This window comes from Paenibacillus sp. P36, from assembly GCF_045866505.1.
In the GTDB taxonomy this organism is placed as follows: Bacteria; Bacillota; Bacilli; order Paenibacillales; family NBRC-103111; genus Paenibacillus_E; species Paenibacillus_E chondroitinus.
Genome location: NZ_AP038372.1, coordinates 1481740 through 1597082 on the forward strand (window position 1 = coordinate 1481740; position 115343 = coordinate 1597082).

Genomic DNA, 115343 nt, shown 5'->3' on the forward strand with positions numbered 1-115343 from the left:
AATGTTGCACACGAAAATCTCGGCATGACAATGCATGACATTGCGACGAATCCAGTTATGTTTACGGTTTATGTGATTGGTATCGTTTCAGCGACATTCCATTTCTGCAACGGTTTATGGTCATTCCTTGTAAGCTGGGGAATTACGGTTGGACCTCGCGCACAACGTTACTCCTCCATTATTTGGATGGTATTGTTCGTGGTGATGTCCGTGATGTTTATTATGTCTTTGACTGCATTTACAGATACGCAATTTCAAGTTCCGGTAGAAGCGCATTCGGGGCATTAAGGGAGGGTGAACAGAAGTGGCTAATTCGAAAATCATCGTCGTCGGCGGAGGCCTTGCGGGACTCATGGCGACAATTAAAGCAGCGGAGGCCGGAGTTCACGTGCAATTGTTCTCCTTGGTTCCTGTTAAACGTTCCCACTCCGTATGTGCGCAAGGCGGCATTAACGGTGCGGTGAATACAAAAGGTGAAGGGGACTCCACGTGGGAGCACTTTGACGATACCGTTTACGGTGGAGATTTCTTGGCGAATCAACCGCCAGTTAAAGCATTATGTGATGCAGCACCAGGCATCATTCACTTGATGGACCGTATGGGTGTTATGTTCAACCGTACACCGGAAGGTCTTCTTGATTTCCGTCGTTTCGGCGGAACGAAATATCACCGTACGGCATTTGCGGGTGCAACAACAGGGCAACAGCTTCTGTATGCACTTGATGAGCAAGTACGCCGCTGGGAAACAGCTGGTCTCGTAACGAAGTTCGAGCACTGGGAATTCCTTGGCTCCGTTCTGGATGACGAGAATGTTTGCCGTGGTATTGCGGCTCAAGATTTGCGCAGCATGGAGATCCAAACGTTCCCGGCTGACGCTGTTATTTTGGCAACAGGCGGCCCTGGTATTATCTTTGGTAAAACAACGAACTCCGTTATTAACACAGGTACGGCAGCAAGCGCTGTTTACCAACAAGGCGTTAAATATGCGAATGGTGAAATGATTCAAATTCACCCGACGGCGATTCCTGGCGATGACAAGCTTCGCTTGATGTCAGAGTCCGCACGTGGGGAAGGCGGTCGTATTTGGACTTACAAAGACGGGAAGCCTTGGTACTTCCTTGAAGAGAAATATCCGGCGTACGGAAACTTGGTGCCTCGTGATATCGCAACGCGTGAAATTTTCTCCGTATGTATCGATCAGAAGCTTGGTATTAACGGCGAAAACATGGTTTACCTTGACCTTTCTCATAAAGATCCAAAAGAGCTTGATATCAAGCTTGGCGGTATCATGGAAATCTACGAGAAATTCATGGGCGATGATCCGCGTAAAATCCCAATGAAGATTTTCCCTGCGGTTCACTATTCCATGGGCGGTATGTGGGTTGACTACAACATGATGACGAACATCCCGGGCTTGTTCGCTGCAGGTGAGTGTGAGTATCAGCATCACGGTGCAAACCGTTTGGGCGCGAACTCCCTTGTTTCGGCGATCTATGACGGTATGGTCTCCGGTCCTAAAGCGGTTGAGTATATTCGCGGCCTAGAGAAACATGCGGATGATACGTCTTCCATCGTGTTCGATCGTGAGAAGAAACGTCACCAAGACCGCTACGAGAGCTTGCTCAAAATGAACAGCGGGACAGAAAATGCCTATGTTCTGCACAAAGAACTTGGCGACATGATGAATGCGAATATGACGGTTGTTCGTTACAATGATCGTCTTGAAGATACAATCAATAAAATCAAAGACATGAAAGAAAGATACAACAACATCAACATTACAGATACAGCTCGTTGGAACAACCAAGGGGTAGCGTTCACACGCCAACTCTGGAACATGTTCGAGCTTGCTGAAGCGATGACGGTGGGTGCATTAATGCGTAACGAGAGCCGTGGCGCGCACTACAAGCCTGACTTCCCTGAACGTGATGATGACAATTTCATGAAAACAACGATTGCCGATTGGACGCCGGAAGGTCCGAAAATCAGCTATGAAGACATTGATGTATCTTTGATTGCACCGCGGAAACGTGATTACTCCACGGAGAAGAAAAAGGGAGGACATTAATCATGGCTGAGACACTAAGCGCACAGAAAACCGTGAAGTTTATCGTGACTCGTCAAGAGAGTCCGGATTCTAAGCCTTATACCGAGGAATTTGAAGTTCCTTATCGTCCCAATATGAACGTCATCAGCGGTTTGATGGAAGTGCAACGTAATCCAAAAAACGCGCGTGGTGATAAAACAACGCCAGTTTGTTGGGAATCCAACTGTCTGGAAGAAGTTTGTGGAGCTTGCTCCATGGTCATTAACGGTAAGCCGCGCCAAGCTTGTTCGGCTTTGATCGATAAGCTGGAGCAGCCGGTTCGCGTAGCTCCGATGAGCACGTTCCCTGTTATGCGTGACCTTGTCATCGACCGTGGACGCATGTTCAACGCTTTGAAGAAAGTCAAAGCATGGGTTCCAATCGACGGAACGTACGATCTTGGTCCAGGACCGCGTATGGCCGAGTCGAAGCGTCAATGGGCATACGAGTTGTCCAAGTGCATGACTTGCGGCGTATGTCTGGAAGCTTGTCCGAACGTAAATGACAAGAACTCTTTCATCGGACCATCCGCGCTTTCTCAAGTTCGTTTGTTCAATGCTCATCCAACAGGTGAAATGAACAAAGACGAGCGTTTGGATGCGCTGATGACAGATGGCGGTATCGAAGGCTGCGGTAATTCGCAGAACTGCGTACGCTCTTGTCCGAAAGGCATTCCGCTGACGACTTCCATCGCAGCATTGAATGCAGACACAACGAAACATTTATTCAAGAAATGGTTAGGTGTGTAAGAGTTAAGAATAAAGCCCGATACCCTGAGCGACAGGGTGTCGGGCTTTTGTGCATACAGGGGTTAATTTGCCGGGGGAAGCGCGTTCGTCTCCGCCCAATCAGCGTTATCTATAGGGGAGGTCTGGAGAGGATGCTTGATGGCCAGTTCTTCCTGACTTGGTGCTGCAGCAGGGATGGTTTCATTTTTTGACGCAGCTGCCATTGTGATATCTAACATACTTAAGTGGAAATGAATCGAATACATCGTCTGCACCTCCAAACTCGTTGTTATTATGTAATATATTATTACACAATTAACTGATTTGACAACAAAATAATTATTTGTGTTATGTATATTGACATAAGTCTAGGATGTAAGTATGATATAGACAAATGTAAGAGTTAGTTACAACCTCATAGCAAACTTGTTTTCTAGGGTTCCGCGGCAGATGAAGGCTGTCGGTCTGGTCCAAGAGAAGACACACGGTGAAGGTCATCGTGCACACGGAGGGATAAAAGCCCGGGAGGATATCAGAATATGATATCGTTCCGGGTTTTTCTTTTTACCAGTTTAAATGGAGAGGGAGAATCAGAATGAGAAAAAGAATGGTATTTCTGATGATGGCGTTGTTACTCGCTTTTACAGTCGTGAGCGGATGCACGAGCAAAGAGGCAGCAAGTAAGGCAGCAGGTGGCAGTGATCAACCCATCAAATTGGCGCTAAGTCCATGGCCGGGCTGGTTTGTTTGGTATTTGGTGAAGGAAAAAGGGTTCTTTGAGAAAAATGGCGTAAAGGTCGATCTTGTTTGGTTCCCCGTGTACAGTGACTCCTTATCTGCCCTTGCGTCCGGCAAAGTTGATGCGAATAGCCAAACTTTAAGTGATACGCTTGCTCCTGCAAGCAAAGGGATTCCACTCAAGGCGGTCCTTGTGAACGATAACTCCAATGGTGGAGATGGCGTCGTAGTCAAACCTAACATCAATTCGCTGCAGGATTTAAAAGGGAAAAAAGTAGCAACGGAGCTAGGAACGGTTGATCACCTGCTCATGCTAACGGCGCTTGAGAAGGCCGGCCTTGCTGAGAAAGACGTCTCTTACACCAATATGACAGTGAACGATGCAGGACCTGCTTTCATCTCAGGCAACCTGGATGGTGCCGTACTGTGGGAACCATTCCTGAGCAAAGCGATTCAAGAGGGCAAAGGCAAGCTGTTATTTTCCTCCAAGGATACGCCTGGACTCATTCCTGACTTGCTCGTGTTTAAAGAAGAAATTACCAAAAATCGTCCGGAAGACGTGAAGAAAATTCTGAATGCCTGGTTCGATGCGCTGGACTACTGGAAAGCTAATCCGGAAGAGTCGCTACAAATTATGGCGAAGGCGGCCGAGACGCCGGTGGTCGAATACAAAGCTGGAGTCGACAGCGTGAAAATATTCCAGTTAGACGATAATGTGAAAGCCTTCCAAAAAGGTGATTCGTACAGCTCCCTGCATTACACATCGCAGAAAACAGCCGAGTTCTTGAAAAGCTTGGATATGCTTAGCACCATCCCGAAAGCAGAGAGCTTCTTGGACGGACACTTTGTCGAAGAAGTGATGAAAGAGCGAAAGAAATAACAGGTGAGTGAGAGGTGCTCTATGGAAACGGCTATGAAAAAAAGACGCAAATCCAAGTTGTTTGCCATACGAGGCGACATCAATCGTAAAACGTATGTTTCAGGCATTGTTCTCATTATATGTTTGGCACTCGTCTTTTGGAGTGTGCTCAGCTATGGCAATTTGGTTAATCGAACCTTTTTGCCGACACCGGATCAAGTGCTTCGCCAATTTGCCATTCAGCTGCAGAGTTCCACTTTTTGGCATCATGTTGGCATTAGTATTTTCCGAGTAGGCGCGGGATTTTTACTTGCTTGTTTGCTTGGGATTCCGCTTGGGATTCTGGCGGGTACGTTTCGTTTTGCAGAAGCGCTGCTCGTTCCGCCGACCGAATTCATTCGCTATATGCCGGCTACGGCGTTCATTCCGCTGATTATGGTTTGGGCCGGAATCGGGGAGTGGGCGAAGGTCATCGTCATTTTCATCGGCTGCTTCTTCCAGCTCATGCTGATGGTGGCAGACAATACGCGATCGGTGTCGAACGATTTGCTGCAAACCTCGTACACCCTTGGCGCTAATCGCTGGCAAGCCATTGAGAAAGTGTTGATCCCTGCGCTGCTGCCTGATTTGATGAACACCTTACGTTTAATTATTGGCTGGGCATGGACCTATCTTGTGGTGGCAGAGCTGGTTGCGGCAAGCAGCGGGCTGGGGTTCTCCATCATGAAGGCGCAAAGGTTCCTGAATACGGATCAAATCTTCGTGGGTATTATCGCTATTGGCTTGCTCGGATTGATGACGGACCGTACCTTTGCTTATTGTCACCGCAGATTTTTCCCATGGCTGGAAGGAGGGCGTTAACTGATGCGAGCACAACAAGCCCTACATAATGAACCTTTGCATGAAACAGAGTTACGAGTGAGCAAAATTACAGCTTCCGATATAACGAAAGTGTACAGTTCGAAGAAGTCGCAGTTCGTAGCGCTAGACAGAGTTTCCTTCCATGTGGATGCACATGAATTTGTGAGTTTCGTTGGTCCTTCCGGCTGCGGGAAGTCCTCTCTTTTGCGAATTGTTGCCGGTCTAGAGACGATGACGACAGGATCTCTGAGCATTTCGGGGCATGAGATTGATGGACCTGGCGCTGATCGCGGAATGGTGTTCCAATCCTACACGCTGTTTCCGTGGCTTTCCGTGCGGGAAAACATCGAGTTCGGATTGACGCTGAAGGGTGTTCCTATTTTCGAAAAAAGAGCCATTTCCGATCACTTCATGGAGCTTGTCGGCTTGCAAAAGTTCGCCAGATCGCTGCCGAAGGAGCTCTCCGGCGGGATGAAGCAGCGGGTGGCGATCGCAAGAGCACTCGCCAACAATCCGGAAGTGCTGCTCATGGATGAGCCTTTTGGAGCGCTCGATCCGCAGACCAAAAACTCGATGCAAGAGCTGCTGCTGCGCATCTGGGAGAAGGAGAAGACGACCGTCGTGTTCATCACGCACGATATCGAGGAAGCGATCTTCCTTTCCCAGCGTGTGTATGTGATGCAGGCGCATCCGGGCACAATCCGGAAGGAAGTCGTCATTCCACCCGGTTTGCGTGACGTGGAAGATGTGAAGGATTCGGAGTCTTTCCTGAAGTTGAAAAAGCAGATTATTTCCCTGATCGGGCATCATGAGGAATGAATGGAAACTTGGCCGTTGTTGCGGTCAAGTTTTTTTGATTTTAGTAGGAGGTGTCTAAGCCAAGCTCATTGGATGAATTCCAACGAAAAGGCGATTTTAGATACCTAAATGCCTATTTGATTGGACAGAATCCAGCAAAGCTATATATTTTGAATGGATTTAGAGGCTTTTTAACCATTGTAGTTGGATTTCATCCAACCAAAAGAAGAATGAGTACGTCTGTAGCGTGTTCTCGTTGTATTTTATACAATGCGGTTACACACATAAGGACTGTCAGGATGAAACTTGAATCGATTGGTCAATCTCTGGAAAATTTACTTTTACTGTTCTAATTGACGAGAGATTGGCTGTTCGATAGAATAAATTAAAGCGATTCATAAATGAGGGAAATCATGTGAATAAAAGTAAACAGCCGACAATTGTCGATGTGGCTTCGGAAGCCGGCGTTTCCATTGCTACCGTATCGAATGTTATCAATCGCAGAAAGGTGCCGATGGCGCCCGAAACGATCCGCAAGGTGGAAGAAGCCGTTGTTCGGTTAGGCTATCGCCGGAATGTGATGGCGACGAATTTGAGCCGCCGCAGGTCCTATGAGCTCGGGTTGATTATTCCGCATTTTGGCGGCTATTATGGACGTTTTGCGGAGAACCTGGAGCAGAAGGTGCATCATTTTGGCTACCATTTGTCCATCTTCTCGGCGGCCGGTATGGATCCGGAGATTGAACAGCGCCATCTGGAGCATTTATTACAGCGCAGAGTAGACGGTTTGGTCAGCCATGGTTTGGCGATGAGCATGCACTCTACGCAGCAGTTAGTCGGAGAGGGCACGCCCCTTGTCATCTTCAATGGGTGGGGCTGGCCGAACGAAATCGTCAAAATGGCGGTTAACTTGGATTTTGCGAAAGCGTCTTCGGAGGCGGTTCAGCATTTTCTGGCGAACGGCTGCCGCTCCGTGATTTATGCAGGCAGAAGCAAAGGAATGGGAGCTAACGAACAACGTATCCAAGGATTTATGGCTGGGCTAAGCGATCGTGGGGAGTCGACCGTGCATGCGCTTTTGGATGCAGGCGAGCTTGGAATTGCCGGTACACTTGATGAAGCGCTGCGCTTAAGCGGGGATTTGCGGCCTATCGGGATCTATACGTTTAATGATGCTTTGGCGCTTGAGCTTCTGGCCCTTTGCCACGAACGTGGGATATCCGTACCCGAAGAGATACAGCTCATTGGGATGGATAATGAGTTTTTCTCGAAGTCGAGCTATCCGTCTATCACCAGCTTTGAGATGCCGGTTGATTTGCAAACCAGCTTGGTTGCGGCCTTTCTCATGCGGCAGATTGGGGAAGAGTTGGACGAGGAGAACACGCAGCTGCTGGAGGAATACTTGCCACGTGTGACAGGGCATGAACTGTTTATTGATCTAGAGATGATCGTACGGAAATCTTCAGGAAAATAAGAAAGACCATTGATCACTTGGGGGAGAGATCGATGGTCTTATCTTTTTTTGGATTAAAGGAGTGGTAGGGAGCTGCTGGAAGCGGAGTTCAAACTGTTTTGGTGCTTCAAGAAAGCTTTACCGTACTCCCCATGCGGATTGATTTCGGCATGCTCAATTTGAATCGTGGCATGCTCGATGCCGTATTTGCTTTTGAGCGTTTCATTGATGGCCAGAATGACGCAAAACGGTTGAATGTTCGGACTGATGAACACGTGGGCTGTTAAGGAATAATGGTCCGTCGAAACGGCCCAAAGATGCATTTCATGTACATCTTCTACACCCTCCACAGAGGCAATCTGCTTGCGAATTTCGTCCAGGTTATAACGCTCCGGCACGGATTCCATGAGAATCAGGTACGATTCACGAATGATTTTGCTGCCGCCGATGAAAATAATGCCGCCAATCACCATGGAGATGAGTGGGTCGAAGATGAGCAATCCAGAGTAATAAATAATAATGGATGATACGATGACGCCAACCGAGCTGAGCAAATCGCCAAAAAAGTGCCAGAGGGCGCTTTTGACATTCAGATTATCCTCTTCCTTCACGCTGTTATGGAGCACCAAGGTGAGCACCAGGTTGACGATGAAACCTATCGAAGCAATCCCTAACATAAGGCCAAGCTGGATCGGCTGGGGATGAATCATGCGCTGAATGCCCTCGATGAAGATTCCCAAGGCGATCACGCAGAGGGCGAGGCCGTTTAGGAATGAAGCGATGATCTCAAACCGCAGGAACCCGAACGTGAATCGGGCATTCGGCTGCCGGGTTGCAAGATGCAGGGCAATCATGCTTAAGCCCAGAGCGATGACGTCCGAGATCATATGGGCCGAATCCGAGAGCAGCGCGAGCGAATTGGAGAGCACTCCGCCGACGATTTCTACAATGGTGAAAAAGGCAGTTAGCAGAAGGGTTACCCACAATGTTTTTCTGGATTTTGTTTGTTTTTTTACGTGACGAAGATGGTGGTAGTCGTATTCGGTATTCATACGGTCCCTCCTTATTTATAATAATTCTAATTTAATTATTACTATTATATGCTAGCAGGGGGAAAGGTGCAACCCTTTTTGGGCGATTTACAGATTAAACACAAATTCTGAGAAGTCTACAAAATGAGCAGGGGGAGCGTGTAGAAGCGTTTTGAGGCGTGTAAGAGCGTATGGAAACGTATAGAAACGTATAGAAGCCTAAAAAAGCGTATAGAAGTGCTTAAAGAGGAAAAGAATAAAGCGTTTTCTATTTTGTAACATAAATGAAATATTCCTGTTATGGTTCCATAATGTTTGGAGGGTAATATAATAACCAAGACCCCCTTTTTAATATAAACTTTTTGAACCCGGCCCCGTTGGCTGGGTTCCTTTTTTTGTCTGGGAGTTATTTCTTCGCAACATTATGGAGATGAGATGGCTTACAGGGTTGGTAGTATAGCACTGACCTTAGCGGAACTACATTCCTCTATTACTTTTAAATTTACCGATTCCCTCAGAGAACGGGAACTATGATCCTCTATTTCGCCTATCTCAGTCCATATGTGAGGTTTAAAACATAAATAGTTATGATGAACGCACAACAGCCCCTAATATTTGCTGAATCGTAGGCTAAACTGGTAATGAACAATCAATCCATACCAATCCAGAGCTAATAAGCAAAATAGGAGCTGTTAATATGAAGCATACCACAAAATTCATAGGTTTAGACGTATCTAAAGACAAGATTTCTGTTGCTGTTGCAGACGCTGGACGCGACGAACCTCGCTTCGTTGGGCACTTCCCTCATAAACTGGAGTTCGTAAAGAAAATAATGAGACAACTCGGCAATGCTGAAAACTTAGAAGTTTGTTACGAAGCTGGCCCAACGGGTTATGTACTCTTTCACTGGCTAACTGCGCTCGGTATTACTTGTAAAGTTATCGCCCCTTCCCTCATTCCAGTCCGGACAGGCGATCAAATTAAGACAGATAAACGAGATGCCCTTCGTCTTGCTACACTGTTTCGCGCGGGAGAACTAACAGCTGTGCACGTACCAACTCCTGAACAAGAAGCTCTTCGCGATCTTGTTCGCTCAAGAGAGGATGCGAAAGAGGATCTCCATCGAGATCGCCAGCGGGTATTAAAGTTACTTCTGCGGCGTCAAATTTCTCATCCACCTGCCATCAAAAATCGTTGGACACGAAATTACAGAGAGTGGTTGACCAGCTTGAAATGGGAAAGAGAATCTGATCAGCTCATGTTTCAAGAATATTTGCAGGCGATTCATGAATCCGAAAGTCGCCTTCAACGTCTGGAAGCGAGCATTATTCAATATGCTCAAAAAGGGGCTTTGGGTCCAGTCGTTAAAGCACTTCAGGTATTAAAAGGGGTAGCCATCATCTCGGCGCTTACGCTTGTTGCTGAAATAGGTTGTTTTACACGTTTCCGAAATCCTGCCATGCTCATGGCTTACCTTGGCCTGGTCCCACGAGAGCATTCTACAGGACTTAGTACGCGAAGAGGAAGTATTACCAAGGCGGGTAATCGTGGAGTTCGTCGCACTTTGGTCGAATCAAGTTGGAGTTATCGTCATAAGCCATCGATAGGCAGGGAACTTAGAAAACGAATGGAAGGTCAGGAAGGCGAACTTCTGGCTGTCTCATGGAGAGCGCAAATACGGCTGAACAGCAAATACTGTAAACTTGTGTACCGTGGAAAAGAATCTAATGTAGCTGTAACAGCAGTTGCGCGAGAACTAGTCGGATTCATCTGGGAAATCGCGTGTAAAGTCGAACGATCTGTAACGGCCTAAAACCGACAACAGGGTTTAGAGTGCCCAGCCGACAGGCTGGGACAAGACATAGTCTTCAAATCATCCGAGCTGTCAAGGCTAAACGTTGCGCTTCGCGGCCTTGACAGTCGATACTTTAGCAGGAATAAGATACCTAAGTATGGTGAAACAAAAGCAATAATTGGGCCCAGGAGCAAAGTAGGGGTTGAAGAGAGTCCGTGTGAGGCCTTATGCACAACTATAGGTTTGCTAATAGCTGCGTGCGACAATAGTTTACAGGAAGCTCTTCTTAACGAAAGTCATTAACTGCGGTAACCAGCCCGCGAATATCAGGATGCTAGCCGTTGCTTGCATTTTGCTCCTGTGCCGAGTTATTTGCTTACAAAAAACACTCAATTACTCTCGTACTAAAATGGGGGCTTGACAGAGTGCGTTCATATCAAAGCCCTGTAGTTCCGTCTAGACCTTCAAAATGACTATTTTAGCTCAAATAGTGCCTTGTACTTCCTTTATTACTTTATGCTTAAAGATTTGAGAAGGCATTAACTTAACGAAAAGAGAATGTCCATACGGCAGATTGTTCTGCTTAGGAAACAGCTTCTTTTTTTACTATCCAAACAATATATCTAATACTGTTCCAAATTGGCTACGAGACGCACAAGTAACAAAGTTGCACTCAGCAAACGGGAGGGGCAATCCAATATGTTAAATTCATTTTTCACGAAGATCTATATGGCAATGTCCGGATTCAAAAATAACGTAAAGCAATTATCTGGAAATCCTGATATGCTAGAGGATGAAGCAGTCGCCGGGACAAGGGTTGAAATAGATGAGTTCCCCGATTTATTGCACGATATTTCGTCCATTTTCGAAAAAGGGTTAAGCGAGCAGGATATTAAGATTGCTCAACATACAATTGAAGCATTAAGCATCGACGGAACGACGAAGTTTCACTATATTGTGCGTATGCATGCTGAAGTTTTGGGGATGACCATGATTGCGGTTCGCGATCGGCCAACGAGTGCGGTTCTGTGTTTTGTAACAGAGGTGAAGGTTGCTTATCACATTCAGGGGGTCATCTCCGTCTTTCATTTACCTGAAAATCAAGTTCTGCAGTAGCTGTGTACGATACCTATCGAAAGGCGATGATTAGATTGACTTATCCAATCCGGGTAAGAGCGTGTGCGCTTATTATCGAAAATGATGCTGTTCTGCTTATACAATTTGAGGATAAAAACGGGATTCATTACAACCTTCCGGCAGGTGGCGTGGAGGCTGGGGAGTCCGTCATAGAAGCAGTGAAGCGAGAGGCTTTGGAAGAAGCTGCTGTGGATGTAGAAGTAGGGCCGCTTGCCTTTGTTTCCGAACATGTTCCGCATTTAATTACAACGTATGAAAGCAATTCGCCGCACTGCTTAAGTTTGATGTTTGATTGCCAGATAAAAGAAGGTTCCAGGCCGTCTCTCCCGGCGAATCCCGATGAGAATCAAACCGGTGTCAGATGGGTTTCATTTTCTGAACTGGACAGCATAGTTCTCTATCCGAATATTAAGCAGATGATTAAGGATTACGCGAGGGATCAGAAGAGAAATATTGAACTGATAGAAGAGTACAAACTTGCGTTAATTTGATACTGATAAAAAGCCGCCGATGCATACCCATGCTCGGTTTTTTTAATTGCGAATAATATTTGACAATCTATGTTTCTAGTGGAAATAATGCAATCATTTTAATCTTATTATCATGTGAAAATAGAAGTCCGTATGATAAGCTTTACTGGTCATGCATTTTATTATTGACAGATCGTTGAGGAGGGATAATTTGTTAAAAAATCTACAAAGAGCAGGCATTATGCTCATTTGTTTCTTGCTCGTTTTTGGAACGATGCTGGGGCAAAAGACAATGGCCGCAACTCAGCAGCCAGGTGATCAGCACAGCGTAATTCCGAACGAGCCTATAACAGGCGCCGCTTTTGGAAGTAATGTGTATGTGGCGGTGGGCTACTACGGCAAGATTTTGAAGTCAACCGATGGGTTCGATTGGCAAATAGCCGCGGATAGATTACGCCTGGATGTGACCTATACCGGCGTTGCATTCGGTGGCAATCAATTCGTTGCTGTCGGAGATCAAGGGACGGTCATGACGTCTCCGGACGGAACCGTATGGACGCAGCGCGATTCTACGATATCGAGCAGAATTGATAGAGTTGCTTATGTGCAAAACGGGATCAATAAGTTTTTCGCGGTTACGACGGGTGGCAAGGTGATTACCTCATCTGACGGCAAAACTTGGTCGTCGATGACGATTGGGACGAGCAATAATTTGACTTCCATAGCGGTCAGCGACAAGGCGATCGTCATCGGTGATTCTGGCGGTTATGTACATACGTCAACAGATGGAAGTACTTGGACTAAGCATACGAAGCTTTCGGGTTCATTCTTTATTAATTCTGTGCTGAGTCTTAATAATCGTTTTTATGCCAATGACGCTTTGGGATCAAGTTATACATCCCTTGATGGTATTACCTGGTCTGGTCCATTCAGAGCAGCCGGCAACACGTCGAGCCAAATATTTGGAGGCTTATATGACACTGTAAATTTCAAATATTACTTATTCGGCTATGATGGGACGTCTTATGGCGGTATTTTTAAGTCGACGGATGCAACTGGTACTACTTTTCAACAACAACCTAAAGGCTCCACAATGACATCTCAAAATGCCTTTTATGCAAATGGTGTATTTATGCAGCTTGGCAATGATGGCATCGTGGTTTCCACCGATGGAGTGAATTGGCAATACCCGTATGGCGGATCATTTGGCAATGTGATCTATGATGGATCTCGCTATGTGGCCGTTGGACGAAATGGGAATGATGGCTTCATTAAAGGGTCAGTAGACGGTGTTAATTGGTCCAAGGTTAATTTGAACTTGGTTCCTGCGATGACTTCCATTATTTATTTTAATGGCAAGTATGTTGCTGTCGGCAACTGGGGAACGGTGGCTACATCAAGCGATGGAACGACTTGGACGGTAAATCCCACGGCGATTTCAGATTACAAACTTACTTCTGTCTCCTATGGGAATGGTGTACTCATTGCAGTAGATGAGATCGGTACGATCTATAAGTCAACGAATAATGGAGTGACTTGGTTACCGCCAGTTAGAGAAGATACGGATAATTATAACGCACTGCAGTTCGTTTCCTACACAAATGGAAAGTTCTATGCCGCTGGAGATTATGACACTTATCTGGAGTCGACAGATAATGGGGATAGTTGGCATACAGTTGCTTCTACTGCGGTTCCGTCCTTAGCTTTCTTCAATATCAATATGATGCAGCAAGCGGACATTCCGGTGACTTTGACGAATACACTCAAGAGCATCACTGTCAGCAACAGAGGCACGACACTGACCCAAGGTACTGATTTTACGGTGACAGGTAGTGTTGTAACGCTGAAAAAAGAGTTTTTGTCTCAACTGGCTGAAGGATGGCAGACGTTTACTTTTCATTCGAGTAATGGAGCATCGCAGACGTTTGCAATAAAAGTAACAAACACATCCGCTGCATTAGGTCAGGCGACAACCGTTAAACTGTCAAAAGACGGAATCGCGACTTGGAATCCAGTGGCAGGCGCAGCAGGCTACGAGGTACAGCTATATCGCAATGATTCGGTGTGGGGCAGCGCAGTTTTGACGAGTGCCAGTACGCTAAGTGCAGATTTCCTGAGTTCTATGCGTTCAGCAGGCCCAGGCAAGTATACGTTTAAAGTTAAAGCAAAAGGAAATACGGTTAACTACAAAGACGGGCAGCAATCGGCCGCTTCGAATATTGTAGAGATTTATAAAGCGCCAACAGAAGATGGATCGGCGAATAAAGCGGGAACCGCGCAAAATGTGAACTTTAGCATCAAAGTAAATAATGCTGTCAATGGAGCGGTTGTCACAGCTCAAGTGGCAGGCGTAAATGTTTTAAAGACAGTAACAAATGTTGCTGCGGATGCAAGCGGCAAAGCAACACTGCCTATTGACATCACGAAGCTAGCAGAGGGCAGCAACGATATTGTGATTGCTTTTACCGTTGGAGCGGACAATTTCTCCGAAGAATTAACGGTTACGCTCACGAAAGACACGATTGCACCTCTTGTACCAACGGAGGACGGAACGGCGGATAAAGCAGGAACGACGCAGAATACGAATTTCAATATTGTCGTTAATGCCGAAACCGATGCTAAGGTGACAGCGTTAGTTGGCGCTTCAAATGTGCTGCAAGTTGGCACTGATGTTAAAGCGGCTAATGGGAAAGCATCGCTGCCAATTGATCTGGCGAAGCTTGCTGAAAACGCCAATCAGATCGCCGTTGTTGTAACGGACGCAGCAGGAAACGCATCAGGTACACTGACGGTACCCGTAACGAAAGATACGATAGCGCCGAACAAGCCGCTAGAAGACGGGTCGGCAGACAAAGCAAATACGACGCAGAATACCAATTTCGATATCATCGTAACCGCAGAGAATGGGGCCAAGGTGACAGCGAAAGTGGGAAGCACGAATGTGCTGCAGTCTGGTTCGGAAGTAACGGCGGCGAATAATAAAGCCGATCTGCCGATTGATGTAACGAAGCTGGCGGAAGGACCGAACAGTATCACAATTGAAGTGAAAGATGCTGTTGGTAATACCTCCACTGCCTTGACGATTGCTGTCAATAAGGATACGAGTCCACCCAATGTTCCAACGGAAGACGGAACGGCCAACAAAGCGGGAACGACGCAGAACGCGAATTTCAGCATTTTTGTAAATGCGGAAGCGGGTTCAGCAGTGACAGCGAAAGTAGGAGGCGCGAACGTCCTGCAGTCGGGAACAAGTGTAACGGCTGTTGGCGGTAAAGCGACGCTGCCTATTGATTTTACGAAGCTCGCTGAAGGATCAAACGTGATTGAAGTTGTGGCAACAGATGCGATAGGCAATGCTTCTAATGCTTTGACCGTTGCGGTAGCGATAGATACGACTGCGCCAAGTACTCCAACGGAAGATGGAACAGCGCCGAAAGCAGGTACGACCCAGAACGCAAACTTCAGCATCATCGTAAATGCAGAATCAGGGGCAGCGGTGACAGCGAAAATAGGCGGTACCAGTGTTCTGCAATCAAGTGTGACAGCTGCAAATGGCAAAGCAATACTGCCTATTGATCTCTCACTCCTCACAGAAGGCGTAAACAGTATTGAGATTGTTGCAACAGATGGTATGGGGAATGCCTCTGGCACATTGACAGTACCTGTGACCAAAGATATAACACCACCGGCTGCACCAGTCGAAGACGGAACGGCTAACAAAGATAACACGACGCAGAATGCCAATTTTGACATCATCGTAACCGCTGAAAATGGAACAACGGTGACGGCGAAAGTGGGAAGCACGAATGTGCTGCAGTCTGGTTCGGAAGTAACGGCGGCGAATAATAAAGCCGATCTGCCAATTGATGTAACGAAGCTGGCGGAAGGAACGAACAGTATCGTAATTGAGGCGAAAGATGCCGTTGGTAACACGTCCGTTACCTTAACAATTACGGTCAATAAGGATACGAAATCTCCAGATGATCCGGCGGAAGACGGAACGGCCAACAAAGCAGGAACGACGCAGAACGCGAATTTCAACATTATCGTAAACGCGGAAACGGGTTCAACCGTGACTGCGAAAGTAGGAGCCACGAACGTCCTCCAGTCGGGAACAAGTGTAACGGCTGTTGGCGACAAAGCGACGCTGCCTATTGATTTTACGAAGCTTGCGGAAGGATCTAACGTGATTGAAGTTGTCGCAACAGACGCCACAGGCAATGCGTCAAATGAACTGAGCGTTGAGGTAACAATAGACACGACTCCGCCAACTGATCCTACGGAAGATGGAACAGCGCCGCAAGCAGGTACGACCCAGAACGCAAACTTCAGCATCATCGTAAATGCAGAAACGGGAGCAGCGGTGACAGCGAAAGTAGGCGGCACTAATGTTCTAGAATCGGGAATGAGTGTGACAGCTGTAAGCGGCAAAGCAACACTGCCCATTAATCTCTCACTTCTTACAGAAGGCCTAAACAACATTGAAATTGTTGTGACAGATGGTATGGGGGCTGCTTCCGGCATATTGACAGTACCTGTAACGAAGGATACGTCACCGCCGGCTGTACCTGTCGAAGATGGGTCAGCAGACAAGAATAACACAGCACAAACGGATAACTTCAACATCATCGTTGATACCGAAGCTGGTGCAAATGTCACGGCGATGGTCGGAAATACGACTGTGCTACAGGCTGGAACGAATGTAACAGCAGTTGGCGGCAAAGCGATCCTGCCTATTAACTTGTCGAAGCTGGCAATGGGCGACAATGATATTAAGATCGTAGCAACGGACGCGATTGGCAATTCATCAACAGCATTAACGGTCAAGGTTACCCGTGAGCTAAGCTCAAATGCTGATTTAAGCGCTTTGGGTGTTAGCCGTGGAAGTTTGAATGAGATTTTTGCAGCTGGCACGACGAATTACACGTTAAGCGTAGCCAATAACGTTGAGAGCATGACGGTTACGCCAACGACAGCGGATGCTGGCGCGAGTGTAACTGTAAAAGGCCAAACGGTACAAAGCGGTCAGGCAAGTGCGGATATTGCGCTTAATGTTGGCGTGAATCACATTGAAATTGTTGTAACAGCTGTGAATCACACGACGAAAACCTACACGATCGATGTAACGAGAATTAGCAACAATGCACTGCTTGCAAACTTGTCGGTCGATCAAGGGAAGTTAACACCGGATTTCTCGAACGCACAGCTTCATTATCAAGTGGAAGTGCTTAATACGGTTTCTAATCTAAACATGTTTATAGAAAAGGCTGAGCCTAGTGAAACGATTACGGTAACGGGTGCAACCTATTCCTCTGTAACAGGCGATGTTTATACCTACAGTGCTAGCAATTTGAACGTTGGTTCAAACACGATTAGCATTGTAGTAACTGCGCAGGATGGTACGACAAACAATACGTATAGCCTGACTGTTGAACGCGCGCCTATTTTGAGCGAGAACGCAGACTTGAGCAATTTGACGCTTTCGAACGGAGCGCTGACGCCGGCATTTGCATCGGGGCAAACGAGTTACACGTCCAATGTAGCGAATGCAGTATCCAGTCTTACGGTAACAGGCACTTTGGCTGATAGCCATTCGACGATGACTGTTAATGGAACACCAGTACTGAGCAGCCAAACTAGCGGGAATATTCCATTAACTGTCGGGGCGAACACAATTACTATTGTCGTGACAGCGCAAAACGGGACTCAGAAGACTTATACAACTACCGTTAATCGCGCGGCACAGGAAATTACGGATGAGCATGAGAATGAACATGATGATGCCGGTAACTCTGGATCCGTAAACTCCGATCCTAATTCTGTGACTGCAACAAATGGTCAATTAACACTTCAAGTAGGTCAATCAGGAGTAGTTAGTTTAGGTGATTCCATTACCATTTCTATTCCTGTCGGGGCTGCATTGAAAGAATTGAAATTATCGATTGAAAAATTAGTGAACACTCAAAATCTAATTACGGGTAAAGAGATTCTTGTGAGCCCGATCTTTGAGATTTTGAAAAACTTCACGGAGAACTTCAGTAAACCGGTCACATTGAGCTTATCTTTTAACCCATCGGCTGTTCAAAAAGATCAAAGACCATCTGTCTTCTATTATGACGAAGTGCAGAAACAATGGGTTGAAGTCGCTGGAGGCATTGTGAACGGCGATCGAATTACTGTAGCGGTGAATCACTTTACAAAATATGCGGTATTCGCTGTCGGACCAACCGAACCAACGAAGGAACCTTCTGGCAACCCAGCTTTCCGGGATATTGCAGGACATTGGGCAGAAGCTAGCATTAAAAATGCGGTTAGTGGAGGCATCGTCAGCGGATATCCGGACAGTACGTTTAAACCGGATTCAACGGTAACGCGCGCTGAATTCGCGGTTATGCTCATGAATGCGTTGAAACTGCAAGGCGAAGGAGCGCAACTAACCTTCACAGACAATGCCAAAATCGGAGCCTGGGCGCAGCAAGCTATCGGAAAAGCAGTCAAAGCAGGCATCATTCACGGCTATGAAGATGGCAGCTTCCGCCCGGATGCCCAAATCACACGTGCCGAAATGGCCGTCATTATCGCAAACGCGATGGGGGCATCCACGACGGCAAGTGCGGCTACGGGCTTCTCGGATGACGAGACGATCCCGACATGGGCCAAAGGCAGCGTTGCTTTCGTGAAGCAAGCGGGTATTGTGCAAGGCAGAGACAAGAATACGTTTGCTCCGCAAGCTAACGCAACAAGAGCCGAATCTGTTGTAGTTTTGTTAAAAGCGTTGGAAAAAAAGAACAAATAGCATGAACTTAAAAGAGGCTGTCCCTGGTCATTCACGACTTTGGGGACAGCCTTTTTGTTATACAGTAGTAGATCCCAAATTCTCAGCCGTCGTCCGCCCAATCCACAGCTCCCCCTGAATGCGAATATGCTCACACGGCAGCGTGGGATTCGCGATACGCCAGAGCATACGATCGGCTGCCCGGTAGCCGGTTTCGCGAACGGACAGCAGCGGCCGGGTGAACTCCGGCAGGGAAGCGGGCTGCTCATTGAGCATGCCGATGAGGGAGATGTCCTCGGGAATGCGCAGCCCCAGCTCGGTACAGAGCTGATACACAGCCGGGACCTCGCCGTCGACGCCGCAAATCAAGGCGGTAGGCGCGCTGCGAAGCAGCTTGGCGCGCAGATCATCCAGCCAATGCGGATTCGTACTCCGCGCATCGATGGAATGCTGGCGGGGATCGATCGCCGCCTCAAATTCATTCATGGCATGCTGAAAGGCCTGCCAGCGCAGGATAAACCCACGTTGTTGGTGCGTATCGCCAACATACATGATCCGGACATGCCCGATGGACCGCAGGTAGGCAACGGCTTGGAAAGTCGCTTCATAGATGTCCCAGATGACGCTGTCTACTTTGGTGCCGAGCGGTGGATAGCTCAGCAGAATTTTGGGGATCGGCAGCTTCAGAAGCTCATCCTCCCAAGATTTAGGCGTCAGGTTGGGCGCAATGAAGATGCCGTCGGTATAGGCAATGCCATGCTCCTCCAGCCAGTCGGACATCTCGCTGCTTCGAATGGAAGTCGGCAGCATACAGACTTCGATGTGGTGGCCGAAGGAGGCGAAGCGATCCTGTAAGCCGCTGATCAAACGTGCATGATAGCTTATGGATGCCTCTGTTTGCACAAGCAGGAATCTCATTTTTTCCACAGGGTAAGGTGAGATGTGCTCGGCGCGCAAGCTGCGAATTTGAGCCTTGGTAAAATACCCTCGCTGCTCCATCGTTTCGAGGATTAGCTGGCGGGTCGTCTCGGACATGCCGGGTTTGCCCTTTAATGCTTTGGAGACGGTCTGTACGGTGACTCCGAGCTCTTTGGCGATTGTTTTCTGTGTTACGTCTTTGCGTATTGGCACGTGATTCCACCTCACAGTTGGCATGCTGCATTTTAATTTCTATCGTACCATGATCGCTTTTTTGATTAAACTAAAATTAAACTAGTTTCACTTTCCGGTCGGACTATAATGAAGGTATCAGATCCTATGGAGGTAAAACATATGGCTAAACAAACGGCAAAAACCATTACAGTTTCATCTGAACTTCCAATTTCCTATACACCGGACGTCGTCGTTGTCGGAGGCGGGGCATCGGGTGTTGCCGCAGCCATGGCAGCTGCACGCAATGGCGCAGACACACTCCTGATCGAGCAGCGGGGATATTTGGGCGGCATGGGGACAGCTGCTCTGGTACCTGCATTTTGCCCATACTCGGATGGCGAGAAGCCAATCATACGCGGAATTGGTCTGGATCTTCTGAACGAGATGAAGCAGGCAGCAGGGGATGCGTTTCACGAGCGTTATAAGGAGCAGTTGGACTGGGTGCCTATCGATGTTGAAACGCTGAAGCGTGTGTATGATCAGCAGGTTTTGGAAAGCGGTGCCAAAATCTTGTTCCACACCGTTGCGGACCAAGTACTGCTGGAAGGAGACCGTATCAGCGGACTCGTAATCAGCAACAAATCGGGACGTTCGGTCGTTCAAGCTAAGCTGTACATTGATGCGAGCGGGGACGCGGATTTGGCGGCGTTAGCCGGTGTACCGTTCCAGACTGGCGGGGAAAATGGCGAGCTGCAGCCGGGAACGATGTGTTATCTCGTAACGGGAGCAGATAAGGCGCGTTTCGATCAGTTCTGTCAGGACTCGGGGCAATCCAAGCAGCTCGACAAAACCATCGTGGAAGCGCAGCAAAACGGAGATCTCCCGGAAGGCCGTAAGCGCGTATCCGGAATCGCATGGATTACCGATTCGATTGCGGGCTTTAATTTTGGGCATATATTCGGCATCGATGGTACGAGCGCGGAAGATTTGACGCATGCGGCTATTGAGGGGCGCAAACTGATCGATGTACAAATTAAATTCCTGCGCAAGTATGTGCCAGGGTTCGAGAATATTCATCTCGTGCACTCCGGCGATCAAATTGGGATTCGGGAAACACGCCGCATAGCAGGCGACTATACGCTTGTCGTGGATGATTTCATCTCCATGCGGACGTTTGAAGATGATATTGCGCGTAATGCGTACTTTATCGATATTCACCTTGCCAATGCCAGCAGCACGATGGTTATCAAGCATTTGCCGAAAGGTAAATCACACGGTGTTCCCTACCGATGCATGCTGCCACAGGGCAAATCCAACCTTATCGTTGCCGGACGCTCAGTTTCGTCGGACCGTCCTGTACAAGGATCGCTGCGCGTAATGCCAAACTGCTTTGCCATGGGGCAAGCGGCTGGAACGGCTGCGGCCATGGCGAGCGTGACAGGCGCCGGTTTCCGTGAGGTGAACATTCCGGAGCTTCAGCGCAGGCTGGTAGAGCAGGGGGCTTGGCTGGGCGAAAATCCTGGGAAAGTAGAAGCTGTTACGGTGGCCTCCGGTCACATTGAATACGACGAGGAAAGCAATTAAATCGAGGAGAAGATCGTCCCAGAACTGCCTTTGGCAGCGGGGGCGATTTTTTTTGATCACAGTCTATTTCGAAGACGGCAGCTAGCAAGTATACTAGAATCACTGGGTAAGGGAGGCGCATACAACATGTTTCGACTCGTAATTGTAGATGATGAACCTACTGTGAGGCACGGATTAATGTCTTATTTTGAATGGGAGAAATATGGCATTGAGGTTGTTGGCGAAGCGGATGATGGGGACGTAGGTCTGGAAGTGATTGAGAGCCTCAAGCCGGATATTGTTTTGACGGATGTTCGTATGCCGCAGATGGATGGGATTCGTCTTTCGCATGCGATTAAAGCGCGTTTTCCGCTGATGAAAATTGTGTTCGTAAGCGGGCATGACGATGCGGATTATTTGAAGTCGGCGCTTAAGGTCAATGCCGTGGATTATATTTTTAAACCTGTCGATAGGTTGGAACTGGCTGCTGTTGTCGAACGGGTCGTCAATGAACTCAAGGAAGCGGAGCAAGAACGCACTTATATCGTGGATATGCAGGCAAAACTGACCCAAAGCATGCCTTTGCTGCGTGAAAAGTTTCTAATGTCATTGATTCGGGACGGCATTCCGCACTCGGGCAGGATTAAAGACCGGCTTGATTTTCTGGGGCTCGTGCTGCCTAGCGAAGCGGTTTATTGGACGATTGTTGTGAAAATCGATGATAGTGATCAGGTTGTCGCGACACGCTCCGAGAGGGATCAGCAGCTGCTGGCTTATTCTATTTTAAATATTATTCAGGAAATTATCGGGAAATATATGCAGGGATATGTGTTCGAAAATCGCAATGGCGAATATGTCGGCATTCTGAGGATGGGTGAGGAGGATACCCAGGAGGAGATGCTGCTTGGTATGGCGGAAGACATTCGGGATAGCTTGCTGAAGTGGCTGAAAATAAGCGTTACGATTGGCGTTGGCGAGCGAATTTCCGAGTTGGCTGCTTTGCCGCAATCATATAGTCGGGCGCAGGAAGCTGCGGATCATCGCTGGTATTTGGGGAAAAGTCGCATTATTTCCATTGACCATTTGGAACATGATAATGAAAGCGTGTACCGTTTTGATGCTGCGCAGGGAGAACGTATTATGTCGGTGGTCAAATCATCGGATAAAACGGCGCTGCATGCCGAATTGGACGATGTGTTTATCCCGCTTTCTCAGAACCGCAGGTTAGGCTTCTCAAATGCACGAAACGTGAGCTTGCAATTAATTTTGCTGACAAGCCGGCTTTTGCAAGAGCTGAATATGCTCGGACCCGACATGGAGAAGAAGGAAAGAGACTTGTGGGAAAGCATTTTTAAACAGGAGCGCATGGCGGATTTACGTCAAATTGTGGAGGAGCACCTTCTGCAGGTCTGTGAAAGCATTGAGGAGAAGCGCAAAGGGAAGCCGAAAAACGTCATTGAACGCATCCACGCCTTAATCGAGCAGCGATATGCGGAAAATTTGCAGATTGGGGATATTGCCAAAGAGGTCTATTTGTCATCCACGTATATGTGTTTGCTGTTTAAGCAGGAGACGGGGGAGACGATTAATGAGTTTTTGACCAAGGTAAGAATTGAGAAAGCGAAGGAGCTGCTAAGCGATCCCCGTAATAAATTTTATGAGGTTTGTTTTATGGTAGGTTACTCCGACCCCAGCTACTTCAGTAAGTTGTTCAAAAAATATGTCGGACTTACCCCGAGCGCATATCGTGACCAGATGATATAAAGAAGGTGCCACTCGATGAAACGGCTGCTTATTAATGGTTGGAATTATGTGCTGCTGCTCACTAACGGTGTGATGGCGGCAAAGTATTGGCTGCTAGGTTATGTGCTGTTTATCCTCATTCCTGCGGCCGTTTTGCTTGTCATGCATACCCAGAGGTCCTCGCACATCCTAGAAGAGGAAGTTACGAACACGATGCTGCAAACGCTTAAGCAAGCGAGCATCAACTTGGATTTTCAATTCGATTCGGTCCGGGATACGTCCAATACGTTATTTATGAATCCGAAGCTGGCGGAATATTTGAATCGTAAAGCCACGATCGATCAGCAGCTGGAATCCTTGAAAGAGCTGCGTATTTTGGTCGATAGCGCAGAGACGAATACCAATGTATTTCGGGTTCGTTTGTTCGTCAATGGGGATCGCATGTTTACGGGCGAGCGGGTTAACTTTTTTACACAGGAGAGTCTGAAGAACTGGCCTTGGTATGAAAAGGTGATGAATTCAGGAGGCGCAATCGTGTGGTCGGGCGCTTATTTGGAATCCTTTATCGATCAAGGGCCGGCCTATATTTTCTCCGCTGCCCGCATGCTCCGGGATTTGCACGAGTACGACCAAATTTCCGGTGTGCTGTTGATCGATGTGGCAGAAAAAACGATAACCGACATTTTGAATAAAATTAAGTTAACCAAAGATGGCAATATTTATTTGATTGCGGACGATGGCCAAATGATCTCGAATCAGGATAAGTCATTGCTTGGTAAAAAAATGATGGAAGGCGAGCCGTTGAGCACGATTGCCCTTCATGATGAAGGTGTCGTTCGTCTGCTTGATGATAAAAATCCGCGATTTGCGATTTATACAAAGGTGGCCTCTACAGGGTGGAAGCTTGTTGCCGAAGTGCCGCAATCGGAGATCAGCTCGCGAGCTGTTGCATTGAACCAATTTTCTGGTGTGGCGACGATTTCGACCGTAACGATTTTGTTTCTTCTGCTCGTGTTTATCCTTCTGGCGATGATTGTTCGCAACATGAACCGGCGCATTCAAACGGTGATCCGGACGATTAAACGAGGCGGCATTGAAAGTTTGGATGACCGTACATTCAATGCGGGTGGCGACTTTAAGCTGCTTGAAAATAGTGTAGATCATCTCATCCACCGAGTACATGGTTTGATGGAGGAAACCTATCAATCCAAAGTGCAGGAGCGGGAGGCTCAGCTTCGAGCCTTGCAAGCGCAAATTAATCCGCATTTCTTGTACAACACGCTGGATACAATTAATTGGATCGCCATTGGTCATAATGCGCCGGAGATTTCAAATATGATTAATGGCTTGGCCAAATATTTCAGGCTCAGTCTCAATAAAGGCAGAGACTTGGTCAGCGTGACCGATGAACTTAATCTGGCTAAAGTGTATTTGGAAATCCAGCAGAGTCGGTTCCCGAAGAGCTTCGAGGTGCACTTCGGCATCGAAGAGGGACTCGACGACTTGGAGATGCCGAAGCTAACGCTGCAGCCGATTGTCGAGAATGCGCTCCTGCACGGGATTCGCAGATCCAAGGGCAAGACCGGCACCATCCTCATTGGCGCTAGAAAAGAGGACGGGGTTCTGGTCCTTTCCGTCACGGACGATGGCATCGGCATGGATGAAGAGCTCGTGCAGAGCTTGCTGACGCAGCCTCGTCCTTCGATGAAATCGGACGGTTCCGGGAGCTCGTACGGACTGTATAACGTCAACGAAAGGATCAAACTGTTCGCCGGTGATCACTACGGGCTGTGCATTCACTCCACGCTTGGGGAGGGAACGACCGTTACGGCGCGTATCGCTTATAAAGAAGTCGCCTCTTAGGGGCGGCTTTTTTGTGTTAAAACCATAAGATTGCACCAGAAACAGAAATATTACCATCTACATTTCATTTGAGCCCACCGATATAATTGTCCTATAAGAACACGGAGGTGAGCCATTCATGCGTACAACACGAGCGGAAATAGAGCTGCAAACAGCTCACGCCAAGCCAATGACCAAAGGTAGTGGCCGTCTGAAGCTGATGCTGAGCAATTATGATATGTACTTGTTGCTTGTGCCTGGATTGATATTTTTGCTGCTGTTCAAATATGCGCCGATGTACGGCATTGTGATTGCTTTTCAGGACTTCAATATTTTCGACGGATTTAGCGGGAGTAAATGGGTAGGGCTGGATCAATTCGAGAAGCTGATTCATTCGGAAGAGTTTTATCAGGTTTTCATCAACACGCTGTTGATCAGCTTGTATAAGATTGTGCTGCTTTTTCCAATCCCGATCATCATTGCGCTTTTCTTGAATGAGGTGCGCAAAGTCTTTTTCAAAAAGACGATTCAAACGATCATTTTCCTCCCGCATTTCTTATCGTGGGTTATCATCTCGGGTTTGTTCATTAACATTCTGTCTCCGACAGGCGGTCTGGTGAACAATGTCATCCAATGGTTCGGCGGCGAACCAATCTCGTTTTTCCTGGACAACCAGTTTTTCCGTAGTGTCGTTGTATTTACAGCAGGCTGGAAGGAATCCGGATGGAACGCCATCATCTTTATCGCTGCTATCGCAGGAATCGAGCAAGAGCAGTATGAAGCAGCTTCTATTGATGGTGCGGGACGTATTCGACAAATGCTTTACATTACGCTGCCCGGCATTTTGCCGACGATCATTTTGATCTTGATTTTGCGCTTGGGATACTTGCTTGAGGCGGGTACGGAGCAAATTTTGACGATGTACAATTCAGTCGTTTATGCATCCGGCGATGTCATCGGTACTTTCGTGTACCGGCAAGGTCTTGGCCAGCAGGATTACAGCTTTAGTACAGCAGTCGGGTTGTTTAACTCTGTTGTTGGGTTCATCCTGATCGTAGCCGGCAACGAACTGAGCAAAAAGTTAATCAAGCGCAGCATCTGGTAGGAGGCGAAAACAGTCATGCACAAAAAAACGATAGGCGATAGATCGCTGGACTTCTTCATTTATCTCGTATTAATCATCTGCGGTTTAGCGACTTTGCTGCCGTTAGCGAATATTTTATCCAAAGCCATTAGTGATGAATCAGCCGTAGTTTCCGGTAAAGTGGGAATCATTCCGATTGGCTTTCAGCTGGATACCATGAAATACGTCGTTTCCTCCAGCCAGTTTTTACATTCAATTGGGATTTCGCTGCTAATTACGGTGGTGGGCACGTTTCTGGCGATTCTGATTACCGCATTAACCGCTTACCCCTTGTCCAAAAGGCATCTGCCCGGCATTTCCTTGATCATGCTGCTGTTCATTTTCACGATGATGTTTAATGGTGGTATCATACCGAACTACTTGTTGATGAAGCAGCTTCATTTGATTAATAACCTGTGGTCCATCATGCTGCCGGCCCTGATTAGCGTCTTTAACATGCTGGTGATAAAAAGTTATTACGAATCCTTGCCGGAAGCCTTGGAAGAATCGGCTAAAATGGACGGCGCCCGTAACTTTACGATTCTGTTCAGAATCATTATTCCGTTAAGCGTTCCTGTTATTGCGACAATCGCGCTTTTCTATGCGGTGTACTTTTGGAATGATTACTTTCATCCGATGCTCTACATCAATGACGCAGGTTTGAAGCCCTTGCAGCTGTACTTGCGGGATATTGTGATGGATGCGGACAGCTCCAGTGCCATGAACAAAAGCGTAGACGACATGATGAACGTTTCACCGGAAGGCATTCGTGCGGCAACGGTTATCGCGTCCATTATTCCGATGTTGTTAGTGTACCCGTATCTGCAAAAACATTTTGTCAAAGGCGTTCTGATCGGCTCTGTCAAAGGGTGAATGAGCATTAATGCCCTTGATGTTAGCGTCAAGGGTTTAATGATATAGTATATACAATTACTAGGGAGGTTTGCACATGTTAAAAAGACACAATAAAGTCATGCTTCTAACACTTGCAGCAAGCTTATCGGTTACTTCACTTGTTGCTTGTTCGTCCAAAAGCAATACGCCGGCAGGCAATAATGCAGCCCCGGCAAGCGCAGCGCCAGCAGCAACAACTTCTGGACCAAAGCCAGAATTGAAATCGCTTCAAATTTGGCAAAAGGACGATTACAACACGTACCCGGTTGCGAAATTCCTGGAAGAGAAGACAGGCTACAAAGTGCAATACGATATGCTCCCTCAGGATAAAGCAGCAGACAAGCTAAACATTCTCATCGCTTCCGGAGAACCTTATGATGCTGTTACAACAGGAGGAACGACGGACTTCAAAGCATTATTTGCCGATTATGCGAAAAAAGGCGCGTTGACAGACCTAGGACCTCTCATTGATAAATTCGGACCGAACATTAAAGCATCCGTCGATCCAGCCGTGCTGGAAGCAGCTAAAGTAGACGGTAAACTATATGCGATTCCTACCAAAACAATTTCCTTCGCCGGTGAGAGTTTGTATGTAAGACAGGACTGGCTCGACAAAGTAGGCATGAAAGCACCAACGACATTGGATGAGTTGGTAGCTGTTTTGAAAGCGTTTAAAGAGAAAGATCCCGGAGGAAACGGCGATAAAAATATTCCACTAACGATTAAAAGTGAAGCTATGTTCATTAATAACATCGTTGGCGCTTTCGGTATGCCGCTTTTCTGGAACGATGTGAACGGCAAGCTGACGCCACGCATTATGGACCCTGCTTTCAAAGAATATGTGACGTTTGCGAGCGATCTTTTCAAACAAGGGTTGCTGGATAAGGAGTTTGCTGCTAACAAAGATGCGACAGCCAAAGAGAAATTTACTAGCGGTAGAGCGGGGATGATCATGATTCACTGGGCTGATGTTCCTGTGGTTAACGATGCTCTTGTGAAAAATAACCCGAACGCGAAAGCGAATTATATCCCTGCGCTGAAAGGCAAAGACGGTAAAATCGGTTTGAGCGCTGCGACAGGTTTTGACCGCATTACCTTCATTCCTAAAGCGTCTAAACATGCGGAAGATGCTATCAAATGGATGAATGCGAAGCTGGAGCCTGCAACGTTTAAAGAAATGGCGATTGGCCAAGAAGGTAAGCATTACACGTTCAAAGATGGCGCATATACGCCAATTCAACCGATTTTTACGGATGAGCGCAACCAAGCGAACAATTTCTTGATGGGTACCGATGATAAAAACTATCCAACCTACTGGCAGGCACGTGTACGTAAAGATATGCGCTTGTTCGATGCTTGGAACTTCATGAACACGATTCAACCAGAGAGCACAAGAGTCAAAGATCCACTAGGCCTTGCTCCGTACTTGCCTGAGTTCTCGAAAAACTTTCAACAATTGAACACGATGGTGGGAGACTATACGACGAAGCTGATTTTCGGGGCGGAGCCGATCAGTGGTATTGAAGCTTTCCAAGCCAAATTCAAATCGTCTGGCGGAGATGCCAGCTACAAAGAAGTGAATGATTGGTACGCGACCGCAAAAAAATAAAACAAAATTGAACGAGAAGAGAACGTGCCATGCATTTACTTGCTGCATGTTCTCTTTTTTATTAGACATGGAGGAAAAGTAATGAGATTAAAAGATCAGCCCAAATGGCAGGGGAAAAGCTGGTGCACGTTAGGAGACAGCATTTCAGCTGCAGGTGGTTATCAACCATTGGTCAGTGCAGCGCTTGGGTTTTCCACCGTCCTGAATGAAGGCAAAAGCGGATGCCCGCTCACAGCGGGAGGAGACCGTGATTACGGCGCGACTGTGCATGTCGGCAGGCAGATGGAGCCTGTGTACGATTGTGTGACCATCTTCGCGGGCACGAATGATTTTCGGCTGGATAAGCCGATTGGACGCAAGGAAGAGCGGGATATTCATACATTCTATGGAGCCTATGTCACCTTAGTGGAGGATATTCTGAGCAAAAATCCGGCGTGCCGCCTCAATTTGTGGACACCGCTGCAAAGAGATAAAGACGGATTCGACATTGATTCCGTGAATGCGGAGGGCCATCGTTTAGCCGACTATGTCGAGGTTATTCAGGCAATTGGCGTCGAGTATGCGCTGCCTGTGCTGAATTTGTATGCGGAAAGCGGCTTTAATCGCTTTACGCTGGGCTTTTTGAGCAGTGATCGCCTGCATCCGAATCAGGAGGGCTTTAAGCGAATTGCCGCTATGGCGATTCCTTTTTTGGAGCGTATTTAGGCGCCGTAACGGATCATCCTCCCCGCAACAGCGCCGCAGCATCATTAACGGGAGGAAGAATCCAATCCCGTCTACTTATACGCGTCAAACGTTCGCTTGACGAGGAGGATCGCCTGCTCGCGCGTCGTGCTGCCCAGCGGGTCAATGCGCCCTCCGCCCACGCCATCCATGATGGCGTGGTTGATGGCGAATCGAACCGCATCCAGCGCCCACGGCGCGATCAAGTCACTGTCGGCAAGGCCGGAAGTGCTGCTGATGTTCAGCGTGGCGGCAGGCTTCGCCGCCTTCACAGCGCGCATCAGCATGACGCACAGCTCTTGCCGTGAAATGCTCGCGTCCGGCGAGAAGCTGGTCGCGGATACGCCTGTGACAATGCCGAGCTGGAACGCCTTCAGCACGTCGACGTTCACCGTATCCGTGAACGGATTCGGCGCAGCCGCTGCTGCCGGCTTGCTGCTGAGCGCTTCGTAGAGCTTCACGGCGATGCCGGCGAATTGCTCCCGGGTGATAGGCTGCTGGTAGTTGCCAAGCACCGATGGTGTCGTGAGCGATGCAGCGATGGCCAGCTTGAGATCAGCTTTGGCCCAGTCGCTGGAGCCTTTGACGGCCTCTTCGAGCAGTGCCTCAATGTTCGGCTGACCGGCGTCGCCTTGCGTGCCCCCTTGCGTGCCGCCTTTGCTGATCGGACCTAGCTTATCCGGGATCTTCACGTCCACGGCAGGCTTGAGGTCGATGACTGGAACCTTGGTAATCACTTTATTTTTACCAACGAGAACAGGGATTTGAACGACAGGATTAACTTTATCCACAATAACCAGGCCGTCACGAGGGGCTTTATTCCAAATGAAGACCGTCTCCACGCCTGGGATTACATTGTCGGGCAGCGCGTACTGGTCAATGACCGGTGTTACGGTATAGGCATATAACGTATTCTTATTTTTATTCGTCGCTTTATCGACGGTGGCCACAGGCCCGAAATCACCGGTTGTATTTTGCACATTAAAATATTTCGTGCCATCCGGACCGTCGCGTTTAATGACATAGGAAGATTCCATGTTGGAGTTATCATTCCAGGTGAGTGTTACCGAGCCGTCATCATTGGCTGAAGCTTGGAAATCGCTGGTTTCCCCTGGCTGCATGACTTTGAATGGCCCTTCAGTCCGCTCCAAATACGTGTCGGAGCCCAAAATCGGGACATAATGGATCATAACGCGAATCCTCACCGAGGTGATGGATGGATCGATCGGGAGGCGGAATTGAGCGCTGATCGACTGGCTTTTCAACTCGAGAACGTTATGCCAGTTAATATTGTCGGTGGAATATAACATCTCAAAAGAGGCTATCTTGGTCCCGATGGCTCTGTCGTCACTATAGATGACCGGAATGTCTGCGCCGGCAATTAAATAAGGATCACTGCCTCCGATGAAAAAATATTGCATTTGAACCTGCGCATGAGCGCGCGGAGCTGGCAGCACGAAACATATCGCCAGAATAAAGACAGCCAATAAGGGAATCATCTTTCGCTGAAGACGCATCAACATGAACTCTCCTCCACCAATGGTTAATTATTTGATCACCTTATACGAGATATGGACGGATGTTTCGCACTCAGGTGCATGTGTACTAAAGATAGCTCAATAGGAATATTGGCACTACTATCCTTTGGTATATTTTGGTATGATACCTTCGTATAAAAATCCGAACATTAAATGGGTGGGGAACGATGGCGGAAATAAACGGCAGATTGGTCGTGGGCAGACAACGGGAATTACAGATGTTTAACGCTTTTTTGCAGAGGACTCACCCGGAAAAAAGATTGCTGAACCTATACGGCACCGGCGGAATTGGCAAAAGCTTTCTGCTCGATGAGTTTCGGCAGCTTGCAGCCGAACGCAATGTTCAGGTGATTTCGCTGGACAGCCGTGACATCGTACATACCCCTTCCTCTTTATGCCATCATGTGGTTCAGTTGTTAGAGCGACTTGTCGGCAGGCACGTCTCCGTCTCGACACCGGATCAACCCATCTCTACGATTGAATGTATTAAAATTCTGAATCGAGCAGCGACAGAACACAGATTACTCTTAACCTTCGATACGTACGAAGAAATGGGGGAGCTTGATCACTGGCTTCGGGAGCATTTGATCAAAGAGCTGCATCCCTCTATTTGTATGGTGATTTCAGGCCGTTATGCGCTGCAGGGCGCATGGAAATTGTCTTCTTCATGGAGACAGTGTACGGTGCAGATGCCGCTCTCGGATCTATCGTTTTCGGATGTGAAGACCTATTTACATAACCTATCCATCTTGGATGAACATACAATTTACTGGATTTGGAACCAAACGAAAGGGCATCCGCTGACGCTCTCCCTAACGGCGCAAACGTCCTCCCTACGAGAACTCATTCACCTGCAGGAAGTTGAAGTGCTGCCCTTAATTACGAAGCAATGGTTAAAAGAGGTTTCTCAGCCCGCCCTGCGTAGAATGGTGGAAGCGGCTTCCGTATTAAAGCATTTTAATCAGGAGACACTTGCTCATGTGTTAGAAGAGCCGGTCACCGCGGAGCAATTTCAGCTGCTAACCGAGTTATCGTTCGTCAGAAGAGTGAAGCGGGGATGGCTGCTGCATGATTTGGTTCGCACGGCTTTCAGCCAAGAACTTAGTGCAAGGTCGCCTGACTATTATGCGACTCTAAGGCGCAAATGCATGATGTATTATTATCATCGAACGATTCGGAGTATTGGGAAGAACGACGATATTTCGCTCGAAGCCAGTGATTTCTTCCACTATTTCGGGGATGAGCTGATTCTGCAGTTTTTCAATCAAGATGCGGCTAGCAACTATTTTGAGGTTATGGACGAAGCGAATTTTGCCGATGCCGAACGTTACATCCAACGCCGTTACGAGGAAGCCCAAGCGTACCGAATTCCTTATGTCGACAGCGCCACGAATCAAACGGGAGAGTTCGTTATCACGCGTGAGCAAAATCTGTTTAATCTCAAACACGTGCATTTGCGGGAGCTTGCTGGTTTGGGACCAGGCACCGTCCGTCTGCTGCGTAAGCCGCAAGGGGAAGTTGTCGGTTTAACAGCGGTCATTCCGATCAATAGCTCAACCATTGATTATCTATTGAACAAGCCGCTTTCGTCGGCATATTTTCGCAGCTTGCCTCAGGAACAGTTGGATGAATTTGCACTGCCATCCGAAACACCTGTGGGATACTACATACAAACAATTGATGTATTGAACTATGACGATATGAGCTTGTTAGCGGACACGGGACATTTCTTCATCACACTGCTGCTTACTGGCGGGTTTGTTGCCGGATCTCCGCCTCCGATTCCGTTTTCTACAGAAATTCATCACCGACTGGGTTGCGAAATGTCGCCCGTAGTCCATTACGATTACGATCAGGTGACGCCAACGCATACCTTCACAACGGATACGAGAGGGCACAAGCTGCAAGCCTATTTGCGGAAAATGATGCTGAAACTCGGGATGACTGAGTTCATGGAGAGTGAACCGGCCGCAGAGCCTCCGTTCGTACCGTTAACGGACATACAGCGCAAAATCTCCGATTTGTTAATGCAAGGCATGACGAACGCCGAAATTGCCAAGCAGCTTTTTTTAAGCGAGATTACAATCAAGAAGCACCTTACGGCGATTTTTCAGAAGCTGGAGGTAAGAAACCGCACACAGGCTGTACAGAAGCTGATCAGTAGCCGCAAAGGCGCGGTGTAACGTTAATTCCCTTCGCCAAGCGGGCATGTTGGATAACCTTTTGTGCCGCGTGTGCGTATGCTGCTTTATGCATAGGAACTACAAGGCTTTCTCAAATGGTCATAAATGACCTGAGGAAGTCTTTTTTTGTGCCCAAAAATGGGATTCACCGAGTAGTGGAGGGGACGTCCATTCACGGAATGGATGAAATTGGCGCTTGCATATTGAATTTTGTTGAAAATGATTCTCAAAATCATTGACAATGGTTTTCATCAACTATACACTAAATAAATAAAGTTTGAATTCTACTGACTTCACATACCTAGATGAATATATACAATTTCGTTTGATCATATAGCCAAGGAAGGATTGATGACCGATGCACGCCATCGAGGCCCAACATTTAACGTTAACTTATGGAGATAACAGTATCTATGAAGATTTGGATATTGCGATTCCTAAGGGGAAGATCACTGTGTTTATCGGCAGCAATGGTTGCGGTAAATCAACGTTACTTCGTTCGTTGGCCAGGTTGCTGAAGCCTACCAATGGCAGCATTTTGTTAGACGGGCAAGCCATCGCCAAGCTTCCTACGAAGGAAATTGCGAAGCGTTTGTCCATTTTGCCACAAGGGCCGGTTGCTCCGGAAGGATTAACAGTGCTCCAACTCGTCAAGCAAGGGAGATATCCCTACCAGACCTGGTTGCAGCAGTGGTCCGCAGAAGATGAAGAGATGGTGACGAAAGCGCTGAAAGCTACGAATATGCAGCAATATGCGGATCGTACGGTGGATTCTTTATCAGGCGGACAGCGACAACGAGCTTGGATTGCGATGACGTTGGCACAGGGAACGGATACGATTTTACTCGACGAGCCGACCACTTATCTGGATATGTCTCACCAAGTTGAAGTGCTTGACTTGTTATTTGAATTGAATGTCGAGCAGCAGCGCAGCATCGTCATGGTTCTGCATGACATTAATCTGGCTTGTCGCTATGCGCATCATATCGTGGCTATTCATAACAAGAAGATTGCCATCCAAGGGAAGCCGGAAGATATTATTACCGAGGATACGATTCGTACCGTGTTTAACATGGATTGCCAAATTATTGAGGATCCGCTGTTTGGTACGCCGCTTTGCATCCCATTCGGCAAGGGCAGGAAAGTTAATGAGCAGGAGCAAGTCTCCAGCAACCTGGCAGAAGCTGCGTTGGTTGTTTAAGTCTCTACATAAGTAATCAAAGTCTCTATTGAACGCTTTTGCGTGGATAGAGGCTTTTCTTGTTGCACTCACACTCACAATTGCCGTCACCGTAGAATGAGACCGGAGCATTTTGGGAAAATAAGGACAAGATATTAGACCTTGTCATTCGCAGAAGCACTTCATACAATAGTAGTATAAAGCTTTAACTTCTTAGGATTGGAGAACTGCATGATGCGCTTTAAAGATGTGTTTTCCATCATCGGACCTTCCATGATAGGTCCATCCAGCTCCCATACAGCGGGAGCCGTCCGTCTAGGGCGTGTTGTCAGGCAGCTGCTTGGTGAGCAGCCAACGAAAGCTGAAATTACCTTATACGGGTCTTTTGCGGATACATACCGGGGGCATGGTACCGACTTGGCGCTGATTGGCGGCTTGCTCGATTTTGAAACGGATGATCCGCGGATTCCGGAGGCGGCCGAAGAGGCGGAAGCCCGGGGCGTGGAGATTGCTTTCCTCACAAGTAAAGATAAGGCCGATCATCCGAATACGGTCAAATTTACGATTTCCTCCGGGAGCAAAGAAGTCAGTATGATTGGGGCATCCATCGGTGGCGGGAACGTTGAAATTGTAAATGTGAATCAGTTCGATGTAAAATTTACCGCGGTGTACCCTACGTTAATTATTTCTCATCACGACCGGCCGGGGATGATCGCAGACATTACCACCTTGCTGGGACGTAACCAGATCAATATTGGATTCATGGATTTGGATCGGAAAGGCAGGGACCGAGAGGCGATGACCGTCATTGAAACTGACGTCTCCGTTCCGGATGCCCTGATCGAGGAGCTCGGCTCCTTAAGCATGATATTTGATATCAAAAGAGTGGATCTCGCAGAAAGAGGCGAATAACTTGAGATTCCGAACATTAAAACAACTCACTGAAGTATGTGCTGTAGAAGGAATGACGATTGCGGAAGTCATGCTGGCTGATCAAAGCCAAGAATCGGGCAAGACGCCGGAATACGTGTTTGAAAAAATGAGGGCTTACTATCAGATCATGAAAGAAGCCGTGGCCAAAGGACTGACGGAGGATACAACCTCCCGCAGCGGATTGACAGGCAAGGACGCTCAGCGTGTTGCCAGCTATATGACGACGACAGAAGCCTCCCTTGGTGAGGAAGCTTGCAAGGCAATGGCATACGCGTTAGCCGTGTCCGAAGTGAATGCTTCCATGGGACGCATTATTGCTACGCCTACGGCTGGTTCTTGCGGCATTATCCCCGGAGTTTTCATCAGCAGCCAGCAGAGGTTCGGCTGGGATGATGATCACATGGTCCGGGGATTGCTGAGTGCAGGCGCGATTGGTTATGTAATCGCGAACAACTCTTTTGTTTCTGGCGCGGAAGGCGGCTGCCAGGCTGAGGTAGGCTCCGCGATCGGCATGGCCGCGGGAGCGCTTGTTGAGCTTCGCGGCGGTACGCCTGAGCAGGCGATGCATGCGGTGGGACTAGCGCTGAAGAACACGCTAGGGCTTATCTGCGACCCAGTCGGCGGACTGGTCGAGATTCCGTGCATCGTCCGCAACGGCTTCGGTGCCGTGAATGCCATGGCAGCGGCTGATATGGCGCTGGCGGGCGTCCGTTCCGTCATCCCCTCCGACGAAGTCGTGCAGGTGATGTACGAGGTGGGCACCGCGATGCCCGAGAAGCATCGCGAGACGGCCAAAGGCGGCCTGGCCCAGACGCCGACAGGCCGGCAAATTATGAAAGAGCTTAATTTGGGCAAAAAGCGATAGAAATAAGGTCCGCAGGGGGATGATTCCTGCGGCTTTTTTATTATGGGGCCTGTTAGGCTCCATCGCATCTGGACCCCGCTCCAGCAAGTCCGTTCCGGTTGTATTTTATACAACCATTTGACCCAAATCTCAAGCCTGGAGTCAGCTCCATTGTACTTTATGCAACCATTTAGCCGCGAAAGCTGCCGTTTCAGCACAAACCAAGCATTTTCATTGCATTTTGTACAGTAGAGTGGCTCGGTTCCCCTACAAACCGTCAATAATGTTGCACTAAATACAGCATACGGCAGCCTTCACCCGCCCCAAGTTTATTCTCCCGAAAATTTGGCATCCTAACAGCATCACATGCCAAGGAGTTTGAACATGCGCATATTTGCAATAAGCATCGTGTTAGCCTCCGCGCTCACACTTACCGGGTGCTCCCACCCATCAAGGATTAAGCAGCTGGGCACGGGGGACCAGGTGCAACTGACGTCCGAACGGGAGACGGATAACCGGATGTCGGACTGGAATTTGACCAGCAGCGATGCGGAGCTGTACATCGGCGATTTAGGCGCAGAGCAGCTCTATGCCTCTGCCTACGCTTCGAATCAAATAAAAAGCCTGGCAGCAGAGAATAAGAAGCAGGCGCTTCTGCCAAACGGCTTTCCTTTGATCCAGGCTTTTCCCAGTCCGGGCATCGTCCCGAAAAAAGGAGGTTACGTCGAGAACGTAATCGAGACGGCCAAAAGCTACCTCGGAACCCCCTATGTATATGGGTCGGACCGGCTGGACCCGCAATCTTTTGACTGCTCGGATTTCACGCGTTGGGTCTATTTGACTGCTCTCGGGATGGATTTGCCCTGGGATGCGAAAAACCAGGCTGCTTATGTCGAAGCCCTATCCAAACGGAAATACACCGATCTCAAGCAGGCAAAACGCGGGGATTTGCTGTTCTTTACGAATTTCATGGGCAATCGGCCTTCCGATTATGCCAATCTCGACCCTTCACAGAAGCCGATCAGCCATATGGGCATTTATTTAGGAGATGGGAAAATCATTCATTCCGCTTCCAAAAAGACAGGCGGCGTGCGGATCGACCATATGTTTTTTAAGCATCTGCAGTATCGTTTTGTTCTAGGAGGCTCAGTCCTAGATTAAACGCGGTGCCCCACTAGGCCATGTAGTGGGGCATTTTCACGCGTCATTGTTTCCCTTCCTTTTAATTCGTTATATAGTTAAGAAGTTGAAGTGACGGAAAGGAGCTAATAGCAGATGCACTCGTCGATGATTGAGCAGGAGAATGGCATTTTTCCCGCCGTATGCTCACTGGATTGTCCAGATCAATGCGGATTGCTGCTTCATAAGGAAGCTGGCAAGATCGTTAAAATAGAAGGAGACCCCAACCACCCGGTGACACAAGGGGCAATTTGCAATAAAGTTCGCAATATGACGGCACGTCTTTATGATGATAAAAGGCTGCAGTACCCAATGAAGCGTGTCGGCCCGAAGGGAGAGGGGAGCCGCTTTGAACGCATATCCTGGGAAGAAGCGATCGCAACAATCACGACCCGTTGGAAAAAGCTGATCGCAGAGGAAGGCGCCGAGTCCATTCTGCCATACAGCTTTTACGGCAATATGGGGCGGATTGGGACCGAGGGGATGGATCGCCGGTTTTTTAACCGGATGGGTGCAAGCCGTTTACTGTACTCGATTTGTGAAGCCGCAGGAACTGAAGGCTATAAATATACGATGGGCGGCAGCTTTGGAACCGACCCGGAGGATACGGTGCACGCCAAACTCATCATTATGTGGGGAATCAATGCCGTCAGCACGAATATGCATCAGGTGATGCTGGCTGAGAAAGCCCGCAAAAACGGTGCGCAAATCGTCGTCATCGACGCTCACCGGAACCAAACAGGCCGTTGGGCCGATTGGTTTATCCCGATTATGCCGGGAACGGATGCCGCGTTGGCACTGGGAATTATGCATATATTGTTCGCCGAAGATAGCGTGGATGAAGCTTTTTTACGGCAATATACTGTTGGCCACGAGGAGCTGAGGGAGCATGTTCGGCAGTATGAACCTTCTGTGGTATCTGCAATAACAGGAGTCTCTGTCCAAGACCTCTATCGCTTGGCTAGACTATATGGTCAAACTTCGCCTTCTTTTATTCGTATTGGCAACGGGATTCAGCATCACGATAACGGCGGAATGTGTGTGAGGACCATTGCCTGCTTACCGGCATTAACGGGGCAGTGGCTGCAGCGTGGAGGCGGCGCTATAAAAGGAAACGGCGCCTATTTGGAGCACAACATTCCCGCCCTACAGCGGCCTGATCTGAGGGTAAAAGAGGCGCGGCAAATTAATATGAATTTGCTTGGCAGCGCGTTGTTGGAGCTAGATCCGCCAATTCGTTCGCTGTATGTGTACAATTCCAACCCGGCGTTAGTTGCCCCCCATGCGAATAAAGTGAGAGAGGGGCTTCAGCGAGACGATTTGTTTACGGTTGTGCATGATCTGTTTCTGACCGAGACGGCGAAATACGCCGATATCGTGCTACCGGCAACTTCATCTTTTGAGAATACGGACTTTTATCGTTCCTATTGGCATCATTACGTGCATCTTCAACTCCCTGTCGCTCGGCCATATGGCGAGAGCAAAGCGAATGTCGACGTGTTTCGTCTGCTTGCAGCGGAGATGGGCTATGTGGATGAGGCTTTGCAGGATAGCGATGCGGATTTGGTGCGCCAAGCTTTGGATCACCCCGGAAATCCGGGTTTAGCGAATATTACCTATGAGAGCCTGCTGGAGAACCCGTTCATGAAAGCGGAAGTGAAGCCGCTGTTTCCAGGACAGTTACGGACGCCGAGCGGTAAAATCGAACTTTTCTCCCGTGAGATGGCGGAGAAGGGTTATCCGGCTTTGCCGACGTACATTCCGCTTCCCGATGAAGGGGATTTGCCGTTCCTGTTTATCCCTGCGCCGAATCATAACTTTCTGAACTCGACGTTTGCTCATAATGAGAAGCATGTCCGCATGGAAAAAACGCCGAAGCTGCACATGAATGAAGCGGATGCCGCCTCTTTGGGGGTAGCGAGTGGCGAAATGGTTCGCGTATGGAATGCTCGCGGCGAATGTGAGTTAACCGTAGCGGCTGGCTCGGATGTGCTGCCTGGTGTCGTCGTAAGCCAAGGACTCTGGGCGGATTCGTCCGGGAATGGCAGCAAAGCCTTGGTTAATGCGCTTACGCCGGATCGTGTGGCGGACATGGGCGGAGGGGCAACCTTTTTCTCCGGTCGTGTGCGTGTGGAAAAACTCAGTAAGTGAACTGGCTGAACGTATGGGCACATTCCCGCATAAAGTAATGCAGGAGGTGATGGCCTATGTCATTACAGCAAAAAGCATATGCTTGGATAGGCAGTCCAGTAGGTGTATCCCTAATGGACGGTACAGGTACTTCAGGAATTCTGTGCAGTGTGCAAGGCGGATCGATTTACTTGATCGAATACTTATACCATACGCAATTTGCCACGAAGCATTATGCCTTCAGCCAAATTCGGGATATTTACCCTTTCCCGCAATGCCCGCAGCCGCAATTGTTGTACCAAGCGAAGCCGATGTATTAATAAATGTAGAAGCCGACCCTGTAGGGTCGGTTTTTTTTGACACGCAAGATTTTATTTGTGTTTTGAGTAAGGGGTAAGCGGAGCTTGTCCTTTGCTTATTGTTACGTGCTGAATGAGCATACCGTGCTAAGCCTTGCACCAAGTGACCATATCGCTCTGTATGACCGCCTCGCATCAAGTAATCATGCCACATCGAATGCCCGCCTTGCACCAAGGGACCATATCGCTCTGTATGACTGCCTCGTATCAAGTAATCATGCCACGTCGAATGCCCGCCTTGCACCAAGTAACCATATCGCTCTGTATGGTCACCTCACATCAAGTAACCAAGCCACGTCGAATGCCCACCTTGCACTGAGTAACCATATCGCTCTGTATGGTCGCCTCACATCAAGTAACCAAGCCACGTCGAATGCCCGCCTTGCACCAAGTGACCATATCGCTCTGGATAACCGCCTCACACCAAGTAGTCGATCCTCGTTGCATCACCACTTTGCGCCATTGCACATCAATCCCATGTCTATGCTGCATTTTATACAACATAGAACAGCTTTAAACCCTATCACCCGAACCTTCATTGCACAATGTACAATGAATTCAATCTAAATAGGGTGAAAACCGCTCAATTCTGCCTTTTACGTTGTATTTTGTACAACGTAGAAGGAGGCATTGGCCGATCTGAGGCCTCTATGCTGCACAAAGTGCAATATAGAGAAGGCTTTGGCCATTATCGGGGCTGTCATTGGACTTCATCCAATGCCACGCACATCCACTTCGCTCCTGTGCCCGCAAATCGCCAGATTGGGCGCGTTATTCCTCGAAAAATGCTCTTTAGCTAAGGGAGGGAACTGTTCACGTTTCTCACCAAAATAGAGAAACAGAGTTCCCTCAATGGGCATTACTTGATATTTTCCAATAATATCCCTCCTACACCTAAATAAATGACAATAAAAGTTGTCAAAAAGGGGGTAATATGATGGAATCGCGGCTAATTGTATACGCTTACATTGATGCGAGACTAAACTGAATAAGGAGCATATCTACATGAAAATACGTTTTTTACAAAAAAGACTAGCTTTGTTGGTACTGTTCTCCATGGTCTTTTCATTACTCCTCGTTCCTGTGGCAGGCAGAGCAGCGGATGTTGAGGTAGATGTTGCTGCTCTCCCAACCAGTGCAGATGCTGCTATCGTTATAGACAGCACTAAGCCTGAGGTAGCAGATACGAACTACGACAACAGAACGAATTTGGGAAGTTCGACGTTAGGATTATACAGCCTTTCAACCAGCTCCTCGAAAAAGACAGAAGTTTACTTCAAGTTTGATGTGTCTACCGTATCTGATAGTACATACAAATATTATTTGCAAGTGTCTGCGAAAAAAGGCAGCAGTGACATCGACACCGCCCTTCAAGTGTATGGTTTATTGAATAATTCATGGCAAGAATCAACGATAACCTGGAATAATGCTCCTCAGACGGATTTGTCTGCGATGAATCCATTAGGGCAATTTATTGTGAATCAGGCTAATTCAGCTAAACCGATTTTATACACCGTAGACGTGACGGATTATGTAAGGCAGCATCTCTCCGACCAGAAAGTTTCTTTCATCATTGCTTCAAATTCAACCAACTCCGTTAACGTATATTCGAAAGAGAACACTTCAGCCTCCAACCCTGAGCCGCAACTCCTAGTACGGCGTGTTGTTCAAAGCGACACTACCCCGCCAATATGGGGTCAAAACGCAGCCTTAAAATCAATTAATTTGGGCATGGATTTTGTTCAATTAACCTGGCCGGCAGCCATCGATGATAGTGCGGTATCGAACTATAAGCTTTATCAGAATGATGTGCTGCTAAGCAATGTGACAGGGAATACATACACCGTTCAAGGGTTAACCCCGAATACAAGCGTTACATATAGCGTTTATGCAGGAGATGCGGTAGGCAATTACTCGCTGACACCTCTTACCTATAACGTAACGACATTGTCCGCTCCAGTTACACCTCTGCAAGTCGTAGAAGTCAATGCGAGCAGCAGCGATGGAAACGTTGAGAGCAACACGCTCGATAACAACTTGTTCAGCCGCTGGTCAGCTTCAGGTGACGGGCAATATGTGATGTTTGATTTGGGGCAGCCGAAGAACATTGGGTACGTGGGCATTGCTTTTTATAAAGGCGATCTGCGGACTACGCTCATTGATATTCAAACATCAAACGATGCGCAAACCTGGACGAATGTGTTCACCGGAAACAGCCGTCCGAATACGGTGGATATGCAAGCTTTTGATATCCCGGATACACAAGCTCGCTTCGTTCGCATCATTGGACACGGGAACTCCGATGGCAGTACGTTCACAAGTTTAACGGAAGTTATGATCTATCCACCGTTCCCTTCAGGTGATACACCGGTAGCGATCGTCCCCAATATTACGCCAACGGCGCCGTCAGGGACGGTCCCTTTTACAAAGCCGGGATTAACGAATCCAGATGGGTCTGAACATGCTGTGCACTCGCCTCATCAGGTAACTGGCGTTACACGTAATGTGCTTGATTATGGAGCAGATCCGGCGGATAATGCCCAAGATGACCGCATTGCCATCCAAAATGCCATAGATGCTGCTACAGCTGGCGACGAGGTGTTCATTCCGAATGGCGTTTATAACTTCATCACTTCCCCGGATGGATTTATCAATTTAAAACTGAAGTCAGGCGTCAACCTGCGGGGGGAAAGCGAGTCGCAAACGATTTTGAAATCAAGCATTGATGATGTTAAAAATAGTTCTGTGCTGAAATCATCGAGTCAACATGATATCTTGATTTCAAATCTGACTGTTACTTCCACGTGGAATCGTGCCTTTTCATTGGATCATGTGATCAATAATCCGGCTGCCGGAGGGCCTGACAGCATGATTGCTATCGCCAATTATGGCGAGGAGCCCTCCTATAATGTCACCGTTGATCATGTCACTGTGGAGCGTTTCCGGCGTATGGCCATTCGCATTGAAAACAGTCACGATGTCGTTGTGCGTCATGCGACTTTCCGCAATGCAACGGACTTAGGCGGCGGCGGTGCCGGATATGGTACGTCCATTCAAGGGATGCCGAAGGTCGATAGGCTCGGTTTTGATAACGATACGTATTGGAACGTAGTGGAAGATTCCACGTTTGAAGGGCCGTATCTACGTCATGGATCCCTCATTCAAAACGTAGCGCACAATAACGTACTGCGAAACAATCACTATAAGAACACAAAGCTGGACGCGATTGATCTCCATGGTGAGTTGGAATATTTGAACGAAGTTTATGGCAATACCGTTGAGGATATTTTTACAGGCGGCGGCGTAGGGCTTGGAAATACTGGCGGGACGGCTCCAAGTAATCATAGTAAAACAGGACCTCAAAACTACATTCATGACAATGTGATCCGCAATGCGCGTGAAGGAATTGTCGTCACCATGGGCACTCCGGATACACGGATTGAACATAACATCATTGAAAATACAACGACTGTCAACAATGGTGTAGGGATCAACATTTTAAACGGGCCTGGAACACGCATCGAAAATAACATCATTCGCAACAACACGGCTTCCGGTTACTGGGGGATTTTGCTTGAACACGACAACGGGGATCAAAATGCCGGGGGTGTCGGCGCTGGTGACCCTCAAGACGTACAAATCATAGGCAATACCATCACTGGAAACACGAATGGAATGCAGCTCCAGAAGGGTACGAACATTTCTGTTATCAAAAATATTTTAGATAATCCAGGTACTAATTATTTGAAAGCGAGCGGCGTGACGGCGACTGAAGTTTGGCCTTCTACGGATAATACGTTGAGCAGCCTGACAACCAGTGCTGGGACATTAAGTCCTGCCTTTGATGCAGCGCAAACAGCATACACATTAAGTGTCTATTACGATGTAAGTCAAATTACTTTTACGCCTAGTGCGAATGACAGCAATGCCAAAGTAACGGTCAACGGAACCTCCGTGGACAGTGGAACAGCATCAACACCGATCCAACTAAACATAGGTGCAAATGTTATTGAGATTGTAGTTACCGCAGAAAACAACGCAACGAAAACGTACCGGCTGACAGTAACACGAAACGCAAACGACAGGGAAGACAAAGGAGCCTCTCCTTACAGCTCCGCTCCTGGAGGCCCGATTTCAACACCTTCCGCTAAGCTAGGCACCAAAGTGTCGGAAGTAAACGGCAAAACGATCGTTACAGCTTCAGTAGATACACAGGCGCTTGAGGCGATCACCAAAGCACAAGGGAGCGGACCAGTCACACTTGCGGTAGAGACACCGGGTAGCACGGAGCAGGTACAGGTCAACTTGACGCGCTCCGCGCTCAATAAGCTGCTTGACATGCCATCGGTGAGGATTGATTCGTCAATAGGAGGCCTCAAGCTCCCTGTAAAGCAGCTGCTTTCAGAACAATTCGCGACGCTTGAGGTTGCTATCACCACCAACGATTCCGCTTCGGCCCAAGCCCAAGCTGCCGGACTTCAAGTTGTGACTTCGATGGATTTCGCCATGAAGGCAGTTTCGAGCGATGGTCAATCGGTGGACATCCATGACTTCAATCAGTATGTGCCATATACGCTGAAAGTAGAGAATGGAACGCTTGCTGAGCGTAACTTGGCTGCCGTCAGGGTTGTACGAGATGCTAATGGCAATGTCAGCTATGAGCCGGTTCCATTTACCGTTCAAGCAGGGGAAGTTACCATTTACGGTCGTGCAAACGGCACGTTTATGCTGATCGAAAATCAGGTTTCCTTCGGGGATACAGCCACACACTGGGCGAAGAACGAAATTGAACAAATGGCCAACAAAGGGCTCGTCCAAGGCATTTCCAAAGAGGAGTTCCGTCCGGATCAACCCGTTACCCGCGCAGAATTAGCAGCAATGATCGTACGGACACTGGGCATTAAGTCATCGGGGGATGACGCCCCTTTTAAAGACATGAACACTAAAGAATGGTACAACAATGCTGTAAACGCCGCCGTGAAAGCTGCCATTATTACTGGCTACGAGGATGGAACTTTCCGTCCGGAACAAACGATTACCCGTCAGGAAATGGCAGTTATGATGAATCGTGCTTTACTGGCAGCGGGGTACAACGAGCAGAAAGTTCAAGGGGAGGCACCTTCCTATGAGGATCAAAAGCAAATTCAGCCATGGTCGCAAGAGGCGATTGATCACCTTGGAAAGTTAAAGCTAATGGAAGGCACAAGCTCATCTTCATTTGACCCGGATAGGGAAGCTACACGGGCGCAAAGCGCTGTCATGCTGCTTCGCTTACTGCAAGTACTGACTTTTACAAATTAACGCAAAGTTAAATAAGCTATGACGGAAGGCTTCGACTGAAGTGCTTCCGTCATAGTTTTTTTATTTTATGGCAGTTATCCAGAAAAATCCAATGGTTAAAAAAGGGAATATCCTGGTTTTTGCAGAAATTACAAGGGGTAAGAATTTGAGTGGCTGTAGGTGTAGGAGGAGCTATGTTACTAGAGAAATTATTTCTGAACATCCTGATTGTCCTTGCTCCTGTTTTATTGCAGAGCGTTTTTGGCGAACGTTGGAGTTACGCCAAATCTCCCATTGTGATGGGGCTGTTGTATGGAATGGCATCCTCGCTTTGTCTGCTTTTTTCTTATGAAGATCTTAACTTATTTTGGGATTTGCGCTACGTTCCTATGGTCATAGCAACTGTGTATATGGGACGGAAAGCAGGCTTTATCAACTATGTGATGATCATTATGATGCGTACTTACCTTGGTGGCGATGCGCTTTTGTTTGGATATATTAGTATGACGGTTGCGTTCATGATTCCCTTGCTTGCTTCGTTCAAAGTTAATGCTTTGACGGGGAACTCGCGGATTAAGGCCACTATTGTGGTTGCCCTGGGACCACTGTTTGTCATGCTCCTGATATTAATTTCGTACTCATTGTTTTCCGGCGAACCCCTGGATTATCGAATGATTCCCGCCATCACTGCGTTCGGAATCCTCACGATTTTGGGAACTTGGTTCTCCACGATGCTGCTGGAACTGAATGAAGAGCATGCGAAAATGAAAGCGGAAATCCAAAAAGCTGAAAAAATGAAAACCTTAGGTGAACTTGCTGCTTCTATCGCTCATGAGGTTCGTAATCCACTAACGGTTGTAAAAGGGTTTCTCCAGCTCATGCGCCCAAGCGAACTAGGCAAAAATCAACAGTACCTGACCATTGCCATGGAGGAGCTGGAGCGGGCCGAGACCATTATCAGTGATTATTTAAATTTCTCCAAACCTAAGCTAACGAAGTTGGAATCTTTTTCTTTTTCGGATGTGCTAACGAATATCCTGATCTTGCTAACACCGATGGCGATGAAAAATGGCGTAGAGCTTACTTGTCATGTCGATGAGCACATCTATATTCATTCCGATAGAGGGCAATTGCAGCAAGCGCTGGTGAATGTCATTAAAAATGCGATTGAAGCTACACAGGCGAATGGTGAAGTACAGGTATGTTTGACGGGGATGGCAGGTGAAGTGCAGATCCGCATTTGCGATAACGGCAGAGGAATGAGCAAAGATCAGCTGTCCCGCATCGGCCACCTGTTTTATTCCACGAAGGATGTCGGGACGGGACTTGGGACAGCTGTTACTATCCGAATCATCGAGACGATGAACGGCAAAATTGTTTATGAGAGTGAAGAAGGCGTAGGAACGACAGTAACCATTACCTTACCCCTGCAGCAAAATTAACGATTATCGATTTTTTCCGGATACATATCGTGGTTCATTAACCGGTGCTCAGCCATCGCTTCAAACTTCGTGCCGGGCTGACCCCAGTTGCAATACGGATCGATCGAAATGCCGCCGCGCGGAGTGAATTTCCCCCAAACCTCAATATATCGAGGCTCCATAAGTTTGATCAAATCATCCATGATAATGTTGACGCAGTCCTCGTGGAAATCGCCGTGGTTGCGGAAGCTGAACAGGTACAGCTTGAGGGACTTGCTCTCTACCATTTTGATATTCGGAATATAGGAGATGTAGAGGGTTGCGAAATCCGGCTGTCCAGTGACGGGACACAGGCTCGTGAACTCAGGGAAATTAAATTTGACGAAATAATCCCGGTTCGGATGTTTGTTATCGAATGCTTCCAGCACCGTCGGATCATAGTTGAACACATACTTCGTTCCTTGATTTCCGAGTAGGGTGATTTCTTTTAAATCTTCATTGCTTCTACCTGCAGACATGATGAATCCTCATTTCATAGTTTTTTATAGAGGGAGTTTGCGAACCTCTTCTAGGAGCAAATAGTACCATAACTGCCGCAAAAATGCATCTCTGAGAGATTGGGATTTCGTGGAGAAATTGTCCGCACTTACAGATACCACTGAGGGGACAGGAATGGTAAAATAGATGGATATGCCTTTTATTATGGGATGGAGGTTCGTTAGCTTTGAAAGCCTATCAGGAATTGCTACAAGATATATTGGCAAACGGGACTAAAAAGGAAGACCGAACAGGGACGGGAACGTTGTCCGTATTTGGGAGGCAGATGCGTTTTGACCTTTCGGAAGGATTCCCGCTTGTGACGACGAAAAGAGTGCCTTTTCGGTTAATCGCCAGTGAAATGCTCTGGTTTATTAAAGGAGATACGAATATTCGATATCTGCTGCAGCATAACAACCATATTTGGAATGAATGGGCTTTTAAAAAGTGGATTGAAAGCGCAGATTATACAGGACCCGATATGACGAATTTTGGGCTGCGTTCTCAGCAGGATGAAGCTTTCAAGGTTCAGTATGACGAGCAAATGGCGAGTTTCGTAGAAAAGGTGCTGAATGACGAGGCATTTGCGAAGCAATACGGCGAGCTCGGAGATGTGTACGGCAAGCAGTGGAGAGATTGGACGACAACGCAGGGCGGAACGATTGATCAGCTCAAAGAGGTCATCCATATGATCAAAACGAACCCGGATTCGCGCAGGCTCATCGTCTCCGCATGGAATCCCGAGGATGTGCCGAGCATGGCGCTGCCGCCGTGTCACACGATGTTCCAGTTCTATGTGGCGGGCGGCAAGCTGAGCTGCCAGTTATATCAGCGCAGTGCCGACACGTTCCTGGGCGTTCCTTTTAACATTGCAGGCTACGCGCTGCTTACGCACCTAATCGCACAGGAGTGCGGACTAGGCGTAGGGGAGTTCGTCCATACCATTGGCGATGCTCATATCTACACGAATCATATTGATCAGATTCATACGCTTTTGAGCCGTGAACCGAAGGAATTGCCAACGCTGAAGCTGAATCAAAATGTGGCGTCGCTGTTCGATTTCGATGTCAGCGACATCGAGTTGATCGGATACAATCCGCATCCAACGATCAAGGCGCCAGTAGCGGTATAGACGTGTTACGAAAGGAGTTTTGCACCGGCTATGAGTATTTCATTTATTTTTGCCATGGACCGCAACCGTGCCATTGGTGTGAACAATACATTGCCTTGGCACTTGCCAGGTGATCTGAAATTTTTTAAAGCTGTGACGATGGGTCACCCCATTCTAATGGGGCGCAAAACGTACGAATCCATCGGAAGGCCGCTGCCAGGCAGACGCAATGTGATTCTTACGCAGAATACGGAGTTTCGGGCGGAGGGCTGCGAGGTCATTCACTCCGTCGATGAAGCTGTTCAAGAGTTCAAGGACCAAGAACTCTTTGTCATTGGCGGCGCGGAAATATTTCGCCTATTCGCAGAGAAGGTTGATCGGATGTACATAACGTTCATCGAGCACGAGTTTGAAGCGGACACGTACATGTCGGAGCTGGACTTGTCCGACTGGACCTTGGTCTCCAGCGAACAAGGGGAACGGAACGAGAAAAACCCGTACGAGTATTACTTCCGGATTTATCAAAGAGCATAAAAAAGGCCCTGAGTTCAGCGTCAATCCTGACGGAGAACTCAAGGCCTTTTTTTATAGCCGGATTAGCGGCGTTTTCTTGTGAACGAAACGATCAAGGATAATGCCCCAAGCACAACAGCTACAATGGAAAGGTACAGTGGTGTTTTGGAGCTGGAACTGCCGCTTTCAGCAGCAGCTTGGCCAGCAACGACGTTTCCGTGGCTGTCTGTGATAGCGCCGGCTTTGGCTTTCACCGTCGTAACGGAAGCAGGCTTGTCTGAGCCGTCTGCGCCGACCCATTCCACGACGCTGCCGTCTTTGTAGGTTTGGTAAGCTTTCCAAACGATTTGGGTAGCAGCGTCCGCTACTTTACCCTGCATATTGAAATCACCGAACTCCGTGCTCGCGAGTCCGTCTCCGCTTGCTTTCCAGGTAACGCCGGTAATTTTACCAGCGGAATCTTTGGCGACTTCGTATGTCCAGCCGGCTTTTGGCTCAAAACGGGAAACGGCAACAGAGTCCATCGGGAACTTCACTTCCACTTTTACTGTAGGAATATCTTTCTCGGATGGGACACGAACCGTAAACATCTCGTAGCTGCCTTGTGTAGCTTCTTTGGGATACACCGTTACGTGAGCGCTGGCGACGCCAGCGATTAGCAGCATGGAACCGATCAGCAGGATACTTGCGTTTAACATCAATTTTTTAAACATGGAACATTTTCCCCTTTCGAATCAACTCTTCTCATATTGTCCATGTTACCTGTTTGGTAAGCATCTGAGTATGACTCGAGTGGGCTATTTTTTCGACTAGTTTTGTCCTTTTCGTGTCAAGCCGTGCTTAATGGCGAATCCGGTTAGCTGAACCCGGTTCTCAAGCCCGAGCTTAACCAATATATTTTTCATATGATTTTTGACGGTATGCTCCGAAATGAGCAATTTCTCAGCAATCTGCCGATTGTTGTCTCCCTGGGCGACATAGGCGGTGATTTCCTGCTCCCGAGACGTTAGCATGCTCGGTGTTGGACCTTCCACCAAATTCCCAACCGGTGCCCGAAACCGCTGGAAAAGCTTGTCCGCCATCCCCCGGGCGGCATCGGAATTGTCGTCGAGCAGGGCACGAAGATAGGTAAGCCATTCATCAGGGTCCATATTTTTGAGCAAATAGCCCTGAGCTCCGAACTGCAGGGCCGTGAAGAGATCGGCCACATCGTCGGAAACCGTCAGCATGACGATTCGGATCGTCCCATAGGCTTGTTTGATGCGCCGTGTAGCTTCAAGTCCATCCATAGGAGACATGTGAATATCCATCAAGACCACATCGGGCGCGACTTCACCACACAGCACAATCGCAGCTTCACCGCTGCTGGCTTCCCCCACAATTTCAAAGTCGGCCACTGGCTCCAGCATGCTGCGGATCGCTTTTCGCGCCAAGGGATGATCATCTACAATAAGTACACGGTAGGGTTGTGTGGATGTCAAAATCAGTTCCTCCTATCTGCAGCTTGCACAGTGAGTTCGGTTCCGGTTGTGTCTCTTGCCTTAAATTCGAAGGTGGCGCCTAGCTCAGACGCTCGTTTCTGCATCAGCTCAATGCCATACTTTTTGCCTGCTGCTTCAGCATGTTGAAGTCCACGGCCATTATCCGTAATCTGCAGCTTCCAGGCATCTGGCTGAGCTTCCAGCAAGATTGTCGCTTCCATTGCCATGGAGTGCTTGCGAATGTTCGTAAAGGCCTCCTGGATGATGCCGAAAAGCTGTACCTCCTCTGTGGGAGTGAAGCTGTTTTCATCAATCTCCAGCTTCTCCTGCAGCTCAATGCCTGTCACCATCCGCCAGTCGTGCAGAAATTTATGGATACGCTGCTCAAGGCCAGTCCCTTCTTCAGGTGGCGTGCGAAGATTAAAAATCGCCTGCCGGAGCGAGTTGTCGATTTCCGATACGGCGGCTTTGGCTTCCTCCAAATCACCTTGCTTTAATTTGACGTTGAGGAAAAAAAGCGTCTGAGCCAAGTCGTCATGCAGCTCTCTGGCGAGGCGTTCCCGCTCTTCGTAGACGGCTCTGCGGGCTTCGCCCATGGTAAGCTGCTCATTGCTGCGTTCAATGCTTTGAAACATCCACGAAGCGAAGAGGTATGAGAGCAGCAGCGTAATCACGGTAATGGAGAAGTTGCCGGCTTCCATCGTTAAGTAATTTAACAGGAATTCATGGCGTATATATTCAAAGCCGCCGATGATGACCACAGGTACGAAAATGGTGAAAAGTTTAAAAAGACGAAGAGACATCAGTTCATTTCCACTCCTTACATAGCTCATTATTTGGAACGGATACTATTATAACAAATAAATGTTAGAGATCTTCACAATAAATTAGGCAAAATGCTTCTCAAGTCACGCACACGTGTGCTACATTGTAAATAAATCGTGGCACGAATGGAAAGGTTGTGTGTATACCACATGTGGAAATCATTGCTGGAGCAGCGGAAAAGCTGGGGCGGATACATAGGCTTTATCTTGCTTCTCCATATATTAGGCCTTATTGGACTTTATTCGGTGGCCAAAACGTCTCCTGCTTTTTGGGGGATCGGACTGCTTGCCTATACGCTGGGCATGCGGCATGCCTTTGACGTCGATCATATCGCGGCCATTGACAATACCGTGCGTAAGCTCGTTCAACAGAAACGCAACCCGTTAGGCGTCGGTTTTTATTTCTCGCTAGGTCATTCTTCGGTCGTCTTCCTCATGTCGATTGTGACCGCTTTTTCGGTGACATGGGCGGAGCGTGAGCTTCCTTGGATGCAGCGTTTCGGAGGCGTTATCGGCGCTTCGGTATCCGGGCTTTTTCTAGTTATCATTGGTGTCATTAATTTGATTATTCTAATAAGCTTATATAAGCTATTCGTCAAATTTCGCGGCGGCAAGCAGGATGACAATGAGTTTGAAGAGCTGTTGGAATCCCGCGGCTTTATCGCCCGCATGATCAAACCGTTGTTCTCCTTCATCAGCAAAAGTTGGCATGTATATCCACTAGGCTTTCTCTTTGGTCTGGGTTTCGATACGGCTAGTGAAATTGCGCTACTAGCCATTTCCGCCCATGCGGCCAAAGACGCCATTCCGTTCATCGGCGTCATTTCACTCCCGCTGTTATTTGCAGCAGGCATGAGTTTATTTGATACAGCCGACGGGATGTTCATGACTAAGGCCTACAAATGGGCTTTCCACACGCCCGTGCGCAAGCTTTATTACAATTTGACTGTAACCGCTTTGGCCGTCATTGCCGCTTTAATTATTGGTGTCATTGAGTTGGGACAGGTGCTCTCGGAAGAGTTCGGCATGGAAGGCTCCTTCTGGACTTGGCTGCAGGATATTGATTTCGGCACCTTGGGCTTCATCCTCGTCGCCCTGTTCGTCATTGCGTGGATCGTCTCCATTGCGGTGTGGAAAGGGATGAAAATCGAGGAGCGCTGGCGTGCTAAAGTTTAGTTCTAAAGTTTGAGAAGTAAGTCATTTAGACTAGCCTCGGATCATATTCCGGGGCTTTTTTGTTGTGATGGTGAACAATGGAATATGAATATTTTCTAAAGGTTATCATAGAAAGAAGGATTTTGGCGAAATTCGTAGAATTAATTTGGTCTGATCTTTGAAACCATTTAGAGAAAGTAGGACTTATATGATTGAGTTTAAACATATTTCCAAGGTGTATCCTAACGGAACTGTGGGTCTGAACGACATTAATTTGACGATTCACCCGGGAGAGTTTATTGTCATCGTTGGCCTCTCAGGCGCAGGAAAATCAACTTTATTGCGTTCAATCAATCGCTTGCATGAGACGACAGACGGGGAAATTTTGATAGATGGCAAATCGATCACAAAAGCAAATGGTTCGGAATTACGCCGGATGCGCAGAGATATCGGGATGATCTTTCAAACCTTCAATCTCGTTAAGCGTTCCACGGTTCTTCGCAACGTATTATCTGGTCGCGTAGGCTACCACTCCACATTACGTACTATCCTTGGTTTGTTCCCTAAACATGATATCGAGCTTTCCCTGAAAGCACTGGAAAGAGTGAATATTCGGGAGAAGGCCTATTCACGCGCTGATGAATTGTCCGGTGGTCAGCAACAGCGTGTTTCCATCGCGAGAGCACTTGCCCAAGAAGCTAAAATCATTTTGGCGGATGAGCCTGTTGCTTCCTTGGATCCTTTAACGACAAGACAGGTTATGGATGACCTGAAACGCATTAACAAGGAACTGGGTATCACAACGGTTGTTAACCTGCACTTTATTGATCTTGCACGTGAATACGCAACGCGGATTATTGGGCTTCGTGCAGGTAAAGTCGTATATGACGGACCCGTTGCTGAAGCGACAGACGAGGTATTCTCCGAAATTTATGGCCGTGCCATTAAGAAAGATGAGCTGTTGGGGGTGCAGGAGGGATGAGTGTGACGTCTGTCAAAAGACCTCCTCGAACGAAGATTTATCTCACAGCCATCATCATGATCTTGTTCCTGATCGGAAGCATCTATCAGACGGACGCGACACTTTCGAAGCTGGTTACCGGAACACCTGAAATCCTCAAGTTCATTGGGGAAATGTTTCCGCCGGATTGGGCGTTTTTCGCTGATATTTGGAAGCCGATGGCACAAACCATCCAGATGTCCATTATCGGTACAACCGTGGGAGCTCTTTTCGCTTATCCCATGGCGCTTCTTGCAGCACGTAACGTAACCACATCGCCGTGGCTTTTTTATCCGGCCAGACTGATCATGAACTTGCTTCGCACGATTCCGGATTTGCTGTACGCTGCTTTGTTTGCGGTGTTGGTAGGCTTTGGCCCGACAGCAGGTACGCTCGCGCTGATTTTCTTCACATTCGGTATTTTGTCCAAGCTTGCCTATGAATCGACGGAAGCGATTGATCCAGGCCCTCTGGAAGCGATGACAGCCGTTGGCGCCAATAAACTGAAGCTGATTCGTTTCGGTGTTCTTCCACAGGTCGCACCTACGTATCTTGCTCATTTCCTGTATACATTTGAAGTCAGTATCCGCGCCTCCGCGATCCTAGGTTTGGTTGGAGCCGGTGGTATCGGTTTGCTGCTCAAAAACACGCTGGATCTGTTCCGTTACGATCAGTCCTGTGCGATTGTCATTTACACGTTGATTGTTGTTGTCATTATTGATTTGGTAAGTACCCGGTTCCGTTCCTACCTGCTGAAGGGCAGCGCGAAGCCAATGTCAGAATCTCGTGCGCGTACTTACAAAATTGTAGGATGGGTCGCGGTTATCGCTTTGTTCATCTGGTCGTTGACAGGTCTCGAGTTAACAGGCTTTCAACCAACGACTTGGATTTTGACCAAAGCCATGATTACCGGCTTGTTTCATCCGGATTGGGCGTATGTCTACATTCCGGAAGGCGAAGATTTACTTCGTTCTTTGCTTGAAACGTTGTCGATTTCCTACTTGGGGAACTTCGTTTCGGCGATTGTCTGTTTGCCGTTTGCCTTCTGGGCTGCAGCGAATATGAGCCGTTTCCGTGCCGTCTCGGGAACAGGGAAATTGTTCTTGAGTATTGTTCGTACGATTCCTGAAATTATTATGGCTTTAATCTTTATCAAAGCTGTAGGACCTAACGCGTATGCCGGGGTAATGGCCTTAGGATTGCACTCCGTAGGGATGCTAGGGAAGCTCTATGCCGAAGCCATTGAAAATATGGATATGGGGCCTACAGAGGCGATGAACGCCGTTGGCGCTAATATTTGGCAGCGGATGGCCTTTGCCGTCATTCCTCAAGTCATTCCTGATTTCATCTCGTATACGCTATATCGTTTCGAGATCAACGTTCGTTCCGCAACCCTGCTTGGAGTCATTGGTGCTGGAGGGATCGGTACGCCGCTTATTTTCGCGCTGAATGCGAGGCAGTGGCCGCGTGTAGGGATCATCCTGATCGGGATCATCATTACCGTCTCAATTATTGACTACATTTCAGGATCGCTTCGTAAACGTATCGTATAAAGCAACAGACGCCGCTAGCTGCGGCGTCTGTTTTGTTATGCACGTTGTATTATGTATGTCTATTACACTTGACTTGAAAGTCTCTCGCGGGTAACTAAACGAAGGGTACCGCGGCTAAGTTTTGATAATCCGGCTGAGCTGTTTGTCGGTTCCAGGACTTCAATCTGTTCGATTAGCTCCAGGGGAATCATGATGTTTCTTATTTTCAACAGTTGGAAGGCTGAATAATAATGCGTAATAACTCCTCTAATTTCGTCGTTGCCGCACCGGATGGAGACTTCATTTTTACTGCTAATAAGCTTTTCGAACATTCCATTTTCACCCCACTATGATATATGACAAGATCAGGTAAACGTTTGTCATGCAAAAGTAAAAAAAAAATTACCGGACGTGCCACATCCATAGTATGCAAGCGTGGAAATGCGTAGAATTGAAAAAAAAAGAGGCTGTCCCTCCGTCAATGAATGACTTTGGACAGCCTCTTGATTATATAGGCTTATTTCAAGCCCATTTCTTTGTTCGCATCACGAACGATGTTGAAATCTTCATCTTTCGCTACAACATAACCTTTATGTGTGTAAACATCAAAAATGATTTTTTGGCCTTCTGGATCCGTACCAAGTGCTAGGAAAGCGTCTTGGATTTTCTTTTTCCATGCTGCATCCATATCGGAGCGAACAGCGATGGTATCGTTAGGGATTTTATCGGAGAAAGCTAGAACTTTCGTTTGTTTGAAAATGTCTGGGTAATCTTTGATCATGTTCGTACGAATGTCTTGGAATACGCCGACAGCATCAACTTGACCGTTAAGAAGCGCGATAACCGCTTTGTCATGTCCTTGGAATTGTACGCCTGTTACGTCTTTCACTGGATCAACGCCAGCTTTTTTCAACAACAGACCTGGGTAAACGTAACCAGCTGCGGAAGTAACACCTTGCCAGCCCATTTTCTTGCCTTTCAAATCAGCAACCGATTTGATTGGGGAATCTGCTTTCACAAGAATTTCGGATTTGTAGAAATTCACGAGTTCAGTCGTTGGTTGGCCAGTTGCATCGTCAACGCCGAAACGTGTCGCTTGGGCAAGCAGATCAGCCGCTTTGCGGTTATCATGGGCAACAACGTAGTTGCTCGGAGGCAGGAAGCCAACGTCAACTTGTTTGGAAGCCATAGCTTCGATTACAACGTTATAGTCAGTTGAAACGGAAACTTTAACCGGGATACCCAGCTTGTCCCCGAGAAGTTTTTCAAGTGGTTTGGCTTTCGCTTCAAGTGTCTCTGCATTTTGGGAAGGAACGAATTGAACTTTTAGTTCTTTTGGAACAAAACCTGTAGCTGCTGCTGGGCTAGCGGAAGCTGCTGCTGCCGGAGAAGCACTCGCTGCTGCACCTGCTGAAGCTGATGGAGCTGGAGTTTCTTTCTTTGCGCAGCCAGCAAGTAGACCTGTGGCAACAACCATCATGGAAAGGGTAATCACTGTTAATTTTTTCATTACTTTTTTGACCTCCGTTTAAATTTATTTGCTATTTATCTAAGATGTAATATAACATTAACATAAAGGATATGGAAGATAGTGTGAAGTATTTGTTAAACTGCCAATTGTTATGTACGTATTTACAAAATAAAAAGTTGTGGAGTGGGGAACTTGACTCAACCTGGTAAGGTGCAGAAAAGTACAGTAACCATACTGGAAACAAGCGATTTACATGGCAATATGCTGCCTTTGCATTACGCGAATAATTTGCCCAACGATGTGGGTTTAGCCAAAATAGCCGCATTGGTAGCAGGTGAACGGAAGAAGGAAGCCAATGTGATCGTCATCGACAACGGGGATCTCATTCAAGGCACTCCGCTGGCCTACCATCATGCCAGATTGGATAACGAGCCGATGGATCCGATGGTGATCGGACTCAACTATATTGGCTATGATGCTGCTGTAATCGGGAATCATGAGTTTAATTATGGTCTTGATGTACTTGGTAAGGCGGTCAAGGAATCCGAGTTCCCGTGGCTGTGCGCAAGCATAGTAGACGCAGCAAGCGGAGAGCCGTTCTTAGGCAAACCTTATATCATCAAGGAACTTCCTGAAGGTGTTCGCATCGGTATTTTGGGATTAACGACACCTTATATTCCAAATTGGGAAAATCCCGCACACATCGCCGGTTTGCAGTTTGTAGATGCTGTAGAAGCAGCTCACAAGTGGGTGAAGGTGCTTAAGGAAGAAGAGCGAGCGGATGTTGTAGTCGTCTCTTATCATGGCGGCTTTGAAAGACATCTGGAGACAGGGGAACCAACGGAACCTTTGACAGGTGAAAATCAGGGCTATCAGCTTTGTATGGAAGTTGAAGGGGTGGATGTGCTGCTGACCGGGCACCAGCACCGGAGCATTGCAGGGCAAAGCATCAATGGCGTCCTTGTTGTGCAACCGGGAACGGCTGGCGTTACGCTTGGGAAAGTGAAGCTGGAGCTTTCGTTGGTAGAAGGCAAATGGCGGATCGACACCAAGACATCCGAGCTGCTCTCCGTAACGGGTGTTGAAGCAGACAAGAAGCTCTTGGAACTTGTAGATACCCATGAAGCAAAAACGCAAGAGTGGCTGGATCAACCGATCGGCAAGCTCACGGGTGATATGCTCGTGAAAGATCCCATGCAGACCCGCTTGAAAGACAGCGCACTGATTGAATTCATCAATCGGGTACAGATGGAGCTGTCCGGAGCGCCCATTTCGAATACGGCGTTGTTTGATAACGTATCGCCGGGTTTTCCTTCCGATATTACGATGAGGGACATCGTATCCAACTACATTTACCCGAACACATTGAAAGTGATTCGGATTTCCGGACAAGACATCAAGGACGCCTTGGAACAGTCCGCGGAATATTTCGAACTGACACCTGGCGGCGAAGTTCAGGTCAGCAGTAAGTTTAGAGAGCCGAAGCCACAGCATTACAATTATGATATGTGGGAAGGCATTACGTATAAATTGAACATCTCCCGCCCGATTGGAGAGCGTGTCGTACAGCTCGATTATGACGGGCAGCCGCTGGACCTTGATGCATCCTACGATGTGGTAATGAATAATTACAGGGCAGCCGGCGGAGGCAACTACGCCATGTTCCAGGATAAGCCGGTCATTAAGGATATTCCGACGGATGTTGCGGAACTTCTTGCCGGGTATATTATGGAGCGGGGTACGATTGAAGCCAGCGTGAATGGGAATTGGGAAGTCATTTGGGATACAGAGTAGAAATGGAAAAGGCGGTGCAGGGTTAATCCTGCGCCGTCTTATTTTTTTCTTTCCACATAAGAATCAAGGCAATGTCCTAATTTTTTGTAAAATCCTACCTATGCGAACTTGGGGGGATTCGATATGATTAGCATAGCACATAAAAAAAGGAGGTTTCTTGAGTGAACACCGCAACCACAATCGAATTATGGCCCGGAGCATCCAAGGATAGCATCGGTGAGGAAAACCAAGGATGCCCGAGCTTGACTTTGTATCCTGTTGCAAGCGAAGGCTTGAGCTCTGCTGTTATAGTATGTCCCGGAGGCGGCTACGGTAGGCGTGCGCCCCATGAAGGCGAACCTGTTGCAAAGTGGCTCAATGGACTTGGGATTTCGGCCTTTGTTTTAAACTACCGGGTAGCACCATATGAACATCCAATTCCGCTCCAAGATGCCCAAAGAGCGATTCGAACGGTAAGACACCATGCAGAGCAATGGGGGATTGATCCGAATCGGCTAGGAATCCTTGGATTCTCCGCAGGTGGTCACCTGGCTTCCTCAGCAGGTACGCTATTTGATGCCGGGAACCAAGAAGCAGAAGATCCTATCGAGAGACAAAGCAGCCGTCCGGACGCTTTAATTCTTTGTTATCCCGTCATTTCCTTCTATGAGTTTGGACATGTGGGCTCCAAAAAGAACCTGTTAGGCGAGGCACCGGATGAGAAGCTGGTGACTTTGTTATCCACAGAGAAACAAGTATCGTCGGATACACCGCCGACTTTTCTCTGGCACACCGCCGACGATGCCGCCGTTCCCGTCGAGAACAGCTTGCTTTTTGCCATGGCGCTTAGCCGTCATAAAGTGCCGTACGATCTGCATGTTTTTGAGAGCGGACGGCATGGTATTGGCATGGCGACTGATCACGATGAAGCCTATATATGGCCTGAACTTTGCGCAAACTGGTTGAAAAAGCAGAAATTTGCATGACGAAGCTCCATTACGAATGGCATCACCTTGGGGATTCGGCCATCGTACTTACGCTTGGCACAAGCATTGAGCTGTCGACGCTAGATCTGGTGCGGCAAGTGACGGCCTATCTGGAGAAGCACCCTTTCGCAGGTTTTATAGAAATGGTGCCCGCTTATACGACGATTACGATTTATTACGATCCGGTCGTGGTATATCAGCATTTTTCTGAAGCGGAGGTTCATCGCAAACATGCGCACCCCGCTGGAGAAAATTATATGCTTCCTTGCGACAAGGTTCTCCAACATATTGTGCGGTGCTTGGGCGGCTTTGAGTTCACAAACGAGCAGCAGTCACCTCAGACCGAGAAACTTATCGAAATTCCCGTTTGTTACGGTGGGGAATATGGACCTGATCTTTCGGAAGTAGCGGTTTATCACAGTCTGACAGAGGAAGAAATCGTCTCGCTGCATACTGCACAAATCTATCCGGTCTATATGATTGGTTTTGCGCCCGGTTTCCCGTATTTTGGGGGTATGGATGAGCGGTTGGTTACACCTAGAAAATCGGTGCCCCGACCCCGTATTCCAGCTGGATCGGTAGGAATTGGCGGCGCGCAAACCGGCATTTATCCATTTGAAACGCCAGGTGGGTGGAACCTGATCGGTCGGACGCCGCTTGCTTTATTTCAGCCGAAATCCACGCCTCCTTCCTTATTGCAGGTAGGAGATCGGGTGAAATTCGTCGCCATCACGCCGGAGCAGTTCCATTTTACCGCTGAAAGGAACCTGGGACATGGGCTTTAAAATCATCAAGCCGGGAATGTTATCGATCCTGCAGGATCAAGGGCGTTACGGATACCGCCAATTTGGCGTCATTGCATCGGGTCCTATGGACTTTTTTGCCCACCAAGCGGCTAACATTCTTGTAGGGAATACCGCCGATGCCGCCGTATTAGAAATTACCTTGAACGGACCGAGCATGGTCGCGCAATCGGATATGCTGATAGCCTTGTGTGGAGCTGATCTCGAAGCGGATGTGGAAGGCAGAAGAGTGCCGTTATGGCGATCTTTTTTCATCCAAAAAGGGGAACAACTTAACTTTCGCTACGCGGTGAAGGGTTGTAGAGCTTATTTAGCCGTCCATGGGGGCTTTGCAGCGGATGTCAGTATGGGCAGCACAAGCACTTATCTGCGGGCAGGGATCGGCGGGCATGATGGCCGAGCACTTCAAGCGGGAGATGAACTGAAGCTAAGCAGTGCGGGGAAAGCAGCCGCTAATTTCCATAACCGTTCTGTTTCCGGTGAGGTCACTCCTTTTATTCGGCCGAATTACGAAGACAACCCGGTTGTGGGTATTGTATGGGGCAAAGAAGCGGAACATTTTGCGAAATCGGTCAAAGCGAAGTTTCTGGCTCGAAGCTTCACGGTTACCCCACAATCGGACCGGATGGGATATCGTCTGGAAGGAAAACCTCTTTCGCTGAAACGCGGTATCCCCCATGAGATGATTTCGGAAGCCGTTGTCCCAGGCACGATTCAGGTGCCGCCGAGCGGTCAGCCCATTCTTTTGCTTTCTGACTGCCAGACAACAGGCGGCTATCCGCGCATTGCCCATGTCATTACGGCCCATCTGCCGCTAATCGCTCAAGTGAAGCCAGGGGGCAAATTGCGTTTCCGCGAGGTTAGCTTGAGGGAAGCCCAGGAGCAGCTTTTGCTGCAGGCTATGGATATGCGGTTGCTGGAAGCCGGCGTGCAGGCTTGGTTTAGGGATCGTGGATGATGATGGTCGGATGAGATGAGAAGTTCAAATGATATTTGATAAAAACAAAGTGAAGTTTTGGAGTTATGAAAGGTGATGGAAGAGTGAGTGTACTGCGTATAGATTTAAATTGTGATATGGGCGAAGCCTTCGGCGCCTATCGTCTCGGGCGCGACGAGGAGCTGCTGGACTTCGTCAGCTCCGCCAACATCGCCTGCGGGTTTCACGCAGGCGATCCTGCCACCATGCGCAGCACCGTACAGCTGTGCTTGCGCAAAGGCGTGGCGATCGGGGCCCATCCGGGCCTCCCCGATCTGCAAGGCTTCGGCCGGCGCGAGATCGCCATCACGCCGGCTGAGGCTTACGAGCTGACGTTGTATCAGCTCGGGGCGCTGCAGGCGTTCGTCCACGCCGAAGGCGGGCGCCTGCAGCACGTCAAGCCGCATGGCGCGCTCTATCACATGGCGGCGAAGCGCCATGATCTCGCCGCGGCCATTGCGGCAGCGACGCTCAGCGTCAGCGCGGAGCTGACGCTGCTTGGACCGCCCGGCAGCGAGCTGCTGCGGGCGGGTGCCGCCGCGGGGCTGCGAACCGCGAGCGAAGCTTTCGCGGACCGCACCTACCGGCGGGACGGCACGCTGACGCCCCGGGATCAGCCCGGGGCGCTGCTGGAGAGCGCCGCGGATGCAGCGGCGCAGGTGGTGCGCCTCGTCCGCGAGGGGAAGGTCCTCTCCCAGGAGGGAGAGGATCTGAGCATGCGCGCGGACACGATCTGTATCCACGGCGACGGTGCTCACGCCGTGGAGTTTGCGCGCGATATCCGCGCGCTGCTGAACCGCAGCGGCATCGCGGTGACGGCGCTGGGGCACTGATCCGTGACTCTAACGGACTGAGATGCCGCTATCTGCCACTTTTAGGATGAAATTTGGATCTAACGGACTCAGGTGCCGTTATTTATCTGAAAGTTACCGATATCCACCCTAAAATCAGCAGATAGCGGCTGTACGGTCCGTTACCCCTTGCTCATACAGCAAAAACACTATAATAGCGGCAACCAGGTCCGTTAGCCTCTGGGGGGCCAGTCCCTGCACTCCGCCCACTTTTTTCAGCCCCACATTCCTACACTCCCACAATTCCTGCACCACCACACTCTTCGCATCCAGTCCCTGCACTCCTTTCAACCCCTGCACTTATCCACCCACCGCCACCCTTCAGTTTCATCCCAGACACCCGCCTAGGAAAGAATCCTTATAACGATTCTTTCACTTGAGAATGGGGTAGGATTATGAGTAAATAGAGAAGTAGCCGGCCAGCTAATAACTTCGGAAAGGAGTGATCAAGGTGATTACAACAAAAGCGGAGGTGATCTCTGCGTAAGCAGAGGTCATCGTTACAACCGGGGGCCCTCTGGGCTCCCGCATATTCTTAACTTACGAGTAGACAGCGAGAAGCTTTTTACATATAATGAGAATTGTGAACACGAAGTGAACACACAGGCAGTGCAGGAGAGACTTTGCTCTCCAACCCATGTAATACAATCCCAATATTAGGTGAAAGGAGTGTTTTTTAATGAACACAATGACAATGACAGTAGCGATGAGTGTTGCGGCCGCCGCAGAGGTAATCGTCTCCTAACTGAATATCATTCGTGGAATAACCGTTCACCTGAATTTGTATAATTGCATATACAACCGACAGGCACGATTATGGTCGTGTTTTTTTTATTCCATTTTGATAAGAATGGTATGAGGTTTAGGGGCGATGAGATTACTCTCTGCAAATCCGAACAAAGTTTAATCTTTGCGACAATTTGAGGAGGTTTTCATCCATGAGTTACAAGAACGGGAAGGACGTTCTTCCCCCTAACCTATTAAAACAATTACAAGAATATATCCAAGGTGAAATCGTATATATCCCTAAGAAAGAGCAGAAACGCGCTGGATGGGGAGAAAATAACGGAACACGCATTATTATCGAGCGTAGAAATCAAGAAATTTTCCGGTTGTACCAAACAGGCTCCACGGTGATGGAGTTAATCAAGGTCTTTCATTTATCGGAAGACAGCATCCGCAAAATTATTGTGAAAACGCGCGAGTTAACAGCTAATCAAGCATAGAAGCAGCATCCATTGTGGATGTTGCTTTTTTTCTTTGCTCGGCTCTACATGAAATTGTAAAAGGTTGGATGTTTTGAAAAGGGATCGGGGAGATGGCTAGCGAATTTAAAATGAACCTTATAAATTACATAATTCGACAGGAGGAGTTTTCATGATATCTGTATTTGTCTACGGCACACTGCTTGTTGGAGAGAGTAACCACTTCGTAGCGGCTCCTTTTGTGCAGTCTGTGCAATCGGGCACGATTTTCGGCCGCTTATTTGATGTTGGGCCTTATCCTGCGCTCTTGCTAACGGAAGGCAATGGGGAGCAGCATGTTGTTGGGGAATGGTTGGAAGTGACGGAAGAAGGCCTGCAAGCGATGGATGTCCTGGAAGGTTACTATGGTCCTGGCGCTTCCAATAATGAATATGACCGCGTCTGGATCCAAGATGTGAACGGTGAGCGTGAAGGTTGGGTTTATATCTATCCCTCCGTGGAAGGACTTAAAGAAATTAACGGCTCATCGTGGAAGGAATACGATGCTTCGCGAATGAAATAATATTTTTTGACTTTATTCGACACATTCCTATCTTGCCCTTGAGCATGATGTTATAATTAAAGTCATATTTTAATAGAGGTGACCTTTATGTCTGTATATAAAATATTGCTGGCTGACGACGAGCTCGCACTGCGCTTTCTGCTTACAGAAACGTTATCTGATGAAGGGTATGAAATCACAGAGGTTGAGGACGGTCAGCAAGCCATTGAACAGCTTCAGAAGGCATCGTTCGATCTGGTTATTCTTGATTATATGATGCCGGAGCGTACGGGTGTTGAAGTATGCGAGTGGCTTCGTCAGAGCGATAACGCGAACCGGGACCTGCCTGTTATTCTTTTAACAGCGAAAGCCTTGGACAAAGATAAAGAGAAGGCCAAAGCGGCCGGCGTCACCACTTATATTGTGAAACCGTTCAGCCCGCTTCAACTTCTAGATACGGTCGGACACTTATTGGAGAGTTGATTCGAAATCTATAAAGATAATTTTATTTGTAAAAAGGGTGATTGTCCGTCATGAATCATACGAATCTAGAGCCAAAGGGCTCCAGGTCAGAATCGGATAAAGATGCAAGAATTCTAAGACAAGGCAGGAAACTGTTCATTCGCGAGTTTGAAAAGCAGTTGAAAGAGCTTGAGACCCTGCTGGATGCCGTTCGTGTTAAGCCGGAAATCGAGGACTTGAATCGGTTTTATCGCATTATCCATACGCTGAAGGGCAGTGCGCCGATTTTTGGCTATGACAGGATTGGCCGGCTGGCGGAGGAATTGGTGCGCCTATGGGAATGGACGCAAACCATTGACCCGGATCAGGCGTTGTCGTTGACATCGACGAACCCGGTTCAAGAAAACGCAGAGCGCAGTCTCGGGCTCCTTCGTGATATGAATATGGAATATGATATCTGCCTGACGGAGATCCAGATGGACGAGCAGAAGGATCCTACAGGAGGCTCTATGCTTCGAACGTTGAAAAGCCGTTTGCTGCTTGTCGATGATGACGAAGTGCTGCGTTCGTATTTGACCCGGCGTCTTCAGCTTGATGATTGTATTGTTGATGAGGCCGCTGATGTGGAGTCCGCTATGAAACTATTGCGTACACACACCTATGATCTCGTGACACTTGATCTTATGATGCATCCGCAATCAGGCTATGAGCTGTTTGAGTTTCTCAAAGAAGATCCGACGCTGAAGTGGCTGCCCCTCATTGTGCTATCAGGGCGCAATGATTTGAACGATAAAGTTCGCTGCTTCCATCTAGGGGCTGACGATTATGTGACCAAGCCCTTTCAGTATGAAGAACTAGCCGCCAGGATCTATGGTTTGCTCAAAAGGACGAAAAACTTCGAGCAGTTGGCCTTCCGCGATCCGCTTACCGGCGTGTTCAACCGGCGATATTTCGACCTTCAGATTGGCATGGAGCTGCAGCGGATTGAGCGGTATCCCGCTCCGATTTCGCTTGTTTTTATCGATATTGATTTTTTCAAAAGAATCAATGATACGTATGGACATCACGTGGGAGACTTGGTGCTGCAAGGCTTGGCCCATCTTTTGCAAACCAATTTGCGCTCAACGGATTTACTGGCGCGGTTTGGCGGTGAAGAGTTCGTGATTGCCCTTCCGAATACATCCTTGGAACAGGCACATTCCACGATGCAGAACATTCTGCGCATCATTAGCTCGAATCCGGTTGCCCACTATGAGGGAAAATCTTTCTCCATTACGTTCTCCGCAGGGATTGCCCAGTGGCAGGAAGGGTTGTCCGTGGCGGATTGGGTGTCTAAGGCGGACGAAGCGATGTATCAAGCCAAACAGCAGGGCCGGAACCGCGTTCTATGCGCCGCAGCAGAGAAAGAGAGCGATCCGAACAAATCGGCGTCGCCGCCTCTACCTGAGAAGAAAAGTTTGCTAATCGTTGACGATGATCCAATCTTAAGAGCGATATTGACTTCTCATCTGGAGCATTTGCCGATTGCCATCACACATGCTTCCGATGGCGAAGAGGCGCTCGGCTTGCTGCAGGAAAAGACCTATCATGCGTGTATTCTGGATGGCATGATGCCTAGGCTGGACGGTTTTTCCTTGTTAGATCAGATTAAGAAGGATGAGCGCTCCGCGAATGCGAGTATGAAGGTGCTTATGCTTTCCGGCAAGAAAAAGGAAGACGATATGCTCAAAGGCTATCAGATGGGCGCTGATGACTATATGACGAAACCTTTCTCACTCGTAGAGCTGGAAGTTCGTGTGAAAAAACTAATGAACTTTATCTAACAAGCAGGAGAGCCGGGCGTATGCCCGCTCTCTTTTATCATTTTCACATAAAATAAGCGCAGCCCATTTTGCGACAACACCACTTTCTGGTAGAGTGAAGGTAGAGGACGAGGTTAGTTAGAAAGGAGCGTGATCCCATGTCGGAGAAAGAAACGCTTGTACGTTTTGGCATCTCGATGCCGCAATCATTAATTGAGCAATATGATCGGCTCATTGCCATCCAGGGCTATAGCAACCGCTCTGAAGCGATCCGAGATCTCACACGCAAAGCGTTGTTGACCTCCAGCAGCATGCAGTTGGACGAAACGGTAGCCGGAACCATTGTAATGGTATATGACCATCATATTAGCGATCTGCCCATTACGTTGATGGAATTGCAGCATGAATATCACCATGCCATTATTTCCACGATGCATATTCATTTAAATCATCAGCAATGCTTGGAAATATTAGTTGTTAGGGGCAAGGTAGAGAAGCTAAGAGAATTGCAGCAGCGAATTCAAGTGCTTAAAGGTGTCGGGTATGCCGAGTTGTCTGTGACTCATGTGGATGAGCATGGTTCCTCACACGAGCACCCGCATACGCATGCGTAGAATTCGAAGTTGCGCTCTTTTTTTGTTAAAATTAGGCATGGAGGTGCCAGATGTCTGATAAAAAATATTTTAGCTTGGAAGAAGCGAATGAAATGCTTCCGTTTGTTGATCAGGAGTTAAAGAAAATGCAACTGCTGAAGCGGGCTTTTGAGGAGAAATACACAGAGCTTCGCAGGAAGAAAAATGAGTTGGCTGAGAAACCCGGCACGGAAAAGGATCCATTTTTTATGCAGGAAGCCGAACTTGAATTTATGCAAATTGAAGCGCGCGGGCTGATCCAACATTTTCAGCAAACGGGTATCGAACTTAAGGATATAGAGACGGGTCTTGTGGATTTTCCCTCTATGATCGGGGGCCAGGAAGTTTTGCTGTGCTGGAAACAAGGAGAGGACAAGATCCGTTATTACCACGGCAAAGAAGATGGTTTTGCCGGACGTAGACCAATAATGGATTAGAGGAATTTATCTATGTATAAACAGAAACAACATGTTCGTCGGTTTTGGTTCTTGCCCGCTGTATTATTGTGTATATTATCAATGATGCTCTTAAGCTCTTTCGTCGCCCCGCAAACTGCTTCTGCTCATGCATCGCTGGTACAGGCAATTCCGGAATCGGGCGCTAAGCTGGAAAGCTCTCCGCCCCAAATCGCAATTACCTTCAATGAACCTTTAGATGCAGGGCTCTTTTATATCAAGGTTTTTAATCATGACGGCGACGAAATGACCAGTAATAAAGCTTATTTGAACAAAGAGCAAACAGGTGTGCTCCTTGATCTGCCTAAGCTGACCGAGGGCGTTTATTTAATTAGCTATCATGTCATTTCGGCTGACGGCCACCCTGTTGGCGGAAGCTATCCTCTGACTATCGGCAATCCGCCGCAAGAAGATACGCTAGATCTTCCTTCCTCCCATGCCAATCACGAGCACGGTTCAGGTCCGCTTACGACGAAGGTACTCTTGCAGTATGCGTCTCGCGGGCTGTGGTACCTCATGGTGCTCGCTTTGACAGGATGGGTCATCTGGTTAAGGATGCTAGGTACGAATGGCGGGAATGAAACAAGAAAAACATTATCTTCATGGACGCTGAATTTGCAGCGTGCTCAACTTGTCGCCCTCCTGCTGCTCATTTTTACTCATATCGAGGATTTACTAGGCGGCGGCGGTGTGGAAGAAGTCGCGAAGCTTTTTAGTGCGACCAATATCGGAATATCCTGGCTGATTCTACTAGTCTTATCTTTCCTCGGGTTCGTCCTTATCGGCAGGTGGGCGTGGTTAGACTGGATATGGCCATTAGGCTTGCTTGCGGCTAAAAGCTTTAGCGGCCATGCGGCTTCTTTTTCACCTGTATGGGCAACGATCGGGCTCGATTGGATTCATTTGGTGGGCGCAGCCATGTGGGTGGGAGGCTTGGTACTTCTCTACGCGAAGTGGCGTCAGAAGAGCAGTGACATTGCCACGTACATGCGACAATTTTCAAATATGGCGCTGATTTCTATCATCGTGCTCACGATATCCGGTATTTTATCCGTGCTGTTATTCCTGCCGAATTTGCATTATCTGTTATATGCCGGGTGGGGGATCTTGCTGCTAGTGAAAGTTGGCGCAGTTATTCTAGTCGTGCTTACGGCATTTGTGATTCGTCTCCTGATGCGCAAGAAGAAGGCTGCTCAGTCCTTCCTATGGGTAAGAGTGGATTTGACCCTAATGGTACTCATCGTGCTGTTGGTGGGAATTATCACCTATGTGGCGCCAATTCCGGCCAATGAGCCGCTGCAGTGGCATCAGATGGGAGATAAGGTCCACGTATCTGCGGATATCACACCCAAAATCCAAGGGACCAACTCTTTTACAGCCAAAGTATTCCTTCCTGAAAATTCAGGGAAACCGAAGCAGGTGCTGATGATTCTTCATTATTTGGACGACAAAGAGATCGCTCCGATAGCGGTGCCGATAGCGGCCTATGAGGATAAGGAACAAGAGGAGTCATACGGCTTTGCCAAGTTCAGTTATCGAGCGGAGGGAGCCTATCTGCCATTCAGAGGGAACTGGGAATTGGAAATGCGTGTGATGGATACAGAAGATAATGAAACGGTTTACAAAAAAGAATTCATCGTCTACTAACACATTGGCCGAAAGTAGGTGCCGTCATGGCTTGGATTAACATGCTCGAAAGAGAACAATTGTCTGTTAAATTGGATGACAAGGATGAGGTGGCCTTGCTGGAGATCAACGACGGGGGTATATCACCTAACTATGTGACGGTTCGCCTGAGCGAAACCGAGATTGATGAACTGATTGAAGTGCTGCAGCGAATTAAACGAGCCATCCAATAGCTTGCTTGATATACGAAACAGCGGTATTCGTGTGATGACGAATACCGCTGTTTGTTGTTAAAACAAGCTCCAGTCAAACTCCTGCGAAAGCTTCCCCAGGAGGTGAACGCCAGCGGTGCTGTTGCCTTTGCGGTTGAGGGCAGGGCTGACAAGACCGATGCCGTAGCGTCCGGGCACCATCGTTAGAATACTGCCGGACACGCCGCTTTTAGCGGGAAGCCCTACGTTCATGGCGAACTCGCCTGAGGCATTATACATCCCGCAGGTAAACATGAACGTCTTGGCGATTTGTACGAACCGCCGCGGAATCAGGCGCTGCTTGCGAATCGGATCGACGCCGTTATGGGCGAGAACTAAAGCCATTCTAGCCAAATCCGTGCAGTTCACTTGGATGGAACAGTGGCTGAAATAGACCCGCAGGACGTCATCAACCTCGCGGTCCAGAACGCCGTTATCTTTCAGGAAGTAAGCAAGCGAACGGTTTCGGTGAGCCGTGTCTGATTCCGATTTGAACACATCCTGATTAATGTCCAGCGCCGGATTGTCCGCAAGCTCCCGGAAAAACTGCAGAATTCGCTGCGTTTGTTCAGATGGCGTGTCCCCTGCAATTAAGGACGAGATAGCGATAGCTCCGGCATTGATAAGCGGGTTAAAAGGTATACCGGGCTCTACCAGCTCGAGCTTCAGCATCGAGTTGAAATCGTCTCCCGTCGGCTCCATGCCGACCTTGGAGAACACATACTCTTCGCCGTTATCCATGAGAGCCAGAATAAGGGTGAATACTTTGGAGATGCTTTGCAGCGTAAAATGATAGTCGGTATCACCGGCTGCAACGGTATTCCCTTCTGCATCCATGATGCAGATCCCCAAGATATCAGCTGGAGCATTCGCTAATTCAGGAATGTAGGAAGCAACATGGCCATCTTCGGTATGGACTTTGCTAGCTGTAACCCACTGCGCCAAATGGTCATTAAGCTGCTTCCAAGTTGTTGTATGCTCGTCCAAGTTCATCTAGAAGTTAGTCCTTCCTATTGCTTATGCTTTCCATGCTTGTGGGTGGTTGTCGCTGATAAGATCCGTTGCGCTTGCGTTAGCAATGACTTGCTCTGGGTTCTTGCAGCCTGGAATAACGCTTGTGACGGCATCGTGCTTCAAGCACCATGCGAGCGCCCATTTGGCCATATCCATGCCTTCCGGAACTTCTTCTTTTTGAATGCGCTGCACTTCCTCCAGCTTTTGTCTGACGTTCTCCGCATCATGGCGATGACGGACATCGTTGTTGCCAAACACCGCACCAGGCTTGTACTTGCCGCTTAGATAACCGCTTGCCAAAGGTACACGTGCCAGTACGCCAAGATCCTGATTCACACAAGAAGGGAAAACAAGCTCTTCCGGCGCTCGATCCAAACGATTATAGACCACTTGAATCGCTTTGGAATTTACCTTCGTAGAGGCTTCTGTCTGATGGATGTTGGCATTACTGCCGATGGAAGTTCCCAAATGTCTGATCTTCCCTGCTTGCACTTGTTTATCTAAGGTTGTCCATAAGTCATCGTTGTCGAATAGACTGTCCGGACCTGAGTGAAATTGGTATAAATCTATGTAATCCGTTTGCAAAGCTTTGAGCGAAGCATCCAATTGTTTGATGACACTTTCCGAGTTGAATTCGTCAGTTCGTGTAAATAGATCATGGAAATGGTGACCGAATTTCGTGGCTACAACCCAATTCTCACGATTGCGTCTGGATAAATAATTGCCGATAAACGATTCGGAAAGATGATCCCCATAGCATTCCGCGGTATCGATTAGGTTAATGCCAAGATCAGCGGCTTGATCCAAGATAGCATCTGCTTCCGCTTGTGTGTAAGTAAGTCCCCATTCTCCTCCGAATTGCCAGGTTCCCACACCAACGATAGAAACTTTTAAGTCTGTTTTCCCAAGTCTGCGATATTTCATGGTAATCACTCTCCTTTTATAGTATCCAACCTCATTAAACGCTATTGCTGGAAGGTTGTCAAAAGATAAAAAGCCCCCGACCTTCGGAAGAAGGAGGGAGGCTGACGGATACATTAAGCAAGTTCGGCGGAAAGGTCTTTTTCAGCCTTTGGACTTGTCTTTTTCGATTTAGGGCCAACTTTAATGTTGCCGATAAACAGGGTAAGAACCGCCCCTAGCAATACGAAAACTAGCCCGATTATGAATACTTGATGAAGGGAGGAGACCAGCGCATTTTTTAAAATAGGAAGCATGTGCTCTACAAATTCTTTCGGCATTTTCGCCAACGTTTCAGGACTTAAGAGAGAAGAATACAAGCCCTGCGGATTGGAGTGAATCATATCTGTCATTTGATTGGATAACTGGCTCGCTTCTGCAGGCAGCTGTTTAACAACAGGCGTTAAGTCCTGATCAAGCAAAACCGATGATTTGTGGTTCATGATGGCACCCAGAATAGTCATACCGAACGTACCGCCGATTTGACGGAAGAATTGGCTGGAGGACGTAACCACACCAAGCTCAGATTTCGGGAAGCTTTCTTGCAAAGCAAGGGTCAGAATCGGCATCACAAGCCCCATGCCAAGACCTAAGATCAGCATATAGGCAGATGCTATCAGTTTTGTCGTGTCTATCCCCATCGTGCTTAGGAAATAGAAGCCAACGGCCATGATGATCATCCCGGCTAACAGTTGTTTGCGTACACCGATTTTATGAATAAATTGACCGGAGACTACGCTGGCCGCAATCATCGTAAGCATCAGAGGCATCATCACCGTACCGGATGCGGAGGCGCTGATCCCGACAATGCCTTGCATGAAGAGAGGTACGAACATAATAGCACCGAACATACCGATAGCCATAAGGAAACCTACACCGTTAATGGTTGTAAAAGTTCTGTTTTTAAATAAACGAACAGGAAGAATTGGCTCTGCCGCTTTGCTTTCAATAATGACGAAGGAGACTAATGATACAATCGCTAAGGCGAAAAGACCAATGATTTGCCAAGATAACCAAGCATAATCCTTACCGCCGAATGTTAATGCTAGCAGCATGGAAACAACACCGATAATCATGGTGGCAATACCCGGAATGTCGAATTTCACTTTGCCGATTGCTTTATGCTTAGGCAGTGCAATTGCGATCAAGATAACAGCCAGGATACCAACGGGAAGATTGATGTAGAATACCCAGCGCCAATCTAAAGCATCAACGATCCAACCGCCGATTTGCGGACCAACAACGGAAGAAAGACCGAAAATTGCACCGAAAACACCTTGCCATTTGGCACGTTGTTTACCGGTAAATAGATCCCCAATAATAATCATCGCCATCGGCATCATGATACCGCCGCCTATACCTTGCAAACCGCGGAACAGGATGAGCTCCGTGATGTTCTGGGACATCCCGCATAACGCTGAGGCTCCGATAAAAATGATAAGACCTGTCACATAAATCACGCGGCGGCCCATTAAGTCAGCCAATTTACCCGCGATAGGAACAACAACGGTTGAAGTCAGCATATAAGCTGTTGTCAGCCAAGCCATTAAACCAAGACCGCCTAATTCACCAACGATACGAGGCATGGCGGTTCCGACAATCGTACCGTCCAGAGCACCGAACAGCATGGCAATAATAAGTCCTGTCAGCAGGAGGCCACGATTTTTTAGCGCAGGAGCCGCTGTTTCGGAAAGTTTGTCATCAGAAATTGTTTTTTGTATAGTTTCCACTACAGTCCACTCCTTTTTTAATTATATTGAATTTCAATAATAGGTGGTTAGCTTTTCAAAAGCACTTACGAGGACCCTGAGCTCTTCAGGCGGGAGCTTGGATAAGCCTCGGGCGATCACTTCTTTTTGAACGTTTTGAGCTGTGGTAAGAACCTCTTGGCCAAGTTCTGTGTTTTCTACGAGAACAATGCGCCGATCCGATTCATGATGTTTGCGAACGACATGCCCGCTTTGGACAAGACGATCGATCATGACGGTAATCGCACTTGGTTTGACCCCCATTTTCTCAGCAAGAACGGTTTGCTTGGGAGTTCCCTCCTTGGCGATCATGAAGAGCATAAATAACTGCGGCCCCGTTAACTCTGATTTCAATTCAGCGAATACGGCGCTATTAATTTTTCGATGGGCTGCTTCAAACGTTGTCCGGAAACGATTGGTATAAGCCATCAAGTCATCTTCCATAGAAACGCTCCTTCCGGTTCATTGCATGATCAAAATTTTAAACAATGAAATATTTATATAAATTAATGTTTAAACTGTTTAAATAAAATATACGCTTATATTCTTTCCGAGTCAAGTGGGAAAATGCATATGTAAAGGGCGCGTACTTGCATATGAGCACTATCTTGCATATAATTACTGGTACATATACGTAAAATGCTTTGACGGAGAAGAGTATGCAGTGCTTCTTGACAGGGAGGGTAAGCCGTTGATTGAGAGCTGACCCCGAGAATCAGGCTGCAGAAGTTCGCTCCCGAGCAGTCCTTTGAACCGAGTTAAGCTTAATTGGCTTTCTTCTAAGTAGAGGGAACCGGACGCATCGTCCGTTATCTGGAATGAAGTGAGATCATTTTTTTGGCCTATTGGCCGGGAAATGGATCTAATTAGGGTGGTACCACGGCTTTTCGTCCCTTGCGAGGGAGCGGAAAGTCTTTTTTGTGTTTTCATTTTGGTTGATTCAGGGGCCTAATTCAGGAGGGATTGCAATGAAAGAGCGGTTAGAAGCTTTGAAGCAGGAAGCACTGCAAGAGCTAAGCGGCGTACAAAGCCAGCAGGAGCTGAACGATTTACGTATTAAATATTTGGGTAAAAAAGGTCCATTAACCGAGGTTCTTCGCGGAATGGGAGCGCTAAGCGCAGAAGAGAGACCGATCATTGGGCAAGTGGCGAACGATGTTCGCGCTGCGATTGAATCGGTGATCGAAGAGAAGCAAGCCGCGTATCAGCAGCAGGAAACGGAAAACAGACTACGTGCTGAAATGATCGACGTTACGCTGCCGGGTCGTCCATCTGAGCAAGGCGCCGTACACCCATTAAGCAAAGTAATTCAAGAAATTGAAGATATTTTCATCGGAATGGGTTATACCGTTGCGGAAGGACCGGAGGTTGAGCAGGACTATTACAATTTCGAAGCGCTGAATCTGCCCAAAGACCACCCGGCCCGCGACATGCAGGACTCCTTCTACATTACAGAAGAAATCCTGATGCGTACGCAAACTTCCCCTGTTCAAGTGAGAACGATGGAGAAACGCAAAGGCGAAGTTCCGATCAAAATTATTTGCCCGGGTAAAGTATACCGCCGCGACGACGACGATGCGACACATTCGCATATGTTTACGCAAATCGAAGGTCTGGTTATCGACCGCAACGTTCGGATGAGCGATTTGAAAGGTACCTTGCTGCAATTCGTGCAAGAAATGTACGGCAAAGAAACGAGAATTCGTTTGCGTCCTAGCTTCTTCCCTTTCACAGAGCCAAGTGTCGAGGTTGATGTGAGCTGTGCGATGTGTGGAGGCGTTGGCTGCCGGACTTGTAAACAAACAGGTTGGTTGGAAATTCTCGGAGCGGGTATGGTGCATCCGCGCGTTCTTGAGATGGGCGGCTACGATCCGAAGGAGTATACAGGGTTCGCTTTCGGTATGGGCGTTGAGCGTATTGCCATGCTGAAATACGGAATCGAAGATATCCGTCATTTCTACACGAATGATCTGCGTTTCTTAAAACAATTCTTACATCTGTAGGCATCAGGAAAAGGAGGGGTTAAGCATGAATGTTTCATACCAATGGTTATCGGAATATGTAGATGTATCAGGTTTCACAGCTGAGGAATTAGCGGAAAAATTAACCCGAAGCGGTATCGAAGTGGATATCGTGGAGGATCGAAATAAAGGCGTAACGAACGTAGTTGTCGGGTATGTGAAATCCCGTGAGAAGCATCCGGATGCGGATAAATTAAGCGTGTGTGTCATTGATGCCGGTCAAGGCGAAGATTTGCAAATCGTCTGCGGAGCCAAAAATATCGATGCAGGCCAAAAAGTGCCTGTCGCTATGATTGGAGCTGTTCTACCAGGAGGTCTGCAAATCAAACGCGCCAAATTGCGCGGTGTTGAATCCCAAGGGATGATTTGCTCTGCCAAAGAGCTTGGCCTGAATGATAAATTGCTGCCGAAAGAAATTCAGGAAGGTATTCTAGTGCTTCCGCAGGAAACGGAAGTTGGAAGCTCTGTTCTTGATGTTCTGGCGATCAATGACAAGGTGCTGGAGCTTGATCTGACGCCAAACCGTTCCGACTGCTTGAGCATGCTCGGAGCCGCTTATGAGATCGCAGCGATTCTTGGCCGCAGCGTGAAACTGCCGGATGCGGAAGCGGCGCTGCAACAAGCTGGATCAGCTGGTGTGAAAGCCGCTGACCGCATCAGCGTGAAGATCACTGCGACAGAGCAGTGCTCTCATTACGCAGCGCGCCTGATCGAAGGTGTGCGCGTAGGCACTTCTCCGCTATGGATGCAAAACCGTTTGATGGCGGCAGGGATCCGCCCTATCAATAACATCGTGGACATCACGAATTTCGTGATGTTGGAATATGGTCAGCCGCTGCATGCTTTTGATGCAGAACAGCTGAACAACGGCCACATCGACGTACGCCTTGCTGAGGCTGGCGAGAAGCTTGTTACGCTCGACGATGTTGAGCGTACCCTGGAGCCGCACATGCTGCTTGTCACAGACGGTACGAAGCCTGTAGCGATCGCTGGTGTTATGGGCGGCGCGAATTCCGAAGTGACGAATGATACGACTCGCATTTTGCTGGAATCCGCAAAATTTGCAGGCTCCTCTGTGCGCCGTACATCGCGCCAGCTAGGCCTTCGCTCTGAAGCGAGCCTTCGCTTCGAGAAAGAAGTGAATCCGGAAGCGGTGCTTCCGGCATTGAACCGCGCGGCTGCATTGATTGCTGAGTATGCAGGCGGCAAAGTCGCGGACGGCATCGTCGAAGCTGTCGCCGGCTCACACAAGCCCGTCAGCATCGAGCTTGCTGCTGACCGCGTGAACAACTATCTCGGCACGGCGCTTTCGCTTGACGAGATGGGCCAAATCATCGAGCGCCTGCACTTCACGTTCGAGCCGGCGGGAGAAGGCAAGCTGCTCGTGCACGTGCCGAGCCGCCGCGGAGACATCACGCGGGATGTTGATTTGATCGAAGAAGTAGCACGCCTATTCGGCTACGATAACATCCCGACGACCTTGATGACCGGCGTGACGACGCCAGGCTCCTTGTCCAAAGAGCAGTCGATTCGCCGCATCGCGCGGAATCTCCTGACTCAAAGCGGGCTGCATGAAGTCATTACGTATTCCTTCACGCACCCTGATCAAACGACTTCGCTGCCGGGTCTATATCCAGCGGCTAAACCGATCTCCCTCGCAATGCCAATGAGCGAGGATCGCAGCCAACTGCGTACCAGCTTGCTGCCGCATTTGCTGGAAGTCGTGAGCTACAACCGTAACCGGACGATGGATGACGTAGCTATTTTTGAAGTCGGCAAAGCATTCATTACTGATGAGTCAGCCCTCACTGCGCTGCCGCAAGAGAAGCTTCTGCTTTCTATTGCCATGACGGGCAAACGCCGCGGGGCGCATTGGGCGCAGAAATCCGAGGCCGTTGATTTCTATGATATCAAAGGAATCTTTGACCGCCTGATCAGTTACCTGGGTGTCAAAGGGCTTACTTACACATCGGCTTCCCCGGATGGTTTCCATCCAGGGCGTACGGCAGAGCTTTTGCTTGCTACTTCCGAAGGTTCGAAAGTAATTGGCCGAATGGGGCAACTGCACCCAACTGTTCAACAGCAGCGTGATCTGGATGACACGTATGTGCTTGAGGTTGAGCTGGCTCCTATTCTGGAAGCTGCTGGCGATGCGATTGTGTATAAACTATTGCCGCGTTATCCGTCCGTTGGACGTGATATTGCAGTCGTTGTCAATGCTAGCGTACCTGTCGGTCTCATGGAGCAGTCCATTGCTGAAGTTGCCGGCGATTTGCTTGAGTCTATCCAGGTTTTTGATATCTACACAGGAGAGCGCCTTGGTGCCAATCGTAAGAGCGTAGCGATCGCACTTGTGTACCGTCATGCAGAAAGAACCCTGTTGGATGAAGAGGTAACTGAGCTCCATGCTAAAGTGGTTCAAACCCTTGAACAGCAATATGAGGCAGAGTTAAGAAAATAGAGCAAGTTTCTCATAAGTTGCAGGAAAACAGGCTGGTCTTATCGAAATTAACGTCGATAAGGCCAGCCTTTTCATCTAAGGGGGAAATAATATGACTGCAGAAGATAAAACGAAAATAACCGTTGACATATATGGAAATCAATACAAGTTAAAAGCAGATACAAGCACGAATTACATGAAGCGTGTGGCGGAGTATGTAAATGACCAAATGTTCCGCATTGCCAAGGGCTATCCGCGGTTAGATTCACAAAGAATTGCCGTGCTCGCCGCTGTGAACATGGCCGATGAATGCTTCCGAATGAATGAAATTATGGAAGAACTGAGCGCGGCGCAGAAAGAACAAGAGGCGACCAAAGCTGCCTATGAGAAAGTGAACGTTACATACAATCAATTGAAGCATGATTATGATAAACAACAAACGTTTCTGAATGAACAAAAAGGGAAGTTAGACCAAGCTCAAGCACAAAAGGAGCAGCTCCAGCAGGAAGTGCAGAAGGGCAAACAAGAGCAGGAGCTAGTCAAACAGCAATTGCTACAGCAGCAAGAACAAGCGAAGCAGCAGCAGGACCAGGCGAAGCAACAGCAAGACCAAGCCAAGCAACAACAAGACCAGGCCAAACAGCAGCAAGATCAGGCTAAACAGGTTCATGAACAAATCAAACAACAGCTTGAACAAGAAAAAAAGCAAGCTGCCCAAACACGACAGCTGCTTGATCAGGAAAAACAGCAGCATCAACAAGCGAAAAAGCAAATTGAACAAGGCAAACAACAGCAGGAGCAGCTGAGACAGCAATTGCAGCAGGTTAGAAAGGAACAGGATCAAGCTAAACAGATTCACGAACAAATCAAACAGCAGCTGGAGCAGGAGAAAAAACAACGAACGCAAGATCAGCAGCTGCTTGAACAGGAAAAACAGCAGCATTTGCAAGTCGTCAAGCAGCTTGAACAAGGCAAACAAGAACAAGTGCAAGAACAAGAACAGTTAATCCAGCAGTTGCAGCAAGTTAAAGAGGAGCAAGTTAAAGCGAAGCAGCTTAACGAGCAAAACACGCAACGACTCACAGAACAATTGGAACAAGAGAAAAAACAAGTTACGGAAGCGCAGCAGTTGCTTGAACAGGAAAAGCAGCAGCTTTTAGATCTACAACAGCAGCTCAAACAAAATAAACAAGTACAAGAACAAATGGAACAACAATTACAGCAAGCTGGCCAGCAGCATGAGGAAGCCACTGCTATTCAAGAGCAACTCAAACAACAGCTTGAACAAGAGCAACAGCAGCACTTACAAGCCAAAAAGCAGATCGAACAAGGGAAACTACAGATCGAACAAGGGAAAGAACAACAAGAGCAGCTGAAACAGCAACTGCAGCAAGCCAAGCAGCAGCAATTGGAAATGCAACAACAACTGGAACAAAATAAGCAAATTCAAGAGCAATTGAAGCAACAATTACAACAATCCAGTCAGCAGAATGAAAAAGTCACTCTTATTCAAGAGCAAATCAAACAACAGCTGGAACAAGAGAACCAACAATACTTGCTAGCCAAACAGCAAATCGAACAAGGCAAGCAAGAACAAGAGCAGCTGAAACAGCAATTACAGCAAATTCAGCACGAGAAATTAGAATTACAGCAAGAGCTGGAAGAAGAGAAGAGTCAGACTACAAAAGTAGAGCAAAAATTTGAGCAAGAAAAGGAAGGGCTTGTTCAACAATACATGCAAGAAAAAGCTGACTTTGTAGCAGACTTCCAAAACCAACAAACCAACATCGTACAACAGTATGAAGGCCAGAAATCTACAATTATTCAGCATTACCAGGCTCAAATTAAAACGATCATTCAGCAGCAACAGCAAGAAAGAACGTTGTTGAATACCTATTTGGAAGAAGAAAAAGAGCGTCTTCAAGAACAATACAACAGTGAGAAAGAAGAATTGCTAAACCAGAGCTTGAATGACGATGCCTTGCAAAAAGAGTTAGAACAGATTAAGAAAGAATACAGTGCACTGCGCGAGGAATACGCTAAGCTGCAAAACGAGTATAACGAATGGATTGAATTAGCTGAAACAGACAGCCCGGCCAGGTAATCTGGGAGATGCTAAACAAACTGGATTATTTCTTATTGGCTATCGTTGCTTTGGGATTGCTGATTGGTTACTTTAGAGGGTTTATTGCGCAAATTGTGTCCATCTCCGGGTTTGTGCTCGCTTATTTAGTGGCCTTTTATTTTTACAAGGATTTTGCACCGGTGCTTCGAAATGCGATTTCACTGCCTACGTATCAAAATTATCAAAAATACGAATTTATCGTGAAAGGCCTCAATCTGGATACCTATATCTCGAATGCAATCGCCTTTGCCATCTTGTTTTTTGGTGTGAAATTCGCGTTGGTCTTCATCGGACGAGCATTAAATATTTTAGCGAAAACACCGGGATTGAATTTCATTAATCGTTGGAGCGGGGCGTTACTCGGCTTAGCTGAAGCCCTTTTAATCGTTATTATCGCCGTGAACGTCATCACAATCATTCCATCGGATGGACTTCAGAAGATGCTTTCGAGTTCAGCCGTAGCCCCTTACCTGATTAATGAATTGCCCGATATTGCCGGTAAATTGCAAGAACTTTGGAAGCAAGGAATCCCCATATGAAAGCTGCCGATTTCTATTATTTATAGAAAAAGGCGGCTTTTTATTATTTCCGAAACAACAAAAAAGCCTTACCGCGTTTGCCGCGACAAGGCCTTTTGAGCAAGTAGTTATTCAACAATTAACGTTGTTTTCATATTGGCATGGCCGCTTCCGCACATGATGGAGCATGTAATCGGAAATGAACCCGTTTTATCTGGTGTAAAAGTAAAAGTTTTGTTGCTGTTATCCAATTTAACGTTGAATTCTTTGATCGAAGCACCGTGAATACCTTGCGAGTTATCAAGCGTAATCGTGACAGGCTCGCCTTTTTTCACGCGATATTCCGTCTGATCAAATTTGAAGTTCGTTGCTTTCAAAGTTACGTTCTGACCACCGGCCGCTTGTGTAGTTGCAGCAGGAGAAGTCGTATCTGCCGGCTTGGACGCTTTGCTTCCACAAGCAGTGATTGCGATAACTATAGCAACTCCCATTAAAAGAACGAGTAGTTTTTTCATAAATACCCTCCGACGATAAAATGTATTTGTTTTCCTTTCAATTGTACATCACCGATATGGAAAAAACAGTGACAAACTAGTGAAAGCGTTCGGATAGGTTTGAAAAAAAGGAAAAGATCGGCCCGGCGAGTGGTACGCAGCAGACCGATCTTTTTTGGGCTTTATCATGGCTATCAGGACTACAAACTGATACAGTTATCGACGATCTTCTCTTCCTGTGATCCCTTGTTCGAAGGGGGTTTTCACAGGAATGAACAAGTCGATGATCCCAATGACTAAAGCGGCTAAAATCGCACCTATGATGCTCGTTGAAACATTGCTTACGACGAACTGAGCGGCCCAGATGACCAGCGCGCTCACCAGAAAGCCTACGATTCCTCTGCCAAAAGGAGTGATTTGTTTGCCAAAAATCCCTTCAATGATCCATGCGGCAATGGCAATGACCAAGGCAAGGAAAAACGCGCTCCAGAATCCGCCGACTTGAAATCCTGGCACTAACCAACTTACAAACATTAATACCAAAGCAGATACAATAAACCTGACCAGATGTCCTAGAAGATGCATTCAAGAACCTCCTTTTTTCTACGATGAGACAACCGTGCGCTCATAGCTAGAAAAGATGTTTTTGTTGAATTTTGCTTGGTGTGTTTGACATGTACTTCGATTCCTTGGCAGAAGGAATAGGTGCACAAATTAGTGTATCCAACTTTTGAACAGATTATGGCAGGCAGCATCTTCCATATAACAATTGTCTCCGTAGCTAATCATACGCAAAATGGTTTATAATATAGGATAGAAATGAGGTTGGGACAGTTGAATCAGAAAATTATTAAAACATTGGAATATGCGAAAATTTTACATAAACTAGCTCATCACGCCGCTACTTCTCTCGGGAAGGACGCTGTCCAGCATCTTGAACCGATCGGGGACTTTGAACTCGTTAAGCTGCGGCTGCAAGCAACCGATGAAGCGGTAAATGTAGAACGCCTGAAAGGTAACGCCCCGTTTGGCGGGATACGGGATATTCGTTCCTCCTTGCACCGCGCCAGAATTGGCGGGATGCTGAATCCGGCTGAATTGCTGGACGTATCGACGACGATGTTTGGTACCCGCAGATTGAAAAGATTTATACTGGCTGTTCATGAGGAGTATTCAATTCCGATGCTCAAGGGGCAGGTTGAATTACTGACTGAGAATAAATCGTTGGAAGATAAAATTAATAGCTGCATTGATGAGAATGCCGTTGTTGTCGATAGCGCAAGCGTTGAATTAGGACGCGTGCGCAGTGAGCTGCGTACAGGCGAGAGCAGAGTGCGTGAACGCTTGGAGCAGATGCTCCGCAATTCGTCGGTACAAAAGATGCTGCAGGATGTGTTGATCACGATCCGAAACGATCGTTACGTGATTCCGGTCAAATCCGAATATCGTTCTAACTTCGGCGGGATGGTACATGATCAATCGGCTTCGGGAGCGACCCTATACATTGAACCTGACGCTATTGTGCAGCTGAACAATAAGATTCGCGAGCTTAAATTCAAGGAAGAAGCGGAAATCGAGAAGATTTTGCGCGCCTTAACTGCGCTTGTCGCTGAACAAGTTGATGTGCTTGTTTATGATGTGGATCAGTTGGCAGAGCTCGATTTTACGTTTGCCAAAGCAGGCCTGGCCAGGGAGCTTAAATCTACGATGCCAAGGTTGAATGACCGTGGCTTTATCAAGATCAAGCGCGGGCGTCATCCGCTTATCGCTCCAGATATCGTTGTTCCGCTTGATTTGGAGTTAGGGAATGATTTTACGCAAATTATTGTGACCGGACCAAATACAGGGGGAAAAACAGTCTCTCTCAAAACGGTTGGTTTATTAAGTTTGATGGCGATGTCCGGCTTGTTTGTACCCGCGGAAGAAGGCAGTCAATTATGTGTATTCGATGCAATTTATGCCGATATTGGGGATGAACAGAGCATCGAACAGAATCTAAGTACATTTTCGAGTCATATGACAAATATCATCAGCATATTACGGGATATGACGCCTAAGAGCTTAGTGCTGCTGGATGAGCTTGGAGCAGGTACGGATCCTGCCGAAGGCTCTGCACTAGCCATCTCGATTCTTGATTATATCCACCAAATTGGCTGCCGAATCATTGCAACGACCCACTACTCGGAGCTTAAGGCTTACGCGTACCAAACGCGAGGCACGATAAATGCGAGCATGGAATTTGATATCCAAACGTTAAGCCCAACTTATCGTTTGCTTGTAGGGGTTCCAGGGCGAAGCAATGCGTTTGCCATTGCGGAACGTTTGGGCTTGTCGCGCCGAATTATTGAGCATGCGCGCACCCAGGTCGGCGAAGAGGAAAAACGCGTAGAGTCGATGATCGCGTCTCTCGAAGAGAACCGCTTAATCGCGGAAGCGGAGCGCGAGAGCGCCGAGAGGCTGCGGCGCGAGGCGGAAGAGATGCGCCGGACGTTGGAGGCGCAGCAGCTCAAGTTCGACGAGCAGCGCGACAAGCTGCTCGAGAAAGCCGAACGCGACGCGCGTGAGGCTGTCGCCAAGGCACGCCGCGAGGCGGACGAAGTGATCGCCGACCTGCGGCGCATGGCGCAAGAAGAAGCCGGTGGGGTCAAGGACCACCGGCTGGTTGAAGCGAAGCGCCGCCTCGATCAGGCGGCGCCTGAACTGCGCGAGAAGCAGGTTCGCGCAGCGAAGAAGCGGCCGGAGAGAATCGAGGCCGGTGATGAAGTGCGTGTCGTGAGCTTGGGTCAGAAGGGTCACGTGGTCGAAATCGTTAGCGCTACGGAAGCGACTGTGCAGCTGGGGATTATGAAGATGAAGGTTGAGATAGCCAACCTCGAGAAAATCGGCAGTACGGCTCAGAAGAAGCAGTCTCATCAGGTGGCGACCACCGTCAAACGAACAAGGGATGACAGCATTCGTATGGAGTTGGATATGCGCGGGCTGAACATGGAGGAAGCGTTAATTGAGGCAGATCGCTTCCTGGATGAATCGTTCCTTGGCAATTTGGGGCAAGTATACCTGATTCACGGCAAAGGAACAGGCGTGCTCCGCACAGGCATGCAGGAGTATCTGCGCCGTCACAAACACGTGAAAAGTTACCGTATGGGGAACTACAATGAAGGCGGAGCCGGAGTGACCGTAGTGGAATTGAAATAACTTTTAAAAATATTTTCAACTTTTTGAAACTCATTCTTTGGGACTGCGTATTTAATGTGTGTAAGCACCGGTGATTAGAAAACAAAACGCAATACCAATTATAAAATAAATAAGGATTAACCTTAGGAGGAATTCAAAATGGGTATTTTTAAAAGACTGCGTGATATGACAATGGCTTCGATCAATGATTTGCTGGACAAAGCGGAAGACCCTGTCAAAATGTTAAATCAGTTTTTGCGTGACATGGAAGAAGACATTTTGGAAGCAGAATCCGCAGTAGCTAAGCAAATTGCGATTGAGAAGAAATTCAAGCTACAGTTCGAAGAAGCAGAAGAAATGGTTACCAAACGTACAGAGCAAGCGATGAAAGCTCTTGAAGCCGGCAATGAAGATTTGGCTCGCCGTGCGCTTGAAGATAAGAAAGAGCAGCAAGTTCGTTTCGATGAGTTGAAACGTCAATATGATCTTGCCAAAACTAATGCGGATCAACTTCGCGGCCAGTTGACGGAGATGAAAGACGAGTTCAACAAAATGAAAAACAAAAAAGATTTGTTGATTGCCCGTGCTGAAACAGCCAAAGCGCAAAAACAAATCAATCAAGCGATGTCCGGATTCGGTACAGACAACGCAGCCAAAGGCTTTGACCGCATGAGCGAGAAAGTCCTTCAAATGGAAGCTGAAGCGCAAGCAAGCGGCGAGATTCGTTCCAAAAACCGCAGCTTGGATGATGAGCTCGAGGGACTTGGCGCCAGCAAAAGTGGCATCGATGATGAATTGGCCGCTATGAAAGCAAAGCTTGCTGAAAAAAAACAATCTTAATGATATACTAATAGTACCTGCGAGAGACTGAGCCAAACTCAGTCTCTTCTACCGTATATAGGGATTTTTAAATCAACGTTTAAACTCTCTACGTGGAAGGAAGGCAGGAGACGAAATGAATGAAGAGGTGGATGTGTTGCTGAGTAATCCGTATTTATCGACGCTTGCATTTTTTGCAGTAGCTGTCATCGCGCTTGTGGTATTTTTAACAATTTTCGAAATGGTCACGAAGTATGATGACTGGGCAGAGATCAAAAAGGGCAATCTCTCTGTGGCAATGGCGACAGGCGGGAAAATTTTTGGGATTTGCAACTTGTTCCGGTTTTCCATTTTGAATAATGACACGATGATTCACTCTCTCATTTGGGCAGGCTACGGATTCTTGCTGTTGCTAGCAGCCTACTTCATTTTTGAGTTTTTAACGCCTTATTTTAAAATTGATGAAGAAATCAAAAAAGATAACCGCGCTGTAGGGTTCTTGTCTTTGACGCTATCTGTCTCCCTATCTTACGTAGTAGGCGCATGCGTAACCTAGAATCATACATAGTCTTGGAGGCTTGAACATGAAATACCTGTGGGGCACCTTGTTTGCTATTGCATTTGTGTTTATGGCGGCAGGGATTTATTATTTAATGAAATTTGCTTGAAGGCAATAGATGGAGGATTACGTCATGAGTGCGAATGAAGAAGTGGTTTGTCCTTGGTGTCAAACAGAGATCGTTTGGGATCCTGAGATTGGGCCGGAGGATGAATGTCCGCATTGTTTTAACGAGTTGAATGATTATCGCAGTATTGATTTGAAAGTGAAATTAACGGGTCAACCGCTCCGGTTTCAAGATCAGGAGTTTCCGGATGCGGATGAGGATTTGTCTTTGGCATGGGATGACTCAGATGAACCGCTTGATAAATATGGAGAAAAGGTACAGCATATCACAGACGAGCAGGAAGAAGCGCCGGAGTGCTCGAACTGTCATGAACTGCTTCTGCTGGCAGGCAACGAAGTTGTAAACGAAACTTCCTTCACGCCAACCATTCCCAAAACGCTAGGCAGTGCGTTCCTGACGGCTCCGTTCACGATGAATGTGTATGTGTGCCCGTCCTGTTTTAAAGTTGAAAAAGTGTTGTCCGATACAGATCGACTATTGATGGTTGAACGCATTAAATCGGAGTAAAAAGGAAACCGAGTCCTCGTGGATTCGGTTTTTTTATATGGAATACCTCATATTTTCACCCGAATGGGGAAGTTTAACTAGAACTATTTCGTTTCCGCGGGGAAAGGTGAGGAATTATTTATGCACAATGATCAGAGTATGCAGCGAATGCATCCAGGTAAAGGGAAAGAACGACAGAAGGGCAATTATTTCGAAGAACGCGATCAACAACCTACTGACCATAACAACTCGGCCCCAAAAGGGAGATTAGATTCACAAGCGATTCTTCTGATTATCGTTCATACGCTATTTGGGAGCGCAAACGCGCTATCGGGAACTTTTGTCGGCGTCTATTTGTGGAAAGCCAAAAATGACTACACGCTAATTGGTTGGTTTACGTTAGCGACTCATTTGACGATGGCCATCACCTTCTGGTTAGCAGGGAAATGGGTGAAGGAACATAATAAAATGAACTGCTTGCGCATCGGCGTAGCTATTTCGGCCGTATTTTATATGCTGGTTCTGTGGCTGGGAGCGAACAGCTTTCAATATTTTGTATGGCTGGGCATCGTGCAAGGAATTTCTGCAGGGCTGTTCTGGGTTGCCTTTAACGTTGTTTATTTCGAAGTAACGGACCCTGACAATCGGGATCGATTTAACGGATCGGTGGGCTTGCTCGGAGCTGGAGCGGGCATCATTGCGCCATGGATTTCTGGCTTATTGATTGTGAATTTGGGCGATATCAAAGGTTATCGATTAATCTTTTCCATTTCACTTGGCATCTTTCTGCTTGGCGTAGTGATTAGCTTTTTTCTGAAAAAGAGAAAAGTACAAGGCACTTACGAATGGATGTTTCCTATTCGAAGCCTTAGGAAAGCGGAAACGCCTTGGAAGCGTGTCAGTTTGGCGTTGGTTTTTCAGGGGGTTAGAGAAGGCGTCTTCGGTTTCATGATCGCTCTGCTTGTTTATATTTCTACATCAAGTGAAGCGAGTCTGGGGAATTTTGTGTTGATTACGTCAGCGGTTTCTTTAGTTAGTTTCTGGGCGGCAGGCCGGTTTATAAAGCCGAGGTTCCGGAAGGTGAGCATGTTTATCGGTGCAGCTATGGTGGTAGCGATCATTCTTCCTTTTTTCTGGAAAATGGGTTACAGCACTTTACTTCTTTTCGGATTGGGGTCAGCGCTTTTCTTTCCTATGTATTCCGTACCGATGGTATCGGCCGTATTTGATTTGATTGGTTCAACGGAAGAAAGCGCCAGGCAAAGAGAGGAGTATATCGTGCTTCGTGAACTTGCATTAAATGTTGGCAGGGTTTGCGGGGTGCTGCTGTTTATTTGTGTAATTTCGTGGAGCAAGGCGCCACTTGTCATTAATGTGCTTTTATTAGTCATCGGCAGTTCTCCACTTTTTAGCTGGTATTTTATGAAAAAGCAGTTATCTATAATTAAAACTTGACATCTCTGGGGCTTCCCGATAAAAATGTGGATAGTGTTGGTTAATGGGAAGAGGAGGGGGCAACCCTTGACACATAAAAAAATGGTGAACAGCATCACAGAGCTGATTGGCGATACGCCTGCTGTCCGAATTCAACGGTTGGTGGAGCCTGGCGATGCAGAGTTGTATGTCAAACTTGAATATTTTAATCCAAGCGGCAGTGTAAAGGATCGGGCGGCTTTTAATTTAATTGAGCAAGCAGAGAAAAATGGACTGCTTAGCCCGGGCGCCACGATCATCGAACCGACGAGCGGCAATACAGGCATTGGCCTCGCGATGAATGCAGCGGCCAAAGGATACAAAGCCATTCTCATCATGCCGGATAATATGTCGAAGGAACGGATTAACCTGCTCAAGGCCTATGGCGCAGAGGTCGTCCTGACTCCTGCCGCGCTGCGGATGCCAGGAGCTATCGCCAAAGCACAGGAGCTGAGGGATCAAATTCCGAACAGCTACATCCCTCAGCAATTCGAGAATCCGGCGAATCCGAGCATTCACCGGGTTACGACTGCCCCTGAGATTTTGGAGCAAATGGAAGGGCGTCTTGACGCTTTCGTTGCTACTTCAGGTACCGGCGGAACCATTACCGGAACGGGCGAGGTGCTTCGCGAGAAGCTGCCGGACATCCAGATTTATGTCGTGGAGCCCAAGGGATCTCCTGTTTTATCCGGAGGAAGCCCAGGACCTCATAAGCTGGTTGGCACGAGCCCTGGTTTTGTACCGTCTATTTTGAATACGAGCATATATGATCAGATTGTTCAAGTGACAGATGAGGACGCAATCGGTACGATGAAAGACTTGGCTAGTAAAGAAGGAATCCTCGTAGGACCATCCGCCGGTGCTTCGGTTTGGACGGGACTGCAGGTCGCCCGTAAGCTTGGAGCGGGGAAAAGGGTGCTTTGTATCGCGCCGGATACCGGTGAACGATATTTAAGTATGGATCTATTTTGATTAAAAGATAGGCGATGAGTACGGCTGCTGGACTAGAATGTCCGGAAGTCGTATTTTTTTTTTGTAAATCGATAAAAAATATTGAATAAAAATTCATGATTGAGTATAATTATAGAAGTAGCAAAGCGATCGCAGAGAGGTGGATTTAGCTTGAAATTATCCTATATTAATGGACATCCCGAAAATGATCAACTTCATGATTTTATACAGTCATATACAAATGAATGCATAACAACCGGTGCTCAGAACCAAGTGGACTGGAATCAGCTGGAGTCTCAGAATGTGATTTCTGTGTATGACGATAATACGCTTGTCGGGATCGGCTGTATGGCCGGAGAACCGAGTATCCATGTGCGGCCTACGTATGAACACCGTGAAATTGAACATACCGTTGCTAAATTGCTGAAAGCTGGCATCTAAACGGGGTGTATAAATAATAAGCTGCCTGGATCAGGCGGCTTTTTGTTATTCTCATGCAGGAAAATTCATTTATACACAAATTATCTGAAAATTTGATGAGCGGAGTAATTGAATTAGGACAGCAATTCATTGTAAGATTAAAGGATGAATGAATACGATCACAGAAAGGTTGGTTAACCATGGATGCTTTGAAGCTTAAAATTCTCGAATTACTGAAAGAAGACGCCCGCCGGAGTGCGGAACTCATCGCCACAATGTTAGGAACGGCGGAGGACGAGGTGGCGCGAGCGATAAGCGAGATGGAAGCGGATAAGGTCATCGTCAAGTACGCGACAGTTGTTAACTGGAGCAAGGTAGATGACGAAAAGGTTACCGCCCTGATTGAAGTGCAAATTACGCCTGAACGCGGACGCGGGTTCGACGCTATTGCGGAACGGATCTATTTATATCCAGAGGTCAAATCTGTCTATCTCATGTCTGGCGCTTATGATTTACTTGTAGAGGTTGAAGGTCATTCGCTTAAACAAGTCGCTTCTTTTGTTTCTAACAAGCTATCGCCAATTGATCGCGTGCTTTCAACCAAAACGAATTTTATCTTGAAAAAATACAAACAAGACGGCATCATTTTCGAGGATCAGGCTGATGATCATCGGATGCTTGTCTCTCCGTAAGGAAGAGGTAAAGCCATGATCAAAAATGAGACAATCGTAGAGCCGAACAAAGTGAAATCGATGCAGGGCTACCTTGCTCCTGCCGTACGTGAAATGAAGCCTTCAGGTATTCGGAAGTTTTTTGATCTAGTAAGCAACAGCAAGGATGATATTATTTCCCTTGGTGTGGGGGAGCCGGATTTTTCAACCCCTTGGCACGTTCGTGAAGCAGCCGTTTACTCTTTGGAGCGCGGCAGAACGAAATATACGCCAAACTCAGGGATTCCTGAGCTTCGCGAAGCGATTGCGGATTATTTGTACACATCCTTTAAAGTGAAATATGAGCCGTCGAATGAAGTCCTTGTGACCGTCGGAGGCAGTGAAGCCATTGATTTGGCTCTGCGTGCTTTGATTACGCCGGGGGATGAGATTCTGATTCCAGAACCTTGCTACATCTCCTATTCGCCTATTACGAGTATTAGCGGCGGCGTTCCAGTCGGAATCGAAACATTCGCGAAGGATCAGTTCAAACTGACAGAGAAGGCGCTTCGTGATGCCATTACGCCACGCTCCAAAATTTTAATTCTATGTTATCCAAGCAATCCTACTGGCGGCATTATGACTTATGAGGACTGGCTGCCAATTGCCAAAGTTGTGGAAGAGAACGATCTAATTGTGATTTCGGATGAAATTTATGCGGAATTGACCTATGGGCAGAAGCATGTAAGTTTTGCAGCTGTTCCGGGCATGAAGGATCGGACAATTCTAGTTAGCGGCTTTTCCAAAGCATTTGCGATGACTGGCTGGAGAATGGGATATGCATGCGGTCACCGAGAGTTGATCTCCGCAATGACCAAAATTCACCAGTATACGGTGATGTGCGCACCTGTGATGGGTCAAGTAGCTGCACATGAGGCTTTGACAAATGGTTTGGAAGAGAAAGACCGTATGATAGAGTCTTACAATCAACGCAGGCGCCTGGTCGTCAAAGGGTTCCGCGATATTGGACTGGAGTGTCATGAACCGCAGGGTGCTTTCTACGCCTTCCCGAGCGTTGTTGCCACAGGACTTACTTCAGACGAATTTGCCCAGCGGCTTTTATTCGAAGCTAAGGTTGCTGCTGTACCAGGAGATGTGTTCGGCTTAGGTGGGGAAGGTTTCTTACGCTGCTCTTATGCCTATAGTGTATCTCAACTGAATGAAGCTTTAGAGAGAATTGGAAAATTTCTAAGAAATTTGTGATTCAAACTGAAAAATCTATGTTAATTATTCATGAAAACTGGTATTCTTGTAGTAAGGAGGGATGAGCATGGCTTTCATGGAATACCAACTATCAACCTATCGAAAACATCTGCAAATTAATGAACAAGATTTCGAACAACGTTGGTTGACTAAGCGTGCTAAGAAACGTAACTCCCTAAACTTATTAGAAGAAGAGATTCATTCTCTGCGACGCAGGTTAGAACAGATGGTTCTGGACGGAGAAGAAATGACATCCGAATCTGTCGTGGAACTCAGTACGATACTTGATCTCAAAATAAATGAATATATGAATAATTGGAAGAAAAGTCGGTGAAAGCCGACTTTTCTCGCGACTATCGATATATTTAGATTCGTATACGGAGGTACTCTTACATCATGAAATTGAAATTTCTAATGGTCATGCTAGTGTCAGCACTTATGGTGATAGTTGCGGGTTGTGGAGGACCAAAGCCGGATGTTTCTATCTTTGTCATGGGTCAAAATGGATTTCCAAGTGATGCAGGTGAGAAGCTAGAGGCATCTTTGAAAACGAAGATCGGCGAGACTCCTACCGTTAAGCTGAATACTTCTCCCATTTTCTCCATGGAAAAAATGATCGTTGAATTGGCGGCAGGCGGAAACGGCATCTTCATCCTGGCGGATGACCAATTTAAAACATTAAGCAATCAAGCAGGGTTCGTTTCTCTGGACGAGACGATTAACCCTTCGGATTATCCGGACGGTGTTATCGAAATTGCGGAAGAGGGCAAGCCTGCCGAAAAGCATCTGTATGGAATTCCGCTCTCAGGCAACAAGTGGATGAAGGAGCAAGGCTTCGAAGGAAAAGGACTTATTGCTTTCATTCCTGTCAATGCCCCGAAAATGGAGGAAGCTAAGCAAGTACTCAAGGTTATTGCACAAAAGTAGCAAGAAGTCTATAATCGACAATTAGATTGATAGTCAAATATGCAGCCATTGGTGCCGGCAACGAATTCACATATGAATTTCATTGTCGCTTAAAAGGGAAGCCGGTTGAAGTCCGGCGCGGTCCCGCCACTGTAATCCGGAAGAGAAGTATTGCCGGGGAGCCAGGATACCTGCCATGGTGCCGTTACGACATCCTTCGAGGAAAAGGATCGCTTTAAATCAGGAAGCAACGGATTCGTTGCTGAGCACCGCGATTTATCGTCCCCTTTGTTCCTTAGGAACAGAGGGGTTTTTTATTTGGGATTTATCGAAATCACAGGTTTCAGAGAGAGGGGTTACACCATGCAAATGAAAAAGAACGGGATCAAGAGGGCACTCCTCTTATCGGTTGCTTTAGCGACAGCGGTTAGCTTAGCGGCTTGTGGTAAGCAAGAAGCGGAAATTACCAGTCCATCTAAGCTTGGCGGAGAGTCAACGACGGCGCCTACTCCTGCTGCAACAACAGCTGCGACATCCAAAAAGACGGCGTATCCGCTGAAAATTAAAGATGCAACGGGGAAAGAATTCACTTTTGACAAGGCGCCGGAGCGGATCGCATCGGTTTCTCCTGCAGAAACGGAAGCACTTTTTGCACTTGGATTGGATGATAAGATTGTTGGCGTCTCCGATTTCGATGATTATCCGGAAGCAGCGAAGTCCAAGCCCAAATTGGGAAGTATCACGAAGCCGAACCAGGAAGCTTTGATTGCGACTAATGCGAATATTGTCTTTACAGGTGTCTCGATGAAAGCGGACACGGTTGAAAAACTGCGGGAATCGAACATCAATGTGTTTAAAGTGGAACCCAAGACGTTGGATGATGCGATTGCAAACATTGAAACCTATGGTTTGATTACAGATCGTCAGGAACAAGCTGAGAAAATCGTCACCAAGATGAAAGCGGATCGTAAGAAGGTTGTCGATGCCGTGAAAGATGTAAAGCAGGAAAACAAGAAAAAAGTATACATAGAATTTAGTCCGGGCTGGACCGTCGGCAGCGGCGAATTTATGGATGAGCTGATCAAACTTTCGGGCGGCATTAATGTAGCTGGCGACGGTAAAGGCTGGTATCAAATCAGCGAAGAGAAAATTATCGCACAAAACCCGGCTGTTATTCTCTTTGCGAATGGTGTCGTAGATACCAAAAGCAAAATGTCGCTTGATGAAATTATTCGCACACGAAGCGGTTGGGATGCTATTGAAGCTGTAAAGAACAAACAGGTAATCGGTCTTGACCAGAACCTGCTGAGCCGTCCGGGACCGAGATTGACCGATGGACTGCTGGAAATGGCGAAAGGCATTTATCCTGAACTGGTGAAATAAATGAAAAAAAACTAATGCTATGGGGAGGAGTAGGGGGTATACTCCTTCTTCTTTCTATTCTGGCAAGTTTATCGCTGGGAACAGCTAATCTCCCAGTACTCCAAATTGCAGGCATCCTAGGGAAGCATATTCCTTGGGCTGGCGACTATATCGACGTCACTTGGCAGCAGTCTGCGGAGCAAATCATAAATAAGGTTCGTTTGCCTCGCGTATTGCTGGGGATTCTGGTAGGGGCCTCTCTCTCCGTTGCCGGAGCTGCTTTCCAGGGCGTGCTGCGCAATCCGCTTGCAGATCCATACGCACTTGGGGTTTCTTCAGGCGCTTCGGTCGGGGCGGCGTTTTTAATCTATTTTGGTCTGCAGATGGCTTTGTTCGGGCAATGGTCGGTTCCGATTGTTGCTTTTGTAACGGGACTTATTTCCCTTTTCCTTGTGCTTAAGCTGGCTCAGATCGATGGCAAGCTGAAGATGGAGACGCTTATTTTGTCCGGCGTTGTCATGCAGGCTTTTCTTGGCGCGATTGTTTCCTTTATGGTTTCGATTTCTAAGCAGGTCATTAATGAAATTGTTTTTTGGTTAATGGGCAGTTTGGCGATGCGGGGCTGGCCGTACATAACGATTATTTCGCCATATTTAGTCATAGGTTTAGTAATACTGCTTAGTTATGCAAGATCATTGAATTTGCTTGCGTTGGGAGAGCGGCAGGCTTCCCATTTGGGAGTAAATGTAGAACGCACGAAGCTGATTGTGCTAATTGTTGCTACATTTATTACGGCGGCAGCTGTCTCTGTAGCAGGTGTTATCGGCTTCGTAGGGCTCATCATTCCGCACTTGGTTCGTCTGATCGTCGGTCCGGACTATCGTCTTATTATTCCTTTGTCCGCGATTGGCGGCGGTATCTATGTCTTGTGGGCGGACACGCTCGCTCGTACCTTGCTAAGTCCGACGGAGATTCCGCTTGGTGTTATCACAGCGTTTTTGGGGGCGCCATTTTTTGCCTATTTGCTACATAAGGATAAGAAAACGTTAAGAGGTTGAAAACGATGATTAAAGTGCAGCAGCTTTCCCAAAGCTTTCATGAACGGCCGGTACTTGAAAATATAAGCTTTGAGGTTCAACATGGTGAGTTTTTTGGGATTATTGGGCCAAATGGCAGCGGGAAATCGACGTTACTACGCCTTCTTTCCGGGATTGATCCGGTTAAAAATGGCTCGGTAGAGCTGGATGGTCGACTGGCGTCGGCCTATTCACGAAAGGAACTGGCCAGATGGCTGGCCGTTTTGCAGCAGGATGCACTGCCGCCGGTTGGATTCACGATTCGCGAAGTCGTGGAGATGGGCCGTTATCCTTTTCAAAATTGGCTTGGCGAGGATACCGTGGAAGCGGAGCAACTCATCGAGGCGATTATTCGGAAACTGCAGTTGGAACCGCTTGTTGAACGAACGATTGAGCGTCTCAGCGGCGGCGAGAGGCAGCGGGTCGCGCTTGCAAAAGTCATGGCTCAGCAACCTCGTTTGCTTATGTTGGATGAGCCTACAACCTTTTTGGATATTGGGTATCAAGTACAGATGATGGATTATATTCGTGAATGGCAGCGCGAGTCGCAGTTAACCGTAGTGGCGGTTCTGCATGACTTGAATTTGGCCGCGCAATACTGTACACGGTTAATGGTGATACATAACGGAGAATTGGCAGCGATTGGAACACCCGATGAGATTATTACAAGCAAATTAATTACAGAGGTCTATGGAACTGAACCTATTGTTCTGCAGCACCCAACGAACCAAGCACCACAGATTTTATTGCAGCCGGGAAAATAATGAACTTGGTAACGGAGGAATGGATGATGAGTAATTTGCAAACGATGATCAGTGCAATTGAGCCTATTCATGCAGATGTGGTGAAGCAGGCGAATGATCATTTGAATCAATTGACCAAACCGCAGGGGAGCTTAGGCAAACTGGAAGATATTGCGCGACAAGTTGCCGGGATTACCGGTGAAGTGAAGCCGTTGTTTGATAAAAAAGCGGTCATTGTCATGGCAGGCGACCATGGTGTTTGTGAAGAAGGCATTAGCGCGTTCCCAGCGGAAGTCACGCCGCAGATGGTGCTGAACTTCCTTCATGGCGGTGCAGCGGTTAATGTGCTGGCCAGACATGCAGGAGCAGATGTTGTTTGCGTCGATATGGGGGTTAACGCGGATCTGGAGCATCCGAACCTCGTTTCACGCAAGGTAAGAAAAGGTTCACGCAACATGGCGCGCGAAGCAGCGCTTACGTTAGAAGAAACCGTACAAGCGATTGAGGCGGGCATTGAGTTAGTGGATGACCTGGCTCAGAAGGGTTATCGTCTTTTTGCGACCGGTGAGATGGGGATCGGCAACACAACGGCTAGCGCGGCGATTTTATGCGCATTGGGCGGTGTGGATGCTGAAATATCCGTAGGCCGCGGAACGGGTATTGACGACGCGAAATGGCTGCATAAGCGGTCGGTTGTCAACAAGGCGCTCCACGTGAACGGACTTCATCCTGCGAAAGACAACGCGATCAGCACAAGCGGCGACTTCGCGCTTGAAGTGTTAAGCAAGGTCGGCGGATTGGAGATCGCCGGACTGGTTGGCGTGATTCTTGGCGCAGCGAAGAATCGGTGCCCGGTTGTCGTCGACGGCTACATCTCGTCGGCAGCAGCGCTCGTGGCGAGCCGATTAGCCCCGCTAAGCGCGTCCTACATGCTCGCCTCGCACTTATCTCAAGAGCAGGGGCATGCGAAGATGCTTGAGGCTGTGGGCCTCTCTGCGATGCTGCAGATGGATATGCGCCTGGGAGAAGGAACAGGTGCGGTGCTTGCCTTTAACTTGATCGAAGCCGCAGGCAAGATCATGCGAGAGATGGCGACATTCGAAAGCGCAGGCGTGTCGCGGGAGTAGACAGCCTGAGAAGGAGGCGGAGGCGCCATGGCGGTTTTGGTAACGGGCGGCGCGCGCAGCGGCAAGAGCTCTTTTGCAGAGAAGCTCGCGATGCATGGCAGCGAGCGTGGGATCTATATCGCGACCTCCCACATCTACGATGAGGAAATGAGGGAGCGGGTTCGTCTGCATCAGCAGACGAGGCTCAGTTCGGGGTATCCATGGGATACCCGGGAGGAGCCGTTTCGGCTGTGCGAGCTCTTGCAGCAGCTGGACGAGAGCGGCGAGGAAGCGGTTGTTCTGGTTGATTGCTTAACACTCTGGTTAAGCAACTGGCTGCTCCAGTATGAAGGCGAGCAGGACGCTTCCACTTTGGTAATGAAGCAGGTTGAACAACTGGTGAAAACAGTGTCAGGTTACCGTGGACGTGGACAGCTCATCATGGTAACGAATGAAGTCGGAGACGGCATTGTGCCGGAATACCCGCTTGGCCGCAGCTTTCGCGATTTGGCCGGAAGAATGAACCAGCGGTTAGCTGAGGTGTGCGAGCAGGTATTCCTGGTAACGGTAGGGATTCCTATTGAGCTGAAAAGCATGGCTTACCGGCTGGATGGAAGCAAGCAGCCTTAAGAGGATCGGTGCGGTGATAATTGATGTGGATTTATTCCTGGCAGGAGATCGTCTGTATGACGGCTGCTGCCATTGTACTGGATTGGTTCATTGGCGATCCGAGATGGCCGACGCATCCCGTTATTCTTATCGGGCGTTGGATTCGCTGGATGGAAGGGTTACTGCGCAGTAAAAGCGACTCACCCGCGAGTGAGAAATTTAAAGGAGTACTGCTTACAACTACTACTTTGATTGTCAGCACGGGGAGTGTATTCGTCCTCGTTCTAGCCGCCCGTTCGGTTCACGAATGGCTCGGTTATGTCGTCTGTACGTGGTTGATTTCAACGACGATTGCGATCAAGGGACTCAAGGATGCCGCGTATCTCGTGTACAATCCGCTGCGCAAAGGCGAACTTGCCGACGCTCGCAAGTATACGGGCTACATCGTCGGCCGCGATACGGAAGCCTTGGACGAAGAAGAGCTAACGCGCGCGGTCGTGGAGACTGTGGCGGAGAACATCGTTGACGCGGTGATTTCGCCGCTCTTCTATGCGCTGATCGGCGGAGCGCCGCTCGCTATGCTGTACCGGGCATCGAATACGCTGGATTCGATGGTCGGCTACCGAAATGACCGTTACCGTCATTTCGGCTGGGCGTCGGCCCGCTGGGACGACGCTATGAACTGGATCCCGGCCCGGCTGACCGGCCTCCTGCTGATCCTCGTCGCCCTGCTGCAGCCGGGCCTCTCGGCGAAGCGCGCAGCGGCGGCGATACGCCGCTTCGCGCATCTGCACCCCAGCCCGAATAGCGGAATTCCGGAGTCGGCGGTCGCCGGGGCACTCGGAATTGAGCTTGGCGGGCTGAACGTCTACGGCGGCGTAGCGAGCGAACGCGCCCGCCTGGGCTGGCCGCTGCGTCCGCGGACGCAGCAAGATATTGTCTACGCCGTTAGGATGCTTTACGGCGTCAGCTTTGTAGTGATGGGAGGATTGCTGTGCATATTGCTCGTATGGTTCTAGATTGGCTGCGTGCTTGCATCGCAGCCTTTCAATTTCTAACACGTTTGCCGATTCCCGTGCAAATAACGTATACAGACCTTGTCTTTCGGCGCAGTGTGATCTTCTATCCGCTAGCTGGCGGCGTGATAGGTCTCTTGCTGCTTCTCGCGAGTGAAGGACTAAGCCTGTTCCTTCCTCCACTCCCGGCAGCTGTGCTGCTTCTGGGACTGTGGGTTGTTCTGACAGGTGGGTTGCATCTGGATGGCCTAATGGATACCGCAGACGGTATCCTCAGCCATAGACCGCGCGAGCAAATGCTCGAAATCATGAAGGACAGCCGTGTTGGAGCGATGGGCGTCATTGTAGCCGTGCTTCATTTGCTGCTCAAGTTCGCGCTTCTCTACACGCTGCTGGAGTCCAATCAGTGGGATGGAGCCACTGGGATTAGGGGATATTTGCTCCTGGCTATTGTCCCTATTTGGAGCAGATGGTTTATGACGGCAGCCATTCAGGGGTGGCCTTACGCGAGGAAAGAGTCGGGTTTAGGCAGTTTTTTTCAAGGAGTAACAAAGTGGCATGTTGCTATATCACTAGTAGTAGCCCTGTTTACAACTACTCTTTTTGTTTATTTTGGCGATGCCGTTTCGGATGCAGCCGTTTGGCCTGTCCCTCTCTATTTTGCCTGTGCCACATGGTTGGTAGGATGGCTGATTGCGACTTACATCAGCCGCAAATTAGGGGGGCTCACCGGAGATACCTATGGTGCTTTGAACGAGCTGCTTGAAGCGATTCTCCTTCTTGGCGTCGTTATTTGTGCAACACCATAAAGAAAGGAGTGGAATTCATGTTAGAACGCTACGGACACGGAGGCGATCTCTGGACTGCTGAAGAAGCGTTCGGCCGGTCGAGAGATGAATTTCTTGATTTTAGCTCAAATATGAATCCGTTGGGACCGCCTCCCGCTATGAAAGAGATATGGGTGGACGCCTGGAGGGATGTCGTGAAGTATCCAGATCCTGCGGTCCGTGAATTGCGCCGTAAGCTCGCTCAGAAATATGAAATTGAGATGGAGAGCATCTTGGTTGGCAATGGGGCGGCAGAGCTGATCGATTTGACAGCAAGGGTATTGAAGCCGTCCGTGACGGGGCTTGCAAGGCCGTCATTCAGCGAATATGAGGAAGCGATTCACAAAACAGGCGGCAGGATTCACAATATCCCGCTGCGATCATCCTATCAGTTTGAATTGCAGCAGCAGGATGTGGAAGCCGCAATACCGGTTGTGGATCTCTTTTTCCTGGGCCACCCGAACAATCCGACAGGCCGGCTGCTTCCTCGTCACGTCGTAGATAGTCTTCTAGAGAGTGGTCGCAGCTGCGTGCTCGATGAGGCGTTCATGGATTTTGTGCCTGATGAGCAGGAGCACTCGTTGCTTAAGCTGGCTTCAACGAATCGGAAGCTCGTTGTTATTCGTTCTATGACCAAATTTTATTCGATTCCAGGCATTCGGCTAGGGTTTATGGTGGCGCACCCGGACTTGATTCGGGAAATCAGACAGCAGCAAGTGCAGTGGAGCGTTAATTATTTGGCTCAGCGCATAGGTACAGCTGTACTTGAGGATGAGGAGTTTGAGCTGGCGAGCCGCCATTGGCTGCAGGATGAGAAAGCATGGCTCACTGGACAGTTGCAGCTATTGGGCTTAGATGTAGTGCCTACGGATGTGAACTTTGTATTATTTTCTTTTCCTCCGGAACTGGGCTTAACGATAAAGCAAGCGCAAAAACATATGGGACAAATGGGGATTTTGATTAGAGACGCCTCGCTGTTTGAAGGCTTGAATGAACAATATGGCCGAGTCGCTATTCGGCTTCGTGAAGACAATGAGCGGTTGATTGAAGGACTCCGGCAAACAGTGGTTGCTTTGGCACAGAATCGAGGTCGGACGCATGGCTAAAGCCGCAACGTTAATGATTCAAGGCACAGCATCGGATGTTGGCAAAAGCATTCTTACGGCAGCATTATGCCGTATTCTCGTTCAGGATGGCTGGCAGACAGCCCCTTTTAAATCACAAAATATGTCGCTTAATTCCTACGTGACTTTTGACGGGAAAGAGATTGGAAGGGCTCAAGGCGTACAGGCGGATGCCTGCCGCATTTTAGCTACAACGGATATGAATCCCATTTTGCTTAAGCCGAAACAGGATATGGTCGCTCAGGTGATTGTGCACGGCAAGCCATACTCGGATTTAGATGCGAGGACCTATCGGGAATCGTACCTGCCGAAGGCGGAAGCGATTGTCAAAGACGCCTTAGGCCGGCTGCGCAGCGAATATGAGATTGTGGTGCTGGAGGGGGCGGGAAGCCCTGCCGAAGTTAACCTGAAAGATCGCGACATCGTTAACATGCGTTTGGCTGGATGGGCGGATGCGCCGGTGCTTCTCGTCGCCGATATTGATCGCGGTGGTGTCTTTGCATCGATTGTAGGCACGCTGGAAATTTTGACGCCGGATGAACGAGATCGTGTAAAAGGTTTTATCATTAATAAGTTTCGTGGGGATGTCAGTCTGCTGAAACCGGGGTTGGATTGGTTGGAGGAGAAGACAGGGAAACCTGTGTTAGGCGTGATCCCCTATTTGCCGCAGCTAGGCATTGAGGATGAAGATTCCGCTTCCCTGGACTCCAAACGCATGCAGAAGAGGGCACAGAGCACGCCTGAGAAAGCAAAAGATCAATTGGACGTTGCTGTAATTCGCTTGCCTCGTCTTTCTAATTTTACGGATTTTGATCCGCTGCAGGAAGAAAAGGATGTTCATTTCAGATACATTACCCATCTCTCTGATTGGGGAGATCCCGACGTTGTCTTGCTCCCGGGAAGCAAAAATACGATGGATGATCTGCGGTACTTGAACGAGTCCGGCTTGGCTGCACGTATCAAAGCTTTTGCGTTGTCCGAGAATGGATGGGTCACCGGCATTTGTGCGGGGTATCAGATGCTTGGCGTTAGGCTGCTTGATCCGCAAGGCTATGAATCCGATCATCCTGAGCTTGAGGGAATTGGGCTTTTGCCGACAGAAACCGTGTTTACCCCGGACAAACGCACGGTTCAAGTGCAGGGGAGTTCCTCGCTTTTTGCAGATGATGCTGATGCCGGCCGAATGTTTGAAATTGATGGGTACGAAATCCATATGGGGCGTACGAGGTTTTTGAAAGATGTCGTCATGCCTTTTCAAATTAGAGCGTATACCAATGATGAGGCCATCGCCTCGGATCATGTGTTGCACGGAGACGGAGCAGCTGTGGAACAGGGACGTGTTTGGGGGACTTATGTGCACGGGATTTTGCATAATGATGATTTTCGGAGAGCGTGGTTAAACCGGATTCGGAAAATGAAAGGGCTCACGCCTGTTGACGGCGGCTTGCGCTTCAAAGAACGTAGAGAGGCCGCGTTTGATAGGCTGGCTGACCATGTTAGAAGTCACTTGGATATGCAGCGCGTTTATGAGATGATGAAGGTATCACAGCCTTGTCAAAGGGAGGACGTCAAAGAATGAAAATTTATACTCGTACTGGGGATGCCGGACAGACAGGCGTAATTGGCGGTCGTGTGGATAAAGACGATGCTCGTGTTGAAGCATACGGCACGACGGACGAATTGAATTGTTATGTGGGCCAGGCCATGAGCTTTATGGACCCTGCCAAATATCCGGATCTTCTGCCAGATTTGCTCCAGGTGCAGCATGAGCTGTTCGACTGCGGGTCGGATCTTGCGCTCTTGAAGCAGGAACTGCGCCCATACAAAGTTACTGCAGCCATGGTGGATGCGCTAGAGGCGTGGATCGATAAATACGATGCGGAAACGCCGGATATTACGCGCTTTATCCTGCCTGGCGGTGGCAGCGTGTCTTCTACGCTGCACGTATGCCGCACGGTTTGCCGCAGAGCGGAACGCAGGGTCGTCACCCTCGCACGCACACAGGAAATTAATCCGGAAGTACGCAGATACTTGAACCGGCTGTCCGATTTGTTCTTTACGATTGCCCGCACAGCGAATCACCGCGAAGGGATTGCTGATGTGGAGTATGTACGCAGCGCCGAGGTGTTTAGACGTAAATCATGAGCTATTATGAACCGCTAGTATATACGGTGCCGCCTGAGGAAGAAGGTTTTATTCTGAAGACGGTGCTGCAAAAAAGATTGATGGTCTCACGCAAGCTGCTGTCCCGCATTAAATTGACGGAACAAGGCATTACTGTGAATGGCGTCAGGCAGTACATTAATATTAAGGTAAAGGCAGGAGACCGTGTAGAGATCCGTATGGAGGAGGAAGCGTCCGAGGATATTTTGCCGCAAGACCTTCCTCTGCATATTCTTCATGAAGATGAGCATCTGCTGATCCTGGCCAAAGACCCAGGGATCATCGTGCATCCCACACATGGACACTACGTGAATACGATCGCTAACGGTGTCGTGTATCACTGGCAGCAGGCTGGCATCACATGCCGTTTCCGCCCTGTGCATCGGCTGGATCAAGAAACATCGGGTGTATTGGCAATCGCTAAGACGCCATATGTGCACCAGCAAATATCCGAGCAGATGATACAACATCAGGTGAAAAAGGAATACTTGGCCTTTGTTTGGGGACGTTTTGAGGAAACGAAAGGAACGATTAACGAGCCTATCGACCGCGATCCCGAACAACCGCATGTCCGTATTGTCACTCCGGAGGGTTATTCGGCTGTCACCCATTATGAAGTCGTGGAACAATATGCGCAAGCTGCTTTAGTTCGAATCTGGCTCGAGACCGGGAGAACGCACCAAATTCGCGTACATATGCGGCATTTAGGTCACCCGCTAATCGGGGACAAAATGTATACACTGCCCGAATTTGAGGCGAGCCCGGCGGCTGAAGAGGCTGGCAAGCGGCTGAACCGGCAGGCGCTGCATGCTTTCAGGCTCGGCTTTGTTCATCCTGGGACAAGGGAATGGGCAGAATTTAACGCTCCGCTTCCTGCAGATTTAGCCGATTTGCAAGCTTGGCTACAAAAAAATAACTAGTTTTACAAAAACCATCCAAATTTTAGGATGGTTTTTGTTTGGAATAACTTGACTTTCGAATTAAATTAGCCCAAAATTTTAAGTAATTATGAATTAGCTTTCCACATACATAAAGGAGTCCTTACATCATGAGAGTAAAAGTATTTTGCTATGATAAATGCGGCACCTGCCGAGCAGCCCTGAAATGGCTAAAAGCGCACGACGTCGAAATCACGGAGAACGTTCCGTTATTCGAGACGCCGCCTTCTGCAGTCGAATTGGCCAAGCTGTTAAGCGACAGCGGACTTGGCATCAAGAAGTTTTTTAACACCTCTGGTGAAGTGTACAAAGAAATGAATTTGAAAGATAAGCTCCCGGGCATGACGGAAGAGCAAATGTTGGAACTGTTAGCTTCAAACGGCAGACTGATCAAACGTCCAATTGTAACAGATGGTTCGAAAGTCACGGTCGGCTTTAAAGAAGCTGAATTTGAGGAAGCATGGGCAAAGGGGTGAGGTGAGGTTGGATGAGAAACAGAAACCACCACGCAAAAAATCACCGCTAGCCATAGGCGGTTTCCTCGCGGTTTTGCTATCGCAAGGAAAGCTGCTTTTGGCAGCCTTAAAACTCGGTAAGGTCGGCGGGGCAGTCATATCGATGTTTATTACGATTTGGGCTTACGCTTATCTCGCACCGCTTCCTTTTGCTATTGGTATAGTGGTCATGATTCTGATTCATGAGCTTGGTCATGTTTTAGCGGCAAAGTTGAAAGGGCTTCCTGTCTCGGCGCCTGTTTTTATCCCTTTTCTAGGTGCATTGATAACAATGAAGAAAAATCCGTCTGATGCAGCAACAGAAGCTTTTGTCGGTATCGGAGGGCCTATTCTCGGGACGTTAGGGGGCGTTGCTGCGTTTGCACTAGGCATGTATGTGGATTCCCCTGTTATTGTTTCGGTCGCTTATGCTGCGTTTTACCTGAATTTAATTAATTTATTGCCGATTCATCCGCTTGATGGCGGTCGAATTGCAACGGCTGTCACCCGTTGGTTATGGATTGTCGGTTTAATTGGCGGTTTAGTCTTTATTTTTTATCTGGACCATTATGTGAATCAGCTTATTTTCTTTGCGATCTGGGCGATGTTTGCCTGGGATTTATATAAGAAATACGTGAAATACAGACATAAAGAGCAGTTAGTTTCCGTTGCTACCCGTTTTGAATTTGCTGCCGACCATTTACTTCAGCAAGGGTATATGATACCTGGCGAGAATCACACCCGCGATTTGGATTTTACGACGTATTCGGATTTACAGGGCGTAGGTGACGGCAGGCAAACGATAGTCATGTACTGGCAAGGAATCGGTTTTGAAGGACAGGCCTACTTGCCTCAGCAAGCCTTGATTCGAAGAGTACAGCTTGTCAAAGTAGACCGTTTGCAGAAAGAAAGCGGATTTTATCTAGGTCTGCAGGTACAGGTCGATTTTACACCTTTAGGCATTCAGGAGCGATACTATGAGGTTCCGGCCAAAACCCGTTGGAAATTCGGAGCAGCTTATTTCGGGCTCATTTTATTTTTACTTTATATGATCAGACTGGTTCATCAAGCAGGAATTATGGATTGACTGTTTAATACAACATAACGAGGATAACTATCATGACATTTATGGGATCAAAACGGCTTAGCCAGCTAGGATCGGCTATTTTCTCGGAAGTGGCGGATTGGAAGAGAGAGGTTATGAACCAAGGGGTAGACGTCATAGATTTAGGTATAGGAAGTCCTGACCTACCGCCGTCTGAACGCATTATTGAAGCCATTACAGAGGCTGTGCGCAACCCGGCACACTATGGATATCCAACATCGGAGGGAAGCTTAGCCTTTCGTGAAGCGGTAGCTAGATGGTACCAGTTCCGATTCGGTGTAGAGCTTAATCCCGATAATGAAATTTTAACATTAATGGGTTCTCAAGATGGTCTTGCTCATTTGGCGCTTTCACTCTGTGATCCTGGGGACATTGCCATTGTTCCCGATCCAGGTTACCCCATATATTCGGCAAGTCTCGTGTTAGCGGGAGTTGAGCCTTACTTGCTACCCCTGCGAGCTGCAAATGATTTTTTGCCCCAATTAGATGACATCCCAGTAGACGTGGCTGCCAAAGCGAAATTCATCCTGTTAAACTATCCGAGCAATCCGTTGTCTGCTGTTGCAGATCGTGCCTTTTTTGAGCATTTGATAGCTTATGCCAAAAAGCATGAATTGCTTGTCGTACACGATCTAGCCTACTCTGAAATGGCTTTTGACGGCTTTAAACCGATCAGCATTTTAGAGATCGAGGGCGCTAAGGAGGTTGCTGTCGAGTTTCATTCACTGTCCAAAAGCTTTAATATGGCAGGTTGTCGGATCGCGTTCCTAACTGGAAATGCGGCTGCGGTAAAAGCGCTGCGAACGCTTAAATCGAATATCGATTATGGCGTATTCGGAGCCATCCAAGCGGCCGGAATTGCAGCATTAGAAGAAGATATGGAACACGATCATTCCGTTGCCGGCGTTTATGAACGAAGGCGAAATGTATTTATTTCGGCTTTAGCAGATGCTGGTTGGAGGATACCGCCACCCAAGGCAACCATGTTTATCTGGGCACCCATTCCAAAAGGATGGACATCTCGACAAATTTCCCGGGAAATGCTGTTCCGTGCCGGTGTCGTTGTTATACCTGGAGACGCTTTCGGAGCAGAAGGAGAAGGCTTTGTACGAATTGCTTTGGTGCAGGATGAAGCCAGATTACTTGAGGCGGCAAGACGCATAGGCGATTGGCTTCGAACCGTAGAATGAAAATTAGAGATTTTGGTAAAAATAGGAGAATGAGAGATATATGATTTTTTTGCACAAGAAGATTAAACCTTAATAGTTGAAAGGGGTAAGCATATGGACGCCATTTCCTCATTATCAGAGCTCTTAGCTGAGCAGAAGCCTTCATCGTATGTAGAAATTCCTGGAGTCTTGGGACAGACGTTTGGGCAAGCGACAATTGCAGCAACATTACCTATGAGCAAATTATTTTCACTCTATGAAGTTGATTTAGAAGTTCAGCGTGCGATAATTCCGCGCAATCTTTCTAAATTAATTGATTATGTTAATCTGTACTTGGAAAATCGCCAACCGATCTATTTCCCGGGCATTATTTTCTCAGCAAGAGGCGCGGGACAATATGACGATGAACAACAAGCGCTTCGTTTGCAACCGATTGAGAAGTTGTATGTGGTAGATGGCCAGCACAGACTGGCAGCTTTCCAACGCATTATGGAAACGTTGCAAAGCCAGATGGCACGTGCCAAAGACCGTCGAGAATACGAAAAGATGGAAGAGATCACAGAGAAGCTTCGCCGCTTGTATGCGTTCCCGATTTCCACGATGACGTATCTAGACATTAACGCACGTCAAGAACGCCAATTGTTCTCCGACATCAACAAACTTCCACGCAAGCTTGGCGGTAACTTGGCTGTGCTTCGGGATCAACGCAGATTTTACCATGTTGCTGCAACTGAGCTTGCTTCCAAAGCCCCAGCCATGCAAAAGCTGACCGTTGACATGTTCTCTGAACGCGGCAAATCGCCTGAGTATTTGTTCTCGTATCACTTGCTGATTGAGATTTTGATTGCCTTGTTCGAAGGCAGAATGAAATCGGCGGCACGGAATAATGGTTACCAATATGAGGACAAAGATCTTCAAGATCTAGTTTCTTTAGCGGGTACCTACTTTAACGGCTTGCTGAATTATTTGGACGCACCGGCAAAGGGTGAAATCGTTTGGTCTGAAAATATCCAAATCGCGCTTGCTTTGTTCATCCATGAAGAAGCAACGAAAACAGGCAAATTTAATCGTTATGCGCTTGAGCATGCTTTGAAAATACTTCCTCATGTGAATTGGAACGGGATTTACGCGGGAGACGAGAAGGATCGTTTACCTAGACGTACCCGGATCATGAAAGCTTATAATTTCATCAAAAATTTCTATACAGAGCAGAATGCTTTCCTAATCAGCGATAAGGAGGATGTGAGCTAATGGAAGGATTACGCCTCAAAATGACGATTCATCCGTTTTGCGAGAAATTCGGGCTTTCAACCGTAGCCTTGCGCGTTCAGGATTTGCTCAATTATACGATGATCGACCCTATGGTACAGCGGAAGCTAAGTAATATGCAAAGACGTAAAATCTCCACGTATCTGCAAGAACGTGAACTGGATCATGTCTTTTTCGGCCCGGTTACGCTTTCACTGCGTGAAGTGAATCAATTGTCCAAAGGCGAGAAAGAATTTTTGCTGAAGCATGGTTCGAAGCTTTCTATTTTGGACGGACAGCATCGAATCCTGGCGCTTGGTTATGTGAATGAGCAAATGCAGAAGGAAGTTCGACGCTACGAGAAGAAGCTGGTGCTTCTGAAAATTAAACAACGTAAGATGCCTGAAGATGCAGATATTAAGCAAGAAGTGGAAGAAACGGAAGGCACGATCAATCAACTTGAGAGCAGACGCCTTGATTTGATGGAGACACAACTTGCCGTGCAAATCTACATTGGCTTAACGGAGGAAGAAGAGCAGCAGCTATTTGGCGACATCAACTCCAAAGTTCAGCTGGTGAGCAAAGAGCTCGGTCACTCTTTCGATTCCATTGATCCGCTTAATCTCGTTATTCAGCAGGTTGTTGATCATAACGTGTACCTCAAAGCTGTCGGCGTAGAGCGACGCAGCAATTTGACGTCGTTTAACCGTAATTTCACATGCTTCAGCTGGTTATATGCGACTGCAACCATGTTATTCTCGGGCAGAATGCAGCCGTCTTATGAGCTTCAGCGCAAGATTCGCCACGATCCTTCGACGTATGTGGAGATCCTGCACCAGTTCTTCAATACGTTATTGCCGATGATGCCGGAGCAACCGGGTCTTGCGCAGTATACTTCAGCCAATCGGGTGATCCAAGAGAGCATAGCGCTCTATTCAAACCGTTTCTTATTCCCGAACGGGCAATATAACGAGGAATGGACAGATTGCTTGCAAATTCTTGAAGGATTTGATTGGTCTCACGAGAATGAGGAATTGATTTATGTCTTCGGTGCATTGGATAACGGTAAAATCAACCTGATTCACGAAAAATCATTGAAAAAGCATGTGAAGCTCGTACAATTTTTCCTCGAAGGCACAGATTCAGCGAATGCATCGGAAGAAGAAGAGTCAACAGCATAATAAGCTAGACCCAGTGCCTTTCTCTCTCAACGGAAGTTGTGAGAGGAAGGCTTTTTTGTTTGCGTAGGCTCGTCTCATCCAAACCACTAATGGAAGAATAGAAACGCATAATCTACCAAAATACGAAATATACGAATATCATCCATCATTCGTCTATACCAAAAAAGGTCACTAGAATACTATGTACTATAAAGATTGAAAGGAGGAGAAAACGATGAGTTGCTCCGTATATGCTACATTGTCTCGCATCAGCCTTGGCACTACCATCACAATCCATGCAGGTACTACTCCGAACCACACAGGTAGATTTCTAGGAATTGAACATGGTAACGTTGTTCTTGCAAGTAATAACACTGTATTCTTTTTCCCGGTAGATAGAATCTCCGTTATCCACATCCCTTAATTAAAAAAGTTGGAAGAGACTGTCTTGAAAGGTCAGAAATGATCGGATGGACAGTCTCTTTATTTCACGTTACACTTACTATATTCGGTCGTGAAGAACACGCCGCTTCGATACTTTGTATCGGGGCGGCTTTTTTGTGTTTATTTTGTCCAAAAAAAGGAGTGGGGCTGTGTGCAAAGCTTTGATCAGAGATATGAGGAATGGTTGCAAATGAATATTAAACAGGAAACTAATCAGAGAAGGCGTGGATTGCTTGAAAATGGGCTAGGTCATGGGACGGTGGAATTTCTCCGAAACATTTGGTATCCGACCGTGGGGAATTTTGACCACCTGTATCCTGAATGGGAGGTGCGTGATTTTAACAGTGGCTACCGCTATGTGGATCTGGCTTTCAGGCCAGGCGGCATGAAGGGCGCTATTGAAATTCAAGGCTATGGTTCTCATGCCAGAGATCTGGATGTCATTCGTTTCAAGGATTTATGTTGGCGGCATAGTTTGATGGCGCTTGATAATTGGATATTCCTTCCTATCGCATACCTTTCTATCAATGATGAACCTTGGCGGTGTCGACAACTCGTCCTTTCCTTCATCGGTATTTTTCTCTCGACAGAGGTGGCGTCTGAGTTAACATTTCTTGAAGCCGAAGCTGTCCGCTTTTCGCGTCGCCTTTTGCGCCCGTTTACAGCAGTGGAATTAGCAGACCATTTACGAGTCACGGATCGCCATGCGCGGCGGCTCCTTCATGATTTAGTAGAGCGTGACTTTTTGTCTGTGCATAGTGGGCACAAAAGGTATCGCACATATTGCTTGCGGACAGAGTCGACAAATACTACGAGGCAACGCAGTCCGTTAGATATGGAACATGGGCGAAAGTTGCGAAATAACGGCGATGAGATCCGTTAGCGCACGACAAGTGTGGTGGAACGAGATGTGCGGGTAGTGGGGTCCGTTAGGGAAAACACGCGAGCGTGATGCTGGGCGGTACACCGAGTGGCGTGCGCTTATTGAGGGCGATATACGGAGTTGTATAGCGCAGATTGGGAGGGGGAGGCGGGCTAACGGACTGAGTGGACCTTATTCAGCGAAAATACGGCCGTTTGAATTTCTAACGGACCTCAGCGCCGTTATTCACGTAAATAGCGTGGAAATTAGCCCGATTTTGCTCCAATAGCGCCTCTGGAGTCCGTTAGATTCGGAACAGGGGCAAAATATGCGAAATAGCGGCAGCCAGGTCCGTTAGCGCAAGACAAGTGTGGTGGAACGAGATGTGCAGGTAGTGGGGTCCGTTAGGGGAAACACGCGAGCGTGATGTTGGGCGGTACACCGAGTGGCATGTGCTTATTGAGTGCGATATACGGGGTGGTATAGCGCAGATTGGGGGGGAGGCGAGCTAACGGACTGAGTTGACCTTATTCGGCGAAAATACGGCCGTTTGAATTTCTAACGGACCCCAATGCCGTTATTCACGTAAACAGCGTGGAAATTAGCCCGATTTTGCTCCAATAGCGCCTCTGGAGTCCGTTAGATTCGGAACAGGGGCAAAATATGCGAAATAGCGGCAGCCAGGTCCGATAGCGCACGGCAAGTGTGGTGGAACGAGATGTGCAGGTAGTGAGGTCCGTTAGGGGAAACACGCGAGCGTGAGGTTGCGCGGTACACCGAATGGCATGCGCTTATTGAGGGCGATATACGGGGTGGTATAGCGCAGATTGGGGGGGGGGAGGCGAGCTAACGGACTGAGTTGACCTTATTCGGCGAAAATACGGCCGTTTGAATTTCTAACGCACCCCAGCGCCGTTATTCACATAAATAGCACGGAGAATAGCCCGATTTTGCCTCAATAGCGCCTCTGGAGTCCGTTAGATTCGGAACAGGGGCAAAATATGCGAAATAACGGCAGTGGGGTCCGTTAGCGCACGGCAAGTGTGGTGGAACGAGATGTGCAGATGGTGGATTTTGATCTGTCGGATGGTGGGATTTCAATGCCAGATATTTTATCGTTGCCCACTTGTTTCAGCGCTCCCAACTTTGTCCATACTGCATAATGTTAGCACCTTATCGAGCAGGAGGGTCTTGGAACCATGTTGGCCGTTCATCAACGTATGGCGGAGTTATGGACATTACGCAGAGCGCGGGAGTTAACGCGAGCAGAGCAGGATGAGTTAATGCTGTGCATGGAAGCTAACGCGACCTATGTTTGGAATCGCTTAAAACTAGAAAATTTATCGCTTTGCGCCTCGCTTACAGGAGATTATGATTGGCTGCACGATATTTGCGAGCGCATTGAAAAGATTGAACCTAAGCACTGACCGAATGGGGTCGGTGCTTTTTTCCTTTTCTGCTAGAGAGTGGACGGGTATAATGGTAGTAGTCTATTTTTAAGGAGATGCCTCATGGTAAGCTGGTTCAAGCAAGTGGGCGAAGCGCCCTATAAATTCTTACTTCTGGGTTTACTGCTTCTGACAGCGCTATTCATAAGACTCTATCTTGCACCAATCTGGATGGGCTATGATACGGATGTCCGAACGTTTCTGGCTTGGTCGGACCGTGCTTATACGGTTGGTTTGTCCGGTATGTATAACAACGCCAAGGAATATTTCCTGGATTACCCGCCAGGCTATATGTATGTCCTGTATGTTATAGGTATGCTGCACCACAAGCTGTCCATCCCTTGGGAGAGTGGACAATCGTTATTACTGCTGAAATTCCCTGCCATTCTGGCGGATATCGTAACCGTTTATTTGTTGTTTCGACTTGCAATCAGCAGGGAGGACGGCGCGCGAACATGGCTGCAAGCGATAGGAATAGCTGCGTTGTTTGCCTTTAATCCTGCGATTTGGTCGAACTCTGCGATTTGGGGACAGGTTGATTCTTTTTTTATGCTGTTTATTGCGGCAACATTTCTGATGCAGCAGCGCGGGAAGCTGCCTCAAGCTTCCGTGTTTATCGCCTTGGCTTTATTGCTCAAGCCGCAGGCACTTCTTTTTGGCATTTTTCTGCTTATTGATGTACTGCGCAAGCGCAATTTGATGGTATTCCTGCTGAGCGTGCTCAGTGGCATGACGACCATAGCGGTAGTTGCCCTTCCTTTTGCCATTGGAAGAGGTTATGGATGGTTAATCGGACTTTACTCCGGCACACTGGCCTCCTATCCCTACGCCTCCCTGAATGCATTTAATCTTATGGCGCTCTTAGGCGGCAACTTTATCGACATAAAAAAGAGTTTCTTACATATCTCCTATGAAAAATTGGGCATAGTGCTCATGATCCTTTCCATCTTGTACACTTGCTATCTGTATATCCGCAGCAAAGGCCAGAAGGGTGCCGTTCTGTATGTGGCTTTCTTATTTATAACCGCTGTTTTTATGTGTATGACCAAAATGCATGAGCGCTATTTGCACTACGGGCTGCTGCTAGCTCTTACGAGTTTTATTTATATTAAGGATCGCCGTATTCTTGGTCTGTTTATTGGCTTTAGTTTGACTCATTTCATCAATATTGCGGATGTGCTGCTGAGAAGTTTTCATCAAGATTATCATATTCCACGCTATGATCCCTTGATGCTGGCTGTATCTGCCATCAATGTTATATTATTTGTTTATGCATGTATTTTGGGATGGAGGCTTTTCGTGCAATCACAACAAGAACAGAATAATCAGGATGACCTCGTCCCGATTCCACAAGTCCCGACCACGGACAAGTGGACCGAGCGCTGGAATGCCATTTTCAAAGAGAGTAAGGATGGGATAGAACGAAGCCAGAAGGGACGTTTTTTCTCTAAAAAGGATGCGTTATACCTAGGTTTACTGGTCGTCATATACACCATTATCGCTTTATTCCATCTAGGCGGTCACAAAGCACCAACTACTTTTTGGAAGCCGACAACCACTGGGGAAGCCGTCGTTGCTGACCTCGGAAGCTCGCACAACATAACTAGAATTAACACCTTTGCCGGCGTTGGGGAAGGTTCCTATTCCTTCTGGTTCTCACAAGATGGCCAGCAGTGGCACGATCAAATCTCTGTCAAATCCGATCATACCAAGGTTTTCACATGGAACGCAGTAGAACCGATGAAAGACGCTCGTTATGTAAAAGTGGTGATTGACGGACAGGAAAGCGCACCGCTGCATCTGCATGAAATCGGGATTTTCGGGGATGGCAATTCGACCATTTTACCGATTACCGACCTGAAAGAGCAGGATATAAACCCTGCGGATGAAGGAAAAACAGCGAATTTATTCGATGAATCCAGCGTAGTACCGTACACGCCTACGTACATGAACGGGACCTACTTTGATGAGATTTATCACGCAAGAACGGCCTACGAGCATCTTCACAAAATAGAGCCTTATGAAAGCACGCATCCGCCGCTAGGTAAAGTGCTCATGGCGATCGGCATTTACATATTCGGGCTCAACCCGTTTGGGTGGCGTATTATTGGAACACTGTTCGGAGTCGGAATGATACCCGTAATCTATGTGTTCGCCAAGCGGATGTTCGGCCGTTCTGAATATGCTTTTATCGCGGCATTCCTCTTAACGTTTGACTTCATGCACTTTGCGCAGACACGCATTGCGACGATCGATGTTTACGGTGTATTCTTCATCATGTTGATGTTCTATTTCATGTACCGTTATACGACGCTAAGCTTTTATCGGGAAAAGCTGTGGGCCACACTGATCCCGCTTGGATTGTCCGGCCTCTTTTTCGGAATAGGCGCTGCTTCCAAATGGATCGTGATCTACGGCGGTGCCGGCCTAGCCCTCCTGCTGCTTTTATCTTTAATAGAGCGTTATAGCGAATACCGGTTTGCTCGGCGTTTGCTGCAGGAGGATGCGCATAGAGCGCCATCTCAGATTCAGGTGGATAAGGATGATCCAGAGCAGATCATTCCATCTTTGGATGAAACCGAGGAGGATACGAAGCCGGCTCTATCCGATTCAGAGCGCAGTCGATTACTGCATGTGCAGAAACGATTTGCAAAAAACACGATCCTTACTCTCCTGTGGTGTGTACTAACGTTTGTTATCATTCCGTTAGGTATTTACACGCTATCGTATATTCCTTTCATGATGGTTCCGGGACCTGGGCATCAGCTGAAGGATGTCGTCACTTATCAGGTGCACATGTACAAGTATCATAAGGATCTGGTAGCGACTCATCCGTTCTCTTCCCCTTGGTGGGAGTGGCCGATGATGCTGCGCCCGATCTGGTATTACCAAGCCAAGTTTATGCCGCAGGGCATGTTGTCGAGCATCGTCTCGTTCGGAAATCCGCTGGTTTGGTGGCCTGGCTTTATCGCGGTCATCTGCTCGTTCTATGTGGCTGTGAAGAGGAAAGATAAGCTGCTGCGCATGCTGTTAATCGCTTATTGTTCCCAATACTTGCCATGGATGCTGGTGCCGAGGCTCACTTTTATTTATCACTATTTTGCCATGGTGCCGTTCCTGGTTCTCATTCTGACCTACTATATCAAAGATTATTTGGAAGAAGGTCCGCTTCATAAAAGAAGATGGGTTTACGGTTATTTACTGGGCGTATTCGTGTTGTTTGCGCTGTTCTATCCGATTCTTTCGGGTATGATGATTCCATCCAGATATTCCTTCTTCCTCCGGTGGCTGCCGGGCTGGAACTTCTTTTAAGAAAAGTGGTTGACGTGCCTGACAGGCGATGGTAAGATAATTCCAAGTAAAATACTATGATTTAAAAGTCGACCGAACAACAGGAGACTCCGACCTTACATTGAACAATGGAAGCGGGGTCTCTTTTTTATCAAAAAACCATAATGGAGTGTGAACGAAATGGCGAAGGTAGTCATTATCTCAGGAAGTCCAACCCCCACATCCCGATTACACGGGGTTATTGAAGTAGCGAAGAATGAATTGGTGCAAGCGGGTCTTACCGTAGACTGGATCAAAGTGCGCGATATCCCTGCAGAAGACTTGCTGTACGCCAAGTTTGACAGCGAAGCCATTGTGAGCGCGAATGCGCTTGTTGCTGCAGCAGATGCCGTTTTCGTAGCTACGCCTGTTTACAAAGCCTCCTATACCGGTGTGTTAAAAGCCTTCCTTGACCTGCTCCCACAAAAGGGGCTCGAGCGTAAAATTGTGCTCCCTTTAGCAGTAGGCGGCACACTTTCTCACTTGCTCGCTATCGACTACGCGCTTAAACCGGTGCTGTCCGCATTGGGTGCACAAAATATTTTGCAAGGTGTGTATGTGCTTGATAAACAGGTGACTTGGGGCGAACAAGGACAAGCAATTCTTGAGGATGAAATCTCAACAAGGTTACACGAGTCCGTCACGCAGTTCATACAAGAAATTAAGTGGCATACCAGCCGATAAAATGGCATAGAGATGACATAACCCGCCATTCGTATTCACTTACTGATGGCGGCTTTTGTGTGCCTGCAATTAGATAGACAGCTATTCAAGGAGGAGAAGCAATGGGATTATTTGATGGTTTAATGGGGAACGCATCGGAGCTTAATCTGGCGGATGTGAATAAGGAATTTGCTCATGTGTTGGCAGGTTCAGAAACGATTGAAAAAGCATATAAATTGATCCGTGATCTTTTTATTTTTACCAACAAAAGGCTAATATTAGTAGATAAACAAGGGTTGTCGGGCAAGAAAATGGAGCTTCACTCGATTCCTTATAAAAGCATTACCCATTTCAGTATTGAGACAGCAGGTACTTTTGATCTCGATGCTGAAATGAAGATATGGATCAGCAGCACCCATACGCCGATTGAAAAAAAGTTTAACAAAAGCTTAAACATATACGAACTTCAGAGCGTACTAGCTGAGTACGTTTTGAAATAAATGAGGGAACATAGTGCTTGAACCGCCATTGGTAACTTTTACTGATGGTGGTTTTTTGTGCCGGGAAGAGCGCTGCCGTGCTATACTGAACATATATTTATTTGGATAGGAGCGATTATGTTGTCAGAGAATTCATCTGGTTCCGTGCTGCTTGTTGACGGGATGGCGTTATTATTTCGCGGTTATTACGCGACTTCATCGAGCGGTTATATTATGCGAACAGAAACCGGTGTGCCAATTAACGGGGTATACGGTTTTCTGAAATATTTACTTGATGCGATTCAAACCTTTAAGCCTTCCCACGTGGTATGCTGCTGGGATATGGGGAGTAAAACATTCCGCACGGAGAAATTTGAAGCATACAAAGCGAATCGCGGACCTGCCCCGGAGGAGTTAATTCCGCAGTTCGATTTAGTGAAAGAGGTTACAGCTAGCTTTAACATTCCGAACATTGGTGTTGTCGGTTATGAAGCTGACGATTGCATCGGAACACTGGCCCGTACATACAGCCCGCTGACGAAAGTTCAAATTTTGACCGGAGATCATGATATGCTCCAGCTTGTGAATGAGAGCACGGAAGTCATTATTATGAAAAAAGGGCACTCCAACTACATGGTTTATACGCTGGAAACGCTGATGGAAGAGAAAAGTCTGACGCCTGCGCAGATTATTGATCTGAAAGGCTTAACCGGCGACACGGCTGATAACTACCCAGGTGTCAAAGGGATCGGCGAGAAAACAGCGACCAAGCTGCTGAACGAGTATCAGGATATTGGAGGCATTTTGGAAAATTTGGCGTCACTGCCAAAAGGGGTGCGCGCAAAAATCGAAGCGGAGCTGGAGATGCTGCATTTATCGCGTGACTTGGCGACGATTCGTCTGGATGCGCCTGTTGCCTGTGCGCTTGAGGACTGTGGTTGGGCGATGGAGCGGGAGAAAGTGATCGCGAAGTTCGAGGAGATTGCGTACAAAGGATTAATCAAGTTAATCGGTTAATATAAAAGGGAGGGTGCCGAATAGGAATCGGCATCCTCCTTTTTGCGCGTGCTAGCAAAAGCGAGCAAGCTGTTCAACGTGCAGCCCTGACGCTGCTTCTTATCGTTTTGGCGAGAAATGAGCTACTTCCCTCAGAATTGCATGGCCGATTGCCGATAGCGAAGTGGCGTCGTTTTGGTAATCTGCCGAAAAACACGGCCGAACTGGACCAAGGAGCCGAAGCCGACCTGCTCAGCAATCATGATGACTTTCATTTTGCTCTCCGTCAGCAATCTTTGCGCTTCCTGGACACGAACAAGATTGATATATTCGACCAGTGAAAATCCGGTGATTTCCTTGAACATACGGCTTAAATACGCCGGGCTGATTTCAAATCTTTCCGCAAGCTCTTCCAATCGCAAAATTTCGGCAAAATGGGTGTTGATGTAACGCACGATCGTTGATATTTTTCGATGTAA

The 115343-nt window shown here is 47.8% G+C and carries 99 protein-coding genes and 3 riboswitches (2 of these 102 only partly in view); of the genes, 82 read left to right on the forward strand and 17 right to left on the reverse strand.

Going from position 1 to position 115343, the window contains the following annotated elements; translation table 11 throughout:
• The 3 genes in view from ACKTT9_RS06970 to sdhB are tightly spaced (at most 16 nt apart) and all read left to right on the forward strand, a layout consistent with a single transcriptional unit that may run on beyond the window.
• Nucleotides 1-288: the 3' portion of a succinate dehydrogenase cytochrome b558 subunit gene (locus tag ACKTT9_RS06970; protein ID WP_315953269.1), read on the forward strand. Its footprint begins 366 nt before the window's first position; the window shows 288 of its 654 coding nt (coding positions 367-654); its start codon lies beyond the left edge, outside the window; it ends in the stop codon at nucleotides 286-288.
• A 16-nt stretch (nucleotides 289-304) separates the two neighbouring features.
• Nucleotides 305-2068, forward strand: a complete 1764-nt coding sequence (gene sdhA, locus ACKTT9_RS06975; protein WP_127452859.1) for a succinate dehydrogenase flavoprotein subunit — start codon at nucleotides 305-307, stop codon at nucleotides 2066-2068.
• A gap of 2 nt (nucleotides 2069-2070) precedes the next feature.
• On the forward strand, nucleotides 2071-2835 hold the full coding sequence (sdhB, locus tag ACKTT9_RS06980; RefSeq protein ID WP_127452857.1) for a succinate dehydrogenase iron-sulfur subunit: 765 nt from the start codon (nucleotides 2071-2073) through the stop codon (nucleotides 2833-2835).
• A 62-nt stretch (nucleotides 2836-2897) separates the two neighbouring features.
• On the opposite strand, the gene ACKTT9_RS06985 is transcribed toward sdhB, so the two are convergent.
• Nucleotides 2898-3080: a hypothetical protein gene (locus ACKTT9_RS06985; protein WP_157319608.1), complete on the reverse strand. Its 183-nt coding sequence runs from the start codon at nucleotides 3078-3080 to the stop codon at nucleotides 2898-2900.
• Between the two features lie 156 nt (nucleotides 3081-3236).
• Nucleotides 3237-3344: riboswitch (guanidine-I (ykkC/yxkD leader) on the forward strand.
• A gap of 65 nt (nucleotides 3345-3409) precedes the next feature.
• Between ACKTT9_RS06985 and ACKTT9_RS06990 the strand changes: the two genes are divergently transcribed.
• From ACKTT9_RS06990 to ACKTT9_RS07005, 4 genes are all read left to right on the forward strand, one after another.
• Nucleotides 3410-4432 carry an ABC transporter substrate-binding protein gene (locus ACKTT9_RS06990; protein WP_407870985.1) on the forward strand — a complete coding sequence of 341 codons (1023 nt, stop codon included), beginning with the start codon at nucleotides 3410-3412 and terminating at the stop codon, nucleotides 4430-4432.
• Nucleotides 4433-4453: 21 nt separating this feature from the next.
• On the forward strand, nucleotides 4454-5272 hold the full coding sequence (locus tag ACKTT9_RS06995) for an ABC transporter permease (RefSeq protein WP_407870986.1): 819 nt from the start codon (nucleotides 4454-4456) through the stop codon (nucleotides 5270-5272).
• Between the two features lie 3 nt (nucleotides 5273-5275).
• On the forward strand, nucleotides 5276-6091 hold the full coding sequence (locus ACKTT9_RS07000; RefSeq protein WP_407870987.1) for an ABC transporter ATP-binding protein: 816 nt from the start codon (nucleotides 5276-5278) through the stop codon (nucleotides 6089-6091).
• Between the two features lie 394 nt (nucleotides 6092-6485).
• Nucleotides 6486-7544 (forward strand): LacI family DNA-binding transcriptional regulator, encoded by a 1059-nt coding sequence (locus ACKTT9_RS07005; RefSeq protein WP_407870988.1) that lies wholly within the window; start codon nucleotides 6486-6488, stop codon nucleotides 7542-7544.
• A 53-nt stretch (nucleotides 7545-7597) separates the two neighbouring features.
• On the opposite strand, the gene ACKTT9_RS07010 is transcribed toward ACKTT9_RS07005, so the two are convergent.
• Nucleotides 7598-8575, reverse strand: coding sequence for a cation diffusion facilitator family transporter (locus tag ACKTT9_RS07010; RefSeq protein ID WP_407870989.1), 978 nt, complete (start codon nucleotides 8573-8575; stop codon nucleotides 7598-7600).
• 676 nt (nucleotides 8576-9251) lie between these two features.
• Between ACKTT9_RS07010 and ACKTT9_RS07015 the strand changes: the two genes are divergently transcribed.
• The 4 genes from ACKTT9_RS07015 to ACKTT9_RS07030 all read left to right on the forward strand — a co-directional run bounded on the left by ACKTT9_RS07015 (nucleotide 9252) and on the right by ACKTT9_RS07030 (nucleotide 18752).
• On the forward strand, nucleotides 9252-10367 hold the full coding sequence (locus ACKTT9_RS07015) for an IS110 family transposase (RefSeq protein WP_407869224.1): 1116 nt from the start codon (nucleotides 9252-9254) through the stop codon (nucleotides 10365-10367).
• Between the two features lie 681 nt (nucleotides 10368-11048).
• The gene (locus ACKTT9_RS07020) at nucleotides 11049-11465 is read left to right on the forward strand and encodes a hypothetical protein (RefSeq protein WP_407870990.1); all 417 of its coding nucleotides are present in this window, start codon (nucleotides 11049-11051) and stop codon (nucleotides 11463-11465) included.
• A gap of 35 nt (nucleotides 11466-11500) precedes the next feature.
• Nucleotides 11501-11977, forward strand: a complete 477-nt coding sequence (locus ACKTT9_RS07025; RefSeq protein WP_407870991.1) for an NUDIX domain-containing protein — start codon at nucleotides 11501-11503, stop codon at nucleotides 11975-11977.
• Nucleotides 11978-12167: 190 nt separating this feature from the next.
• Nucleotides 12168-18752, forward strand: coding sequence for a cadherin-like beta sandwich domain-containing protein (locus ACKTT9_RS07030; protein WP_407870992.1), 6585 nt, complete (start codon nucleotides 12168-12170; stop codon nucleotides 18750-18752).
• Between the two features lie 57 nt (nucleotides 18753-18809).
• On the opposite strand, the gene ACKTT9_RS07035 is transcribed toward ACKTT9_RS07030, so the two are convergent.
• The gene (locus ACKTT9_RS07035; protein ID WP_407870993.1) at nucleotides 18810-19862 is read right to left on the reverse strand and encodes a LacI family DNA-binding transcriptional regulator; all 1053 of its coding nucleotides are present in this window, start codon (nucleotides 19860-19862) and stop codon (nucleotides 18810-18812) included.
• Between the two features lie 141 nt (nucleotides 19863-20003).
• Between ACKTT9_RS07035 and ACKTT9_RS07040 the strand changes: the two genes are divergently transcribed.
• From ACKTT9_RS07040 to ACKTT9_RS07070, 7 genes are all read left to right on the forward strand, one after another.
• Entirely contained in the window at nucleotides 20004-21407 is a 1404-nt protein-coding gene (locus tag ACKTT9_RS07040) for an FAD-dependent oxidoreductase (RefSeq protein WP_407870994.1), read from the forward strand.
• Between the two features lie 126 nt (nucleotides 21408-21533).
• Nucleotides 21534-23150 (forward strand): response regulator, encoded by a 1617-nt coding sequence (locus ACKTT9_RS07045; RefSeq protein WP_407870995.1) that lies wholly within the window; start codon nucleotides 21534-21536, stop codon nucleotides 23148-23150.
• Nucleotides 23151-23165: 15 nt separating this feature from the next.
• Nucleotides 23166-24992 (forward strand): sensor histidine kinase, encoded by a 1827-nt coding sequence (locus ACKTT9_RS07050; RefSeq protein ID WP_407870996.1) that lies wholly within the window; start codon nucleotides 23166-23168, stop codon nucleotides 24990-24992.
• Between the two features lie 169 nt (nucleotides 24993-25161).
• Complete coding sequence (locus tag ACKTT9_RS07055) at nucleotides 25162-26076, forward strand: sugar ABC transporter permease (protein WP_127453198.1); 915 nt, start codon at nucleotides 25162-25164, stop codon at nucleotides 26074-26076.
• A gap of 15 nt (nucleotides 26077-26091) precedes the next feature.
• Nucleotides 26092-26967 (forward strand): carbohydrate ABC transporter permease, encoded by an 876-nt coding sequence (locus ACKTT9_RS07060; RefSeq protein WP_407870997.1) that lies wholly within the window; start codon nucleotides 26092-26094, stop codon nucleotides 26965-26967.
• Nucleotides 26968-27043: 76 nt separating this feature from the next.
• Nucleotides 27044-28597: an extracellular solute-binding protein gene (locus ACKTT9_RS07065; protein WP_407870998.1), complete on the forward strand. Its 1554-nt coding sequence runs from the start codon at nucleotides 27044-27046 to the stop codon at nucleotides 28595-28597.
• An 81-nt stretch (nucleotides 28598-28678) separates the two neighbouring features.
• Nucleotides 28679-29302: an SGNH/GDSL hydrolase family protein gene (locus ACKTT9_RS07070; protein WP_127452831.1), complete on the forward strand. Its 624-nt coding sequence runs from the start codon at nucleotides 28679-28681 to the stop codon at nucleotides 29300-29302.
• A gap of 71 nt (nucleotides 29303-29373) precedes the next feature.
• On the opposite strand, the gene ACKTT9_RS07075 is transcribed toward ACKTT9_RS07070, so the two are convergent.
• Entirely contained in the window at nucleotides 29374-30843 is a 1470-nt protein-coding gene (locus tag ACKTT9_RS07075) for an S-layer homology domain-containing protein (RefSeq protein WP_407870999.1), read from the reverse strand.
• A 182-nt stretch (nucleotides 30844-31025) separates the two neighbouring features.
• Here ACKTT9_RS07075 and ACKTT9_RS07080 point away from each other — a divergent pair, with 182 nt between their 5' ends.
• From ACKTT9_RS07080 to ACKTT9_RS07120, 9 genes are all read left to right on the forward strand, one after another.
• The gene (locus ACKTT9_RS07080) at nucleotides 31026-33041 is read left to right on the forward strand and encodes a LuxR C-terminal-related transcriptional regulator (RefSeq protein ID WP_407871000.1); all 2016 of its coding nucleotides are present in this window, start codon (nucleotides 31026-31028) and stop codon (nucleotides 33039-33041) included.
• Between the two features lie 358 nt (nucleotides 33042-33399).
• Nucleotides 33400-34242: an ABC transporter ATP-binding protein gene (locus ACKTT9_RS07085; RefSeq protein ID WP_157319593.1), complete on the forward strand. Its 843-nt coding sequence runs from the start codon at nucleotides 33400-33402 to the stop codon at nucleotides 34240-34242.
• A 213-nt stretch (nucleotides 34243-34455) separates the two neighbouring features.
• Nucleotides 34456-35133: an L-serine ammonia-lyase, iron-sulfur-dependent subunit beta gene (gene sdaAB, locus ACKTT9_RS07090; RefSeq protein WP_407872982.1), complete on the forward strand. Its 678-nt coding sequence runs from the start codon at nucleotides 34456-34458 to the stop codon at nucleotides 35131-35133.
• A 1-nt stretch (nucleotide 35134) separates the two neighbouring features.
• Nucleotides 35135-36019, forward strand: coding sequence for an L-serine ammonia-lyase, iron-sulfur-dependent, subunit alpha (gene sdaAA / locus ACKTT9_RS07095; protein ID WP_127452813.1), 885 nt, complete (start codon nucleotides 35135-35137; stop codon nucleotides 36017-36019).
• 363 nt (nucleotides 36020-36382) lie between these two features.
• Nucleotides 36383-37159, forward strand: a complete 777-nt coding sequence (locus ACKTT9_RS07100) for a C40 family peptidase (protein ID WP_407871001.1) — start codon at nucleotides 36383-36385, stop codon at nucleotides 37157-37159.
• Between the two features lie 114 nt (nucleotides 37160-37273).
• Complete coding sequence (locus tag ACKTT9_RS07105; protein ID WP_407871002.1) at nucleotides 37274-39328, forward strand: molybdopterin-dependent oxidoreductase; 2055 nt, start codon at nucleotides 37274-37276, stop codon at nucleotides 39326-39328.
• Between the two features lie 56 nt (nucleotides 39329-39384).
• Complete coding sequence (locus ACKTT9_RS07110) at nucleotides 39385-39627, forward strand: hypothetical protein (protein WP_157319590.1); 243 nt, start codon at nucleotides 39385-39387, stop codon at nucleotides 39625-39627.
• Nucleotides 39628-40671: 1044 nt separating this feature from the next.
• A complete protein-coding gene (locus tag ACKTT9_RS07115) occupies nucleotides 40672-44967 on the forward strand; it encodes an S-layer homology domain-containing protein (protein ID WP_407871003.1) in 4296 nt (1431 codons plus the stop codon).
• Nucleotides 44968-45140: 173 nt separating this feature from the next.
• Nucleotides 45141-46388: an ATP-binding protein gene (locus ACKTT9_RS07120; RefSeq protein ID WP_407871004.1), complete on the forward strand. Its 1248-nt coding sequence runs from the start codon at nucleotides 45141-45143 to the stop codon at nucleotides 46386-46388.
• Here ACKTT9_RS07120 and queF read toward each other — a convergent pair.
• The gene (queF, locus tag ACKTT9_RS07125) at nucleotides 46385-46885 is read right to left on the reverse strand and encodes a preQ(1) synthase (RefSeq protein WP_157319586.1); all 501 of its coding nucleotides are present in this window, start codon (nucleotides 46883-46885) and stop codon (nucleotides 46385-46387) included. The genes ACKTT9_RS07120 and queF overlap by 4 nt on opposite strands.
• Nucleotides 46886-46895: 10 nt before the next feature.
• Nucleotides 46896-46939: riboswitch (PreQ1 riboswitch) on the reverse strand.
• Between the two features lie 152 nt (nucleotides 46940-47091).
• Here queF and ACKTT9_RS07130 point away from each other — a divergent pair.
• Both ACKTT9_RS07130 and ACKTT9_RS07135 read left to right on the forward strand, forming a co-directional pair.
• On the forward strand, nucleotides 47092-48036 hold the full coding sequence (locus ACKTT9_RS07130; protein WP_407871005.1) for a thymidylate synthase: 945 nt from the start codon (nucleotides 47092-47094) through the stop codon (nucleotides 48034-48036).
• A gap of 30 nt (nucleotides 48037-48066) precedes the next feature.
• Nucleotides 48067-48549, forward strand: coding sequence for a dihydrofolate reductase (locus tag ACKTT9_RS07135; RefSeq protein WP_407871006.1), 483 nt, complete (start codon nucleotides 48067-48069; stop codon nucleotides 48547-48549).
• Between the two features lie 62 nt (nucleotides 48550-48611).
• Here the strand turns inward: ACKTT9_RS07135 and ACKTT9_RS07140 are convergent, their stop codons facing one another.
• From ACKTT9_RS07140 to ACKTT9_RS07150, 3 genes are all read right to left on the reverse strand, one after another.
• Nucleotides 48612-49241 carry a YcnI family protein gene (locus ACKTT9_RS07140; RefSeq protein WP_407871007.1) on the reverse strand — a complete coding sequence of 210 codons (630 nt, stop codon included), beginning with the start codon at nucleotides 49239-49241 and terminating at the stop codon, nucleotides 48612-48614.
• A gap of 96 nt (nucleotides 49242-49337) precedes the next feature.
• Nucleotides 49338-50009, reverse strand: coding sequence for a response regulator (locus tag ACKTT9_RS07145; RefSeq protein WP_407871008.1), 672 nt, complete (start codon nucleotides 50007-50009; stop codon nucleotides 49338-49340).
• Between the two features lie 2 nt (nucleotides 50010-50011).
• On the reverse strand, nucleotides 50012-50812 hold the full coding sequence (locus ACKTT9_RS07150) for a sensor histidine kinase (RefSeq protein ID WP_407871009.1): 801 nt from the start codon (nucleotides 50810-50812) through the stop codon (nucleotides 50012-50014).
• Nucleotides 50813-50983: 171 nt separating this feature from the next.
• Between ACKTT9_RS07150 and ACKTT9_RS07155 the strand changes: the two genes are divergently transcribed.
• The 3 genes from ACKTT9_RS07155 to phnE all read left to right on the forward strand — a co-directional run bounded on the left by ACKTT9_RS07155 (nucleotide 50984) and on the right by phnE (nucleotide 54541).
• Entirely contained in the window at nucleotides 50984-52009 is a 1026-nt protein-coding gene (locus ACKTT9_RS07155; RefSeq protein ID WP_407871010.1) for a HoxN/HupN/NixA family nickel/cobalt transporter, read from the forward strand.
• A gap of 187 nt (nucleotides 52010-52196) precedes the next feature.
• The gene (gene phnC, locus ACKTT9_RS07160; protein WP_407871011.1) at nucleotides 52197-52970 is read left to right on the forward strand and encodes a phosphonate ABC transporter ATP-binding protein; all 774 of its coding nucleotides are present in this window, start codon (nucleotides 52197-52199) and stop codon (nucleotides 52968-52970) included.
• Entirely contained in the window at nucleotides 52967-54541 is a 1575-nt protein-coding gene (gene phnE / locus ACKTT9_RS07165) for a phosphonate ABC transporter, permease protein PhnE (RefSeq protein ID WP_407871012.1), read from the forward strand. Before phnC ends, phnE begins: the two co-directional genes overlap by 4 nt.
• A 62-nt stretch (nucleotides 54542-54603) precedes the next feature.
• Here phnE and ACKTT9_RS07170 read toward each other — a convergent pair whose 3' ends face one another.
• Nucleotides 54604-54852 (reverse strand): hypothetical protein, encoded by a 249-nt coding sequence (locus ACKTT9_RS07170; RefSeq protein ID WP_407871013.1) that lies wholly within the window; start codon nucleotides 54850-54852, stop codon nucleotides 54604-54606.
• 185 nt (nucleotides 54853-55037) lie between these two features.
• Nucleotides 55038-56030: a phosphate/phosphite/phosphonate ABC transporter substrate-binding protein gene (locus tag ACKTT9_RS07175; RefSeq protein ID WP_407871014.1), complete on the reverse strand. Its 993-nt coding sequence runs from the start codon at nucleotides 56028-56030 to the stop codon at nucleotides 55038-55040.
• A gap of 153 nt (nucleotides 56031-56183) precedes the next feature.
• Between ACKTT9_RS07175 and ACKTT9_RS07180 the strand changes: the two genes are divergently transcribed.
• The 13 genes from ACKTT9_RS07180 (at nucleotide 56184) to ACKTT9_RS07240 (ending at nucleotide 68336) form a co-directional block, all read left to right on the forward strand.
• The gene (locus ACKTT9_RS07180) at nucleotides 56184-57785 is read left to right on the forward strand and encodes a bifunctional metallophosphatase/5'-nucleotidase (protein WP_407871015.1); all 1602 of its coding nucleotides are present in this window, start codon (nucleotides 56184-56186) and stop codon (nucleotides 57783-57785) included.
• Between the two features lie 161 nt (nucleotides 57786-57946).
• Nucleotides 57947-58750: an alpha/beta hydrolase gene (locus ACKTT9_RS07185; protein WP_407871016.1), complete on the forward strand. Its 804-nt coding sequence runs from the start codon at nucleotides 57947-57949 to the stop codon at nucleotides 58748-58750.
• Nucleotides 58747-59535: a 5-oxoprolinase subunit PxpB gene (gene pxpB, locus ACKTT9_RS07190; RefSeq protein ID WP_407871017.1), complete on the forward strand. Its 789-nt coding sequence runs from the start codon at nucleotides 58747-58749 to the stop codon at nucleotides 59533-59535. Before ACKTT9_RS07185 ends, pxpB begins: the two co-directional genes overlap by 4 nt.
• Nucleotides 59525-60511 (forward strand): biotin-dependent carboxyltransferase family protein, encoded by a 987-nt coding sequence (locus ACKTT9_RS07195; RefSeq protein WP_407871018.1) that lies wholly within the window; start codon nucleotides 59525-59527, stop codon nucleotides 60509-60511. Before pxpB ends, ACKTT9_RS07195 begins: the two co-directional genes overlap by 11 nt.
• Before the next feature lie 83 nt (nucleotides 60512-60594).
• Nucleotides 60595-61362: a LamB/YcsF family protein gene (locus ACKTT9_RS07200; protein WP_407871019.1), complete on the forward strand. Its 768-nt coding sequence runs from the start codon at nucleotides 60595-60597 to the stop codon at nucleotides 61360-61362.
• A gap of 956 nt (nucleotides 61363-62318) precedes the next feature.
• Nucleotides 62319-62606: a CD3324 family protein gene (locus ACKTT9_RS07205; RefSeq protein WP_127457334.1), complete on the forward strand. Its 288-nt coding sequence runs from the start codon at nucleotides 62319-62321 to the stop codon at nucleotides 62604-62606.
• 151 nt (nucleotides 62607-62757) lie between these two features.
• Nucleotides 62758-63147 (forward strand): gamma-glutamylcyclotransferase, encoded by a 390-nt coding sequence (locus ACKTT9_RS07210; protein ID WP_157319573.1) that lies wholly within the window; start codon nucleotides 62758-62760, stop codon nucleotides 63145-63147.
• 87 nt (nucleotides 63148-63234) lie between these two features.
• Nucleotides 63235-63609 carry a response regulator gene (locus ACKTT9_RS07215; RefSeq protein WP_157319572.1) on the forward strand — a complete coding sequence of 125 codons (375 nt, stop codon included), beginning with the start codon at nucleotides 63235-63237 and terminating at the stop codon, nucleotides 63607-63609.
• Between the two features lie 50 nt (nucleotides 63610-63659).
• Nucleotides 63660-65411: a diguanylate cyclase gene (locus ACKTT9_RS07220; protein WP_407871020.1), complete on the forward strand. Its 1752-nt coding sequence runs from the start codon at nucleotides 63660-63662 to the stop codon at nucleotides 65409-65411.
• 137 nt (nucleotides 65412-65548) lie between these two features.
• Nucleotides 65549-66004 (forward strand): nickel-responsive transcriptional regulator NikR, encoded by a 456-nt coding sequence (nikR, locus tag ACKTT9_RS07225; RefSeq protein ID WP_127457330.1) that lies wholly within the window; start codon nucleotides 65549-65551, stop codon nucleotides 66002-66004.
• A 50-nt stretch (nucleotides 66005-66054) separates the two neighbouring features.
• Nucleotides 66055-66459 (forward strand): DUF2203 domain-containing protein, encoded by a 405-nt coding sequence (locus tag ACKTT9_RS07230; protein ID WP_407871021.1) that lies wholly within the window; start codon nucleotides 66055-66057, stop codon nucleotides 66457-66459.
• Between the two features lie 12 nt (nucleotides 66460-66471).
• Nucleotides 66472-68124 carry a copper resistance CopC/CopD family protein gene (locus tag ACKTT9_RS07235; RefSeq protein ID WP_407871022.1) on the forward strand — a complete coding sequence of 551 codons (1653 nt, stop codon included), beginning with the start codon at nucleotides 66472-66474 and terminating at the stop codon, nucleotides 68122-68124.
• A 26-nt stretch (nucleotides 68125-68150) separates the two neighbouring features.
• Nucleotides 68151-68336, forward strand: coding sequence for a hypothetical protein (locus tag ACKTT9_RS07240; protein WP_127457327.1), 186 nt, complete (start codon nucleotides 68151-68153; stop codon nucleotides 68334-68336).
• 57 nt (nucleotides 68337-68393) lie between these two features.
• Here ACKTT9_RS07240 and glsA read toward each other — a convergent pair whose 3' ends face one another.
• The 4 genes from glsA to ACKTT9_RS07260 all read right to left on the reverse strand — a co-directional run bounded on the left by glsA (nucleotide 68394) and on the right by ACKTT9_RS07260 (nucleotide 72520).
• Entirely contained in the window at nucleotides 68394-69347 is a 954-nt protein-coding gene (glsA, locus tag ACKTT9_RS07245) for a glutaminase A (RefSeq protein ID WP_407871023.1), read from the reverse strand.
• Between the two features lie 24 nt (nucleotides 69348-69371).
• Entirely contained in the window at nucleotides 69372-70292 is a 921-nt protein-coding gene (locus tag ACKTT9_RS07250; RefSeq protein WP_157319566.1) for an aldo/keto reductase, read from the reverse strand.
• A gap of 113 nt (nucleotides 70293-70405) precedes the next feature.
• Nucleotides 70406-72037 (reverse strand): MDR family MFS transporter, encoded by a 1632-nt coding sequence (locus ACKTT9_RS07255; protein ID WP_407872983.1) that lies wholly within the window; start codon nucleotides 72035-72037, stop codon nucleotides 70406-70408.
• 54 nt (nucleotides 72038-72091) lie between these two features.
• A complete protein-coding gene (locus ACKTT9_RS07260) occupies nucleotides 72092-72520 on the reverse strand; it encodes a MarR family winged helix-turn-helix transcriptional regulator (RefSeq protein ID WP_407871024.1) in 429 nt (142 codons plus the stop codon).
• 524 nt (nucleotides 72521-73044) lie between these two features.
• Between ACKTT9_RS07260 and pheS the strand changes: the two genes are divergently transcribed.
• The 4 genes from pheS (at nucleotide 73045) to ACKTT9_RS07280 (ending at nucleotide 79201) form a co-directional block, all read left to right on the forward strand.
• Complete coding sequence (gene pheS / locus ACKTT9_RS07265) at nucleotides 73045-74079, forward strand: phenylalanine--tRNA ligase subunit alpha (protein ID WP_127457323.1); 1035 nt, start codon at nucleotides 73045-73047, stop codon at nucleotides 74077-74079.
• A 25-nt stretch (nucleotides 74080-74104) separates the two neighbouring features.
• Nucleotides 74105-76558 (forward strand): phenylalanine--tRNA ligase subunit beta, encoded by a 2454-nt coding sequence (pheT, locus tag ACKTT9_RS07270; protein ID WP_407871025.1) that lies wholly within the window; start codon nucleotides 74105-74107, stop codon nucleotides 76556-76558.
• A gap of 91 nt (nucleotides 76559-76649) precedes the next feature.
• Entirely contained in the window at nucleotides 76650-78641 is a 1992-nt protein-coding gene (locus ACKTT9_RS07275; protein ID WP_407871026.1) for a hypothetical protein, read from the forward strand.
• A gap of 8 nt (nucleotides 78642-78649) precedes the next feature.
• Nucleotides 78650-79201: a CvpA family protein gene (locus tag ACKTT9_RS07280; protein WP_407871027.1), complete on the forward strand. Its 552-nt coding sequence runs from the start codon at nucleotides 78650-78652 to the stop codon at nucleotides 79199-79201.
• Between the two features lie 107 nt (nucleotides 79202-79308).
• Here the strand turns inward: ACKTT9_RS07280 and ACKTT9_RS07285 are convergent, their stop codons facing one another.
• Together ACKTT9_RS07285 and ACKTT9_RS07290 are read right to left on the reverse strand one after the other, a co-directional pair.
• A complete protein-coding gene (locus ACKTT9_RS07285) occupies nucleotides 79309-79695 on the reverse strand; it encodes a cupredoxin domain-containing protein (RefSeq protein WP_157319562.1) in 387 nt (128 codons plus the stop codon).
• 195 nt (nucleotides 79696-79890) lie between these two features.
• On the reverse strand, nucleotides 79891-80259 hold the full coding sequence (locus ACKTT9_RS07290; RefSeq protein WP_127457319.1) for a phage holin family protein: 369 nt from the start codon (nucleotides 80257-80259) through the stop codon (nucleotides 79891-79893).
• A 249-nt stretch (nucleotides 80260-80508) separates the two neighbouring features.
• Here ACKTT9_RS07290 and ACKTT9_RS07295 point away from each other — a divergent pair, with 249 nt between their 5' ends.
• The 33 genes from ACKTT9_RS07295 to ACKTT9_RS07455 all read left to right on the forward strand — a co-directional run bounded on the left by ACKTT9_RS07295 (nucleotide 80509) and on the right by ACKTT9_RS07455 (nucleotide 114885).
• A complete protein-coding gene (locus ACKTT9_RS07295) occupies nucleotides 80509-82869 on the forward strand; it encodes an endonuclease MutS2 (RefSeq protein WP_407871028.1) in 2361 nt (786 codons plus the stop codon).
• A 138-nt stretch (nucleotides 82870-83007) separates the two neighbouring features.
• Entirely contained in the window at nucleotides 83008-83688 is a 681-nt protein-coding gene (locus ACKTT9_RS07300) for a PspA/IM30 family protein (RefSeq protein ID WP_407871029.1), read from the forward strand.
• A 115-nt stretch (nucleotides 83689-83803) separates the two neighbouring features.
• Nucleotides 83804-84223, forward strand: a complete 420-nt coding sequence (locus tag ACKTT9_RS07305; RefSeq protein ID WP_127457316.1) for a DUF350 domain-containing protein — start codon at nucleotides 83804-83806, stop codon at nucleotides 84221-84223.
• A 136-nt stretch (nucleotides 84224-84359) separates the two neighbouring features.
• Complete coding sequence (locus tag ACKTT9_RS07310) at nucleotides 84360-84860, forward strand: hypothetical protein (RefSeq protein ID WP_407871030.1); 501 nt, start codon at nucleotides 84360-84362, stop codon at nucleotides 84858-84860.
• 120 nt (nucleotides 84861-84980) lie between these two features.
• On the forward strand, nucleotides 84981-86294 hold the full coding sequence (locus ACKTT9_RS07315; RefSeq protein WP_407871031.1) for an MFS transporter: 1314 nt from the start codon (nucleotides 84981-84983) through the stop codon (nucleotides 86292-86294).
• A 24-nt stretch (nucleotides 86295-86318) separates the two neighbouring features.
• Nucleotides 86319-87284 (forward strand): cysteine synthase A, encoded by a 966-nt coding sequence (gene cysK / locus ACKTT9_RS07320; protein WP_157319557.1) that lies wholly within the window; start codon nucleotides 86319-86321, stop codon nucleotides 87282-87284.
• A 150-nt stretch (nucleotides 87285-87434) separates the two neighbouring features.
• Nucleotides 87435-87704, forward strand: coding sequence for a hypothetical protein (locus ACKTT9_RS07325; RefSeq protein ID WP_407871032.1), 270 nt, complete (start codon nucleotides 87435-87437; stop codon nucleotides 87702-87704).
• A gap of 179 nt (nucleotides 87705-87883) precedes the next feature.
• The gene (locus ACKTT9_RS07330) at nucleotides 87884-88375 is read left to right on the forward strand and encodes an Lrp/AsnC family transcriptional regulator (RefSeq protein WP_127457313.1); all 492 of its coding nucleotides are present in this window, start codon (nucleotides 87884-87886) and stop codon (nucleotides 88373-88375) included.
• 15 nt (nucleotides 88376-88390) lie between these two features.
• Nucleotides 88391-89596, forward strand: a complete 1206-nt coding sequence (locus ACKTT9_RS07335) for an aminotransferase class I/II-fold pyridoxal phosphate-dependent enzyme (protein WP_157319555.1) — start codon at nucleotides 88391-88393, stop codon at nucleotides 89594-89596.
• A 67-nt stretch (nucleotides 89597-89663) separates the two neighbouring features.
• A complete protein-coding gene (locus tag ACKTT9_RS07340; protein ID WP_127457311.1) occupies nucleotides 89664-89930 on the forward strand; it encodes an aspartyl-phosphate phosphatase Spo0E family protein in 267 nt (88 codons plus the stop codon).
• Nucleotides 89931-89992: 62 nt separating this feature from the next.
• The gene (locus ACKTT9_RS07345) at nucleotides 89993-90523 is read left to right on the forward strand and encodes a hypothetical protein (RefSeq protein ID WP_407871033.1); all 531 of its coding nucleotides are present in this window, start codon (nucleotides 89993-89995) and stop codon (nucleotides 90521-90523) included.
• A gap of 32 nt (nucleotides 90524-90555) precedes the next feature.
• Nucleotides 90556-90716, forward strand: a riboswitch (cobalamin riboswitch).
• A 149-nt stretch (nucleotides 90717-90865) separates the two neighbouring features.
• Nucleotides 90866-91885 (forward strand): ABC transporter substrate-binding protein, encoded by a 1020-nt coding sequence (locus ACKTT9_RS07350; protein WP_407871034.1) that lies wholly within the window; start codon nucleotides 90866-90868, stop codon nucleotides 91883-91885.
• A 14-nt stretch (nucleotides 91886-91899) separates the two neighbouring features.
• The gene (locus tag ACKTT9_RS07355) at nucleotides 91900-92922 is read left to right on the forward strand and encodes a FecCD family ABC transporter permease (protein WP_407871035.1); all 1023 of its coding nucleotides are present in this window, start codon (nucleotides 91900-91902) and stop codon (nucleotides 92920-92922) included.
• A 5-nt stretch (nucleotides 92923-92927) separates the two neighbouring features.
• Nucleotides 92928-93704 (forward strand): heme ABC transporter ATP-binding protein, encoded by a 777-nt coding sequence (locus ACKTT9_RS07360; RefSeq protein ID WP_407871036.1) that lies wholly within the window; start codon nucleotides 92928-92930, stop codon nucleotides 93702-93704.
• Nucleotides 93705-93727: 23 nt separating this feature from the next.
• A complete protein-coding gene (gene cobT / locus ACKTT9_RS07365; protein ID WP_407871037.1) occupies nucleotides 93728-94810 on the forward strand; it encodes a nicotinate-nucleotide--dimethylbenzimidazole phosphoribosyltransferase in 1083 nt (360 codons plus the stop codon).
• Nucleotides 94811-94837: 27 nt separating this feature from the next.
• Nucleotides 94838-95419: a bifunctional adenosylcobinamide kinase/adenosylcobinamide-phosphate guanylyltransferase gene (cobU, locus tag ACKTT9_RS07370; RefSeq protein WP_407871038.1), complete on the forward strand. Its 582-nt coding sequence runs from the start codon at nucleotides 94838-94840 to the stop codon at nucleotides 95417-95419.
• Nucleotides 95420-95442: 23 nt separating this feature from the next.
• The gene (cbiB, locus tag ACKTT9_RS07375; protein ID WP_407871039.1) at nucleotides 95443-96417 is read left to right on the forward strand and encodes an adenosylcobinamide-phosphate synthase CbiB; all 975 of its coding nucleotides are present in this window, start codon (nucleotides 95443-95445) and stop codon (nucleotides 96415-96417) included.
• On the forward strand, nucleotides 96393-97223 hold the full coding sequence (gene cobS / locus ACKTT9_RS07380) for an adenosylcobinamide-GDP ribazoletransferase (protein WP_407871040.1): 831 nt from the start codon (nucleotides 96393-96395) through the stop codon (nucleotides 97221-97223). The genes cbiB and cobS overlap by 25 nt, the downstream gene beginning before the upstream one ends.
• Nucleotides 97224-97240: 17 nt before the next feature.
• Entirely contained in the window at nucleotides 97241-98347 is a 1107-nt protein-coding gene (gene cobD, locus ACKTT9_RS07385) for a threonine-phosphate decarboxylase CobD (RefSeq protein WP_407871041.1), read from the forward strand.
• Complete coding sequence (locus ACKTT9_RS07390; RefSeq protein WP_407871042.1) at nucleotides 98340-99944, forward strand: cobyric acid synthase; 1605 nt, start codon at nucleotides 98340-98342, stop codon at nucleotides 99942-99944. The genes cobD and ACKTT9_RS07390 overlap by 8 nt, the downstream gene beginning before the upstream one ends.
• Nucleotides 99941-100510 (forward strand): cob(I)yrinic acid a,c-diamide adenosyltransferase, encoded by a 570-nt coding sequence (locus tag ACKTT9_RS07395; RefSeq protein ID WP_127457300.1) that lies wholly within the window; start codon nucleotides 99941-99943, stop codon nucleotides 100508-100510. The genes ACKTT9_RS07390 and ACKTT9_RS07395 overlap by 4 nt, the downstream gene beginning before the upstream one ends.
• Entirely contained in the window at nucleotides 100507-101448 is a 942-nt protein-coding gene (locus ACKTT9_RS07400; RefSeq protein ID WP_407871043.1) for an RluA family pseudouridine synthase, read from the forward strand. Before ACKTT9_RS07395 ends, ACKTT9_RS07400 begins: the two co-directional genes overlap by 4 nt.
• A gap of 128 nt (nucleotides 101449-101576) precedes the next feature.
• The gene (locus tag ACKTT9_RS07405; RefSeq protein ID WP_407871044.1) at nucleotides 101577-101942 is read left to right on the forward strand and encodes an arsenate reductase family protein; all 366 of its coding nucleotides are present in this window, start codon (nucleotides 101577-101579) and stop codon (nucleotides 101940-101942) included.
• Between the two features lie 7 nt (nucleotides 101943-101949).
• Entirely contained in the window at nucleotides 101950-103047 is a 1098-nt protein-coding gene (locus ACKTT9_RS07410; protein ID WP_407871045.1) for a site-2 protease family protein, read from the forward strand.
• Between the two features lie 32 nt (nucleotides 103048-103079).
• On the forward strand, nucleotides 103080-104255 hold the full coding sequence (locus ACKTT9_RS07415) for an aminotransferase class I/II-fold pyridoxal phosphate-dependent enzyme (protein WP_127457296.1): 1176 nt from the start codon (nucleotides 103080-103082) through the stop codon (nucleotides 104253-104255).
• Between the two features lie 93 nt (nucleotides 104256-104348).
• Nucleotides 104349-105485: a DNA sulfur modification protein DndB gene (locus ACKTT9_RS07420; protein ID WP_407871046.1), complete on the forward strand. Its 1137-nt coding sequence runs from the start codon at nucleotides 104349-104351 to the stop codon at nucleotides 105483-105485.
• Nucleotides 105485-106663 (forward strand): DNA sulfur modification protein DndB, encoded by a 1179-nt coding sequence (locus tag ACKTT9_RS07425; RefSeq protein WP_407871047.1) that lies wholly within the window; start codon nucleotides 105485-105487, stop codon nucleotides 106661-106663. Before ACKTT9_RS07420 ends, ACKTT9_RS07425 begins: the two co-directional genes overlap by 1 nt.
• A gap of 574 nt (nucleotides 106664-107237) precedes the next feature.
• The gene (locus tag ACKTT9_RS07430) at nucleotides 107238-107969 is read left to right on the forward strand and encodes a transcriptional regulator (protein ID WP_407871048.1); all 732 of its coding nucleotides are present in this window, start codon (nucleotides 107238-107240) and stop codon (nucleotides 107967-107969) included.
• A 1178-nt stretch (nucleotides 107970-109147) separates the two neighbouring features.
• Nucleotides 109148-109375, forward strand: coding sequence for a hypothetical protein (locus ACKTT9_RS07435; protein ID WP_127457765.1), 228 nt, complete (start codon nucleotides 109148-109150; stop codon nucleotides 109373-109375).
• An 84-nt stretch (nucleotides 109376-109459) separates the two neighbouring features.
• A complete protein-coding gene (locus tag ACKTT9_RS07440) occupies nucleotides 109460-112708 on the forward strand; it encodes a glycosyltransferase family 39 protein (RefSeq protein WP_407871049.1) in 3249 nt (1082 codons plus the stop codon).
• A 159-nt stretch (nucleotides 112709-112867) separates the two neighbouring features.
• The gene (gene ssuE, locus ACKTT9_RS07445; RefSeq protein WP_407871050.1) at nucleotides 112868-113410 is read left to right on the forward strand and encodes an NADPH-dependent FMN reductase; all 543 of its coding nucleotides are present in this window, start codon (nucleotides 112868-112870) and stop codon (nucleotides 113408-113410) included.
• Between the two features lie 101 nt (nucleotides 113411-113511).
• Complete coding sequence (locus tag ACKTT9_RS07450) at nucleotides 113512-113889, forward strand: PH domain-containing protein (protein ID WP_407871051.1); 378 nt, start codon at nucleotides 113512-113514, stop codon at nucleotides 113887-113889.
• A gap of 117 nt (nucleotides 113890-114006) precedes the next feature.
• On the forward strand, nucleotides 114007-114885 hold the full coding sequence (locus tag ACKTT9_RS07455; protein ID WP_157319537.1) for a 5'-3' exonuclease H3TH domain-containing protein: 879 nt from the start codon (nucleotides 114007-114009) through the stop codon (nucleotides 114883-114885).
• 131 nt (nucleotides 114886-115016) lie between these two features.
• Here ACKTT9_RS07455 and ACKTT9_RS07460 read toward each other — a convergent pair whose 3' ends face one another.
• Nucleotides 115017-115343 carry the 3' portion of a helix-turn-helix domain-containing protein gene (locus ACKTT9_RS07460; protein ID WP_407871052.1) on the reverse strand. It continues 522 nt past the right edge of the window, so the window shows 327 of its 849 coding nt (coding positions 523-849); its start codon lies off the right edge, out of view; the stop codon is at nucleotides 115017-115019.

Excerpts from the sequence above, each read along its gene's own strand:
- ACKTT9_RS07040 (WP_407870994.1), top strand. The coding sequence starts at position 20,004 with ATGGCTAAACAAACGGCAAAAACCATTACAGTTTCATCTGAACTTCCA.
- cobT (WP_407871037.1), top strand. The coding sequence starts at position 93,728 with ATGATGAGTAATTTGCAAACGATGATCAGTGCAATTGAGCCTATTCAT.
- ACKTT9_RS07390 (WP_407871042.1), top strand. The coding sequence starts at position 98,340 with ATGGCTAAAGCCGCAACGTTAATGATTCAAGGCACAGCATCGGATGTT.
- ACKTT9_RS07085 (WP_157319593.1), top strand. The coding sequence starts at position 33,400 with ATGCACGCCATCGAGGCCCAACATTTAACGTTAACTTATGGAGATAAC.
- ACKTT9_RS06990 (WP_407870985.1), top strand. The coding sequence starts at position 3,410 with ATGAGAAAAAGAATGGTATTTCTGATGATGGCGTTGTTACTCGCTTTT.
- ACKTT9_RS07210 (WP_157319573.1), top strand. The coding sequence starts at position 62,758 with ATGATATCTGTATTTGTCTACGGCACACTGCTTGTTGGAGAGAGTAAC.
- ACKTT9_RS07300 (WP_407871029.1), top strand. The coding sequence starts at position 83,008 with ATGGGTATTTTTAAAAGACTGCGTGATATGACAATGGCTTCGATCAAT.
- ACKTT9_RS07355 (WP_407871035.1), top strand. The coding sequence starts at position 91,900 with ATGCTATGGGGAGGAGTAGGGGGTATACTCCTTCTTCTTTCTATTCTG.
- ACKTT9_RS07335 (WP_157319555.1), top strand. The coding sequence starts at position 88,391 with ATGATCAAAAATGAGACAATCGTAGAGCCGAACAAAGTGAAATCGATG.
- ACKTT9_RS07055 (WP_127453198.1), top strand. The coding sequence starts at position 25,162 with ATGACCAAAGGTAGTGGCCGTCTGAAGCTGATGCTGAGCAATTATGAT.
- ACKTT9_RS07205 (WP_127457334.1), top strand. The coding sequence starts at position 62,319 with ATGAGTTACAAGAACGGGAAGGACGTTCTTCCCCCTAACCTATTAAAA.
- sdhB (WP_127452857.1), top strand. The coding sequence starts at position 2,071 with ATGGCTGAGACACTAAGCGCACAGAAAACCGTGAAGTTTATCGTGACT.
- ACKTT9_RS07080 (WP_407871000.1), top strand. The coding sequence starts at position 31,026 with ATGGCGGAAATAAACGGCAGATTGGTCGTGGGCAGACAACGGGAATTA.
- ACKTT9_RS07155 (WP_407871010.1), top strand. The coding sequence starts at position 50,984 with ATGTGGAAATCATTGCTGGAGCAGCGGAAAAGCTGGGGCGGATACATA.
- ACKTT9_RS07280 (WP_407871027.1), top strand. The coding sequence starts at position 78,650 with ATGCTAAACAAACTGGATTATTTCTTATTGGCTATCGTTGCTTTGGGA.
- ACKTT9_RS07310 (WP_407871030.1), top strand. The coding sequence starts at position 84,360 with ATGAGTGCGAATGAAGAAGTGGTTTGTCCTTGGTGTCAAACAGAGATC.
- ACKTT9_RS07135 (WP_407871006.1), top strand. The coding sequence starts at position 48,067 with ATGAGTATTTCATTTATTTTTGCCATGGACCGCAACCGTGCCATTGGT.
- ACKTT9_RS07105 (WP_407871002.1), top strand. The coding sequence starts at position 37,274 with ATGCACTCGTCGATGATTGAGCAGGAGAATGGCATTTTTCCCGCCGTA.
- ACKTT9_RS06985 (WP_157319608.1), bottom strand. The coding sequence starts at position 3,080 with ATGTATTCGATTCATTTCCACTTAAGTATGTTAGATATCACAATGGCA.
- ACKTT9_RS07015 (WP_407869224.1), top strand. The coding sequence starts at position 9,252 with ATGAAGCATACCACAAAATTCATAGGTTTAGACGTATCTAAAGACAAG.
- ACKTT9_RS07075 (WP_407870999.1), bottom strand. The coding sequence starts at position 30,843 with ATGTTGATGCGTCTTCAGCGAAAGATGATTCCCTTATTGGCTGTCTTT.
- ACKTT9_RS07275 (WP_407871026.1), top strand. The coding sequence starts at position 76,650 with ATGACTGCAGAAGATAAAACGAAAATAACCGTTGACATATATGGAAAT.
- ACKTT9_RS07140 (WP_407871007.1), bottom strand. The coding sequence starts at position 49,241 with ATGTTTAAAAAATTGATGTTAAACGCAAGTATCCTGCTGATCGGTTCC.
- ACKTT9_RS07290 (WP_127457319.1), bottom strand. The coding sequence starts at position 80,259 with ATGCATCTTCTAGGACATCTGGTCAGGTTTATTGTATCTGCTTTGGTA.
- ACKTT9_RS07000 (WP_407870987.1), top strand. The coding sequence starts at position 5,276 with ATGCGAGCACAACAAGCCCTACATAATGAACCTTTGCATGAAACAGAG.
- ssuE (WP_407871050.1), top strand. The coding sequence starts at position 112,868 with ATGGCGAAGGTAGTCATTATCTCAGGAAGTCCAACCCCCACATCCCGA.
- ACKTT9_RS07235 (WP_407871022.1), top strand. The coding sequence starts at position 66,472 with ATGTATAAACAGAAACAACATGTTCGTCGGTTTTGGTTCTTGCCCGCT.
- ACKTT9_RS07115 (WP_407871003.1), top strand. The coding sequence starts at position 40,672 with ATGAAAATACGTTTTTTACAAAAAAGACTAGCTTTGTTGGTACTGTTC.
- sdaAB (WP_407872982.1), top strand. The coding sequence starts at position 34,456 with ATGCGCTTTAAAGATGTGTTTTCCATCATCGGACCTTCCATGATAGGT.
- pheS (WP_127457323.1), top strand. The coding sequence starts at position 73,045 with ATGAAAGAGCGGTTAGAAGCTTTGAAGCAGGAAGCACTGCAAGAGCTA.
- glsA (WP_407871023.1), bottom strand. The coding sequence starts at position 69,347 with ATGAACTTGGACGAGCATACAACAACTTGGAAGCAGCTTAATGACCAT.
- ACKTT9_RS07230 (WP_407871021.1), top strand. The coding sequence starts at position 66,055 with ATGTCTGATAAAAAATATTTTAGCTTGGAAGAAGCGAATGAAATGCTT.
- ACKTT9_RS07435 (WP_127457765.1), top strand. The coding sequence starts at position 109,148 with ATGTTGGCCGTTCATCAACGTATGGCGGAGTTATGGACATTACGCAGA.
- ACKTT9_RS07360 (WP_407871036.1), top strand. The coding sequence starts at position 92,928 with ATGATTAAAGTGCAGCAGCTTTCCCAAAGCTTTCATGAACGGCCGGTA.
- ACKTT9_RS07045 (WP_407870995.1), top strand. The coding sequence starts at position 21,534 with ATGTTTCGACTCGTAATTGTAGATGATGAACCTACTGTGAGGCACGGA.
- ACKTT9_RS07175 (WP_407871014.1), bottom strand. The coding sequence starts at position 56,030 with ATGAAAAAATTAACAGTGATTACCCTTTCCATGATGGTTGTTGCCACA.
- ACKTT9_RS07455 (WP_157319537.1), top strand. The coding sequence starts at position 114,007 with ATGTTGTCAGAGAATTCATCTGGTTCCGTGCTGCTTGTTGACGGGATG.
- ACKTT9_RS07220 (WP_407871020.1), top strand. The coding sequence starts at position 63,660 with ATGAATCATACGAATCTAGAGCCAAAGGGCTCCAGGTCAGAATCGGAT.
- ACKTT9_RS06995 (WP_407870986.1), top strand. The coding sequence starts at position 4,454 with ATGGAAACGGCTATGAAAAAAAGACGCAAATCCAAGTTGTTTGCCATA.
- pxpB (WP_407871017.1), top strand. The coding sequence starts at position 58,747 with ATGACGAAGCTCCATTACGAATGGCATCACCTTGGGGATTCGGCCATC.
- pheT (WP_407871025.1), top strand. The coding sequence starts at position 74,105 with ATGAATGTTTCATACCAATGGTTATCGGAATATGTAGATGTATCAGGT.
- ACKTT9_RS07330 (WP_127457313.1), top strand. The coding sequence starts at position 87,884 with ATGGATGCTTTGAAGCTTAAAATTCTCGAATTACTGAAAGAAGACGCC.
- ACKTT9_RS07340 (WP_127457311.1), top strand. The coding sequence starts at position 89,664 with ATGGCTTTCATGGAATACCAACTATCAACCTATCGAAAACATCTGCAA.
- ACKTT9_RS07350 (WP_407871034.1), top strand. The coding sequence starts at position 90,866 with ATGCAAATGAAAAAGAACGGGATCAAGAGGGCACTCCTCTTATCGGTT.
- ACKTT9_RS07100 (WP_407871001.1), top strand. The coding sequence starts at position 36,383 with ATGCGCATATTTGCAATAAGCATCGTGTTAGCCTCCGCGCTCACACTT.
- ACKTT9_RS07345 (WP_407871033.1), top strand. The coding sequence starts at position 89,993 with ATGAAATTGAAATTTCTAATGGTCATGCTAGTGTCAGCACTTATGGTG.
- phnE (WP_407871012.1), top strand. The coding sequence starts at position 52,967 with ATGAGTGTGACGTCTGTCAAAAGACCTCCTCGAACGAAGATTTATCTC.
- cobD (WP_407871041.1), top strand. The coding sequence starts at position 97,241 with ATGTTAGAACGCTACGGACACGGAGGCGATCTCTGGACTGCTGAAGAA.
- ACKTT9_RS07450 (WP_407871051.1), top strand. The coding sequence starts at position 113,512 with ATGGGATTATTTGATGGTTTAATGGGGAACGCATCGGAGCTTAATCTG.
- ACKTT9_RS07215 (WP_157319572.1), top strand. The coding sequence starts at position 63,235 with ATGTCTGTATATAAAATATTGCTGGCTGACGACGAGCTCGCACTGCGC.
- ACKTT9_RS07260 (WP_407871024.1), bottom strand. The coding sequence starts at position 72,520 with ATGGAAGATGACTTGATGGCTTATACCAATCGTTTCCGGACAACGTTT.
- nikR (WP_127457330.1), top strand. The coding sequence starts at position 65,549 with ATGTCGGAGAAAGAAACGCTTGTACGTTTTGGCATCTCGATGCCGCAA.
- ACKTT9_RS07150 (WP_407871009.1), bottom strand. The coding sequence starts at position 50,812 with ATGTCTCTTCGTCTTTTTAAACTTTTCACCATTTTCGTACCTGTGGTC.
- cobU (WP_407871038.1), top strand. The coding sequence starts at position 94,838 with ATGGCGGTTTTGGTAACGGGCGGCGCGCGCAGCGGCAAGAGCTCTTTT.
- ACKTT9_RS07305 (WP_127457316.1), top strand. The coding sequence starts at position 83,804 with ATGAATGAAGAGGTGGATGTGTTGCTGAGTAATCCGTATTTATCGACG.
- ACKTT9_RS07250 (WP_157319566.1), bottom strand. The coding sequence starts at position 70,292 with ATGAAATATCGCAGACTTGGGAAAACAGACTTAAAAGTTTCTATCGTT.
- cbiB (WP_407871039.1), top strand. The coding sequence starts at position 95,443 with ATGTGGATTTATTCCTGGCAGGAGATCGTCTGTATGACGGCTGCTGCC.
- ACKTT9_RS07195 (WP_407871018.1), top strand. The coding sequence starts at position 59,525 with ATGGGCTTTAAAATCATCAAGCCGGGAATGTTATCGATCCTGCAGGAT.
- ACKTT9_RS07110 (WP_157319590.1), top strand. The coding sequence starts at position 39,385 with ATGTCATTACAGCAAAAAGCATATGCTTGGATAGGCAGTCCAGTAGGT.
- phnC (WP_407871011.1), top strand. The coding sequence starts at position 52,197 with ATGATTGAGTTTAAACATATTTCCAAGGTGTATCCTAACGGAACTGTG.
- ACKTT9_RS07060 (WP_407870997.1), top strand. The coding sequence starts at position 26,092 with ATGCACAAAAAAACGATAGGCGATAGATCGCTGGACTTCTTCATTTAT.
- queF (WP_157319586.1), bottom strand. The coding sequence starts at position 46,885 with ATGTCTGCAGGTAGAAGCAATGAAGATTTAAAAGAAATCACCCTACTC.
- ACKTT9_RS07020 (WP_407870990.1), top strand. The coding sequence starts at position 11,049 with ATGTTAAATTCATTTTTCACGAAGATCTATATGGCAATGTCCGGATTC.
- ACKTT9_RS07240 (WP_127457327.1), top strand. The coding sequence starts at position 68,151 with ATGGCTTGGATTAACATGCTCGAAAGAGAACAATTGTCTGTTAAATTG.
- ACKTT9_RS07395 (WP_127457300.1), top strand. The coding sequence starts at position 99,941 with ATGAAAATTTATACTCGTACTGGGGATGCCGGACAGACAGGCGTAATT.
- ACKTT9_RS07415 (WP_127457296.1), top strand. The coding sequence starts at position 103,080 with ATGACATTTATGGGATCAAAACGGCTTAGCCAGCTAGGATCGGCTATT.
- ACKTT9_RS07285 (WP_157319562.1), bottom strand. The coding sequence starts at position 79,695 with ATGAAAAAACTACTCGTTCTTTTAATGGGAGTTGCTATAGTTATCGCA.
- ACKTT9_RS07315 (WP_407871031.1), top strand. The coding sequence starts at position 84,981 with ATGCACAATGATCAGAGTATGCAGCGAATGCATCCAGGTAAAGGGAAA.
- ACKTT9_RS07070 (WP_127452831.1), top strand. The coding sequence starts at position 28,679 with ATGAGATTAAAAGATCAGCCCAAATGGCAGGGGAAAAGCTGGTGCACG.
- ACKTT9_RS07050 (WP_407870996.1), top strand. The coding sequence starts at position 23,166 with ATGAAACGGCTGCTTATTAATGGTTGGAATTATGTGCTGCTGCTCACT.
- ACKTT9_RS07405 (WP_407871044.1), top strand. The coding sequence starts at position 101,577 with ATGAGAGTAAAAGTATTTTGCTATGATAAATGCGGCACCTGCCGAGCA.
- ACKTT9_RS07420 (WP_407871046.1), top strand. The coding sequence starts at position 104,349 with ATGGACGCCATTTCCTCATTATCAGAGCTCTTAGCTGAGCAGAAGCCT.
- ACKTT9_RS07120 (WP_407871004.1), top strand. The coding sequence starts at position 45,141 with ATGTTACTAGAGAAATTATTTCTGAACATCCTGATTGTCCTTGCTCCT.
- ACKTT9_RS07170 (WP_407871013.1), bottom strand. The coding sequence starts at position 54,852 with ATGTTCGAAAAGCTTATTAGCAGTAAAAATGAAGTCTCCATCCGGTGC.
- ACKTT9_RS07425 (WP_407871047.1), top strand. The coding sequence starts at position 105,485 with ATGGAAGGATTACGCCTCAAAATGACGATTCATCCGTTTTGCGAGAAA.
- cysK (WP_157319557.1), top strand. The coding sequence starts at position 86,319 with ATGTGGATAGTGTTGGTTAATGGGAAGAGGAGGGGGCAACCCTTGACA.
- ACKTT9_RS07400 (WP_407871043.1), top strand. The coding sequence starts at position 100,507 with ATGAGCTATTATGAACCGCTAGTATATACGGTGCCGCCTGAGGAAGAA.
- ACKTT9_RS07010 (WP_407870989.1), bottom strand. The coding sequence starts at position 8,575 with ATGAATACCGAATACGACTACCACCATCTTCGTCACGTAAAAAAACAA.
- ACKTT9_RS07065 (WP_407870998.1), top strand. The coding sequence starts at position 27,044 with ATGTTAAAAAGACACAATAAAGTCATGCTTCTAACACTTGCAGCAAGC.
- ACKTT9_RS07440 (WP_407871049.1), top strand. The coding sequence starts at position 109,460 with ATGGTAAGCTGGTTCAAGCAAGTGGGCGAAGCGCCCTATAAATTCTTA.